This is a genomic window from Paenibacillus litoralis, from assembly GCF_046244365.1.
Lineage (GTDB): Bacteria > Bacillota > Bacilli > Paenibacillales > NBRC-103111 > Paenibacillus_V.
On sequence record NZ_CP176395.1, the window covers coordinates 922,368 to 1,037,710 of the forward strand.

Sequence of the window (115,343 nt, forward strand, 5' to 3'; positions counted from 1 at the left end):
GATCGCTTCTACGATCAAGCGGATCCGTCCGCATGTGCTCGTGAACTGTAACGGCGCTTGGCGGATGGGCGAGCCTGCCTCGGTCAACGCGACTAGCGATTACGGTCTCTGGGAGTCGCAGCCGTCGGCGACCGGCTCTTTCCATAACCATTCGATCCGCGCCCGGCATGCGCGTACGCTTGACGTACCGGTGCAGATCATGACGGTGCGCTTTACCGAAGGCTGGGGGCTCATGTCGTGCAAAACGGCGGAGCAGCTGAAATACGAATTCGCTACGATTATGGCGAACGGCGGCATTATCAACATCGGCGACCAGGTGCTGCCCGACGGCACGCTGCAAGCGGGCGTGTACGATATCATCGGGGAAGCGTTCGCGTTCGTCGAGGAGCGGGAGGCTTACTGCACCCGTGCCGAGAGCGTTAGGGAAGTGGCGCTGATCGCGAACAATACGAATAACTGGTACCATGACAAAGACGATGCGGCAACGTTCGGAGCTGCTAAAATGCTTCTGGAAGGCCATCATCAGTTCGATATTTACTATAACGACCAATTCCCGGATTTGACCGGCTACCGTGTCGTCGTGCTGCCCGAAACGGTCGAGCTGTCCGCAGAATCGGTCGCGCGGCTCGAAACGTTCGTTGCTGACGGCGGACTGCTCTTGGCGACGGGGGCGGCGACGTACAGCAAGGAACGGCAAAATTTGCTGCTGTCCAATCTGCTAGGCGTTCGGTATTTGGAAAGATCTCCTTATGAGTTCGGCTACTTGACTCAGCATGACGAGTTGTGGCAGGGCGTCGCGAGAATTCCTCAGCTAGTCGAAGCGCCGTTCGTCAAAACGGTGCCGACGACAGCCGAGACGCTAAGCGGCATCCAGTGGCCGCTTACGGTGCCGGCGCCGAACCGGGCTTTCCGTCATCCGATTCCGCCGGGCGGCAACGTCAGCGACTTTCCGGGCATCAGCGTGAACAAGTTCGGTCAAGGAACGGCGTTGTATATCGCTGCTCCGGTATTCAGCTCGTATTGGCATTCGAATCATTTCTGGGTGCGGCGAATCGTGAACAATCTGCTGAGCCGCTACTACGACAAGTACGTGGAAGTAGCCGCGCCGACGCATATCGAGACGAACGTTATGCGCAAGGACGGCAAGACTTATCTGCATGTCATCAACTTCCAAAGCATCCATGCCGGCGAGAAAAGCACGGCATACTACAATCCGATCGAAGACATTACGCCGGTGCATAACATTCAGGTCCGCATCCGCGACATAGCGCTTAGCCAGGCTGTCGTGCGGCCCGAGAACGAAGCCCTTGCCGTCGAGCGGTTCGACGACGGAATCGGTTTTACCATTCCGAAGGTACACATTCATACGATCATTGAATTAAGCTAGCTTAGCTGTAAGTGAAACTCTCCTGAACCAAAGCCGACGGCAGCTGCCGCCGGCTTTTTTGCACGGTACGTCCCGTGTGGGGACATCTCACGGATGGAAGTCCCTACCGAACAAGGCTAGCCGTCGCTACTTTTCTTCACCTCATAAATAGCCAAACGAACAGACGAAACCTTTCAAAGGAAAAGGGCACAATAAATAAGATTGCCTATTGACAAGGAAAATAAAAATAATCCATAATATACATATGAACGATTGCTCATATATTAAAACGTACCGAACAATGCGAGAGAACAGCATCGTTGGAGCGACGGTAAAGGGAGGCCCTTCATGATGGGGAATAATGATCACACTCACAACGATAATCGTGGCCGCAATCATAGCAGCGGCGAGAATAACAAGGGCGACAGCCACGGCCATAACCACGGGAGCGCCAAAGGTCATAGCCACGGTAATAGCAAAAGCCATAGCCATGGGAATAGCAAAGGCGATAGCGCCAGCCATAATCATAACCACAGCCATAACCACAGTCATAGTCACGGCCATTCGCACAGCCATCACGGCCACAGCCATGCTCAAGATTTTGTGCGGGACGGCAACAAAAAGGGCTTGATTATCGCCCTTAGCATCACGGCTGTAATCATGGTGCTGGAGTTTGTCGGCGGTCTCTGGACGAATAGTCTTGCCTTGTTGTCCGACAGCGGTCATATGCTGAGCGACGCAAGCTCGCTCCTGCTCAGTCTGCTGGCGATGATAGCGGCTGCCAAAGCCGCTACGCCGCGCAAATCTTACGGCAATCACCGCTTCGAAATATTGGCGGCGTTGTTCAACGCGGTTACGCTGTTTGCGATTGCAGGTTTTATCATTTACGAGGCGGTGCACAGATTCATGGAGCCGCCCGTCGTTTCAAGCGGCTCCATGATGGCGATCGCCGCCGTCGGTTTGCTGGCTAATCTGGCCAGCGCTTGGCAGCTTATGCGCAAGGGAGACGTCGAGCACAACATCAACATGCGCAGCGCGTACCTCCATGTGCTCGGCGACGCGCTCGGTTCGGTCGGAGCGATCGCGGCAGGACTCGTCATGATGCTGACCGGCTGGTATGCGGCGGATCCGATTATCAGCGTGATCGTCGCGCTGCTAATTTTGAAAGGAGCATGGGGCGTGCTTTCCTCGTCTGTGCACGTATTAATGGAAGGAACGCCGGCAAATGTCGACCACGACCAAGTAAAACAATCGCTTATGCAGCTGCCGGGCGTTCGCGACGTGCATGACCTGCATATATGGACGATCACATCCGGCCTGGTCGCCATGACGTGCCACTTGCTGGTCGATGACGAGGCGGACAGTCAGGAAGTGCTGCACCAAGCTTTGCATCTGCTCGAGGACGATTATGGGATCGGACACGCGACCGTGCAGGTGGAAACCTCACGTATCCATCATAGTAAGCTGTGCAGCATTTAACGAAAATAGCCCGGACATCAGCCGTTTGATGTTCCGGGCTATCTTTGTGCGGTAACCGGGATGTCTATGCCATAGGGCAGCTGCAAGATTATAGGATGAGCAAGAGAGTTCCGCTTTTGTGCGAAAGTAACCGAAGGTTAAAGATGTCCGGCAACAGATCCGAGCCGATCTCGAGGATTGGTTAATATGGTTAATTGTGGTATCGTTTGGGTAACCGAATTTAGGGAGGTTATACCGCATGAACGAGGACAAAAATAAAATAGCATCCATTTTATTTGCCATAGGCATTATTGAAATGATTCTAAGCTTCGCTATCGGCATCGTCACAGGGTCGACCGCCAACAAGTTCATACCCGGATTCGCCTTGTTTACGGCTCTCCCGTGGTGGATCGGCGGATTTATTGCCGGCATGCTTTTTATCGGGTTTTCGGAGATCATCAAGCTGCTTCATCAAATCAACAGCAAGCTCGGCGGCAGGGGGATTCCGAGTAGGCTTAGGGCCGCAGGCCGGAAGGAAGCGGGGAGCAGCGGCGCCGCGCATGTTTCCGGAACGGAGCAAATTTTTCGTTTGCTTGTCATCAAATACAAGGAACGAATTTTTCAAGGCTTCCTTACGATCAGCTCGGAGCAAATCTCGATATTCGAGCAAAATGCAAATAGCTTAATGCCTCTTAAAAAGAAATGCATCGATATTCTTAAAGAAGACGTCGATGGGGGAGAATACAACCAAGCCAATAACGGGATTACGATTCGCTTTTTGAATGGCGAACGGGGGATGGAAAGCATCGAAATCACGACCTTTTCCGAAAAGCAGACGGACGACATGATTCGGATCGTTAACGAATTGGCCGCGCAAAGCCGGATGGAAACGTAAAAAACCCGCAGCGGGGAACGCCTCATGTACATAGAAGGAGAGATCGTGAAAATGAACGCCGTTAAGGAATTAGAGAATCTGCTGCAAGCTGTACCGCAAAAAATTCGCGAATTCACTGGCGATGAGCTCGCCCGCCCTATTTCGGAAGGGAAATGGTCGCGTCTTCAGCTCTTGGGACATCTATGCGATTCCGCTATCAACAACCTGTCCCGGTTCATTCAGCTGCAATACCAGCAGGAACCGCTGCTCATCATCCCCTACAAGTGCGTGTTTAAAAAGGCCGTTTTTCAGAACCGAGAAGGTTGGATGAATCTGAGGAACGAGGACACGGAGCGTAGGCAAAACCTACGTGAGTACCGCAGTTACCGGATGAATTCAAGATTCGATGTCGAGTAACCCACTGTTCTGCTTCGTTATCAAAAGGGGGCTTTTTAAACTACCTCTATAACCAGGAAGCTTGGGTGAGCGTTCAATATTATAAGGAAGCGCCGATCGAAGATGTGCTGGAGCTGTGGGTTAGTCTTAACCGGTCGGTCCTGCGTGTAATCGGCAGCTTGCCGGAAACGAGTCTGGCTCGCAGTTGTCAGCTTCCTGACGGAAGTTTGGTAACGCTTGGATGGCTGATCGATGACTATTTGGTGCATATGAAGCACCATTTGCGGCAAATATTTAACGAGTAGCTGAAATTGCTCCAAAAACGCGGGTGTATTCCAAGTTAGGCGGAACGCAGGTACGCTATTTGCAGGCTTTCACTTTACATCGAGTCTTCTGCGGAACGAGCGTTCGCTATTTCGGCGATTTTATGTCAAATACCGTTCAGATTATGCGAATAAGGTTCTCTAGTTCCGCGAGACGTCGATCAACGAGCTGCTATCGGGAAATAAGGTACTGTCGTTCCGCAGCTAAGCGGCTATTTCTGAAAGCCTATCCCCGGGAAATGACGAATGCGTGTAACCGAAAAACCTCCATTCCGCTGCGCTTAGCGAAAGGAGGTTTTTCGTACTTCTGCCGGTGATGGTTTCTCATAGGAACGCGACGTTTCCATTGCCGTTTCGGAAAGCTGAAATCGTTCCGAGCCGCCACTAGAGGCTACGAACGCTACTCCCTCGCCGATGCGGATGCCGATAAAATTTCGTCCGCCGATGAGCTGATATGCTCGAATGCGGCTTGCAGCTCTTGAATGCTAGCGGCATGCTCCTGAAATTTGGCGGTAATTCCTTGGATGGATTTATTCATCTGTTTGATGGCATGCTCAATACGGTCGAGCTCGCCGTCGATCGTAGCGACCGAGTTTTTGCTCTGCTCGGCCATTTTGCGGATTTCGCTGGCGACGACAGCGAAGCCCCGTCCTTGCTCGCCGGCGCGTGCGGCTTCGATCGCTGCGTTCAAGCCGAGGAGATGGGATTGCTCCGAAACGTCTCTCACGATCTGGCTCACCGATCGGATCTTCTCGATTTCCTGCAGCATGTTCATCGAATCGGCAGCCAGCTTGTGGACTTCCGCCGCCATTTCCGAGGATGCGCCGGACAACTGGTCCGTAGTCGCCGTCATTTCCTCGGCGGATGCCGCCAATTGCGTCGAGATGCTGCGCAGCGCATGCACTTTTTCGGTGGTGGTCGAAACGGTCAGAACGCCGACGACGCTGCCGTCCTCCCAAATAGGCGTTGCGGTAGCCACATACGGAAAACCAAACGTTTCCGGCCCTCTTTCCTCCTGAAACGTTTGCTCCTGCAGCAGCGCCTTCTCGGTAATCGAGTTTTTGATGACGGTGATCGGGGCGCCGAGCGGGATTTTAACCTCCAGCCCTTTGATCGGCAAATACCCGACAAACTTCTCCCGGTCCGTAACCGCGATTATCGATTCTTCAGCCAGCGCCTTTTGGAACGTTTCCATTGTATTCAGTATTTGTTGCAGCTTATCCGACACGCTCATCACCCCATCGTAGGTTTGCACATTCGCTGTCCCGGTAACAGGCAGGCCGTATCCCGAAAAAGACATTACTCATTATATCGGTGTAATCCGATCCCATTTGAATATATAAAGATCGTGAAGCAAACGGGACTATTTGGCCGTGAGGTTCACTATTTCGTATGAAGGGGCGTGTTTGGCTCGGATCATGAATGTAGGTTCACTAATTGTGAACCTACATTCACTATTTTGCTCAATCTGCCCCTTTCGGGGCAGATAGTGAAGCAAACGGGTCTATTTGATCGTAAGGTTCACTAATAGTGAAGCTTTCTTCACTATTTCGTATGAAGGGAAGGGGCGGGCTTTGGCTCAAATAATGAGCTTAGGTCCACTAATTGTGAACCTAATTCACTATCCTGTCCAGTACACTCTCTATTTGTGATTGTTCATACGAAGAGGCTGCCCTCCGCCATTTTCATGGCTTCTCTGGCAGCCCCGCTAATATGCTCTACGCAACTCCGTCCGAGACTTTATATGGCCGTGCTGGCAGATCCGGCAAACGCAGTGCAGCGCCTAGGACACATAGCCCTTGCGGCCGGCGCTGAAACCGAAGAACAGCAGCAGCCCGGAGACCGCAACCAGGAGAAGCAGCGGAAACGTCCAGCCTCCGGTCGTATCGTGCAGAAGCCCGAACAGCGTCGGCCCCGCCGCCGCCAGCAAATAGCCTGCGGATTGCGCCATGCCGGACAGAGAGGCAGACTGTTGCGCGTCGCGGGAACGAAGGACGATGAACATCATCGCCAAGCTGAACGACCCGCCTCCGCCGATTCCGAGCAGGGCGAACCAAAGGATGGCGAGCGTCATATTGCCGCTCAACAGGCCGATGACGCCAATGGCGAAGCAGCCTGCGGCGATGGCTACAAGGCCTCTTTGGCTGGAAAGACGGGCGGCAATCAGCGGAACGACGAAGGAGACGCCGAGCAGCACGAACTGCATAAGCGACAGCATCCAGCCCGCGTAATCGGCGCTGAGCCCATGCTCCAGCAAAATCTCCGGAATCCATGCTACGATGACGTAGAACATGAGCGATTGCAAGCCCATGTAGAAGGTAACCTTCCAGGCAAGAGGCGAACGCCATAAGCCTGCGATGCTTTTTCGCGGCTGCGCAGGGCCGTCTTGCTTCCCCTTGAGCCGGAGCAGCGGCAGCCAAACGACGACGGCGATCAAGGAAAGAATCGCCCAGCAGCCAAGCGCTCCGCTCCACCCGAAGGGGAGCTTCCGCGTCAACGGCATGCTGACGCCGGAAGCGATCGCTCCCCACAAATTCATGGATACGGAATACACGCCGGTCATCAAACCGATTTTGTGGGGGAATTCTCTTTTGAGCAGGCTGGGGACAAGCACGTTGCATACCGCAATCGCCAAGCCGAGCAAGGCGGTCCCGGCGAATAAAGAAGCGATGCCGGGAAGCGAACGAAGGACAATACCCGCGGTCAATACGACCATGCCAGCGAACAGGGTGACCTCCGTGCCGAACTTGCCGGCCAGCCTCGGGGCAAATGGAGAAAGAAGCGCAAAAGCGAGCAGCGGCAGCGTCGTTAAAAATCCGGCCATCGTGTGAGAAATGCCGGTAGTACCGCGTATTTCGCCGATAATCGGACCGACCGCCGTAATGGGTGCACGAAGATTGGCCGCTACCAGCATGATGCCGAGGACGAGAAGCCCGATCGATGTGGCGTATGTTGAAGTAACAGTAACGTTCGGTTGTAAACTTGATGCTGTTTTCTGTGTCATCTCAGATGCTCCTCATCATTGTCGTTCGCGACAGCTGTCAGAGACAGGTCGATTATCGCGCGTACGGCCTCCGCCGCATCGTGCGGGCGCTTGGCAGCTATGGCCTCGACGAGCCTGCGGTGCGTTTCCACATGGCAGCGGGCAGGGGAAAGCCGGTCCAAAGCGCTGCCTATCGTGAGGCGCACCGCATTATTTATATGCCCGTACAGGTCGCCGAGAACGGAGTTTTGGGCTGCGTCGACGACCGTTTGATGCAGGCGGAAATCCGCCTGCACGTACGCCTCGAGATCGCCGGCCTCGGTAGCTTCGCCGCAGAGCCGCAAGCATTCCCGCATGGTTTCCAAATGCTCGGGGCTGCGCCGTTCGGCAGCCAGCCGGGCAGCCTCCTGCTCCAGTGCTTGACGAACTTCCAGCGTTTCTTCCATTCTGGAGCGCTGGAGCCGCCTAGCGATGACGGGACCGAGGCTGCTGGACGCGCATACGTATGTGCCGTCGCCCGGACGCGCTGCCAGAAGTCCCGCGTGAATCAAGGCGCGCACTGCTTCGCGCACCGTATTCCGGCTGACCCCGAGCTGCTGCACCAGCTCCGGTTCCGCGGGAATTCGCGTTCCGACGGGCCATTTGCCAGCTTCTATATGAGCTTCCATTTGGGAAGCGACTTGTTCGACGAGCGTTGTGCGCGATGCTTGTTTTAGTTCCATACAATCACAAACCTCCAAACATAGGATGTTTAAAATGTCTGATGTTTACTGTACGCTTATTCGAGTGAAAAGACAAGTTCGAATTGATTTGAAGACGCACCTACGGCTTCCGGTGGATCGCCAGCGCAGCCTCTGCACGGGCATACGAACAGAACCGCGAGTATCTTCCTTGCTCCCGCTCAGCTCCCTAGCTCCGCCAGCTCCCTTGCTCCTAGCTCCCGCCAGCTCTCGCCAGCCCCCGCTCAGCTTCGCCGGATTCTACCGGCTCTCGTCAGCCCCGCCAGCTCCCCATGTCTAACGCACCATAACCTTGAACTTGCGAAAAGCTGACGATTGATTTATAATCAGAACGAAATGACCGAAAGTAGTTTTTTGGTCAATCGGTTTCGGGGATAGCTATTTTGCAGGAGGTGATCTCATTCATGTCGGTAGACCGCAGAAAGCAGATCGTCGATGCGGCGACCAAGTCGTTCGCGCTTTTTGGTTACAAGGCAACCACGATGGAGCAAGTGGCCAAGATCGCGGGAGTCGGCAAAGGTACGATCTATACGTTTTTCGCACAGAAGGAAGAATTGTTCGACGAAATCATGCATAACTTCATACTGGAAATGAAGCAGATCGCGGAGAAGACGATCGATCCGCAGAAGCCGCTGTTCGAAAATTTGCATCCGCTGCTTTACGAGCTGCTGGATTTCCGCAGGAAGCATGAGCTGACGATCCGCCTGTCCCACGAAGTGAAGGAAATGGGGACGCCGAAGGCGCAAGAAGGAATGCGGCAAATTGAGCAGGCGATTCTCGCTTTTGTGCAGAAGAAGGTGCAGGAGGCGCTGGATAAGGGCGAAATCAAGCCGTGCGATCCGGAAATAACGGCATTCGTCTTGCTGAAGCTGTATGTGGCTTTCGTCCACGATTGGGAGAAGTTGAACCCGCCGCTTAGCAATGAGAAGATCGCGGCATTGTTCCAAACGTATATCGTAGAAGGATTGGCTGTGCGCTAGCAGCCGTTTTTCTATTCCTATTATGACCGTATGGTCAAAATGGTCATTTAGTGCAAAACAAAGCCATGCAGCGGCTTGACCGAGTGCCCTTAACAAAATAAGCAACGATCTAAGGATAGGAGAGAGAAGAAAATGAAAAGCTTTAAATATGTGATGGTTGAGCTGCTGGCCGTATTACGAAACTGGAAGGTACTGATTCCGGTCATCGGGGTTATCGTGATCCCGCTATTATATAGCTCGATCTTTCTGTGGGCGTTCTGGGACCCCTACGGTAGGCTAAACACGCTGCCGGTAGCCGTTGTCAACGAAGATAAAGGCGCGGCCTTCGACGGCAAGGACATGAAGCTGGGCGACGATTTTGTCGATAAGCTTAAGGAATCCAAGACGTTCGATTGGAAGTTCGTTTCGAAAGAGGAAGCTTTGCAAGGCTTGAAAGACAATAAGTATTATTTGGCTTTTGAAATACCCGGCAACTTCTCGGCCAAAGCGACGAACGTGCTTGACGAGCATCCGGACGCGGCTATATTTACGTTCTATCCGAACGAGAGCTACAACTTCACCTCTTCGCAAATGGGCCGCTCGGCCGTCGAGAAGATGAAGGGCGAGCTGTCCGGCGAGCTGACGAAGGCTTATACGGAAACGATGTTCGCCAACATCCACAAGCTGACGGACGGCGTTTCCCAGGCGGCTGACGGTGCACAGAAGCTTTCCGACGGCACGAAGAAAGTCGAGGACGGCATTGTTCAGGTCAGCGAAAATATTTCGAAGCTCGTTGAGGGCGCGCTTCCGTTAAAGAACGGCGCATCCGAGCTGCTTGGCGGAGCGGTGCAGCTGGAAAACGGTCTGTCGCAGCTGAAACAGGGCGCAGGCCAGTTGACGTCCGGATTGGGCCAGCTGGACGACGGCCACAAGCAGCTGACCTCGGGCGCCAAGCAGTCCGAAGCGGGAGCAGCCCAGTTAAAGGCAGGTCTCGACGGCGCTGTCGAAGGCGCCGGGAAGGTGAAGGCCGGTACGTCCGGAGTTGCTTCGGGGCTGGAGCAGTATGTCGCGGCGCATCCCGATCTTGCCAATGACCCAGCTTTCATGCAGATTGTAGGTACGGCGAAGGCTACGGCAAGCGGAGCCGATTCGCTGGAAGCCGGCCAGAAGCAGCTCGCGGATGGCGCGGGTAAACTCGCGGCGGGCGGACAGCAGCTTAGCGCTGGGATGGACATGTTCGGGCAGAAACTTGGAGAAGCTAAACAGGGCGGGAAAACCGTCGAAGACGGAGCGGGCTCGCTGATCGAGGGCGGCGTCAAGCTGAAGAACGGTCTCGCCCAGCTGGCGGGAGGCGTCACGCAGCTTTCGGACGGCACGATCAAGCTCGAAGAAGGGGCCAAGACGCTGACCGAAGGGGCGGGCACCGTTGCGAGCGGCAGCTCGGAGCTTTCCGGCAAGCTGAAGGAAGCATCCGATCAAACGTCAAGCATCAAAGACAGCGACGAGACTTACGACAAGGTTTCGCATCCCGTGAAGGTCGAGGAAGAAAAGCTGAATCCCGTTCCGAATTACGGAACCGGCATCGCGCCTTATTTTATTTCGCTCGGCTTGTTTGTCGGGGCGCTGCTCTTGACGATCGTATTTCCGCTTACCGAGCCGGCAGGGACACCGAAGTCAGGGTTTGCGATGTTCCTTGGAAAGCTTGGCTTTATGCTCATAGTCGGAACCATTCAGACGGTTATCGTCGACTTGGTGGCGCTGTACGGCATTGGGCTGGAAGTGAAGAGCGTCCCGCTATTCTTCGCGCTCAGCTTGATTACGAGCTGGTCGTTCATGGCTCTGATCCAACTGCTCGTGACGACGATGGGCAATCCGGGGCGGTTTATCGCCATCATCATTCTGATTATGCAGCTTACGACTTCGGCCGGGACATTTCCGCTCGAGCTGATTCCGACGAGCTTGCAGCATATTAACGGCTGGCTGCCGATGGCCTATTCGGTACCGGGCTTCCGGGCCGTCATATCAAGCGGCGATTTTTCGTACATGTGGGAAAATGCTGCCGTCATAGCAGGCTTCGGCGCTGCCTTCGCTCTGCTGACGATGATCTACTTCATGATCACGTTCAAGAAGCCGAAGGCATCAGGCGATACGGCCGTGAGTGCGGCTTAAATGTTGAAGGAACCGTCCCGGCTGGCGCCGCGGGCGGTTTTTTTGCGGTTAGCGGGAAGTACATCGTGGAAGCTGCTGGTAAACGCACCTTGTCCATATAGGATGGAGAACGCCGTGGCGGCACCGCCTTCACGAATGCCCAGGAGTGTCAATCGCCGGACCGCATCGACGTTTTTTGACCGCATCGATTTTTTTCAAAACCCCGTTTACAATCGGAAACGATAAAGGTAAGATTACTGAAATTGCTCGTTCAGGAGGAGCTTATGCGGATCAAGCGGCTGCATCGTATCCAGCTTTCGTACTTGCCGGTTATGTTCGTGGTCGGCCTTAGTCTGCTCTTCATCGCTTATTTGACGTTAAGCGAGGTAACCAAGCAGTCGGCGTTGAAAGCCAATAACATACTGTCTTATAACATCATTCAGACGATCGACGAATCCTTGAAAAGGATCGATACGGCCATTACCGGACAACTGCTGGAGAATGAAAAGATCAGGCGCTTCTTTCAATCCGAATCTATGCAGGACAGGCAGTTTTGGGACTATCAGACTGCGGCTGTTTTGAACGAAATGATGGCCAAATATCCGTTAATCCGTTCGATTAATTTGTACCGGATCAGCGACAATATGGTTTTGACGCCGACGACGTTTACCCGGTTGGATAACTTCGGAGATAAACAATTTATAGGCAAGCAGCTTTCCGCCCTGCATCCGTTTCGATGGACGGAGCGGCGACCGTACGCCGAGCGGCCGGGCGTGACCGAGTCGAATGTGGTCAGCCTTGTCAAATATGCCAACTTGTCCGAAAGAAGTCTGGTTGTCGTGCATGTTGATACCGAACGGTTGAGCCGTTTGATCCGCGATATGGCGGAATCCGGCTTTCAGTATATCGAGCTTTTGGACACGGAAGGAAAGCGCGTAGCGTCTCGGGATTGGGCGGAGCCTTCGAAGCAAGGTCGGGATGCCCGCGAAAACGGGGAAGAATGGTCGAAGGCCAGCTCGGCCTATACGGGGTGGACGGTTCGCAGCGGCGTCTACCAAGGCAGTATTATACAGTGGATTTCCTCCCTCTTCTATGTATGGATTGCGCTCGGTTTTCTTGTCATTGCAGCAGGCATTGCATGGCTCGTTTACGTGACAAGGCGCAACTATCGGCCGATCCAATCGATATCGCAGCGCATGAACGAATATTTTCGGCAGAAGCAGCAGGAGCTAAAGCTGGAAGATCAAGATGATGAGCTGCAATATATCGAAACGGCGATTGAAGAGCTGTTCGATCAATCCAGCCAGCTTTTGGAGCAGAACAAGGAAAACCTTGCTTACCGCAGACGATATGTGTTTTTGCAATTGCTTGAAGGGGCGGTCGCGGGGCAAACGCAGGAGTGGAAAGAAGAGATCGGACAATTCGGCTATTCGCTAGCCGACTGCGGACTGCTGGTCGCCATGATCGAAATCGACGATTACAGCGAGTTCAACGGGAAGTATAACCATCGCGATCAATATTTGCTGAAGCATGTTTTGAACACCGTCCTTTACGAAATGGCAGAACCGGTCAAGTTGCGTATATGGGCGGAGTGGGTAGACCGTCACCAGCTAGGCCTGTTGTTCATGCTGGATCGGGACGGCGGCTTGGAGCAGGACGTAGTCGAGCTTCTGACCAAAATGACGGGATGGACGGAGCGGCATTTGCCGTATACGGTCACGGTCGGCGTCGGGTCTTGCGAGAGCGATGCCGCCAATATCGCCGAATCGTACGAACAGGCATTGGAGGCGCTTAGCTACAAAACGTCGCTCGGGACGAGCCGGCTGATCCGCTCGGAAGATTTTGCCGCAAAGACGCCGTTCGAGCTTGTCAGGCAAACGCAGCGGGTACGAGCTATTTGCCAATCGTTCCGGACGGGCGACGACGAGTGGGAGCGGTATTGGGAAGACATGTTCGGGGAATTGTGGCAGCAACTGGTGTCCAAGGAAGATTTGATCGGCTTGCTAAATTATTTGGTTTACCAGCTTCATAGAGAAATGGCGGAGCTTCCGGAAGAGTTCCAGGCGATCTGGAACGGAGGAGCGCATGCGGAGTTGAACGGGATAACGAAGCAGCGGGAGACGCTGGAATCGATTCGCGAGGAGTATGCCCGCGTCTTGAGGGAAACGGCTGCGAAAATGCGCGAGCTGAGAGAAAGCAAGCACAATCATCACCTGATCCGCAGCGTCAAGCAATATGTGAACGATCATTACAACAATCCGGATTTGTCGCATGCTCATCTGGAGAGCGAGTTCGGTCTGACCGCCAGTTACTTGAGCCGATTGTTCAAAGAGGAATTCGGGGTTAAGTTCATCGATTACGTGTCGCAGACCCGAATCGAGAAAGCGATCGAGCTGCTGAAGGAATACCCGGACAAGACCGTCCAGGCGATAGCGGAGCAGGTCGGATATATGCATGGAATCACATTCATTCGGGCATTCAAGAAATATACGGGAAGCACGCCGGGCAATTTTCGGAAGGACTTGATTTGATAGAAAATAGAATAACCCCTACATTGTCCGTAATTCCGATTAAAGTCGATCCGGTCAAAAAACGTCGCAGCAGCGGCTTCGATTCCTTTCGAAGCCGTTTTTTAATTTTCGTCGATCCGGTCAAAAACGCTATATATACGGGGGAAAAGGGGCGGTGTTATGGTTAATCGCGGGTGACATGACTGCATTTGAAAGCGAGGGGGGAGCCATTGAATAGATAGAAAAAGGCTTGCTACTTGGGGACAAAGTACTTCAGGTTCGAGGAGGATGGTAAATGCTTTACGTTAAAAGGCATGTACGAAGCGTTATGGCAAAGCTGCTTATCGTTGTTTTGCTGGTTTCGGCTCTATCGCTTGGAGGCTTTCGAGTACCCGGGGTTGCATATGGAGCTGCGCCGCAGATAACGGACATCGAATCTTCCTATGCAAAGAACGGACAAAACGGGAATAACGGGCATAACGGGAATAACGGCAATAACGGCAATAACGGGAATAACGGACACAACGGGAATAACGGACACAACGGCAATAACGGGAATAATGGACACAACGGGAATAACGGACACAACGGACACAACGGACAAAGCCCTACGCCGACCCCTACGCTAACACCAGAACCAACGGTCGAGCCGACGCCGACCCCTACACCGGAGCCTACGGCCAAGCCAACGCCGACGCCGGAGCCGCTGGAGATCATCCGCGGCGGACAGGCCAATGCGGTCATAGTCGTTGACGACACGGTATATGAAAGGACGGAAGTACCGGAGCCAAGCGGCATTCGGGGATGGAAGCAAGAATACGGGACAGGAAGTATTGCCGTAAGCGATACGCGCAGCCACTCCGGCGCCAGAAGCCTTCATATCAAAGCCACTAATAACGCATCATATGGGGTGGTTAGCGATCCCATTGCGATAACCGGAGGAGTAGCCTATACGGCCACTGCAGCCGTATATCGCGAATCAGGCAGAGATCCTCAATTATTTATTCGTTACTATAACGCGAATAAAGTTAGAATCGACCAGCAAGGAGGCGTCAGAACGACCCCGCTTGCGGGATGGGAAACCGTTTCCGTAACAGCAACGGCGCCGCCGACGGCAGCCTACGCATCGGCTATCTTATTTACCAGTCTGGCGCCAGCCGATCTCTACTTTGACGATGTTGCGCTGAAATCGGCCAATAGCGAAAACATGCCGATGGCGAATCCAGGCTTCGAGCCGCTCGTTTCCAGCAGCAGCGCCGCAATCGATACGCTTGTCGAATATGTGCAGAAGTCTACAGGCGTTATCCTGCCCGTCATGCAGGAAGCGGATTATTTGGTCGAAGGTGTCGATCCTGGGACGGTGGTTATCCGCCTCGGTACCGCTGAAAGCGTTTCAGGCGATGATCCGGCGCTGGATGCTCTACTGGAAGGATTGGATCGTGACGGCTTTGTCATTTACCCGCAAGAAGATCGGGTAACCATTGCCGGAGCCGGCATTTGGGGAACCGTCAACGGTGTAACTGACTTTTTGGAGCGTTACGTCGGCGTGCGCTGGCTCATGCCTGGAACTGACGGCGAGGATGTTCCGCAACACATTGACTTAAAGATAGCAAGAGATGTCGTGCGCGAAGAACCGGCTTTCGGTTTTCGGGTTTTCAGTCCTCTGCATGCCAAGCCGGACAACAGCGCGAGCGTGTGGCAGGAGCAATACAGATGGGCGCAGAGAAACAGGCTGCAAGGCTTTTATAATGCCCCGATCAGCTTTCATCACAACATGTATAACTTATTTCCGATATCCAAATACGGGGTGAGCAACCCGGAATTTTATCCGAATGGCAAGCCGCCGGCAGCGAATTCAATAGAAGGCTGGCAACCTTGCTTCTCGAATCCGGCTACGATCGACGCGGCAGTTTCGGAGATTCTTGCCTATTTTCAGGCCAATCCGAATGCGCAGTCGTATTCGCTCGGTACGAACGACGGAAATGGTTTTTGCGAGAGTGACCCGGTTCCCGCATACTTCAACTGGGTCAATCAGGTCGTAGAACGCGTGTTGCAGGTTTACCCGGATAAATGGTTTGGATTTCTGGTTTACCAGGCGATTAACAGACCGCCATCGTTTCCTTTGAACCCGCATGTCATTCCTTTTATTACAAAGGATAGAACGGCTTGGCTTGATCCGGATCAGAAAGCTCGGGATCTGGCGGCTCAAGACAGCTGGCTGCAAGTGACGCAGCAGGTCGCCTACTATGACTATATTTACGGTAGTCCCTATCTTGTGCCGCGCGTATACCCGCATCTAATGGCGGACAATTTCCAGACTGCGCACGAGCGGGGAGTAGAGTCGTTCTACGCCGAATTGTATCCGAATTGGGGCGAAGGAGCAAAAGCCTGGATAGCGGCAAAGCTGCTTTGGAATCCCGACCTGGACGTCGATGTGCTGCTGCAAGAGTGGTATTCGCGGGCTGTAGGCGAATCGTCGGCGCCATACCTGGAGGATTACTATGATTATTGGGAACAGTTCTGGACGGAACGGGCAATTCAGGAACCGTGGTTTTTACCTGGCGCGATTTATCAGAATTTTTACGATCCGGCATATGTAAACGCTGTAACGGCCGCCGATATATCCATTAGCAGAGGGCTGCTGGAACAGGTCGTTGCACATGCGGGAACGGATAAGCAGAAGGCGAGGGCAAATCTGCTTCTCCAAGCATTTGAGTATTATGAAGCGTCTGTACTTAGTTACCCGCAAAGCAGCGAGCCGCCTGCCGATTCAACTGCTGCGATCGCAATGCTGGAACAAGCGATAGACGTATTCGAAGAACGGCTGCAAATGGCCGAGAAGCGGATTCTTTTATTGGAACAATTTAAGAGTGATCCGGTGCTCTTTCAACCATTTGACGCCCGAAAGTTTAATCAGCTTATTTGGTCCGGCTGGAATGTTTCTGAGTTTTGGCAGCTTGTCGAATACATGAAGGATCAGGAGGCGAACGGCGGACCTGTGCGGGATCGCGCAGCCGATCTAGCTGTTACGCATTCTTCCCCGCGTTCGCGAGAGTTTGCGGCGATGCTGCTGCAAGCGGTATCCGAGCCAAACCTGGTGCAAAATCCATCCTTCCAGAATGCAGATGCGGGAGATGCGACAAAAGCGCCGCCGTGGGAGTTATTATCCCGGTCGACTTCAACTCGCGCTGTCAAGCGTGCGGAAGGAACGGGATATACGGATACCGTGAGTATGCTGGTTTACGGGAAAGGCTGGGGCGGTCCAAGCCAGGTCATTTCCGTGGAGCCGGGTTTGACAAGCTTCTCGTTCCGGTACCATATACCTACAGGCAGCAATACGGCGACGAGCATGCAGTGGGGATACGATTTGCTGGACGAACAAGGTAACTGGCTCAATTTCAGTACCGTTCGTTCGCCGGTTACAAGCTTGGCGAACGCGGAAGGCGTATGGCTGGAAGCCAAGCTTACAGGAGAAATTCCGTCAATGGTCAAGGGGATACCGGTGAGCAAGGTGCGCCTCAACTTTCTTATTGAAAGCGGACAGCCGATAGAGGTTTATATCGACGATGTGAAGTTTTTCAATGCGGCGAATGGAAGTTGAATACTAGAATACCTAAGGGGGGCTTTCAATGAAGGCAGTTAAAATGAAATCGGTTTCGGCAATACTGCTAGGCTCGGCACTTGTGATGTCGATGACCGCCTGCGGCGACAGCGGCGATAAAGGCAACGGCGGAGACGACAAAACGAATGGGAAAACGAATACGAGTTCTCCGGCGGCTTCGGCCCAAGCCAACGTATATCCGGAGAATGGATTGCCGAAGGACCAAAAGGTGACGCTGAAGTTCGGCTTCTTCGAAGGCGGGATGGGGCGCGAATATATCGATTACGCCATGGATACGTTCAAGAAGAAATTCCCGAATGTCAGCTTCGAGGTCGTATACTCGCCGAAAATCGGCGATATTATCAACGCCAAAATATCGGCTAATGACAACGGGGATATGTTCGACTTGTTCAACGGAACGATTCCGGGCGGGATCAGTTCGCTAGTCACGTCAGGCAAGCTGGAGCCGCAGGACGATCTGTGGGACCATAAGTTATTTGACAACAGCGGCAAAACGATAAAGGAAATGGCGCTCGCAGGCACTGTCGAGGCTTCTGTCGGCAGGGTATCGGGAAAGTTATACGCACTTCCTGTTTCGGGAAGCGGTTCGGGGCTGTTTTTCAACAAAGGGCTGTTTGAGAAAAACGGCTGGAATCAAAATCCGAAAACGTGGAGCGAGTTCGTCAAACTGCTTGCCGATATTAAGGCGAAAGGCATTATTCCCATTACGTATCCGGGCAAATACCCGAACTATATCGAGCATGCCTTCGGTCCCGTCAAAATGTTCGAGATGGCTGAGATTAAGGGAAATCTGACCGCCTTTATGGACAATTACCGGAATTTCAAGCTTCCGCAGCATCTTGCGCCGGAGAGTGTCGAAGTATGGAAGCGGATCTATGAGCTTGGTCAAAAAGGCTACTTCCCGGAAGGCGTGGCGGCATTGACGCATACGCAATCGCAGATGCAAATGATCCAGGGGCAGGCCGCAATGGTTTCCACCGGCGTTTACGTAGAGAACGAAATGAAATCGGCATTGCCTGCGGATTTCGAATGGGGTTATATGTCCGTACCGATGAGCGAAAAACCGGACAGCACGCGGTGGATTCGTTCAACGGCGTCGAACGGTCATTACATTTGGGCGGGAAAGCCGGATCTGAACAAGAAATGGGCTAAGGAGTTCAACGTATGGATGTGGAATCTCGACGTCCAGGAGGTTATTGCGGAGAAAGGCGGCCAACTTCCCGTGCGCAAAGACTTCTCGGATGATAAGACGCGCTCCGCTAAGCTGCAGAAGGCGCCCAAAGCAATGTTCGAATTCATGAACGCCAACAAAACGAAGATGGAAAGCGCAAACCGCGACCAAACGTTAACCGATCCGAGCTTCTCGCAAGCGACTAAGGTTATTGCGGAAGGCACCGTCGAGATTACGTCCGGCAAGAAGGAGCCTGGTCCTATTCTGGAGGAAGCGGAAAAATTAATGCAAAAGGCGATTGAAGCACAGAAAAAATAACGACTATTCGGGGTCGCAGCCGCGAAAGGCCGGGAAGGAGAACGTTTTCCACTCCCGGCCCTTCCCTGACGGAAGGAGCTGCCTAATTGAATCAACCATCTTATGCAAATGCGCCTGCATCTCCGAGCATGAAGAAAAAGTGGAGGAGCAAAGCAAAGACGCAGCAAATTATTTTCTTATTACTGGCTATCACTCCTCCTTTTGGCGGCTACTTGCTGTTTACGCTATACCCGAACTTGGTATCGGTTTATTACTCGCTGCTTGCCTGGGACGGCATCTCTGCGCCGAAATTCGTCGGTTTGGACAATTATGTAACATTATTTCAGGACAAATACGTATGGCGGGCGTTGTTGCACAATTTGTTCTTTATGGCGGTTGTTCCCGTTAGCGTCATTTTCATATCGCTGCTGCTCGGTTACTTGCTGTCTAACAAAGGATACCGAGGAACGCCGTTTTTTAAAGTGCTTTTCTTCTTTCCCAACGTGCTCTCCACGGTCGTGATCGCCCTGCTTTGGGCTTTCATTTATGACGGCAGCTTCGGCCTGCTGAACGGGCTGTTGAGGCTGCTGGGCGTTCCGATCGGGAATTATTACTGGCTGGGAGAGAGCAAGACGGCGCTGGCGGCGATCGTCCCGCCTTATGTGTGGGGAGGCGTGGGGCTGTATGTCATTATTTTTATGAACGCCATGGCAACGATTCCGAAATCGCTTTACGAATCGGCGATATTGGAAGGCGCCGGCCATATGACTCGGCTGTTTCGAATTACCATTCCGCTCATCATGCCGATTATTCGCGTCAGCGCGCTGTTCCTTATGCTGGGCGCCTTGAAGGGCTTCGAAAAGCAAATGATTTTGACGAACGGGGGTCCTTCGGGGTCGACGGATGTCATCGGCTTGTATATTTTTAATCTTGCCTTTGGGGCGGAATATCACAATTACGGGTATGCTTCGGCGGTCGGGATGTTTCTGTTCGTCATTCTGGTCGTTTCCAAACTATTGATGGACAAATATTTGCCTGACCGATCCGTCGAGTACTAGGGCGTGTCTGAAAGCATAGAACAAAAATTCGGCAAAATCTACTCCCCTCGGAGTATTCAGACACGCCCTAAGGAGTGAACGACAATGAATGAAAAACGTACGGCGGTCGATTTGATATGGTGGATCGTGTTGGTCCTTTGGTCTTTGGCGATTTTATTTCCGCTTGGGTGGATTTTCTATGAATCGTTGAAAACGAACCGGGAGTTTTTTATGGACGTTTGGGCGTTACCCCAATCGCTTGAATGGGCCAATTATAAAACCGCCTGGGTAAAATACGGCATCGGCAACTCGATGCTTAACACGCTTTATTACGTTGGGATATCTCTCGTCATCGGCACGTTCCTAACGACGCTCAATGCTTATGCGCTCACTAGAATGGAGTTTAAGGGCAGGAAGCTGATCTGGGCTTTGATCATGCTTTCCTTGTTTTTGCCCGGGATTAATGCCTTGATTCCCCAGTATGTATTGATGCGCGATTTGCATCTGACGAACAGCTTGACGGGGCTCATTATTCTCGACTGCCTCGGGGAAAATGTCTTTTTTCTTATGCTTCTCGGCGGTTTCATGAGGTCTCTGCCGAAAGAACTCGAGGAGAGCGCGTTCATAGACGGCGCTTCTATTTTTCAAGTATTTGCGCGCATCATGCTGCCGCTCTCGGTTCCGGGCATCGTGACGGTAGCGATTTTCAAATTTCTCGGGCTCTACAATAATTTTCTCGGACCCTTTATTTATTTAAGCGATCAAACGAAATATACGATCGGCGTCAGCATGTATGCGGCGAATCAAATGATGCAGTACACGTCGGACTGGGTCACTATGTTCGCGGGAGTTATGATCGCGATGGTGCCTTCGGTCATTATGTTCGTCTTCTTCCAGCGCTGGATTATGGAAGGCGCTACGCTTGGCGCGGTGAAGGGATAAGGCGGCGGGTGATTTCCCGGTGAGGGCTGCCGTGCTTGCAGGAAGCGCTTTATGCGAATGCAGGACCGGACACATGAGTAGTGATAGAAAATGAGCCGGGAGGAGGAGAACAAGAATGGAGCTGTATACGAAATATTATGATGAAAACCTTGTGCTGAAGCGCGCGGTAGATATCGCATTGCCTAAGCGTCTGAGCAGGCGGACGGCGCTGTTTTATGTTCATGGCGGCGGCTGGTCTGCGGGAGCGAGGGACATTTTCCATGAGCATTTGCAGTATTTCTCGCGAAGAGGTTACGTTTGCGCATCTGCCGGGTACCGGCTCGCACCGTCCGTGCGCTTGGCGGAGCAGATGAAGGATGTCATCGCCGGCTACGATATGTTTATCGCCGATATTCGCGAGAAGGAACTGCCGATCGACCGCGTTATCGTGCTGGGCAGTTCCGCGGGGGCGCATCTGGCTTCCCTGCTTGCGTTAACCGAGCCGCAACAGTGGAAAGGGGAAGCGAAGCTTCGAAATCCGTGGCTGAAGCCGGCCGCTTGCGTGTCCATTAACGGGCCCGGCACGATGGAGCAGTGGGACGACATGAACCCCGATATCCGAAAGAGCATCGAGGAAGTGATCGGCGCGGCATACGGGGAAGAGACGGAGGCGTTCCGCAAAGCATCGCCGATGACGTATGTCGATGAGGATGCGCCGGACTTTCTTTTCCTGATCGTCGGCAAAGAGGAATATTTCCCGCACGCCTATGTCTACGAGATGAGCGGGAAGCTGCAGAAACACGGCAGACATGCAGATGTCGTCCTGTTCCCGGAGGCGGAGCACGGATTCTTTTACGGTGTGGACAGCGAACACCAGCAGGAAGCGCTAAAGGTGCTCGAGCCGTTTCTGGAGCGGTACGGTTGACGGGAACTATATATTCGGCACAACTAACCTAGAAAGGCGAAGTGAGCGGAACATACAGGGCAGGCGAGTTTTGGCTTTGCGTTTCAACCATCCGAAGGCCCGTACAATCAAGGGAACGCAAAACAAGATGTTTGAAGCAGGCCATTTATGTCCTTGTGCAGCGAACATGCCTTCTCATTTTTTTGTGTCGAATTGAGATGCTCCCACTTGAAGGTTGCAAATAAACCGAATTTATGGAGGCTTTACTGGTATGACCAAGGAACGGAATGTCGACATCGCCGTCATCGGCGGAGGAATGGGGGGCTGTGCTGCCGCATTGGCTGCGGCGAGCATGGGGAAAACCGTCGTTCTTACGGAAGAAACGGATTGGATCGGCGGCCAAATGACAAGCCAGGCCGTCCCCCCAGACGAACACGGCTGGATTGAAAAATTCGGCTCCACGCACTGCTATCGAAAATTCCGCAAAGGGGTGCGGGATTATTACCGGAACCATTTTCCTTTGACGGCTGAAGCGCGGTCGTTCGACAACTTCAATCCGGGCAGTGCTTTTGTCAGCCGGATCGCGCATGAACCGCGGACGGCTCTCGCCGTCCTGCAGCAGATGCTGGCGCCCTACATTCATAGCGGCCGCATCGTGCTCATGCTCCGGCATGTGCCTGAGCAGGCGGAAACCGACGGAGACGATATTCGTTCCGTTACGGTTCGCAGTCTGGACTCGAATGAGCGCACGGTCATTGCGGCTTCTTATTTCCTCGATGCTACGGAATGCGGCGATATGCTTCCGCTTGCCGGCGTGGAGTACGTAACCGGCTCGGAGTCCAAAGCGGCGACCGGCGAGGATCACGCGTTGGAAGGCCCGGCTCAGCCGTACGATATGCAGGCGATCACTTATGTATTTGCCGTCGATCATTTGGAGGGTGAAGATCACACGATCGACAAACCGAAAGACTATTCGTTCTGGCGGGACTATAAGCCCGATTTTTGGCCGGATAAGCTGCTTAGTTGGTCGGGGGTTTATCCGTCCACGCTGGAGCATCGGATCTATGACTTTTTTCCAGCGGGCGAAGGGTTCGACCTGTGGAGATACCGGCGTATTATCGATAAAAGCCATTTTCGGCCGGGAACGTTCGCAAGCGATATTACGATCGTCAACTGGCCTCAGAATGATTATTTTATCGGCCCGGTCATTGATGTGGGAGAAGAGGAAAGGACGCGGCATCTCGAGCAGGCCAAGCAGCTCAGTTTGTCTCTCTTATATTGGATGCAGACGGAAGCGCCGCGCCCGGACGGCAAGATTGGCTACCCGGGTTTAAGACTGCGCAGAGATGTGGTAGGTACCGAGGACGGTCTGGCGAAATATCCGTATATTAGGGAGTCTCGGCGGATTTGCGCTGAATTTACCATGCTTGAGCAGCACGTCAGCAAGGCGTGTAACAGCAGCGGTGTGGCGAAGGAGTTTTACGATTCGGTTGGGATCGGTTACTACCCTATCGACTTGCACCCGAGCACAGGCAACAGGCATTATATCGATTTCGCCAGCGTACCGTTTCAGATTCCGCTCGGCAGCTTGCTGCCCGTTCGCGTCAACAACTTACTGCCGGCATGCAAAAACATCGGAACGACGCACATTACGAACGGCTGTTACCGGCTGCACCCTGTGGAATGGGGAATCGGCGAAGCGGCGGGACATTTGGCCGCATTCTGTTTGAGCAGACAGACGACACCCCGTGCTGTTCGGAACGACGAGAGCTTGCTCGCCGAATTCCAGCGCGTTCTTGAGCGGCAAGGAGTAGAGCTGAAGTGGCCGTTTCAAGTATGAAGCTGCCTCGGAGATTCCAATTCGAATGAAACTTCTTAAACGTCCCTTTCCATCTGCATGGTAGCGGAAGCGGTTCATCCCGAACGATACGGCGACGCGGGCGGAAGCGACGGTCATGATGCTCAGGGCATTGGAGATCTTGGAAAGCGAAGACAAGCACAACTAAATCTTCGGCAGACATAATGCGGAAGCATTGCCTTCTACAGGATGTCTGCTTTATTTATCTTATCGGTTGTTCTTGCGCCGCCTTGACCGGTTCATGGATTAGCTTCTCCTCGCTAGCCGGATTTTTCTCAAAAACGGCCAAATGTGCGGAGCGTCTTCGAAACTCCAGCGGCGAAACGCCGACCGTCTCCGTAAAGTTGCGATAGAAGGACGCCAAGCTCTGGAAGCCGCAGGCAAGCGCGATTTCGGTTGCCGGCCGATCGGTTTCGGCAAGCAGTCTCATCGCTTCGTGCAGCCGGTGCTGCAGGATGATCTGCTTAAGTCCCATGCCCAGCGTGTCGCTGAACAGATGCAGCGTCCGGGAGACGCTAAGGGACAAGCATGCGGCAACATCCTTCGCCGTGATCGGCTCGCGGAAATGATCGCGGATAAAGGCGAGCCCGGGCTGCAGATCGCCGTAACGCCGCATCGCGCGGGACCAGTCGCCATGAAGCGCGTTCGGCCCGTAATGCCGGACAAGAACGGTGCACAGCTGCAAGAGTAGACCCTGCAGCATGTAAATATAGGCTTCCTCCTTGTTCCGGTATTCCACCATAAACTGCCGCAGCAGCATGCCGATGTGCCTGGCGGCCGGAAGCTCGGCCGGGATGCGGTTCTGAAAGCGGTCTGATCGGTAGACGAACGGGAGCAGCAGCTCTTGCCGGTCCGGACCTAGCGCAGACGGCTCGAAGCTGAGGAACAAATATCTACTCGGATGCACAGGATCGGACTTCGCGATATGGGGCTCGACCCCGGCATTGACGACGAAGACGTCGCCCTGCTTGACCTCGTACGTTTTTTGGCCGAAATAAAACCGGCCCTTGCCCTCCAGGCATAGGCCTATTTCCAGTTCCTTATGAATGTGCTGCGAAACGGCGTAGGTAGCCGGCGTATGCTCCGCGATATGCATGTCCGATCCTCCCTGATTGGCTGGTTGCGGATTATGCGATTGTCCTTCAGCTTCGGTTTCAAGTAACGAGAGCGGGGAGACGGCTGCAAGAGCCTCCCATTCCTCCGCAGGGCAAGGGAAGCGAGTGGAGCTGCGAAAAGGAAACATTTTCAATAAGGCGGACCGATGATATAATTCATCTCGTTAAACAACGGGAATATACATAATGGAGATGATAAGAATGTCCAAAAAATGGGTTCGAACGCTAGTGCTTGCCGCCTCGATCGGGGTGGCGTCCTCAGCGCTCGCTTTACCGGCGTCCGCCGCGGATTTGAGCATGCAGGTGAACGGCTCGGCGGTTGCGTTCGAATACGGCAAGCCGTATTTGGAGAACGGCAGAAGCTTGTTCCCGCTGCGCGATTTGCTCGTGGCGCTCGGCGTCGAGAATGACGATAAGCACATCGTGTGGGACGGAGACAAGCAATCGGTCACGGTCATCAAGGGCGAAACGCGCATTGAGCTGACGGTCGGGCAAAAAGGGTTTTACCGCAACGGTCAATTGTTCACGGTGCTTGACGTTCCCGCAGCGAATGTCGACGGGCGCGTCTACCTGCCGGCCCGCGCCGTAGCGGAGGCGCTCGGCTACGAGGTCGGCTTCGACATGGAAACCGGCACAGTCACGGCGGCGAAGCCGACGGCCGGAGAGACGGACAAGCCTGCGCCGCAGCCGGTTGTACTAGCGGTCAGCGTGGAAGAGGCGATCGCCTCGCTATACGGCCACAATGTAGAAGCATTATCGGCGGAACAGACCCAAACGGTCAACGGCTTGCTGTCGATGGACAAGGCGGCGCTTGCCGGAAAGCTGGTCGAATTATACGATATGACCTTCGAATATGCCCAAACGAATATGGAAATCGTTAGCTTCGTTAAACAGTTTTGGGCGGCGGGCTTGCAGGCGTTGTCGGATCATTCGATCGCCGAGGCCTCATCCGACAAGGTGGGGTACAAGGTGAACAAGCTGCTTGCCGCGCTTCCCGGAGACGCCAGCTTTTCGGCGCTTGCGGACTTGCTGATCAAGCATCCGAATGCCTCCGTCCGCTATAACATCGCGTTCATCCTGTCCAATTCCAAAGCGGATGCGGCGCTGCGGGCGCTTACCGGCAGCTTTGCGGCGGAGAAGGACGCGAAGGTGCTCGGCAACGCCATGGCCGGAGCCTTCCAGGCTGCGGGGGTCGATCCCGCCAAAATCGCGGTGCTGTTCGAGACGTACGCTTCCTTGGGCGATGAGCAGAAAAATACGTATTCCGGCGCGCTGCTGTCCGTGACGAGTGACGATGCGGATAAGAAAGCTGCATGGCGCAATGTTCTAGGCGCCATAGCAAGCGCAGGATCGGACGCCGAGAAGGCTGACGCCGCCGAACTGATCAAGGCTACAGGCTTGAAGTAGAGCGGTAATCGGCGCCGTCTTAGCGTTGGGGAAAGCGATAAGCGCCGTGAGGATGGCATGCAGCAGTTCTTGCCACAGCCGGAGCCCCCGCCGAACTCCGGTTTCTCAGCGCCCTGGCGCCTGCAATCGCTTCTCCAGCCAACCGATGACGTCCCGCATGACTTCCTCGCGGTTCGTCTCGTTCAGAAGCTCATGCCTGCCGCCGGGATACAATCGGCATTCGATGTGCGTCATGCCGAGCTTCCGGTACGCCGCTGCGAGACTAAGTACGCCTTTGCCGAAGCGCCCGACCGGATCGCGGTCTCCGGAGACGAGCAAGACGGGCAAATCCCGGGGGATCCGCTGCATGTTGCCCGGCCGGTGAATGTCGGCGAGGCCGTGCAGAAAGTCGCGGAAGAAGCTCGACGTGAACACGCCGCCGCAGTACGGATCGGCGATGTAAGCGTCGACCTCGGCTTCGTCCCGGCTGAGCCAGTCAAACTCGGTGCGGGCCGGGCGGAAAGCCCGGTTGAAGCCTCCGAACGACAAGCCGTTCATGAGCTCGCTGCGGTGCCGGTCCCCTTTGCGGGCGGCTTCCCAGCGGGCTATTCGTTTTCCGATGTGCAGATCGGCCCCCCGCTTGCCGTTCGAGCCCGAGAGCACGATTCCGGCGTACGGCCCGGGATGCGTGTACATGACTTTTTGCGTAACGAACGAGCCCATGCTGTGCCCGAACAGAAATACCGGCAGAGCCGGGTGTGCTTCCATAATGATGGCGGTCAGCTGGCTCACGTTGTCGGCCATCCGGTTGAAGCCGTCGCTGCCGAGATAGCCGATGTTCTCGGTCTTTCCGGCCGTTCGGCCATGTCCCCGATGATCGTTGGCATATACGGCAAAGCCTGCGGCTGTAAGCCTTTCCGCGAATCTGGCGTACCGTGCCGCCGTTTCCGCCATGCCGTGGGCGATTTGCACGATTCCTCTAAGAGTCGTATCCGCATCAGGCAGCCAGCGGTACACATGGATATCTACGCCTTCAGGATCGGTATAGGTAAAGGTATAGGCAGAGATTCCCGCGCGTTCCATCGAGACGTCACTCCTTCGGTTCGATTTCGTTCTGCTCCGTATTACTTCGCGGTCCATAGCCGTCATTCCTTTAACGCCATGTACCTCCGGAACTAACCACCCGCATTCCGTAAACGTTCCGAATCCGCCGAAGTACACCTGATATTTTATCGTGCTCTGCCCGGCTGGCTGCAAAAAAACTAGAACGTTAGGCGTTAAACGGGGGGCTGGGAGGTGCATGTTAGGATGTATAGGTATATACGGAGGAGGGCAAAAACCCCCTTTACAAACATTACCTGCGGTGATACGATAAAAACTATATTTCCGGTAGAAATTATCGGAATAAGTCGACCGTATGAACGGAGACGTGCTCCCAGTTGGAGCGCGTCTTTTTTATTGTATCAGAAGTATATCCTCGGATGCGGCTCTCCACCTACGGTAAACGCCAGCGTCAAAAGACGCCGGTATGCGTTTATCCTTGTTTACGCCGGGCGCGGCGAAGGAGTAGGCTCATTCATAAAAGGGAGCGAAAGCCCAGACGGACGAAGCGGGGAGCAAGGACGGGCAGGTCCTCCCGGTTTCCCTATAATAACGGATTATCAAGGCGCTAAAAGACAGGAAAAGTGGATCGCACGCAGATTAGCGGACTGTAAGGGCCTTATCGGCACCGGATTTCCTATCTACGTGCTGAAAGGAGCGGAATAACGCCTTCAAAATCCATTAAGCTCTTTCTACTTGCTCGCCAAGGTATTTTAACGCCTTCCCAATCCATTCATTTATGAATTTCGTTAGAGAGGCTTAATTACTCGCATACGTCTATGTTTTATCCCGTTGGTTTATGTTTTGCGGATGCCGGCGGTTTACTCGATTGGAGGGACAGGGGATGACGGACAAACTGGAATTGCGACTTAACGCGGACGTGCTGGTTATCGGAGGAGGACCGGCCGGCGCATGGTCGGCTTGGAGCGCGGCCTCGCAAGGGGCGAAGGTCGTCCTTGTCGACAAAGGCTATCTCGGTTCAAGCGGGGCGACGGCGCCGGGAGGGACGAACTTGCTTTACTTGCCGCCCGATCCGGTCATGCGCGAGGAAGCGGTGCAGCAGCGGATGAAAGCCGGAGGCTACCTGTCCGAGGAGGCGTGGATTCACCGGGTGCTCGATCAGGTTTATCAAAATCTGGAGCTGGTGGAGAAATGGGGCTACCCGTTCGTCCGAGACGAGCAGGGGACGCCGATGCGGGACCACCTGCAGGGACTGGAGTACATGAGCCTGATGCGGCGCGTCGTGAAGAAAGCCGGCGTGAAGATTCTCGACCAGTCGCCGGCGCTTGAGCTGCTGGCCGACGAGCATGGGGTAGGCGGGGCGAGAGGCATCAACCGGCTGGACGGCCGCTCTTGGGAGGTACGCGCCAACGCCGTCATACTCGCGACGGGCGGCTGCGCGTTTTTGAGCAAGGGGCTCGGCTGCAACGTCCTGACGGGCGACGGGCTGCTGATGGCCTCCGAGCTAGGAGCCGAGCTGTCCGGCATGGAGTTCTCCCGGCAGTTCGCGCCGAGCGCCGCCTTCGGCACCGTGACGAGAGGAAGGCTGCTCGGTTGGGCCACTTACTATGACAAGGACGGGAACGTGCTGGAAACGGCTGCGGCGGGAGGAGCGAATGCGGACGGCTTTCTCGCCCGAATGCTGCTCAAAGGCCCGGTATACGCGATCATGAACAAGGCCGATACGGCAGAAAAGCAAGCGATCCTGAGAGGCTCGCACGCCGTATTTTTCTTGCCGTACGATCGAGCCGGAATCGATCCGTTTACTCAGCCGTTCCCGCTTACGCTGCGCTATGAGGGTACGGTAAGAGGCACCGGCGGCCTTCGCCTGACGGGGGAAGATTGTCGGACGACCGTCGCCGGCTTATACGCGGCTGGCGATGCGGCGACCCGCGAACGGGTGACGGGAGCGCGCACCGGCGGCGGGGCCTTCAACGCCTCGTGGGCCATATGCTCCGGGACGTGGGCGGGCAAGGGGGCTGCTGCTTTCGCGCTGGCGAACGGTAAGGACGCTTCGCAGCGGAATTTGCGCAGCGCAGGACGGTACGGCGTGAGCGGCGGTGCCGATTCGTCCGATACGATCGACACGAAGGCAGTCATCGAGGCGGTCCAGAACGAGGTGCATCCGCTCGAGATCAATTATTTCCGGAGCGAATCGGGACTGACCCAATCGCTGGAAAGGCTCCATCGCCTATGGCCCCAGCTGCGGGGAAGGGCGCCGGAAACGGTGCAGGGCCGCGTCAAAGCGAGAGAAGCTGCCGCAATGACGGCGACCGCGCGCTGGATGTACACGGCGGCGCTTGCCCGCAAAGAGACGAGGGGCATGCATACGCTCGCGGAGTATCCGGGTCAGGATCCGTCTCAGCAGCACAGGCTGCTCGTATCCGGGCTTGAAGACATTAAGGTTCGTCCTGAAACGATCCATGCGAGTGCGGTCAATCAAACTGCGGTTGCAAGGGAGGTGCAGCGGACATGATCGAATTGGTGAGCCAGGACCGCTGCGTGCAGTGCAAGCTATGCGTCAAAGTGTGTCCGACGAACGTGTTCGACGACGGCAAGGACGGCATTCCGGTCATAGCCAGGCAGGACGACTGCCAGACGTGCTTCGTATGCGAAGCGTACTGCCCGGTTGACGCGCTATACGTATCGCCGCAGGCGGACCGTCCGGAGCGAGTGGAGGAGGGCGATCTGATCGAGCGCGATCTGCTTGGCAGCTGGCGGAAGACGATCGGCTGGGGACCGGGCAGAACGAAGCTCGCGGCCGTCGATACGACGGCTTTTATCGACCGGATTCATCCGGTTTTCGGCAAGCGGGGGCAGGGCATTCATACGATCCGATAATTACACGCGATGAGTCCTTCGGTAATCCGAGGGGCTCATTTTCATGGTTTTCGTAAATACGCGGCTTAAATAGAAGCCGTTCTGGTAGCCGCACTGCTGAGCGATCTGCTCTAAGGTGAGCTCCGTTTCGATGAGCAGGCCTCTCGCTTTACGCATACGGAGGCCGGTCAGATAAACGATAGGCGACAAACCCATGGCCGTTTGGAAGCGACGGGAAAATTGGGATTGGCTAATGCAGGCTTGCTCTGCCAGCAGTTGAAGCGAAAGCGGCTCGAAGGCATGCTTTTGCATGTAAACGGCCGCGTTCTTGACGAGAGGGTCGACAAGGGCGGCCATGTCGGCCGCTTCATTCGTCTCGAGTGCGCACAGCATCAGCAAATCGCAAAGCAAATGCTGCTTGTAAGCGAAGCGGTCGTTCGCCGGCGTATCGCCCATCTCCCGGATGCAGGCGAAGGTGGAGGCGAACCGGTTGATCCGGTGCAGCGTTATTTTGCCGTAAGGAATGGAGGGGCCCGGACGGACGGGCTGTTTCTCCGCATCCAGCCAGACGAATTCGATATACAGGAAAGAAAGCGGATGATCCGCATGTCTGACCAGCTTCACTTCAGGCGGACAGAGCACGATTTCGCCATACTTTGCGTAGCCTTCCTCTTCGCCGGTCTTGTAGTGGAACCCTCCTTTATCCGGAGCGAGAATGACCCAGTTCGCATACGTGTCCTCCGGCAGGGCAAAACCCGTCCGTTCGATGTCGCTGTAATACCACTTTAGCAGACTGACCTCGTTAGGCTGCTCCAGCATACTGCTTCCCTCCCGTTTGCTCCTCGCGTTTCCCGTACCGATGAACGTTCCCTTCGTCATGCATCCCATCTTCAGCGCAGCATCCAGCGGCGGAAAGGGCGGTCGCCGCTGATTGGGGGCAAACGTCGGCAAGACCTCTACGCTGCGCCGGCTCCTTCATCGGTGAGCGGAAACTCCCTATGCTTCTCAAGGCTCGCACCCCTCCTGCTCTTACTTCATACGCACAAAAAAAGATATGTTTAATAATAGGTTGCTGCATGTATTTTGTAAATGGCAAGGTTTAATATGAAATCAAGCAACAAGAAAAAAATATATGCATAAGGACGTGGAGCGATGAAAAGACCGAATTTTTTAACGTATGAGCAGCTTGAAAGCTACAAGCAGAATGGCTATCTCGTGCTGCGGCAGGTGTTTACGGAGAAGGAGGCGGCGATCTGGCAAAAAGAGTGCGAGCGGCTTCTCAGCTTGTCCGAGTACCTGGATCCGAACAATATACGCGTCGGTTACCGCAAGCTGCCCGACGGCAATCCCGTCATCGAGAAATTCGACCCGGTTCACGATCTGTCCGCGGTGTTCGCCGGCCTGGTGAAGGATGAACGAATTTTAACGCCGCTGCGCGATATTTATTTGGACGAACCGCTGCTTTTCAAGGATAAGCTCATTTACAAGCTGCCGGGCGTGACGGGCTACAGCATGCATCAGGACGCTTCCTGGTGGCAGGGCTTCCCGATGGAAGGTCTGATCTCCGTTATGGTCGCGATCGACGGCGCAACGGAAGAGAACGGCGGACTAGAGCTGTTTCCGGGCTACCACGACCGTTTCCGCTCGACGCCGGGCGAGCTGAGGAATATGAACAAGGAGGAGATTGGCGAAATTGATCTCTCGACGGGCCAAATCGTGGAGACGCAGCCGGGGGACATCATTATTTTTCACTCGTACGCGCCGCATCAAAGCGGATCGAACATGGCCGACGTCAGCCGGAGGCAGCTGTATTTGACCTATTCGCCTGCGAAGAACGGCGAGCTGTACAAGGCGCATTATCAGCATTTTTACCGGTATGCGACAATAGGCAAAGACGAGAAAAGCTTGAACGGCGTTTATTTCAAGTAACCATGAAAAGCGGGAAAAAGACGGCTTGTGCCGTCTTTTTTAATGATTCAGAAAGTATATCTCGATGATTGTTCATCGTCTCGGCAAACGCACGGCGTCAAAGGACGCCGTTAGGCGTTTATCCTGGTTTGGGGCCGACTGCGAACGCGTATCGCTTCACCTTGTGCGTGGTGATGTGCAGTGCTGCGCTGGTACGGAGTGCCGTCGGTTCAGCGGAATCGTATTTGAGAGAATGAAGAGGGGGCGGCGGCGGAGGTACATGTTGTATAAAATGCAGCATTTCAAGGGGGATGGGGTCGAATTCACTTGAGTCTTGTATAAAATGCAATATTTTGAAGCGAAAACGTCCATTTCCTTGAATTCAAGGTAGAAATACTGCAAAAATACAAGATTTCTTCGAATATCTCTCTATTTCGCAAAAAGTATTGCACTTTATACAACTTGTCGGCTCGCTATCCCGTTTGACCTCCCGACGTCTTCTCTTTTTCTCTCGAGCGCCGCCAGAGCCGATCGTTTTCGGCGCAGGGTCGATGTCGGGCGCGGGTACGGTGCTGATCGACGATGTGACGCTTACGTACGTAGGGCCGAACTGACGCTTGCGGAAACGGCGGTTCTCCCGTTCGATAGAGCCGCACCAGATTCCGCTCCATGCAGCAGAGTAATTGATTATCCGGCGGGTCCTTCGGTAAGCGAAGGGCCCGTTTACGCATTACACGCGAATGGAGGATCGTTTTATGGCCGGAGTTTTGTCACGATATTTTTACGCTTGAATCACAAGGAGTATGCCGGCCGGCCGCGAATGTATTGTTACTATCGCCTGACGGGTTGGCGCGATCGAGAACGGGCATATGGAGGCGTCAAACATGCTGAAGCACAATCTGTTTAAACGATCCATTCAATTTAAAATAACGGTGTGGTTCTTGCTTATCCTCGTTCCGCTGGTCGTCGTCAGCCTGGTCAGCAATTACAGCTCCAGGGCGATCCTCAAGCGGCAGGTTAGCGAGCGATTGGAGGCGTCGATGGATTCGGCCGTCAAATATCTGGAGCTTATCATGCGGAATGTCGAAGAGATGTCCTTCAGCATCAGCGCAGACAAAAAAATCAACGAGGTGCTGGACGGCATGACGTCGGAGCTGTCCAACGCGAGCCTATACGAGCTTCGTATGGTGCAGCAGCAGTTTTCGGCGATCGTCAGCGTAAACCGTACGCTGCTGGACATCGCCATTCTTCAGCGCCATACGGGAACCGCACTGACCTGGGAGAAGGGAATCGTCGACTTTTCCCGCGTGGAGGAGCAGTCATGGTACCGCGAGGCGATCGAGGCGAACGGAGGCATGATCGTCTATGTGCCGGGATCGGAAACGCAAGACGAGGACGTGTATTGGAAGAAGGAACGCCTGTATTTCATCCGTCTGATGAACCCGTACAATCCGCAGCGGCAAGCGAACGATCTTGTTATTCTATCGCTTCACCGAAATACCATACTGGACATTATTATGCCGCTCATCCCTTCTCCGGATGCCGAAATGCTGCTAGCCTACAAAGGGAAAACCGTTTGGACCGAGCTGCCTGATACCCATGGGAGCGTCAAGCCGAGACTGATATCCTCTAAGTCTCAGCTGTCTGCTTCGGACTGGGCGCTGACGATCAGACAGCCGGAGCGCGAAATTTTAGCGCCCAGCAACAAGATTCAATATTACACGTATGCGATTACGTTCGTCAGCGTCCTGCTGGCATTGCTCGTTTCTCTGCTTGTGTACGGAAGCATTGCGAAGCCTCTCTCCAGCTTGGCCAGGCAGATGAAGCAGTTCAGCGCGGGCCATCTAGGGGCCTTCGTCCGCCACAAGCGCCAGGATGAGCTCGGTTACGTGATGAATACGTTTAACGATATGGTCGCTAAGCATAAGAAGCTGATCGAGGAGGATTACGAGAAGGAGCTGCGTTTGGCCAAGTCGGAGTTCCAACTGCTGCAATCCCAGATCAATCCCCATTTTCTGTACAACACGCTGGACTGCATCTATACGGTTTCGGAAGAGCACGGCGTTCAAGAAATCAGCGAGATGACGATGAATTTGGCGATGTTTTTCCGGGTTAGCCTCGGGAAAGGCGGCCGGGAATTGTTTACGGTTGCCGAGACGGTCGAGCATCTCGGATACTATATCCGCGTACAGCAAATCCGGCTGATGGACCGGTTCCGGCTGGAGGTGGACGTAGCCGAGGAGGCGCGGCGGTTTCCTCTTCTTAAGCTGCTGCTGCAGCCGCTCGTCGAGAACGCCATCGTGCACGGTTTGGAGCGGAAGCATGGCGGCGGTATGCTGTCGATTCGAGTCATGCTAAGGGAGGCGATGCTTCATATCGAGATAGCGGATACCGGCGTCGGTATGGAGCGGGGGCGGCTGCTTGAGCTGCGGCAGGCGCTCGATCAGATCCATGCGGAGCGGGTCAAGCTGGCGGTGCGGGAGGAGGGCGTGGCGGAGAAGTTTTTTGCGCTCAAAAATGTGAAGTCCCGGTTATGCCTGTATTACGGCTCCGGCGCTTCGTTTACGATCGACAGCGAAGAAGGCCGCGGAACGAAGGTCATCCTTGCCGTTCCTGTCGGCGAAACCGATCCGCCCGGATAATCCTTTTCATAAGCCGGTGGGGCTTTCGCTGGCACAGGAGAGTCCGGCTGCCTCTCCCTTTTTCGTTTATTACGGCCGGAAGACATTTCATTAGCGCTTCTATATGAGGGGTATCGCAGCAAGGGGGAAAGAAGATGAAGCTGGTTATCGTCGAAGACGAGTTTCGCCTGCGCAGCCGGATTGCGGAAGGCATTCCGTGGGAGGAGCATGGGATCGATCTGGTCGGCGCAGCCGAGAACGGCAAAGAGGGGCTTGCCCTTGTGGAAAAGATCGGGGCGGATATCGTGCTTGCGGACATCCGTATGCCGGTTATGGACGGGCTCGAAATGGCGGGAATTCTTCATGCGCGTTATCCGCATGTGAAGACTGTCATCCTGAGCGGACACGACGAATTCGAATATGCGCGCCAGAGCCTGCAGCTCGGCGTGCTCGATTATTTGTTGAAGCCGGCGAGCAACGAGGCGATAGCGGAAGCGGTGCTCAAAGCGGCCCACAAGCGCAGGCAGGACTTGGAGGACATGTATAATCACGAACAGCTGCAGCACAAATGGAAAGCGCATCTTCCCCATTTGAGGCAAACGTTCTTCACCAATTGGCTTTCGGGCCGTTATGCCGGCTGGGAGGTCGTGAAGCGCGCGGACGAGCTTGCGTTGGAGCTGCCCGACCGGCCTCTGGCCGCCGCCGTTCTCGACATGGATCCGCTGCCCGAGGGCGGAACGCGGTTTCTCTCCGGTGACCGCTCCTTGCTGCTGTTCTCCCTCTTCTCCATTGCAGAGGAGAGGCTGAAGGGCTCGACGTCCTACTTGGTGCAGGACGATGACGGGATGACGGCCGTCGTTTTTTACGGTCTGACCGAGGAGACGAAGCAGGAGTTCTACCAGAGGATCAACAACCTCGTTGTCGATGTGCTTAGCGTCGTAAAGGAATGCCTGAAGGTGACGGCGAGTGCGGGCATCGGGTCCGTAGCGCCTACGCATGCGCTTCTCGCCGAGTCTTATCAGAAGGCGCGCCAGGCGCTGCGGGAACGTATCGTTCATGGCAACGACATCGCGATATCCTTCCGCGAGCAGCCGGATGCCATCGATAAGTGGACGTCCATGACCGAGCTGGAGAAGCCGCTCGAAACGGCGATGGATTTGGGCGACGAGGCGCAGGCGAAGCAGGTTGCCGATTCGATGGTCCGAACGGCCTTCACGGCGGCCAGCATGCACGAAGTTCGCGAATTTCTCATTCATATAAGCGGCATTCTGAGCCGGTTTATTCATGCGCGGCAGTGGCTGCTTACGGATATCGCCAAGGAGGACTATCCGTTTTTCGAAAATTTGGGGCAGCTCGTGACCAAGGAGCAAATCCGGGAATGGGTGGTCCGAATGATCGGACGAATATGCCGGTACGTCAACGACAACCGAAAATCGAGCACCCGGCAAACCGTAGTCGAGATTCTCAAAATCATAGACGAGCGGCTGCAGGAAGAGATCAGCTTGTATAAGATTTCCGAAGACTTGTATTTGAACGCCTCCTATTTAAGCAGGCTATTTAAAGAAGAGATGGATATTTCCTTCAGCGACTACCTGCTTCAGCGCCGTATGGAAAGGGCGAAGCTGCTGCTCGTGCAAGGCTGCAAGGTCTATGAGGCGGCTGAGCAAAGCGGCTTCAAGCAGGTTAATTATTTTTCCAAGACGTTCCAGAAATATTGGGGAGTCAAGCCTGGGGAACTGAATAAATGAACGAGAGAACCGTGCCGCGAGGCGCGGTTTTTTTTGAAAGTGGACAAGGACAGCGGTGTATTACCTCCCACACGCACAAACGTATAGTCATGCACCAAAGGACCGTCCGTGATTTCCGTATGCCTGGCAGTCCCCTTCAAGCCGGCTGGCGTAGGCCTTCAAAGCACAGACCTGCGGAAGTCATGAAACTATCATTCGAGGTCATCGCCGTATAGTAGGAAACGCTTTCTTAAGGGGCTATGATGATAGCAGAAAGCAAGACGACTTCATGTTAGGAGAGTGACGGGATGCAGACACAGCTTGACATAGGCGCTCCCAAACGGACGAAGCGACGATGGGCCAAGCACTGGAGCAGCTATTGGGATTTGTACTTGATGTCGGTGCCGGGGCTGGTTTTTCTGCTCCTATTCAAATACATTCCCATGTACGGCGTGGTCATCGCCTTCAAGGATTACAACATTATACAAGGCGTGATGAAGAGCCCCTGGATCGGTCTCGAGCATTTCCGCACGCTGTTCGCGTTCGACGAGTTCCCCCGAATTATCCAAAATACGCTGATTATCAGCGTGATGAAGCTGTTTATCGGATTTCCGGCGCCGATCGTATTGGCCATATTGATCAATGAGCTGAGACTGGCAGTATTTAAGCGGTCGATTCAAACGATTACGTACATTCCCCACTTCATCTCATGGGTGGTTATCGGCGGTATTTGCGGAGACCTGCTGTCGCCGAGCTCGGGGATCGTCAATACGATCATCCAATGGTTCGGCGGGGAGCCGATTTTCTTCATGGTCGACCTGAAGCTGTTCCGCTGGCTGCTCGTATTCTCCGACATTTGGAAGGAAGCGGGCTGGGGAGCGATCGTGTACTTGGCCGCCATCGTCGGCATTAACGGCGAGCTGTACCAAGCGGCGATCGTGGACGGCGCGAGCCGGTACCGGCAAATATGGCATATCACGCTGCCGGGTCTACGGACGACCATCGTCATTTTGCTGCTGCTGCGCATCGGCCATCTGCTCGACGCCGGGATGGAGCAGGTGCTCATGATGTATAACACGTCCGTTTACGAGGTGGCGGATATCATCGATACCTACGTATACCGCGTCGCGTTCGGCAAGATGGAGTTCGGCATCACCGCCGCTGCAGGGCTGTTCAAGTCGGTGATAGGCTGTATCTTACTCGTCATCGCCAACCGGTTCGCCAGAAGAATGGGAGAAGAGGGGATATACTGATGGTCAAGCAAACCAGCGGCGAGAAGCTGTTTCATACCGCCAATCATGTGTTCATGACGGTGCTTGGCCTGTCGATGCTGTTTCCTTTCGTACACATTCTGGCTAAGTCGCTCAGCGACGACAGCTACGTATTGGCGAAGGAAGTTACGCTGCTGCCGAAGGGCTTTCATCTAGGCTCGTTTGAATATGTGCTGAATAACAAGCAATACTTGCTGTCCTTTGGAAACTCCGTGTTCATCACGGTTGTGGGGACTCTGCTGAGCATGATCATTACGATCATGGCCGCGTATCCGTTGTCGAAGCAGGGGATGCCCGGCAAACGCGTCATTATGCTGCTGTACGTCATCACCATGTTTTTCAGCGGCGGTATCGTGCCTACGTATTTGGTGGTTAGGGAACTCGCCTTGACGAATACGCTGTGGTCGCTCATTTGGCCCACCGTGTTGGTGCCGTTCAACCTCATCCTGCTGCGAAGCTTCTTCTCCTCCATACCCGAGGCGCTTGAGGAATCGGCCAAAATGGACGGAGCCACCCATACGCGAACGCTGATTTCGATATACTTGCCGTTATCGCTGCCTTCCATCGCAACCGTTTCGATGTTCTACGCGGTCATGTACTGGAACAACTTCTTCAATGCGCTCATGTATATCACTGACCGTAAGCTCATTCCGCTTCAGGTGTATTTGATGCAAATTATCCAGGATGAAAGCAACGTCAGCATGAGCGACGTGGAGGCTTTGATGCACAGCGCTCCGGAATCGATCCGGGCCGCGACAATCATTTTGGCAATCGTGCCTATCCTGATCGTTTATCCGTTCGTGCAAAGGTTTTTCGTTCAGGGCGTCATGTTGGGAGCGGTCAAGGGCTGAACGGATCAAGGAGGCTGGACGGCAGGGCGGGAGCTCTGCACCGATTCGTCTGTCGTCGAGTCTCCAAAGAGCAGCGCGGTCAAGGGGATATCCCTCGACATAGAGCAATATAGTATAATCAAATGGGAGGTTACACAATGAAAAAGAAAGCGACTGTTCTCACGGCTGGCACGCTGACGCTGGCGCTGGCGCTAACAGGCTGTTCGACAGGCTCATCCCCAAAAACGGCTGCGACCGGTTCCGAAAAGCCGGCTGCGACAAGCTCGGCCGCACCGGTAAAGAAGGAAATTAAATACATCGCGCCGTATAATCCGGCAACCGATACGTTCAAGGACGGATTGAACATCAACAACAACCCGATCATCAAGTATCATCGCGAGAAATCCGGCATCGACGTTCAGATTGAAGTGCTGCCAAGAGAGAATCCTTCCCAAAAAATATCGCTTATTCTTGCTTCCGGCGACGTGCCGGACTGGATTCCTTTCGGCTCGAAGGAGGATTATTTCAAGCTGGCGAAGCAAGGTGCGTTCCTTCAGCTCGACGAGCTCATCAAAAAAGCGCCGAACTATCAGAAGCTGGTAACGCCGGAGCAGCTCGACGCCGCACGCGTGGACGGCAAGCTGTATGCTTTCGTCTACCCGCAGACGGCAACCGTCGCACGGGGCGTGCTGATCCGCAGCGACCTTCTGCAGGAGCTGAATTTGAAGCAGCCGAATACCCTCGACGAATACGTGCAGGTATTTAAAACGATCAAGGAGAAGAAGGGCATTACGCCGCTTACGGCCGCTTCCTCCGGAGAGGACTTCGATAGTTCGCTTTCCGCCTTCGCAGGGGCATTCGGCGTCGGCACGACCACGGTTGTCAAGAACGGGAAGCTGGAATTCAGTTACGTACAGCCAGAGTACAAGGAATACTTGACATTCCTGAAGATGCTGTTTGACGAAGGGCTTCTCGACAAGGAATTCCCGGTTCTCAAGACGAACAATCTGACGGAAAAAATGATTGCAGGGAAAGCCGCTGCCGCCGTCATCAGCTGGTGGGACGCCAAAACGATTACCGATACGCTCGCTACAAAAATTCCGAATGCGAAGGTCGACTATCAAAATCTGCCGGTCGGTCCTAAGGGACTGTCGGGCATGATTCAGGAAGTGCCGATCGCACGCTATTCCGTTATTCCGAAGGGCGCGAAAAATGCGGAGGCCATGGTAGAATACCTGAACTATATTTCGTCTCCGGATGCGCTTAAGGTGCAGGATTTCGGCTTTGAGGGAACCAATTACAAGATGGAAAACGGAAAACCCGTACAGACTATTGCGCAAAGCAACGAGATCGGCTGGCGCATTATGTATCAGCTGATGGATACGAAGGAGAACTTCAGCAACCGATTGGTCAGCAAAGGATTCACGCCGTACTATAATTCCCTCGTCGACGATAAACAAGTGAAGGAAGAAACCTTCTTCGCGCCGCCGATCGACGGTTACGACAAGAAGCTGTCCGAGTTGAGAACGTTCAAGAACGAGAATGTGGTCAAATTTATCGTGGGCAACCGCGATCTGAAGGAATTCGACAAGTTCGTCGAGGAATTCAACGCGCGCGGCGGCAAAACGGCGATCGACGCGATGAACAACGAGTATTTTACGAAAAAGAAATAAGCTTTGCGGCTGCCAACCCCTCACCTGCTCCGGGTGCGGGGTTTTCGTTTCCATTTCATCGTGCACAAACTTGTCGCGATGCCGCCGGCCGTGATCGAAACGATAGAAAGCAGCAAGGTTTCCGCAGATAAGAGAAGGCCGCCCAGACCGACGACGATTCCGTCAATCATAAAGACGATAATGCCGACATTTACTTTGACGATTTTCTTTAGCAAATGGGCCAGCAAATCGGTGCCTCCCGTACTCGCGCCGTACCTCAGCATGGCTCCGATTCCGCACCCTATCATCCATCCTCCTAGCGCGGAGCTGCTGAACGGCGTCAATTCGACATCGTACAGGAAGTAGTATTGCAGCGGCTCCAGCAGGTCGATCAAATAGGAGGAAAGCAGCAGCCCATGCAGGCTGTTATACAGAGCGTCGCGATCATAAAACCAGCCGAGCGTGAAAATGGGGATGCTGAAAAGCAGCATGAGCAAGCCTATTTTGGCCCCGAATATGTAGTTGGCGATTAGCGAAACGCCGAGGATGCCTCCGTCCAGCACCATGAACGGTACCAGGAAAAAGTTGATTCCGACGGCGATCAGCAGGCTTCCGGCAACGGTTACGGCGAGTCTTTGCAGCGACAGCAATCCGACCAGCTCCCCTAGGAAAGAAAGGCATGTCTCATGTATATGCAGCGCCTTCGCTCAACTTCCTAAAAATGGAACAAAAAAATAACGGTACAAAAAAATACATGGCGATGCGCAAATCGTGCATGTAAAAACAAGCTATCGCCTCGTATGCTTGAAGTAAGCCGAAAGCGGCCGGGCGTGCGAGAAACCTACGCAAGGGGGATGTCTGATCCATGAATCAGCTTCAAAAAGCAGTGCTTTCAACGGACGGTTTGATCAGCTTTTGGGACTTTCACGAGCCGGCAGGGACGGAGCGGGAGGCTTACGGGCCGCATGCTTACCGGCTGCTCGAAATGAACGGGCCGATCCGGCGGGAAGATGACGGGGTATTCGGCTCGCATGCGGCCAGGCTGGAATTCGGACAATGGTTCCGCATTCCACGCGAATCGTGCCCGGCGCTTAATCTTCACGGACCGGGCAGCCAGGTGACGGTAGCGGCATGGCTGAAGTGGGGGGAATCGCACTATAAGGGCTGCGAAGCGGTAGCCGGCATGTGGGACGAATCGCGGCTTAAACGGCAGTACTGCCTGTTCTTGAATCTTCGGATCTGGAACAGCGCCGAGCAGGTATGCGGCCATGTTTCTTCGGTCGGCGGACCGACGCCCGGCTATGAGTACTGCATGGATTCGGCCATCGGCTCGACGCCCGTTACGCGGGACGAATGGCATCTGGCGCTCTTTACGTACGACGGCGCTTATGCCAAAGCCTATCTCGACGGCAGGCTGGACGAGCGCGAGCGGTTTAACCCGTACCGGTACGGGGGCGGGTTGTTCGACGGGGGTGCCGACGGCGCCGATTTTACGGTCGGCGCCGTCGACCGGTCCGGCGAGCCCGGCAATTTCTTTACCGGCTCGCTCGGCGGGCTTGCCGTATTCGACCGCGCGCTGACGGCCGACGAAATCGCCGGTCTCGCCGCTGAGACGCTGCGGTAGCGAACGGGAAAGCGGGACAAAAGGGCTGCTGCGGAGCCCCCTAAAAGGGGCGGTATGCAGCCCTTTTTGACGTGCGGCCGCTAACGGGTAGTCTTTTATTTTTTTGCAGAAGGGAAAAGGAGGGAGAATCACGAACTAATTTAGGATGGAAAAAACCACCGGAGCAGTTCCGGAGCTTGTTCATCCTCATTAAGAAAAAGCAGAGGTGCCGTCATCGTGAGCGAATTCAGCGAAAGCTATCATTTGAAAACCAATCGTCAAGAAGCCGTTATCCATCTTCTGAAAGAATCGGGAAACGAAGGCTACGTATTTGAGGAGAGCAACGGATGGGTTACATTTGTGACTAAAGGGAAAAGATTTAAACCAAGCCCTTCGGTTGTTTTCTATAACCCCGGATTGTTAATTCATTACGTCTATGCTGAGGATCACGGATGGGAACTGAAAATATTCGATAAAGACGAGCTTGTCTTCGACTATAAGTGCGACTGGACGGACGATTTGACTATTGAGAAGCATGTGTATGATATCGACATCATAAAAGATTTGATTCTCGAACAAGGCAACTCGATAGAGAACGTAGAGGATTTATTTGATTGCAAGAGCCGGGGAGGGCTGTTGGATCAAACTTCGCCCGCTTACCTTCTTGCCGGACAAATAGGACTAAGCTATTTTGAATGGATTTCGGTTGATTATCTGGAAGGAAGAGAGCTGGAAGACAATATTGTCGTTGTAGACGCATAATTCCATTCAACCGCAACATGACATGGCAGAGGAGATAGACATAGTGGAAGAAATAGTGATGATTGTCATCCTGATAGGAATAATCATTAGTTTAAGGCAGGCCTACCTGTTTTTCAAAAAAGACATTCCTAGAATGAAATCGGCAAAAATCAATTGTACGGAATGCGGAAGGGACTTCAAGGACATCGAAGTATTAATGACTTGCCCTCACTGCGGCACGAAATACATTCGTCACGTAACCGGGGAAATAAAAAGAAAAGAAAGCTAACGATGCAAGGCCTGATATCAATCATAAAAAGCTGCAGCCCGTTCCCTCAAGGAAGAGCTGCAGCTTTTATTAATATACCCGCAAACCTTCGGCTCCTCCACTAAACGCAAGGAAAAATGCCGGCGGCGTTCATCTACAGCGAATTCCGGTATATCGCGAGCACGTCGTTCCGTTCGAGCTTCTTGAAGTTGCCGAACGGTCCGTACACCATGGCTTTGTCGGTCATCAGCTCCAGTTTGTCGTCGCCGATGCCGTAGTCGGCCAGTCTTGCAGGCGCGCCGATCGACGTCCAGAAGGCCCGCAACGCCCGGATGCCTTCCAGTGCCGTTTCCCGGTCGTCCTTGCCGGCGGGATCGATGCCGAATACGTTGACGGCAAACTGCTTGAAGCGGGCGACGCCTTCGTCCAGAACTCGCTCCATCCAATTCGGGAACAGAATGGCCAGACCGCCGCCATGCGGGATGTCGTATACGGCGCTTACCGCGTGCTCGATGTTATGGGTGGCCCAATCGCCGCGCGCTCCCATGGAAAGCATGCCGTTAAGCGCGATCGTGCCGCTGTACAGAATCGTTTCGCGGTGCTCGTAGCTCTCCGGTTGCTCAAGCAGCGTCGGTGCTGTGGCGATCACGGTGCGCAGCAGCGCTTCGCAAAAGGCGCTTTGCACCGGAGTGTTCGGCGTATGGTGAAAATATTGCTCTAAAATATGCGACATGATGTCGACAGTGCCGTATACGGTTTGATCCTTGGGCACCGAATACGTATGCTCGGGGTCGAGGATGGAGAACTTCGGAAACGCATGCGGGCTGCCCCAGCCGTATTTTTCCTGCGTCTCCCAATTGGTGATGACGGAGCCGGAATTCATTTCCGAGCCGGTCGCGGCAAGCGTCAGCACCGTACCGAAAGGAAGGGCGTCCGTAGCCGCCGCTTTGCGGGTGATGACGTCCCATACGTCTCCCTCGTATTTGGCTCCGACGGCGATCGCTTTGACGCAGTCGATGACGCTTCCTCCGCCGACGGCGAGAATGAAGTCGACGCCTTCTTTCCGGCAAATGTCGACGCCCTTGCGCACCGTAGTCAGACGCGGATTCGGTTCGACACCGCTCAGCTCGTGAACGGTTGCATTCAGCTGCTTAAGGTGACGCATCACGCCGTCGTAAATGCCGTTGCGCTTGATGCTGCCCCCGCCGTAGACGACAAGCACGTTCGTGCCGTATTGCGGAATTTGCGTGAGAAGCTGCTCCAGCGTACCTTTGCCGAAGATTAGCCGGGTTGGGTTGTAAAACGTGAACGTGTTCATCGGTTACCCTCCTAAGGTTTTGTGAAAAAACCGTACGTAAGCATCGGTCTTAGATTCCTGCAAGTAAACCGTTTAACGCTGCTAACGTTCTAAGCGGCGAAATCGCCGCCTTTTCCATTATAACAAACGTGTTTCCCGCGCCCAAAATACAGAGGACTCAGATGAGGTGGAAGAGGCTTTCCCCGCCCGTCAGAAACGGCTTGCAATACGTTTCGCAAATGACGGGCAATCGATCGCGTATGCGCTCCCGCTTGGCGGGATTTTTCATTTGAAACGCGTAATTGCCGAAAATAGCCGAAAGCACGAAGCTTGCCAAATGGTCGAGCGGGCGGTCCGGCAGAGGAAACGTTTGCGCATACGATTCCAGATACGCATCCCGGTTTTCTTTCCCGACGTTCAGCGCGCAGTGGGCGGCATCTAGCATGTAGTAGCCATACCCCGATAGGCAAAAATCGATAAAGCCGAAGCCCCGTTCCGTCACGATCACGTTGCCCATATTCATATCGGCATGAATAAGTCCCCATAGGTCCGGCTGTTTCCCGAGCTGTCCGAGACGCCGGTCGATGAGCGCGAACGATTCCTCGATGATCGCCATATCGGAAGGACGGATAATGCCGGTTTCCGCGCCGTAGCGGATCCGGTCGAGCGATTCCGCGTTTCGTTCCAGGCCGTAAACCGGCCTGACGAGCGGCGAGGGGGGCGAATACGATCGGAAAAAACGGTGCAGCAAGCCAAGCTCACGGCCCAAGCGGCGCACGTTGTCCTCGTCGCTCAAATCCGGTCTCTCCATCGTTTTGCCGTCAATCCAGTTCAAAAGCGTAAAAGGAACGGCTTCGCCGTCCGTTTCCCATAAAGCGACCGTTTGTCCGGACAGTGTACGCACCGGCGTTTGAACAATCAGCTGCGTACGCTCCGCGATGTCCGCCAGCAGCTGCATTTCCGAGCGCAGCCCTTCCGGCGTATGCTGGACGCCCTGTAAATTTTCGGTGACGGGCTTATGGATGCGCAGCAAATATGACTTTCCATCCGCCTGGTCCGTTACTTGGTACGTGATGTTCTCGTTGTGCCGGATGAACGCGACCCGAGGATCGGCGACCGGATAAACGGATAACAACTCGCGAAGTTGATGTGACTCGAGCAAGGAACTCACCCTCCATTCCGTTCGGATACGGCAAAAGACCGAACCGCTCCACCCTGTTCAGGGAGCGATCCGGCCGTTCGCGTACGGCTTAGTTATGTCCACTTGGCCGCCCAAAGCTTCATTTCCTTCAAAATTTGATGCAGATCTTCGCCCTTCGGCGTCAGCGTATACTGCACCGTAACCGGCACCGTCGGGAACGCTTCCCGTTCGAGCACGCCGTACTCCTCCAGATGGCGGAGCGTATCCGTTAGCGCCTTCGGGCTGATGCCGTTGATTTTGCGCTGAAGCTCGCCGAACCTCTTGACGCCGCAAAACAGCTCGCGGAGCACGAGAAACGACCATTTGCCGCCGATGACGCAAAGGGTTTGTTCAATCGAGCATTCGATATCGACGGGGTTTTTGGGTGTGTAGCTGTCTGCCTTCGGCTTCGTTCTGACGCTTCCGTCCGTTTCCTGACGTTCGTAGGGCATCGTAGTAGCCTCCTTTGTTCCGTTGCGATTATCTATTGTTCCAGCTTCATCAGTAACGTGGGCTCCGCGTATTGCTGCAGGCACCATTCGTATTTCTTCTTGACTTGCTCGTGCGCTTCCTCCGCATCCCGCATCAGCCGAAATCCGAACCGCTCATAGAAATGGCGCAAATGCCCGAAGGGGATGCAGTAAACGTGCGCATCGCCGGATTTCCGGGCTTCCTCTGTCAGATGGCGAACGATGGCATGAGCGACCTTTTTGCCGCGGAAGGCGTCCAGCGTATAGATGCCTCCGAGCTCGGCATGGTCGGCGTCGATGCGTACAAGTCTGCCTAAACCCGCTTTTTGGTCCTGCCAACGGGCAATGACGACGGTTTCATTGACAAGTGTGGAGGGGAGGAAATCCGCTCGACCGTATTGATCGTTGATCCAGCATAGGTCGCTTGCTTCTGCTTCCCGGATCGTAATCATGACGTTCATCCTTTCCGTGTCGGCCGGCCGGCGTATTGCGCGAGGCCGGATTTGCCGCGTCTCGCGGCGTTAGAAGCAACTATACATAAGGTAACCAGCTATACGCAATGTGACCATATCAAAAACATTTCACTACTTTTCATTATGTAGCGACAGGACTACAATGGCAATAGAAAAACAAAGGAGTGGATGAATGTGGGGCAAGGACGCGTCGTTGTGACCGGAGGCAGCGGCAAGGCAGGCAAATGGATCGTAAGGGAGCTTCTCGATCACGGCTATGATGTGCTCAATCTCGATAACCGGCTGCCGGACGAGAAGCTGTGCCAGACGCTCATCGTCGACTTGAACGACCTCGGGCAGGTGCATAACGCGCTATCGGCATACGGCACGCGCGATCGGAAGCCGATCGAAGCGGTCATTCACTTCGCGGCCATACCGCAGGCGTTCACACATGCGAACGACGTGACGTTCCGCAACAACGTCATGACCACCTATAACGTGCTGGAGGCGGCCGCCAATCTCGGCATTCGGAAGGCGGTCACGGCATCCAGCGAATCGTCGTACGGCATCGTATATGCTTCGGACTTTTTCTCTCCGCGCTATTTGCCTGTAGATGAGGCGCATCCGCAGCTGCCGGAGGATAGCTACGGCTTGTCCAAGGTCGTCAACGAGCTGACGGGCGAAACGTTCCACCGGAGGACGGGGATGCAGGTCGTGTCGTTCCGGCTCGGCAATATTTTGGAACCGTCCGACTATGCCCGCGTTATCGGGAGCTTCAGCGAACCGGAAGCGCGCAAAATCATTCTGTGGACCTACATTGACGTGCGCGATGTGGCGGCCGCCTGCCGGATGGCGATCGAAAAAGACGGCCTCGGCGCGCAATCGCTCATTCTGGCGGCTGACGATACGTCTTCGAACGTGGCCACGGCCGAACTGATACGGCGGTATTTGCCGGACGTGAAGGAGAACCGGCTGCCGCAAGAGGGACGCCCGGCTTTGCTCAGCAACGAGAGGGCGAAGCAGCTGCTAGGCTGGCGCCAGCAATATTTTCTGCAGGAAAACGCACCTTACTAACCTCACTTATTCGAAGGAAGGATGAAAACCTATGAAATATCGCCGTTTAGGAAGAAGCGGACTCAAGGTAAGCGAAATCAGCTTAGGCAGCTGGCTCACATACGGAGGCTCCGTCGACGGGGACCGCTCGGAGGCTGTCATCGACCGGGCTTATGAGCTCGGCATCAATTTCTTCGATACGGCTAACGTATACTACCGCGGAGCTGCGGAAGAAATCATGGGCAAGGCGCTCCGCAAATACAAGCGCGATTCTTATGTGCTCGCGACGAAATGCTTTTTTCCGATGGGCGACGGGCCGAACGACCGCGGGTTATCGCGCAAGCACATTATGGAGCAGTGCGAAGCGAGCCTGAAGCGCATGAATATGGACTATTTCGATCTCTATCAGTGCCACCGCTTCGATCCGGACGTGCCGATGGACGAAACGCTGCGCGCGTTGGATGACCTGGTCAGACAGGGGAAAGTGCTTTACGTCGGCGTCAGCGAGTGGAGTGCGGTGCAGATCAGCGAGGCCGTACATACCGCGAATGCGCGCAATTTCGACCAAATCGTCTCCAATCAGCCGCAATACAACATGCTGCAGCGCAAAATCGAAGCGGACGTCGTTCCGACCTCCGAACGGCTCGGCGTCGGGCAAATCGTTTTCTCGCCGCTCGCGCAAGGCGTACTGACGGGCAAATACAAACCGGGCGCGCCGCTGCCGGCAGGCTCCCGGGCGACCGATGACAAGTCGAACATGTTCATGCAAAGCGTGCTGCAGGATGAGGTTCTCCGCAAAGTGGAGCGGCTGCAGGAAATCGCCCTGCGCAAGGAGATCGGCGTTACCCAGCTGGCGCTTGCCTGGATTTTGCGGCTGCCGAATATCTCGAGCTGCATCGTCGGCGCTTCCAGTCCGCAGCAAATCGAAGATAACGCGAAAGCTTCAGGCGTAACGTTTACAGCGGAAGAACTGCAGGAAATCGAAACGATTTTGGCTTAAGCGCTGATGGAGCGAGGAGTCCCGACAGGGGCTCCTTTTCGTATGCAACAGTCGAATCCGCACAAGCACCGATTGACTTGTACGCACTCTGCTTTCCCTCCCTGCGTAACATATAGGACAACTTACAAGAGGAGGGATTAAACCGAATATGATGGCGAAAATTTCTTACGGAAGCGCTCCGAACGAAACCCGCTGCGAGCGGTTCTGCCGTAATGTTTGCAGCCGCTTTCCATGGGGACAGGGATTATGCCGGAAAGACTGTTTAAAATGCACCGGAGAGCGGAAGAAAAATAGGCGTCAAAAACCGTGCGGGTGTCGCAAACCGAAGCGGCGTTAAGCGCGAAAATAATATGGATGGAACGAGGAGTCCCGATAGGGGCTCCTTTTTTGCCGGTCGAGGCTGCGCGGACGCTGGAAGCGGCAAGTTTAGAACCGCCTATTTCCTCATTTGACATGGGGTTGTTGTACACTGGAAGGAGAGCTTATCCATAAACGCGAGTCCGCACCCATTTTGGGTGCTTTGCCGCAGAAACGATAAATTCGGCAGCCGGATACGATTATTGCAGTTCTGTTTTGGAGTTCGGAACGTAATGTGCAGCCCGCTTTTTGACGAAAATGGCATCGATGTACGTATATTTTGAGTTTCGCCGCAGGTTGAACCGCGTTACATTGTGGAGGAAGTGAAATTGACTCAGGGGGTTTATCGATGAAACGTAAAAAAAGGCTTTCGAAAGTGTCGGCGGGTCTCGCGGCCGTGCTTGCGCTTGGTACGATTGTAAGCGCATGCGGCAAATCCGATCCGGAGCCGTCCGTATCTCCGTCCGCAACCGGCGGCAATAACGCGCAAACGGCATCCCAGCCGCCGGCCAAAGCTAAAATCAAGCTGGTTTGGGCGCTGCCTCAATTGAATACGACAGCGAGCCTCCCGCCTGCCGATCAGGATTTCGTCAAGAAGGCGATCGACGAGAAGTTCAATGTCGACTTCACGCTCCTTCTGCTCAGCGGCGGCGAGAAAGAGGCGGAAAACCTCATTAATGTGAAGCTGGCATCCGGGGAACAGCTGGATTTGTTTCAATACCCCGGCGTGAACTCCAACAAGCTGATCAAAGACGGAGCCGTCAAAGACTTGGCGAATTTGCTGACGCCGCAGAAGGTTCCTAACTATTTCAAATGGGTGACGGAGAAGGAGCTCAAGGGCTATCAGGTGCAGAATGTGTTCAAACGCGCGCCGTTCCCGTTCCCGCAGGATGTCAACGGCAGCTACTATATCCGCAAGGACTGGCTGGATAAGCTGAAACTCAAAATGCCGACGAACTACGATGAAATGATCGAAGCGATGAAAGCGTTCACGACCAAAGACCCGGACGGCAACGGAAAAAACGACACGTACGGATTCACGACGGCCGGCAACGGGACGCAGGTCAGCTATGAATTCCCGGTATTTTTGAAAAACGGCATGCAAAACACGTTCTGGATCGATAACGACGTTCTCCGCGTTGCCAAATATGATGCAAATCTCGGAAAAGTCATCGACGAGCTGGTCTCCTTCATCGATTCGAAGGTGGTCGATCCCGACTGGTTCCTGAACAAATGGTCTCAAACGATCGAGAAAGCGACCCAAGGCAAGGTCGGGATCATTCAGGCATGGGGCAACGACATTGCTTATGACAACAATCCGAACGGCCTGCAGCGGAGAACGCGCGAAATCACCGGCGTCCAGACGGCCGATTGGGAGCCGTTCAACCCGTTCCCGGATAAAGAGTTCGGCGTCGGTAACAATCCCGGCAACTACAACCCGTTCCTGATCAACGGCAAATCGTCCGACGACGCGGCGGCCCGCTCTATGGAAATCCTCAACTGGCTGACCAGCGAGGAAGGCTTCCTGCTCACCCACTACGGGAAAGAAGGCGTCCACTACAAGAAGAACGGCAAGCGGATCGAAATCAATCCGGAAGCGTTCAACATCGATATCGTGAAAAAGGGCAACTTCCTGGCGCTCTACTCGCAATTTACGCCGAACGAGCCGAATGTACTCGGACTCGAGCTGATCGATCCGAATGAAACCGACCGCGACCGCGCGATTCTCAAGCAGCTGCGCTCCTACAAGAAGAGCTCGTCGATCGGAACGTCGCTTAGCGTAGGCGAAGGCATGGATCTTCCGGCGTTGTCGAAGAAAGGTACCGAGTATATCAACAAAATGATATTTGAAGAGAAAAGCGGCGCGAACTGGGCGAAATACCGCCAGGATATGATCGACAAATTCGGACTGCTCACCATCATGAATTTCTACGCCGAACAAGTCGCTGCCGCGCAGGGCAAAAAAATTACGTACAAATAACGGCATCGCCGGCAAGAGGAAGGGAGCCGGGCCCCGGAACGGGTCAGGCCCTCCCTGCTTGTCGGGCCTGAGGATGGGAGGGCGCAGATGAACAATCAATCGCTCGCAGCGGAACAGTCCGCGCTAACAGCCGCAGCGCCGCAAAGGCCGCGAAGCAAGGGGAGCTTGATCCGTAACCGATGGCTGTATATCATGCTGATTCCGGGCGTGCTGTACTACATCGTATTTCATTACGTGCCGATGTTCGGCGTGCTGCTTGCCTTCAAAGACTACAGCTTGACCAAGGGCGTGCTGGCCAGTCCATGGGTCGGGTTTAAGCATTTCCATACGATTTTCACATCGTATGATTTTTTCACGGTTTTGAAAAACACGATTATTCTCAGCTTTTACCGCATCGTTTTCAATATGATCCCGGACGTGCTGTTTGCCGTTCTGCTGAACGAGGTTCGCGTCCGCTGGTTCAAGAGAATCGTGCAGACCGTCACATACGGTCCCTACTTTCTTTCGTGGGTCATTGTGTACGGCCTTGTGTTTTCGTTCTTTGCTCCGGGCTCCGGCCTTGTGACCAATTGGGTTCGCGATATGAACTGGGGCGAGCTGAACGTGCTCACGAACCCGGATATGTTCCGCCCGATGCTGATCCTCAGCGAGATATGGAAAAGCACCGGCTTCGGCGCGATCTTCTATCTGGCCGCAATCGCAGGAATCAACCCCGAAACTTACGAAGCGGCGGTCGTAGACGGGGCGGGGCGCTGGCGGCAAATGTGGCATGTGACGCTGCCGGGCATCCGCAACGTGTTTATGCTGCTGCTCATTCTCAATATGGGTTCGATTCTGGACGCGGGCTTCGATCAAGTCTACGTATTCTTGAACTCGCTGGTCTACAATGTGGGCGATATTCTCGATACGAATATTTTCCGGCGCGGCATCGAGCAGTTCGAATTCGGCGAGCCGGTCGCCATGGGCGTGTTCAAGTCGATCGTCGGCTTGATCATGATTACGGCCGCCAACAATATATCCCGGAAACTGACGGATTCCGGCGTCTGGTAGGAGGAAAATAACATGTCAATTATCCTGCAGCGGACGAAATCCGACCGGGTTGTGGATGCCGTTATTTATGCGGGGATGGCGGTCTTCGCGCTGCTGACGCTGTTCCCGCTCTATTATGTGTTCGTGGTGTCGATTACGCCGTTCTCGGAGGTGCTTCGCCATGGCGGCTTTCTCGTCGTTCCGCGAACGTTCAGCTGGGATGCGTATCAAACGATTTTCGGCAGTCCGGTTGTCCCTAGGGCGATTCGGGTTACCGTGATCATTACAGTGCTGGGGACGGCGGCTAACTTGGCCATCACCCTGCTCACGGCCTATCCGCTGTCGAAGAAGAGCTTGCGGGGGCGCAATGCGGTGCTGCTGGGGATCGTATTCACGATCCTATTCTCGGGCGGCCTGATTCCGACGTACTTGACGGTTCGCTCGCTGGGGCTGCTCAATTCGTTGTGGGCGCTCATTTTGCCGGGGCTTATCTCGACCTTCAACATGCTGATCGTCAAGACCTATTTCGAGAATTTGCCGGCGGAAGTCGAGGAAGCCGCCAAAGTGGACGGCTGCAGCGATTGGCAAACGCTGATCCGGGTCGTCCTGCCGCTGTCCAAGCCGGTTATCGCGACGGTCGGTTTGTTCTACGCCATCCAGCACTGGAACAGCTACTATGGCGCTTTACTCTACATTACGGACAAGAAGCTGTACCCGATCCAGGTCGTGCTCCGCAACATGATCCGCACCGACAGCGTCAGCAACGAGTTGTCCACGCAGTTCGCGCAAATCCAGACGCTGCCGCCGGAAACGGTCAAAATGGCCACCGTATGCGTAGCCGTCCTCCCGCTGCTGCTGGTATACCCGTTCCTGCAGAGGTTCTTCATACAGGGCGTCACGCTTGGAGCGGTCAAGGGGTAATGGAACGGACAAACAGCCTGTTTTCCTGATAGTTAGTGAACTTAAGCTCAGTAATAGTGAACATTGCTTCACAATACTATCCTTTTCACCCTCTGGTTGTGAGAGTTCGTAAACAAGAAGCTGTCCCTGCGCTATTTTCATAGCTTATGGGACAGCTTCTTCTTCTTCTTCTTCTTCTTCTTATTGCGGTTTCGATAGGTTTGCAGATTTTACAATGCCGCATTTGCTCCGATGGCCGATAAGACAGTAGATGGCCGTTGCAGGGCGTGATGTCTTTCGGACGAATCGGATTCAATCGATTTACGGCCATCCGCTTAAAAGTAACGCCTCGATATTCCGCTATTTCTTTAAAGCCGCACATGTCCCAAGAAATTACGCCGCCGCAGTCTGTTATGCTCCCAAAAAGCTCCCGCCCCGGTCCCGCATATCTCGAACGGCCTGCCCGAGAGGGAGACTATCCCCCAACCATACTTTGCCGGTATTCGTTCGGCGTAACGCCGTTCGTTTTTTTGAACACCTTGAAGAAGTAAGTGCTGTTCGTAAACCCGACACGTTCCGCGATGTCGTTGATGGGGGCGTCTGTACGCGCCAGCATTTCTTTTGCCTGCTGGTTGCGGACCTCCATAATGTAATCGGGAATCGACTTGCCGGTCAGCTTCTTAAACAACCTGCCCAAGTAGGCCGGCGACATGCCGACTGCATCTGCGACACTGTCGAGAGACAGGCCAGGCTCCATGTACTGGGACCGGATCAAGGCGGTTACCTGTACTGTCAGCTCGTCATACCGCGATTTTTTCTTCTCCTCCGGCTTGGAGGCGATTCGGTCGAACAAGGTATGGAAATGCCCGTTGATCTGCTCCAGCGTCTCCAACTGATTGAAAGCTTGGACGAAGGAAGCGGAGCTTGCATCCGGCAGCTGGGAACCGTTCTTTTTCATCAAGTCGAGACAGCGTCCGCCGGCAAAAGCCAAATGGGTCAGCGTCAGCTGAACGGTCGTATGATCGTTCGTCACTACGGCATCGTTAACCATATCCCCGTATTTTTGCTTCGCGTCGTCGATTCTCCCGGATAACAGCGCCTCGGAGAATGCTTGCTCTTTATGGAACGGGTACAAGTAGCGGTCCGAAGCATCCTCGCCCATGGATTCCACGTCGATGATGCACCCGTGGCCGCGGATCAACCGGTGCATGGAGGCTTGCTCGGCTTCTCCGTATACATCGCCGATGCCGTCGTCCCAGCGGAATCTGGCCGAAATAACGGCGGATATGGAAAGCTTGAGATAGGCTTGCGCAGCCTCTTGAATGCGCAGGATCAGCCCATGAAGGGCATGGTCGACGTCCTTCCGGTCGCCTTCCTCGACATTGAGCAGCAAGGCGATCTGATCGTTCTCCATATCCACGGCATCGCGCAGGAAATGTCCGTCGAGCAGCTCGGCGGCTATGTTTTTGACCGAAAACCTCAGCAGGCTGCGGTCTACGGCGTTATATGCGCTGCAAAACTCGGAATACCGATCGATTCGCAGAAGGAGCAGCACGAACGCTTTGTCCTTCTGCAGCTCCATCCGATATTTGGCGAACAGCAGGCTTGGATCGCCCGTCTTCACGAGCCTGCCGCGAAGTAAATCCCGCAGTGCTTCTTGCTTTTCGTGATAGAAGCGGTCTCTCTTCTCGGCTTCGAGCGTCTTTAGGCTGGCAAGCGCCTTGTCAATCGGCTTGAATAGCCGGCGCGAAAGCACGTAGGAAGCCAAGAGGCCGACAATCAGAATCGCGAGGCCGAGCAGCAGCGTGATTTGTCTCATGTGATCGATCTTGGCGATGATTCGTGCGTACGGAATCGTACGGATAAATGTCCAGTCGAGCGGTTTGTACGAAGCGTAAATAATGAGCGATTTCACGCCGTTCACCTGATCGACGAAATAACCGGAGGGCACCGCGGAACGGCGTATTTGCTGAACGTAGGAACGCTCGGATACGTCGGTTAGCATCGGCTCCTTCAGGTTGCTGCTGATGAGCCGGCCGTCCGAATCGACGATGGACGTGTCGCTTGGAGCTCCCGCCTCGAGCGATTGGATCGTATCGCGGATGAACGCCTCCGAAATGTTGAGCATGACGATTCGGCCCAGCTTGCTGCTGCCGCTCGGGATATCGTGGAACATATAGGTGTATACGCTCGCGGACTTCGTGCCGTCTCCCCCGGCGGTATCCGGAATGAGGCGCGGAATGGGACTGAAGGTTTTGTAGCTGCGATAGCTCTCGATGAGCGAGAGCGCTTCTCTGTCCTCGAACGAGGATTTGCCCTGCACCACGTCATGGATGGCCGGGGAGCTGATATAGAAGGCCTCCGTAGTGTCGCTGTACACATAGATGGAGTGCATGAACGGCGAAATGTAGCGGTACATGTTCAATTTGGCGGCTGCCTCGCTGAGCTGAGGCGGGTTGCGCAACGGATTGTCCAGCGTAGCGGTCAGATCGCCGTCCGTATAAATTTGCAGCGCAAGCGTATGCGCCGAGTCGTTCATGAATTTGACACCGGAGCTCGTTTGGGAAAGGCTGTTTTTCTCCGAATCGTAAATATTGGACAAGGCGACTTTGACAAAGTTGAAGTAGAGGATGATGGATACGGTAAAAAGCGTGACGACGATCGAGACGACAAGCGACAGCAGAAACTTGGCGTATGTGCGATTGGCGTTTGAGCGATTCGTCTTCATGTCTGCATCCTCCTACCGTTCGGAACGCAAGGAACGCCCCGGGTGGAATCATTATAAGCGGCGGATGAAGAGGCGCTCAATACTTTTCTGTCCAAAGTACGGAAGTTGGAGTGAAGTGCGTAAATGACAGCCGGGGAAACGGCAAAAGCCCGAATCGGCATCCGGTACGGAAGCCGATTCGGGGCCGCGGGAGGAAACGCGGGGAACTAAATAGCGGCGTCCCTCAGCCAGCGGTCCAGGAACGCGTAGGCCATCTGACGGACGAGCGGCGGGAAGTCATGCGGCCCCGAGCCGAGCATCGAGACGAACCGGTCTCCGGCATCGTGCCACTCATAGAGAGAGGCGATCTCGACCATGGCGTCGCCGACGGATTGCCAGTGGGGGAAAATGGCGTCGCCTTGGGCCGAATAATTGAAATAAGGCGTCGGGCAGCAGAGCGCGATGATTTCGTGGAACTCGAACGGCACCCGGTCTTGCTCCAGGCCCGGCGTTATTTTAGGAATATGCGTGTACCAGTCGGCTCGGACGCCCCAATGGCCCGGATTCGGATCCCGGGTGAACGGACTGACGCCGCAGCTTGCCGCGACCGCCTTTACGCGCTTATCGAAGCCGGCGAGGAAGTAGGCGTTATAAGAGCCGAACGAATGACCGATGGCGCCGATCGCCTCGGCGTTTACATAATCAAGGCCGGCGAGCACGTCGACGCCCTGCATGTGATCGGTGATGTTTTTGGCAATGGTCGTCCACTCCGGGTGTTGCTCGTAGAACGGCCCGCTTTGGAACGGCTCCAAGCCGGGATAAATGCGTTCGCCGGCCGTTAACGCATCCGGAGCCAGCACGACATACCCGCGTTCCGCAAGCTCGATCGCATAGGTGCGGTCTTTTTTGCCGGGATAGGTGGAAATGTCTTCTTTGCCTGTGCGGTTGGTCGGATGTAACGCGAGAACGGCCGGATAGCGGGTCGTGCCGTTCAGCATTTCGCCGTTAGCCGACGGGATGAGCAAAAAGGCGGTGACCCGATCGCCATAGACGGTGTCGTATTCGATATGTTGACGGATGTGGCCGTCCTGCTTCGTCGCGGACAGCACGCGGACATTCGGCGGAACCCTCGGCGGAATCTCCCCGATGTAGGCCAGCCATGTTTGGCGGATGCCCGCCAGCTTGCGTTCCCAGTCCTCTCTCGATGAAATGCCGTCCAACAACGGCGGCATCCCCGTCTGGTTCAATTCGGACAAAGTGTACATAGGCGTTCTCCCCTCGTCAAGCAAGCTTGTTTTCCCCATTATAAACCTAAGCGCCCGGTCAAACTCCACTGTTTTTTGCCGCATGTACCGAAGTTGGAGCCGTGTACGTAGAAGACAACCGATTTTGGTTTAAATATTAGCAGCATGATAACCGCTTGAATAATCTCATTACTAGAACGATTTATTCGAAATTACATATTTTATATGTAACCACTTTGGTCGTACTATAAGAGCAAGAGACGCAAAATAGGCGTATCATCGACTTTGTTCTCGACCGAGTTTTTGAACCTGGATCAGAAGTGATATTCCCAACTGCCACGAGTCTGGAGGGGATTCAATGGACGTAGCCACAGTAGTAAGTCTTATAGAATCGAATTACATGCTTAACAAAGTGCGAATCGTTGAGTCTCCACAAGGGGCCAGCAATATTACCCGCTATGTTCGGGCGGAGAACCAACAATATGTGTTACGTATCTACAGTCAGAAGCAAATAGAGAAGGTTATCGGGGAGCACGCTGTTATTTCTAAGCTTAGAGAACGGAAGTTCGTGTATGAGACCCCCGATTTTTTGACTACAAAAACGGGAAAAACCTACGTGCAAAGTAACGGGCTTCTTCTAGCCTTGTATCCCTATATTCCCGGGGAGCCTTTTAAACGAGAGCAAATTCATGAGTTTGGAAAAGCACTCGGTTACAGCCTCTCGTTTTTTAAATCCATTCCTCCAGAAGAACTGACTCAATCGAACGACAACCTTTATAAAGCCTTTCTTCAATCAAAAATAGTTGATCAAAATACTTTGTACAATCGACTTATCCAAACACCTTTTCATTTTTCAAAAGAGGATGCCAAAGTTTTGACGGATGAAATGGAACGGCAATCCGGCTTGGTTGTACGCTACTCCCAACTACCCCATCAACTCATTCATGGCGACCTTATCAGACTGAATGTATTGTTTCATCCCACAAAACAAGATGTGACCGGCATTCTCGATTTTGAACTTGCCGCAGTATCGATTAAAGCATTGGAAATAGCCACCAGTCTTACATCTTTGCTGCGAATGAATGACTTGGATGATGAAGATATGTTCTCCAGAGTGGATGAGTTTATCTCCGGGTTTAAACAATACGAAATTATTAACCCCACAGAGATCGAATTGCTCCCTCAATTAATTATGCTAAGACTTGCTTCCGTATCTTTGTTTCATATTAACAGATTTGCAGCCGACCAGAAGAGCGATTTCATTGTACGTTACTATTCGTTTTACTTGGCATGGCAAAAGTGGCTTACCGTAAACGGCGATCGACTTCAGCATATCTGTAAAAAATAGTTTGGGGAAGTTGATTATAGGAGGTGAATCGTTTTGAGTAGCTACCACAATAAAGCTGCATCGTTGAAATATCCATTTGATTGCTTAACGGATCTGGTATTTGTCCCGGATGAAGAAATCATTCCGTCAGATATTATCCTTGTCCCTGGCGGGAGTCATACAATGCCCATGAAGATTGCATCGGAATTATATATAAAGGGTATAGCGCCATACCTATTGCCTTCCGGCGGGTATAATTCAAAAATCGAAAAAACGGAGTGGGCATTTTTAAAAGACATTGCTATTTCCTTAGGGGTCCCAGAAGATAGAATCCTTAAAGAAGACCAGGCGAAAAACACATTTGATAATGCAAGGAACTCATGGAATGTTATCAATGAACGGCAAATTGAAGTAAACCGTGCCATTATTGTGTGTAAATCTTATTTTTCACGGAGAGCACTGATGACTTATCAAACGGTTTTCCCGCCGAGTGTAACTTTTCAGGTTAAGCAAGATGAATCTCGTATAAGCAGAAAGAACTGGTACTCTGATGAAACTAGTATTAAAACCGTTCTAACTGAAGCTGAAAAAATCACGAAATATTTTGGCCAGCATATCCCAAACTGGGTTAATCAGAAAGAACACATGGTTTGAACTAACGAAAACAAGTGCATCATGACAACAGGATGTCGGCAATCAACGCAGCGGCAGCCAAGGACTTATATGCGTCCCGAGCTGCCGCTGTGTCTACAGCCTGTCTTCGGTAAGTCCGCCGAATCGTAAAAAATCCGCTTGACCCTGACATTGGTGTCACGGTTTATAATAAAGCTACATCCACCTGCAGGGGAGTAATGGCATTGAAAATCGGCGAATTGTCCAAGGCGACGGGCGTCAGCGTCCGCTCGCTGCGATATTACGAGAAGCAAGGGCTTTTGACGGCTTGGCGGACGGCGAACGGGTACCGGGAGTATTCTCCTTTTGCCGCCGAGCAGGTGCAGTCGATCAGGCTGTACCTCAGCCTCGGCTTGACGACGGAGCAAATCGCCGGGTTTCTGCACTGCGTCATGAAAAATAAAGAGGCGTTCTGCCAGGAAATACTGCCGGTCTACACGCAAAAGCTGACCGAAATCGAGAACCAGATTCAGCTGCTCTCGTCGATCAAATCCAATCTGGAAGAGCGGATTGAGGCGATTAAAGCCGAAAATCCGGATATAACGGAGGGAAACGAAAATGGCTGTAATTGATGTAACGGATAACGATTTTACTGCGAGCATTCAATCCAGCGGGGTGACGGTCGTCGACTTCGGAGCGCCGTGGTGCCCGCCGTGCAAGGTGCTGCTCCCGATCCTCGAAGAGCTGTCCGGCGAGCTGGGCGGCAGCGTACCGATCCTGAAGGTGAACGTCGACGAATCGCCGGTTTCGGCCGGCCGGTTCGGGGTGATGGCGATGCCTACCGTCATCGTCTTCAAGGACGGGGAGCCTGTCGAGAAGCTGGTCGGCCTACGGACGAAGTCCGCATACGCCGCCGTGGTCGCCAAGCTGGCGAGCCCGCTGCCCCAATCGCCGGCTGCGGCGCAATAAAACAATCGGGAACTCCGCCGGCGCTTGGTGCCGGCGGGGTTCTTTTTGTATCGGCATCCCGTTGCAGTCAGCACATGGGGACGGGTTATCTGTTCGTTTTCTTTACATCGTTCCGCAGGGAAGTGCTCTATACATGTCGAATAATAAGAGATATGAAAAGGACCGTGAGCAGCTTTACTTGTCTATTTGCCTTCAAATCAAATAAGAATCCCCCGATAACTTGCGCTGTTTACGTAAAGTCCGGATGCGGACCGTGGATTCGGTACGCGCTGCTGCTCATTGTCTGTTGGCTCGTTACGGGATGCGGAGGACCGATAGCCTCCGCGTCGGCACAGCAGGCCCATAAGGCGGAACAGGGCGTGCTTGACTTATCGGAATGGGTATTTACCGAAGACGGGAATGTCAAGCTGGCGGGAGACTGGGAGTTTTATTGGGAAAGGCTGCTGGAGCCGGCGGATTTCACCGGGGGCCGCAAGCCCGAGATGACCGGCTATATCTCCATTCCCCATTCCTGGAACGGCTATCCGGTAAAGGGCGAGCCGCTGCCGGGCTTAGGGTTTGCGACGTTCCGGCTGACGGTCTCCATTGACGGAAATGCCGTCAACTCGGAGCTTGCCTTGAAGTTGCCGACGATTTTTCATGCGTATAAGCTGTGGGTCGGCGATGAGCTTATCGCATCGGTCGGGCAGGTCGGCAGCAGCCGGGAGAAGACCGTTCCCAGCCTCGCGACCCGGGTTGTTACGTTCAAGCCGGAGAAAGCAAGCGTTCAGCTTGTTCTGCAAGTGGCCAACTTCCATCATCTGCGCGGTGGCGTAACCAAATACATGGCTTTGGACACGGCCGACCGGACGATTCATCAGGCGAGCTTGAAGATAGCGCTGGACATGTTCGTGACCGGCAGCCTGATCATGATCGGCGTATACCACTTATTTTTGTTTGCGCGCCGTTCCAAGGACCGGGCGCCGTTCTATTTCGGCTTGTTTTGCTTGATATGGGGGGTGCGTTCGCTGCTGGTCGGAGAAGTGATGCTGACCAAGCTGTTTCCGGCATTTCCGTGGGAAGCGGAACTGAAGCTGGAATATTTGGCGCAATTCGCGGGAACATACATTTTCACCATGTATATCCGCAGCATGTACCCGAAGGAAACGCCCTCGTTCGTCTACCGCATTTCAGGCCTCACGACGGGGGCTTTCAGCCTGTTGACTATGGCGACGCCAGCACGCGTGTATACCCAAGCGCTTGTCGGGTTTCAGTGGATTGCATTCGTTCACTTAGCCGTATTGTTGGCGATCATCGCAACGTCCGTCGCGCGGAGAAGAGAGGGCTCCGTTCTGCTCCTTGTTGCATCGGTTGTCGCTTTTCTGACAGCGCTTAACGACTATCTCTTCTATGGGGAAAAGTTGCTTATCGGCAATCTGTCTCCGCTCGGCCTGCTGCTGTTTACGTTTGCCCAAGCGTACTTGCTGTCCGCACGGTTCTCGGCGGCTTTCAGCGAAGTGGAGCAGCTTTCCCGCGAATTGCAGACGACCAACGAGCAATTGGCTCATTTGAACAAAAATCTCGAAGGCGTTGTCGCAAAGCGCACGCAGCAGATTTCCGAAGCGCACGACCACTTAAGCCGGTCGTTCGAAGAGCAGCGCCGAGCGGAAGAGGCCCGCCGCAGGCTGCTGGCGTATGTGACTCACGACCTGCGCACCCCGGTCGGGATCGTCATCGGCTACGCGGAGGCCATACAGGACGGGGTATACCCGGAAAGGAACGACAGCTACCTGAAGCTGATTCATAACAAAGCCGTCCGGATCAACCGGATGCTGGAAGATTTATACGACCTGTCGCAGCTGGAGTCTCGCCTGCTGACGCTGGACCTGCATACGGTGCAGGCGTCTTCTTATATGCAGGACATTCGCGAGCGCTACGAGTGGGAGGTAAGCCGTTCCGGCCTGCTGCTGCTGCTGGAGCAGCCGGCTGCAGCTCGGCATGAGGCCGTAAGGATGGATCCGGACCGGATCGAGCGGGTGTTCGCGAATTTAATCGGCAATGCGCAAAAGTTTACGCCCTCCGGCGGCAGCATAACGCTCTCCTGGAGGGAGGACGATCGCGGCGGTTTCTTATTCCAGGTGAAGGATACCGGGTTCGGGATCGGCGAGGAGGAGCTGCCGCATTTGTTCGAACGGAACGGCCATAAGAGACGGGTTCCGGCCCGCGAGCAAGAAGGCAGCGGACTGGGACTGGCCATCTGCAAAGAAATCGTCGAGATGCACGGCGGCGCCATCTGGGCGGAAAGCGCCGAAGGGGAAGGCAGCACGTTCCGCTTTACGCTCCCCGCAACCGGCGCTATGCGCGGCCGAGGCGAATCGACGCGGTCATAGCGTCTGCCGGCGCCGCTCGGGCCGGCTCTTACGCTACGGCGCGTTTAAGGCTGCGCCCATAATCTTCGTACGTCGCATGTACCGCCGCCGAACGTAAGGCGGTACACATCGGGATTGCTGAGCCGCTTCCACTCTTCAAAACCGAAACCGGGGTTAAAGCGGTTAATCATTAACGACAGTAAGGCTCCATGCGTGACCAGCACGATATCGCCCTCTTCCCGCGCCAAAGCGTCCTTAATGGCTCCCGCACCCCGTTCTGCGGCATCCCGCGAAGACTCTCCGCCCTCGAAGGCCAAATCGGGATCCAAGTACGTTTGCTTGAGCTTCTCCATCCAGTCCGGGTAATCGGCGGTGCTCAGCACTCTTTCCTGCAGCCTGTCATCCCGCTCGCAAACGAGCTCGCGCTGCAGGCACAGCGGTTCAGCCGTTTGAACGGCTCTCGTAAAAGGGCTGGCGATAACGGCGCCGACCCGGATTTCCGCGAAAAAGGCGGCAAGCTCCTGCGCCTGCCGCAATCCTTCGGCCGTCAGCTTGGCCCCCGGCTCCTGGCCCTCCGCTTTGCAATGCCTGACAAGATAAAGTTGTTTGGAGGTCACGCTTCTTCTCTCCTTTTCCTAGTTACTCATGATCATCATACTACATGTTGCGGCGTACTTTGGCTGGAGAAAAAAATGTTGCCTGCACGATTCCGTATACGCCGGGACGCTGGAGGGGAGGGCAGCCGGGACGCTCAGCTCCGCTCCGAAAGGCGAAAAAAGGGAATTTGTCTGGCAGCACCGAATACAAATAGAGAAGAAAGGCAGGTGTCTGCATGGCATTATGGGCGATCTGGCTAATTATTGCGGGTGTTCTATTGGTAGTGGAAATGATGACGCTGACGTTCTATCTGCTCTGGCTGGGCATAGGCGCCGTAATCGCGGCAGTCGTGGCTCTGGCGGCGCCCGACTCCTTCGTGCTTCAAGTACTGGCCGGTTGTGCCGCCGCATTAGTGCTGACGGTATTCACGAAGCCGCTTACCCGGCGGTTCCGCGCGTCGAGAGGCTACAAGGACGCAGTGGACGACCTGATCGGCAAGCAGGGCATCGTGATCGAAGACATCGGGCACGGGAAGCAGGGCATCGTGAAGGTCGGGGGCGACATGTGGAGCGCCGTTTCGAACGAAACGCTGAACAAAGGCGACACCGTTATTATCGTCAGCCGGGGAAGCGCGGTACTGGAAGTACATAAATGGGGAGGGATTTCGTAATGGGTATCGCGGTTACGATTGTCATTCTGGTCATTGTCGTCGTTATTGTCGCGCTAACGGTTAAAATCGTGCCGCAGCAGCGCGTAGGAGTGGTGGAACGGCTGGGCCGCTTTAACCGGCTGCTGACGCCGGGCATCAATATTCTCATTCCGATTATCGATCAGGTCCGCACGTACCACGATCTGCGCATCCAGCAGGCGAACGTGCCGCCGCAAACGGTTATCACGAAGGACAACGTGCAGGTGCAGATCGACACGATCATTTTTTATCAGGTTACCGGGCCCGAGCAAGCGACGTACGGCATTACCGATTACGTGTACGGGGTTCGCAACATCAGCACGGCGACGATGCGGCAAATTATCGGGAAGATGGAGCTTGACGAAACGCTTTCCGGCCGGGAAAAAATATCGACGGACATCCGTATAGCGCTGGACGAGGCGACGGAAAAATGGGGCGTGCGCATCGAACGCGTCGAGGTCATCGACATCAAGCCGCCGCTCGACATTCAGGAAGCGATGGATAAGCAGATGAAAGCCGAGCGCAGCAAACGCGCGATTGTGCTTGAGGCGGAAGCGGCCAAGCAGGATATGATCTTGCGCGCGGAGGGCGACAAGCAAAGCAAGATTTTGAAGGCGGAGGGTGACAAGGAAGCGAGAATTCGCGAAGCCGAAGGTCTTCGTCAAGCGCAGGAGCTCGAGGCATTGGGGCAGGCGAAGGCGATCCAAGCGGTTGCCGAAGCCGAGAAAACGCGTATCGAGCTGATTCGCAGCGCCGGACTGGACGACAAGGTGCTGACGTACCGCTCGCTGGAGGCGCTGACCGATATTTCGAACGGGCCCGCGAACAAGGTGTTCCTGCCGACCAAAGCGCTGGAGACGCTCGGCAGCATCGGCGCGATCGGGGAAATGCTCAAGACGGACAAAAAGGAATAATAGCAAACGGCGGACCGCTGACGGTTCGCCGTTTTTTGGCATGCAAGGAAGGTTCTCTTTCTCATGACGGAGCAGAACCGGTGTCCTCAAGCATGCTGCAGATCATACAACATTTAGACGTTAGAGGGGGGCTGAACAAATGCAATGTTGTAATTTTTGCAGCAATTTTGGCGGAAAAGGGATCGTTACGAGAAACGTTTAATCTTCGTCCGGCTCCGTTATGTACGTGCATGCGAAGCGTTCTACGCCGGGATACTTTTCGCCGAGGCTCTCGATCATAAATCCGATGCTGCGGTAGAAATCGACAGCTTCCTCGTCGGTTTCCGCTATGATCTTGGCCGGATTGTGCTGAAACAGAAGCTCGAGCACGATTCCTCTGCCGTAGCCTTTTCCGCGTTCCTCCGGAACGACCGCGATATGCTTGATTTCCATGACACCGGCTTCATCCAAACGGAATCCGGCCAGGCCGACGAGCGCGCCCTCGTTTTCGTAGCCTGTGAGGTGAGCGCGATCCTCATGCTTGTAGGTATCCACGGCTTTTTGCACCTTCTCGGGATCCGGGAATATGGCAAGACCCAGCAGCTCCTGCACCGCGGGTTCTTCCAGCCTTGCTTTTAAATCGATCAACATAGGTAACTCTCCGTTTCCGTTATGGTCAAATCGGTACATGCTTTCCGCTTAGTATACATGCTTTTCGGGGCGGACGAAACCTCTGCTGCCGTTCGATGAAAGCCGCAGCAAGCGAGCGGATCGAAATCTTTGGGCAGGATGGATTCAACTTAGCGGGCTCCGAGCGTGCTATTGCGTTTTTGCGGAGTATGCCACAAAATACAACTAACATAACAAAAAGCAGCCGATTCAAGCCGGCCGCTTTTGAACAATGGAGGCATTTCCATGAGTCAACGCTATCGAATTACAAGAGCGCTTCAGGAAAATGAAAATTCGGCGCAAATCATATCTTTGGAAGAATGCAAACGGTATTTTGCGACCAAGCCCGATTTTGCCTATACATCGGTGTTTACGGTGACAGGCGCTACCAGCATGTCCATTGAGGGAGATTTTTTCATGTGGAGCTGCGGCGATGCGAAGATTCCATTCCGGCATTATCAGGGAGATATATACGTATCCGGCGCCAATGAAGCGGTGATCCCCAAGATGATCGAGGTTGCGGGCGAATTGGGTGCGGATGTGCTGGAAGGATAGCTAGCGGCACACGATTGAGGGGGAGCTTGCCCGGCGGCAGCCCCTCTTTTTTTAGGTCCTGCAACCAAGCTCTTCCATAATTCGTTATAGTATTGGAAACCAAAATTTGTACCGTATGCTCGTAGGAGAGGCTGGCTAGGGCTAATGAACAGACTATTCGAAATACGGAAAGCAATCGACGGACTCTCCTCGCGGGAAGCGAAGCAGCTCCTCATGCTGATCATGCTGCAAATGGACTTGGACGAACCGAATGACGAGGCGAAAGCCGGTCTATATGAAAAGGTGAAGGAGCTTTACAACGAGCTTCTCGGCCTCAAAAATCGAATGGAGGACGGGGAGCCGAACGCTGCCGCCTCTACGGTGCATATCGTGTTCGGAGATTCCATTGCCGGAAGCTTGAAATTAGCCATAAAGCAGCAGGGATGTGCGGATACGAACAAAGTGATTTGCTTCCGCGATCTATTTTCAATCGGTCCGCTGTGGCGGCTTCATGAGGAAGCCGGGCGTTTAGAAAGAAGCCGGTGGTTCAGAGACAATATTAACGATGGCTGCGAGGATGGTGATCGTGATCGTGATGATGAAGCCTATTATCATAAAATATCAGAGCAATTTGCGAAAATTCCCGCTGAAGCGTCCGTCGTGATATGGAGCGGTCATAACGCCCACGAACAAGTCGGGTTGCGGTATGCCGTTTATTTGCTAAGGAACCGTCGGAATGACATCGTTGTTTTTGATGCGGCGGAGGCTTGTCAAAGAAGGTTCAACACGGTCGAACGTTCAATCGACTATTTACATGCCGGAGAAATCCACCCAGAAAAGCTGCAGGCTGTTTTTGGGGAAATCCAAGAAGGCGGACCTCTCGCACACGAAACAAGACAGCTGCTCGAGCAGGAATGGCTATCCCTTGCCGAACACCATGAGGTGCTCCGTATATGGACGGGAGAACGGATACGGAACGTCGATGAACATTATTTCGATTCCTATCTGCTGGAAACGGTAGAGAAGCTGCATAACGACGATTTTATTAAGGCGGCCAGGGTAATTGGCGAAGCGCTCGGATATTGCGAGCAATATATCGGCGATAGCTATTTGGAATATCGGCTGAGACACCTCATCTATAGTGGCCGCTTGGAAATCAAGGGAGTACCGCGAGCGATGAGATATTATAGCGTACGGCGCAAATTTTATTGGAAGCAGGCGAGAACGATGAACTATGTGGCATTGGGCGATTCGATTACCGCTTTTCGCCCGGGCGTCAAGACGTACTTTGAACGGCTGCAGGAGAACGGAGCGGAGCTCGGCTTCGCGGAGATGACCAACAGCGGCGTGCCCGGCTGGAACACGGCGAATGTGCTGGCCGATCTGGACAGCAAATGTCTCCGGCTGAACCCTTCGGTCGTCACGATCATGCTCGGTACGAACGATCATGCGATTTACAAAGGAACGGACGCTCCGGCGGTATCGGAGGAAAGCTACGAGAGGAACCTGCGTCAAATAATCGACCGGATTCTATCGGTAGAAGGAGAAGACGGCGTCCGTCCTGCAAACCGAGCCGTCATTTTGATGACGCCTCCATTTGCGTCAACGCATGTCAACGTAGCGGGAACGGACGTCAGCCAGAGCCGGTTGCTCGCGTACTGCGAGATCGTCAAAAGGCTAAGCCGTGAGAAAAGCACGGGCTTGGTCGACGTGAACACGATTACCGGCGAAGCGGCCGGGTGGGATGACGACCGTTATTTTCAGACGTTTACGGATAAGAACGACGGCGTTCACTTAAACAGCGAAGGCCAACAAATCCTTGCACCGCATGTCAGAGAGGCCATTATCCAAGCCTTGGAGGCTATCCGCAAATAGGCAAAAGCCGGTCGTCCCTAGCGGACGGCCGTTTTTTTTGCGTAAACCCGTCGCAATCAGCCCGGCCAAATCTCGAGCTTCGGCCACAGCGTCCGCCAGTTTTTGCCGGCTGCTCTAGCTTCGTAGTAGGCGGGGTCTTTGAACAAGGGGCTTTTCCTGACCCGCAGCTCGAAAATGTCTTCAAGTCCATACGGGCTAAGGAAGGAAATCCGGTCGTCCTCTTCGAGGCGGACGGCGATGGCCGTAACCGTTTCCGGCCAATGGCTGATGGCGTCTTCCACCGAGCGGTAAGGGGCGTCGCCGTTGCGGATATGCATTCTCGCCTGATTTTTGACGGACCAGACAGCGGTGCCCGTCTGCCGCGCCAGCCGTTCCTCGTATTGCTTCTCCAGCCGTTCGTCAGTCTCGTCCGCGTCGTAATAGATGATGTCGATATCGTTGAGCGGCGTACGGTGCTCGTAACCATGTAGACGATCCCACAGGTAGTTTCGCACGTAGCCTGCGGCTGCGTACCAGTCCGGCAGATTCAGCTGCCGCAGCATGCGAAGCTCGTTCATCATCTCGGCATTGCTTCGTATAAGCTCCAGAAAGGTATCGGTGTAACGGGTCACTCGGCATTCCTCCTTGTCGGATCGTTCGTTTCATTGTCGGCATATAGCGCCAGCAGCGTCAGATAGGGGTCGCCGGTCAGCCCCAACGCCCGGGCGAAGGCGGGCTCGGTTTTGACGCCTCCCGTCTTCAGTACGCGAACGGCGCTTTTGAGCGCCTCCCCGTGCTCCTGCAGCAGGCGGTGTTCGACGACCATGTGCCGAAAACCGTTCTGCCCGGTTACCGGAACCGGCTGCCCGAACAGCTCGATGGGCCATTCGCCGGCGGTAAAGTTGATTTTCACGCGCGGGATCCCGTCTACGGTGCGCCGCACGCAGGCGAAGCCGTCCAGATGGCCGTACAGGCTGCGGACAAGGCGCTCGAAAGCGTCGAAGTCGCGCACCTCGCAGACGATATCGAGATCGCTTCCGGGCACGTCGATATCGAGCGGCACCGTACCGGCGAGAAGCGGGGTGAACGCGCTCAACTGACGCAATAGAGCTAGGCTTTCCAGCACGTCGTAGGCATTCTTCTGCCGCTCGTTTCCTGCAAGCAGATAGGTAATGTCCGACCAATCCGGCTCCATAGGGCTTCCTCCGTTCGTGTTCTCTTTTCTGCCGAAACGCTTGCGCTTATAATGGTAACAAGTAAGGGGGAGCGGCTGGGTTGGCTCAAAAAAGACAGATGTTCAAAGGGATGCTCGGCGTCCTATTCGCCGCGGTAATCGCTATTTTCGTACACGAAGCGCACTCGATTTATTTGGAAATCGGGCCGCGGCAAAATCTTTACAACAAAGCCGCCGACACGGCGCTAACCGGCGAGCGGATCGGCGGGCTTGTCCTGCTCCAGAGCGTAAGGACGATTACCCCTGCGCTTCTCCTGCAGCAAGGTCATGACGACTACGACTATTACAACGGCGCTAACGGCCTTACGATTGCCACCGGACGGGGAAGCGAGGGCATAGTCCGCATCGCCGCCGCGCGCGAGAACCGAACGGCCAAAGGCATCGGGATCGGCAGCAAGCGGGAGGACGTCATAGCCGCTTATGGGAAAGGGTATTACAAACGCAGCGAGCAGGGCGCTTCCGTCATCGGTTACGTCGATAAAACGGCGGGACAAACGCTGGAGTTTTGGCTTTTGGAGGGCAAAGTAGCGATGATTCGGCTCGATTCCGCCGATATGGAATGAGCGGATCTCATCGCAGGCTCTATTTCAGCAGCTTACGGAGGAAGACGTTCCCCTCCCACTGCGGACCGTAAGTATCCGGCAGCGTTGCGACGGGAACAAACCCGTTTTTGCCGTAAAAGGCTATTACGTCGTAGTCCTCCGCGTAGGCCATCATGAACATGCAGTATACGCCTTTGTCTCTAAGATAGTTTTCCGCGTACTGCAGCAGCACCGATCCGTAGCCTTGCCTCCGGTATTCCGGATAAACGCCGATATCGAGCACCTCGGCTCTCATGCCCAGCGCGGGAATTCCTTCCGGCGCCTCTTCGTGCAGCACGGCGACTAAGCCGGCCGGCCGTTCGCCATCGATATAGTAAGCAAAAAATTTCACGCCCCGCAAGTAGTGCAGCCTTATTTTGCGCTGCAGCCATTCGGCATGATTCGGGTTGGCGATATTCAGCTTCGTATGCTCGATTTCGGCCATTAAACCGAAAAAGGGGGCAAACGCCGACTCGGAAATCTCTTTAAACAAGGTCATTCTCCTTCGAACGATTAGTAAGGCGGACGGAATGCTTGCCGCCAACGGACCGCTCATTCCAGTTTACGCCGCCAACCGTCCCTCCCTGAAACGAAACTTCGCCTATAATCGTTTTTTCTTGTCAAGTAGAGGGTGTCCGTAACCTACAGCGCCCCTTTTACAGAGCAGCCTTAGTCCTAGTCCCCCATGTAGCGCCGCTTGCGGTATTCCGAGGGAGACAGCCCGTACTGCGCCGAGAACTGTCTGGAAAAATAATGGATCGACGGATAGTCCAGCTGCTCGGCGATCGAGGTGACGGAGCGGTTGCTTTCCAGCAGCATCACCTTTGCCTTCTCCAGCTTCAGCTTCACGATGTACTGCTGGGGAGACATGCCCGTCGTCTGTTTGAAAAGCGTGTGGAACTGCGATTTTTGCAAGCCGCTCTCCCGCAGCCACGCGTCGTAATCGGGCAGCTGCCCGGGGCTTTCCGCCGCATGCTCGACGATACGCCGAATCCGGTAATCGGCGTTTCCCTTGGGTGCCGCCGCGATCCGGTGAAGCTGCAGCAGCCAGCCGTACAGCAAGGCGTTCGCCGTTTGCTGCCGGTAAGGCATCGGCTCCTGCTCGAACAGCCTGGACAAGTGAAGCAGGTCGTCCGAGAGTCTCGGGAACGGCTGCAGACTCATATGCTCCGGGAGGGCCTCCAGCTCCGCGCACGGCTCGATACCGCTCATCGCCTGAGACTCGAAGGTCTCGTAAGCATAAGCGAAATGCCTGTCCTCCGCGGCCCTCGGCTCCCACAGATCGAAGTAAACGTTATAAGAGAGCATCGGAGCGGCTTCGTCGTTGATGAAGGTATGAGGTACGCCGGGCGGAATCAGGAGCAGATCGTTCTTCTCCGCCGGATAACGCTTGTTCCGGATCGTGACGGCGCCTTTGCCCTCAATGAACAAATGGAGCGCATAACGGTAGCCGTAGCGGTACGTTTCGTGAAATGTACCGTGGAAACGGTACGGGTGGGCGTTGCGGATTGCCGGTTTGATCTCGCTAAGCAGCATCGCCTTGCATTCTCCTTTGTACCGGGTTCTGTTGCTTCTGATTTTACTAAAATTATGCCGCACGGCATAGCGCGAACATGAAGAGGGCATATAACGAAAAAAGGACCCCGAAGGGTCCTTTGCTGCAGCAATGGCAGGGCATCGCAAGATGACTTGGGCGCCTTGTCGTCGCCTCGCGATGGAACGGCTAATCGACGGTCAGCACGACCTTCCCGCGCACGTGTCCGGTAGCGACCTCGCGGTGAGCGTTGGCGGCCTGTTCGAGCGGGAACGACTTCCAGATGTGGACGCGGAGCTTCCCTTGCCCGTACAGTTCGGCAAGCTCGGCTAGCCGAGCGGCCGACCGCTGGCTGCGAATGCCGCGAATGCCCATCTGCTCCGCTAGTTCGAAGGCGGCGATCGTGCCGATACGGTTCCGGTCGCTCACCAGTTCGACCGAAGCATGCACGGCTTCGCCGCCGACGGCGTCGAATGCGGCGCTCACGCCGTCAGGCGCGAGGGCGCGCACTCTGTCGACAAGGCCTTCTCCGTAGGCAACGGGGATAGCCCCGAGCGAACGGAGGTATTCATGGTTCCGTTCGCTGGCCGTTCCGATCACCGTAGCTCCCCAAGCTAGAGCCAACTGGACGGCGAAGGTGCCGACTCCGCCGGCGGCGGCGTGAATCAGAACGGTATCGCCATGGCCAATGCCCAGCGTGCGCAATGCGGTATGGGCCGTTTGTCCGGAAGCCGACATTACGCCTGCGGCCTCCCAAGGCATGCCGGCCGGCTTGGACACGATCTGCTCGGCGTCGGCCACGACATATTCGGCATAGCATTCGAGCATCCTGAAGCCGATGACCTTGCTGCCGATCGAGAAGCCGGTTACCCCCTCTCCGATCTGATCCACTATTCCTGCGAATTCATTGCCAACGATTTGCGGAAACTGCACGGTTGCGCCGGGAGGCGTCCAACCGGTGCGAACAGCCAAGTCGGCCGGCTGGACGCCGGCGGCTTTGACGCGGACGCGAACTTGACCGGGCCCTGCCTGAGGGTCCTCGAACGTCATGACTTGCAGAACGTCAGGCGAACCGAAAGAGTGAAACCCTATTGCTTTCATCGATAATCCCACCTTGTTTGGGAGTGATTTGTTCGTTTGCATGCTTCATTCTATAATGGATGTGTCATAAATAAAAATATATCTTAATAGATCGTATATATGCCTTTCAGTATATGAATGAACGGGGAGGGCGCATGGAACTGCTGCAGCTGCACTATTTTCGTACGGTCGCCAGACTGGAACATATGACCAAAGCGGCGGAGGAGCTCCGCATTGCGCAGCCGGCCCTCAGCAAGACGATCGCCCGTCTGGAGGAAGATTTGGGCGTTTCGCTGTTCGACCGGCAGGGACGGCAAATCCGCCTTAACGCAATCGGCAAAGCGTTTTTGGAGAAGACGGAAGTCGCTCTGACGGCGCTTGAGGAGGGGCGTAGGGAAGCGGCCGATCTCGCAGGCTTGGAGAAAGGACGCGTTTCCTTGGCGACCTCTACCTTGAACCGGTTATCCGAGCCGTTGAGCGCTTTTCGCGTTTTGCATCCGGAGGTCAATTTTCGCATTACGCAGGCTTCCATGGAAGGGCTCGCGCAGCTGGCAGGCAGCGGCGAGATCGACTTCTGCTTTACCGCAATGCCCATCGAACGGCCCGGAATCCGGGAGATGCCCGTGCTCCAAGAAGAGATTTATTTGGCCGTGCCGCCCGGCCACCGGTTTGCGGAACGCCGCAGCATCAGCCTTCGCGAAGTCGCCGAGGAGCCGTTCGTCGGCTACAAGGCGGGATGCTTTTTTCAGAGTCTGAACGATGCGATTTGCCGGGAGGCGGGAATCTCCCCTACTATCGTGTGCGAAGTCGACGAGCCTGCCGCGGTAGGCAGCCTCGTTCGCGCCGGTCTTGGCGTCGCTATTGTGGGAGCCTGCAAGAAGGACGACCGCGCGTATCTCCCCATGCTGCATATCGAAAACCCCGTATGCCGGCGCACCTTCCGGCTGGCCTGGCACGAAAACCATTATTTATCGAAGGCGGCCCGCGCGTTCCGCGATTTTGTCGCAGCGTATTACGCGGACCCCATCTCTTCTGAAGTCTCCGGAATAAAAGACAAATAAACGGAATGACCTCTCAATACAGGATGACGGCGGCTTGATACAATCGGAGCATGAAGTCAACGTATCCGATCGATCGAGGAGGAGAAGCCGGAATGGCAAACCAGGCAGACAGTCCGAAGGAAGCGGTTGTGGAGGGGCAAGCGAGGGGCAGACGGGGGAAAGCGAGCCTTAACCCGAGGCAGGAGCCGGACTATCGGATAAATACAGGGAGTTTATCGAGCGAACAGCTGGCGCATTACGACCGAGAAGGGTATTTGGTGCTTGCGGATTTGCTGACGGAAGCAGACATGGCTGCCGTGAAGCAGGCGATGACGGACAAAGTGTCGATGATTGCGGATGAGCTGTTTGCAGACGGGCTGATTGCGGATAAGCTGGAGCATCGCCCGTTTCCGAACCGGCTTGCCGAGCTGTTCGAGGGGCTGACCGACCGGCACTTTCTGAAATACGGCCGCAGCTGGCGCGACCGGCTTCCCGGCTATTACGATCTTCAGGCCAATTCGAAAATTTTGGATGCGGTGGAATCGCTGATCGGTCCCGAAATATTCGTAAACCCGGTTTACAATGTACGGCCTAAAGTACCGCGCGTAGCAGCGGGAGCGGTGCCCTGGCATCAGGACAAGTCGTATTGGCCGGACGCGAATGCCAACCCGGTCATCACCGTCTGGATTCCGCTCGTCGATGCGACGCTGGAAAACGGCTGCCTCCATATCAAGCCGCGGACGCATAAGAAGAAGCTGCTTGACTGGCATCATGAAACGGAGACCGGCACCGGCTATACCGCCTTGCACGAGGAGCAGCTCGGCAAACGGAAGACGGTCGTGCTGCCGGTCAGCGCCGGGTCGGCTATTTTGTTCAACGACAGAGTGCTCCATATGTCGACCCCGAACTTGTCGAACTCGGTGCGCTGGAGCGTCGATCTGCGCTACCAGCCGACGGATCAGGACCCGATGCCGCAGCACGGCGCAGGCTTCCTTGGCCGCAGCCGCAAGCACCCGGAGCGGGTCGCGACGCTGGAAGACTGGCTAAACAACCGGCCGGAGCATCCGGCGGAATAATAAGCAGGAAGCACGGATTGGCTTATCCGGTGAAGGGATGTACAGCGCTTTTTAGATGCTGGTGGTTGTACCGGAATAGCGGATTTCTGAGGCGTTATCATGCCCTATTCGACTGTAGAAGAAATCGTGCCCCTAAGGGAAGGCAGTCCTAGACTTCATAAATCTAGGGTTGTCTTTTTTGCTTTCAAGAAAGGAGAACGCCAAATTGAAAAAAAAGGCCGTTATATTAGTTGCAAATGCAACTGATCACTCCTATACTGTAAATAGTAGCAAGTGCAACTAATTACATGAATGATGCACAGAAAAGGTAGAACGTATGCCTTTGCGCGATCTTTCGGCACGAAGCCGAGCATTCGAAAGACGCCAAAGCCGTGTCGTGGTTCGCCCGCAGTTATGCGGCGCAGCCGCACACTGGGGGCTGTGCGCGTCTACGAAAAATCAGCGGAAGGGTGGCTTTTCGAACATGCCCGAACACAAATATACGATTCCTAGATGGATTTCGCTGCTGTACCGGACCGGCCAGACCTATATCGGCAACCGGCTGAAGCACCATGAGGTCGGCAAGGGACAGTTCATGTTTCTGAACGCGTTATACCGGGAAGACGGCTTAAGCCAGGATGAAATCGCCGACTATTTACGAATCGATAAAGGAACGACGGCCAAAGCGCTCAAGAAGCTGGAAGAGCAGGGCTACGTCACCCGGCAGGCGCGGGAGGACGACAAGCGGTTTAACCGGGTCTTCCTGACAGCCGCAGCGCTCGAGATCAAGGACGAGGTGCGGGGCGTTCTGACCGATTGGCGCAGCTTGCTGACGGAAGGTTTTACGGAAACCGAGAAGGAGCAGGCGCTGACGCTGCTCGAGAGAATGGGCGACAACGCCGCGCGGTACATGAAGGAGGCGCCTTCCCAGCGGGAAGAGGAAGACGTTGCGGGCAGGGAGGGGAAGCGGCCATGAACCTCAAGCTCGCCGGACAGCGGCTGATCGACAACAACTTTCACGCGCTGACGCACCGGAATTACCGATACTTCTGGCTCGGGCAATGCGTATCACTAATCGGCACCTGGATGCAAAATATCGGGCAGGCCTGGCTCGTTCTCACTTTAACGGGTTCGCCGTTCCTGCTCGGCCTGATCGGAGCCGTTCAATTTATTCCGGTTACCTGCCTGTCCTTGTTCGCCGGCGTCGTCATCGATAAATTTCCCAAAAAACATATTTTGATCGTCACGCAGTCCGTTTCCATGTGTCTGGCGCTAACGATGGCTTTATTGGTGTTCACCGATACGATCCGGTACGGCCATGTCGTGGCGCTCGCCCTGCTGCTCGGCTTGACCAACACGTTCGATATGCCTACGCGGCAGTCGTTCAATATCGAAATCGTCGGCAAGGACGACTTGATGAACGCGATTGCGCTCAATTCCACGACCTTTAACCTGGCGCGCATTCTCGGTCCGTCGATCGGTGCGGCAATGATGGCGCTGCTCGGCACGGGCTGGTGCTTCCTGCTGAACGGGCTGAGCTTTATCGCCGTCATCTATGGGCTTACGCGGATCAAGACCGTTCCTTATGTGCGCGAAGCCAAGAAGGGCGCGGGCGTCTTCAAGGAAATCAAAGACGGCATATCCTATATCGCCGGCGACAAGCTGCTCTCCCAAACGCTGCTGCTGGTGGCCGTCGTAGGGACGCTCGCTTACAATTTCAGCGTGCTGATTCCCGTCTTTACGAAGGAAGTGCTTCAGATGAAGGAGCAGACGTACGGCGTGCTGATGTCCTGCCTCGGTGTCGGCTCGTTCGCCGGAGCGCTGACGATGTCCTTTCTGAGCAAAAAGGGTCCGCGGCGCAAGCTGATCCTATTCAGCTCACTTGCCTTGTCCGTCTTCTTGATCGTGATCGGACTTACGCGGCTGCCGTGGTTAACCGGACTGTTTCTGGCTTTGACCGGCGTCTCGACGATTCTGTTCGCGACGAACAGCAATTCGACGCTTCAGATGCATGCGAAGGACGAATACCGCGCCAGGGTCATGAGCATTTACTCGCTCGTGTTCGCGGGCTCTACGCCGGTAGGAAGCCTGCTGGCCGGCTACGCGGCGGATCATTTCGGCGCGAACGGCGGCTTCATGATGTGCGGGGCGTTATGTCTGATTTTATGTTTGACCGTCATTTGGCTGTTCCGCAAACGCCCGGAGACCGTGAAGAGCGGCGAGCCGGCCGACGCACAGCAAACGAAAACCGCCTGAGCGAAGGCGGTTTTCGCGTATTTGCAACATCCGTTGCCCCGGCTTCGTTATATATCCAAGAGCCAGGCACATTCTTTTCCTCCCCCGTTTTATGGTAAAATGGGAGTGATTTTGCGGAAAGGACTTGCTGCGGACTATGAATAAGCATATTTTGATTGTCGACGACGACAAGTCGATCGCCAATCTGGTCGAAATTTATTTGCATAACGAAGGCTATGAAGTGACGAAAGCGCATGACGGGCACGAAGCGCTGCGACTGCTGGCCGATAAATCGTTTCATCTCGTCATTCTTGACATCATGATGCCTGGCATGGACGGGCTTGAGGTGTGCCGGGAGCTGCGCCGCGAGCAGGCGATCCCGATTCTGATGCTGAGCGCGAAGGCGGAAGACGGAGATAAAATTCTCGGACTCGTGACCGGGGCGGACGATTATTTGGTCAAGCCGTTCAATCCTCTCGAGCTGCTGGCGAGGGTCAAATCGCTGCTGCGGAGGACGTACGGGCTGAATGCGCAGCTGACGCAGCCGGGCGGAAGTGATACGATCGATATTCATACCGTGCAGATCAACAAGGCAACGCATACCGTCACGGTAGAGGGAAGGCCGGTAAACCTGACTTCGCTCGAATTCGGCATTCTTCACCTGCTGGCCAGTAACCCGAACCGGGTATTCAGCGCGGAGGAGCTCTACGAGCGCATCTGGAAAGAGAAGTATTACCAATCCAATAACACGGTCATGGTCCACATCAGCAACCTCCGCGACAAGCTGGAGAAGGAGACGGGCGGCGTCAAGCTGATCCATACCGTATGGGGAGTCGGATATAAGCTTGTTCCGTAAACTGTTCTACAGCATCCGCTGGAAAATACTATCGATCGTGCTGATGAGCGCCGTTCTGGCGATCGGCACAACGCTTCTGCTCATTCCGGCCCTGCAGATCGCTTCGCGAATCGGGCTGTTCCCTTTTACCGATATCGTACGGACGCTGACACAGACATACGATTTTTCGGTATTTCTGCTGCTGGCGCTGACGGCGTTCTTCTTCTTTATCGTCTATATGCTGATTCTCACCCAGCGGATGATCCGGTATCTGGTCAAAATTACCGAAGCGGTGCAGCAAATCGCGGACGGCCGCTTCGACAGGCGCGTGCCGGTCAACTCGAAGGACGAGCTCGGGGAGCTCGCCGAAAATATTAACCGGATGACGATGCAGCTCAAGACCTCGCTCGAAGAGGAGCGGCGCGCGGAGCGGACCAAGGCCGAGCTGATCACGAACGTATCGCATGATCTGCGGACGCCGCTGACTTCGCTGACCGGCTATTTGGGCTTGATCGAGCAGGACCGCTACCGCGATGAAGTAGAGCTCCGGCACTATGTGCAAATCGCTTATGAGAAATCCCAGAGGCTGACGGTGCTCGTCAACGACCTGTTCGAGTATACGCGCGCCAGCGGCGGCGGCATCAAGCTGAACCGCTCGGCGATCAACCTCGCCGAAATGCTTGGCCAGTTGACGGTTCAATACCGTCATCCCCTGCAGGAAGCGGGGCTGGAGGCGCTGCTGCACGTTCCGGAGACGAAGGTGATCGTTCCCGCAGACGGCGACAAGCTGGTGCGCGTATTCGAAAATCTGCTCGTCAATGCGATTCATTACGGGAATCAGGGCAAGACCGTCGACGTTCACGTGCGAACGGAGGCTTCGGCGGCCATCGTCGAGGTTGTCAACTACGGCGAGCCGATACCGGAAAGCGATATTCCTCATTTGTTCGACCGGTTTTACCGGGTGGAGAAATCGCGGGCCGAGCATACGGGCGGTTCGGGACTCGGCCTTGCCATCGCCAAAACGATCGTCGAGCTGCATGGCGGCGTCATTACGGTGCAAAGCGACCGATGCCGGACCAGCTTCGAGGTGCGGCTGCCGCTAGGCCTGCGCAGATAGCCGCATGGCCGCACGATGTTTGCCGAATGGTAGCGGCAGGTTTACAAGAAAAGAGACCGAGAGGAGAACGGATGACAATGGGCAAAATCGGGCTTTGGGAGAACGCCGAGCCCGGCGTGAGGCGCTGCATTTTGGACGCGGGCAAAGGGATCATGATGATGGAGGTTCATTTCGAGGAGGGCGCGCAAGGATATGTGCACAGTCATCCGCATGAGCAGATGACGTACTGCTTGAAGGGCAGCTTCGAATTCACGATCGACGGCGTCGTCCATTCGCTGAAGGCTGGAGGAACGATTTATATTCCAAGCGACGCCAAGCATGGCTGCAAGGCGCTCGAGCCGGGCGCGCTGCTGGATGCCTTTACGCCGCTGCGGGAAGATTTGCTGGGACAACGCTAAGGAATCGGAAAAAGCCGGGTGAACGAATATTCACGCCGGCTTTTTTGCGGTATGGAAGCGAGTTTTACGAACCCTTACTAACTGCGCTGAACTGCCGAAATAACGACTCCCCAATCCGCTAACTCTGATGTTTCGGTAAACCGGTGATCCTTAACGCCTTCCCGATCCGTTATTATCGATCGAACTCAGGCACGCAATTGCGGTCCCCTGCTTTCGGCGTTTACCGGCCTGCTGCCGGCCAGTTTTTTATTCGCCTTCACGATTAAATAGGGTAGAATCCCAACGGCTATGATACCGAATAAAAAGCCGAAGGCGATGGATTTCGCCATTTTAACAAATTCCATAACTCCCATCTCCATTTGCGAACAAATCAACGGATTACCCACGCTTTTTGTCGCCGCTTCACATATTCTGTGGTGTGAATGATTTTTTTTCGGACCTTCTTTTTGAAGGTCTCTTTTTTATGATTAGGTTCATGTCGCAGCCTCCGGTGCTAGTAGGAATTCCTTGCATTAAAACAACCAAGTGACCCAGTAGGAAAGAATGACCAGCGTAAAGATGGCGGAAACCGGAATGACGACGGAGGTGACCTTCAAATATTGCCCCCATGTGATTTTCACGCCGCCTTTCTTGATAATGTGCATCCACATCAAGGTAGCCAGCGTACCGATAGGCAAGAGGAGCGAGCCGACGTCGCTGCCGATGACGCTTGCCAGATAAGAGATTTTCAGCGTTAAGGGATCGAGTCCCATATTCATCAAAGTCAGCGTACCGACCATCAAGGCCGGGTGATTGTTGAACAAGTTGGACAAGACGCTCAGCAGCACGCCCATCATCACGCTTGCGTTCAGCAAGCTGCCCGACATGACCGGCTGGAGGAGATGAATGAGCCATTCCGTCAACCCGATGTTGTTCAAACCGTAAATGATCACGTACATACTGAAGGCGAAGATGAGAATATACCAAGGCGTTTTTTTGATCATGTCGGTGGGAGGAACCTTCAAATAGATCCAGCGCCAACCCAGCAATAAAGCGGAGCCGATAACGGCCATGAGCGAGACGGGGAAATGGATGTAGGAAGCGACGAACAGGCTGACGCGCACGCAGAAGACGAAGATCAAAATATTCCGCATAAACTTGTTGCGATTTTCCGCTTGATAAGCATCTTTCAGCGGATGGCTCCCCGGCATCAAATTCCATTGCGAGACGGGCGGCAGTTTCTTGGGAAGAACTTTGTAGAAAGTGGCGAACAGGAGACCCGCAAGCAGCACGAGGCCGAGCGATGCGGGAACGAACATCATGGCGGAGTGCATGTAGAGGTCCATATGAACGATCTTGAGCGCAATCAGATTGACGATGTTGCTAACGCCGATCGGCGCGCTGGAGGCCGTTGCGATCAAGGCTCCGGAGAGCAGATACGGTATTTTTTGATGGTTTTTAAGCCCCATGTTCTGCAGTAAAAGCAGCAGGATCGGCGTGGTGATCAGAATGCTGCCGTCATTGTTGACGAACAGCGTCATAAGAAAGCAGAACAGATTCGTCAGCCAGAACAGGCGAATGCCGGATCCCTTCGCTTTTTTCGTCAAGATTTCGGCGGCCCAGTAAAAGAACCCGAAGCTCTCGAGCACGATCGCCATGACGATCGTTGCCATAATCGTGATGGCGGCTCCGCTTATGGTTTCGGTTATTTGTCCCAAATCGGACATCGTAACGCTGCCGCTGAGAAGAACCAAAAGAGCGCCTGCGGTTGCCGGTATTGCCTCATTCACGTTCGGACGCCAGAAAATGAACCCGATCGTCAGGAAGAAGGTGCATACCGTAATGATGACCGTTAAATCATGCATGTGTTAACCTCTTTTCCAAGATCGATTTGTGTGCCTCTCTAGTAATCGATTCTACTTGCAAGAGCTTTGATCGATGTTCCCTACTTCTTTTTCATAGATGGCCCCCCTCGTGACCGTAATCGTTTTTATGTACTGTATTTATACGTACATGGCTTATAACTCGTACTGGTCGATATCCCTAACTCTATGAAAAACCATCTCCTATCATCTATTGATATTTATCAGGTAGTGACGCTTGACGGTTATTGATAGATGACCATTCCCTTTTTTTTTCGGTAGAATTCCGTGGAAGGAAGAGCGGGGTAGAGCCGAAAGGAAGGGGTCGACTGATATGGTTTTTCGTTGACAATGTATCTGCGGCATCTTGTCCTGACGAACGGCGCCTACGGGCAAAGGCTTGCGCAGATGGGGAAAGTCCTGAAGATCGAAACCGTCGTGCTCGATAGCGGCGAGGTGGCTCCTCCGGATCTTTCCCAGCTTTGAGGAGACGCTCGAACAGGATCGGGCGATCACTCACGTAGCCGTCGTCCACTGCGAAACGACTACGGGCATGCTCAATCCGATCGAACAAGTCAGCGAAATCGTCAAACGGCATCATAAGGTTTTCATCGTCGACGCAATGAGCAGCTTCGGCGGAATCCCGATCGATGTGGCGGAGCTCGGCATCGATTTTCTGATCAGCAGCGCGAATAAGTGCATTCAGGGCGTGCCCGGCTTCGGCTTCGTCATTGCGAGCATCGAGCGGCTGCAGGCCTGCCAAGGCCAGGCGCGTTCGCTTTCGCTCGATTTGTACGATCAGTGGAATCAAATGGAGAAAAATGAAGGGAAATGGCGGTTTACATCCCCGACGCATGTCGTGCGGGCGTTCTACGAGGCTTTGCGGGAGTTGGAGGACGAAGGCGGAATTAGGCGGCGTTACGAGCGGTACAAGGAAAACCAGCGGACGCTCGTACAGGGGATGGAGGAGTTGGGCATTCAGGCGCTGCTTCCGGCTGCCTGCCAGTCGCCGATCATTACGTCTTTCCTTTATCCGGAGAGCGGTTTTCATTTTCCTACCTTTTATGCCAAGCTGAAAGCGAGGGGCTTCGTCATTTATCCCGGCAAAATTTCGCAAGCCGATACGTTCCGGGTAGGCAATATCGGAGAAGTGACGGCTGCCGATATGGAACGGCTCTTGGAGGCGATCCGGCAAGAACGGTTCTGGTAAACAGGCGGCATGGAATAAGAGGGGCGGCGGCTATTCCCGGTTAGGAGGCCGTCGTTTTTTGTTTTCCAGGAAATGCCGCGAGGTTATTCCTGCGGATGCAGGCGCCCGCCCGTTTCGAGGGGATACCGCTATTGTCCGGGCTCCGGGTTTCGCGGCCTGTCCTTGCGGCTCCCCCGCAAGGCCCCGGCTAAGAGAAGCAGGACCGGCAGAAACAAACCGTACGAAATCGTATAGGGCACCCATGACTTTACATCCCAGGTTTGGGCGTACACAATGCTCGGATAGATGAAATGAGACAAGGTGATGAGCGCGAGTCCGAGCGGCATGACAATCGTCCGGTAATCGTTCAGCTTGAATGCCTGGGCAATCCCGTAAACGGCCGAATAATAATAGATGCACGTTTTATAGAACATGCCGGTAAACCAAATTCCCGCAACGACGGCCTCGAACCGCTGGAGGAAATCGAATACTCGGATTTTCCCGGCCAGCATAAACGATACGTAGGTCGTTTGCGCCGTTATATCGGCCCGCAGGACCAAAATATCGAGCATCACGATCAAGATCATGACCGTCCCTCCCGTAAGCGTTGCTGTCCAAAAGGATGTTTTCGCTTTAACCGGATTCGCCAGCTGGCTCGGAAAGATCATCAAAAGCACGATAAGCGGCAAGTAAGAGAAGCTGGTATAGGAGAGAGACGCTTTCAGGTGCGGTTTGATTCCCGTTTCCAGCACAGGACGCATGTTGTCGAAATCGATTTGCGGGAGTGTAAAGATGACCAGGATGAAAAATAGAACGACGACGATTGGAAACGCAAGCTCGGCGGAACGCCCGAGCGATTCGATGCCAAGTCGGGTTCCGATGACGACGATGGCGCCGAACAAAATATTGACGGCTTTGATCGGCGTCTCCGGCATGAGCTCCGTTGTCACGAAATTACCGACCCCCCAAATAACGGTGGCGGCGGCGATAATGCCGAAGCTGGCAAAAGAGAGCGAGACGATCGTGCCGAGCCACTTGCCCAACACTTCCAGGCTGATTTCGACAAGCGTCAGCCGGGGATACCGCATAGCAAGGGCTATATAGAGCAGCAGCAGGAGCGCGCCTTCCGCCATTCCGACGATCACGGTTATCCAGGCGTCCTGTTTGGCTTCAGCTGCCAAACCTGAAGGCGTGATCAGGATCGAGGTTCCGACCGTGAACAGGATGACCAGTATCATAAACTGCCTCGCGCTTATTTTCTCATTGCGATTCATTGCATCCCGCCTGCCTTATGATTGTCCGGATTTTTTGCGCAGCATAGCCACGAACAGGAAGAGTACAGGGAAAAAGAGGCCGTACGTTAGCGTATAAGGCGTCCAGAACAGGGAGACGAACGTATCGAAGTAAGGCTTATTCGGCACGAATATAATGGCAAGGTTGTACATGACGATAGCAAGCGGCAGCGTCAAGAATCGGTAGTTGGCCAGTCGGAACAAATGGGCGACACCTAACGATGCGGCATAGAAGCATACTGTAATTTTCGTGTAAATCGTCATGAACCAGAGGAAGGCGACGATGACCTCGATCCGTTCGAAAAAGTTGCCCACGCTTATTTTTTGAGCCAGCGCATAGCTCGGATACCCGTACATCGCGGTTAAGTCGTGGCCAAGCACAAGGATGCATACAGCCGTGAGCACGGTCAATAGGAATAGACCGGTCAAGATGCCGAACGTAAACGCTTTTGCCGCTTTGCGGGGCTGGTTGACATAAGGAAAAAGCATCAGAAGAATGACGGCTTCCTCTAGTACGCCTAAGATTCTCAAGTTGCCGCTCATGATCGGCTTCACGCCTTCTTCGAAGACGGGCCGAATATGCCTGATCTCGATCTGGGGCCAAATAAAGAGGATCAGGATGCAAAAGAGCAAAATCACCAATGGAAACAACAGCTCGGACGACCGGCTGATCGTTTCCGCTCCAAGCCTTGTCCCGATGACGATGCTTACCGTAAAAAGGATCAGAATCGATTCGATCGGCGTTTCCGGCATGATTTGCGTCGTCATAAAGTCCCCGAGCTCTCTCAGGATAATGGAGGCGTCGAAGAGAAAGAAGATGACGTAGAGGAGGGCTATCGGCCAGCCAAGCACTCTGCCGAGAATCACTCCGCCGTATTGGGTAATCGCTTGCCGGGGAAATCGTCCGGCAAGCGCCATGAACAGCAGGGCTGCAAGCAGCCCTTCTCCCAAGCAAAACGCCGCGCCGATCCATGCATCCTGCTTGGCCTCCGCAGCCAGCCAGTTGGGAACGTACAGGATCCAGTCCCCGACGGTAAAGAGAGTCACGATAATCATGTATTGGCGCGGGCTGATTTTCCCGTTATCAAGCATCTTGCTCACCTACTTTATCCTTATGGAGCATGGATTCCCCCGACATTACTTTAGCGGCTTGTAAATCAGGTCGCTTAGCGGTTTGTATACGATCGAAATCCAATCCAGCGGATTCGGGATCTTAACCTGAAGCGCATCCGCGACGGTCAGTCCCGCACCGAATACGAGCAATGCCCAGAAGATCCACAGTTCCTTTTTACGCTTCTGTTTCCGCAGCGAAGGAACCTCGACCGCGACGATCCCGACGCAGATCACGATAATCGATATGATCGGCCACATGTCGATCCGCTCCTCAGTCGTTTTTCATTTCCTGGATGAACGATTTCCCGATCTTGCCCGTACGGCGAAGCTTCACATCGATCTTCGGATTGATTTTCACCTTCGTGAATTCCTGATCCCAATCCTTCTTGACCGTTTTCCAGCGTTTGGGCTGATCGCGGTGCATCGCTTCCCCGAAACCGAAGATGTCCGACTTGTATTGGCTTTGAACCTTGTGTACGACCGATTCCACATATTTCTGTATCCGCTGCTCCGTTCTTTTCTCCAATTCATAGAGGGCCTTCGTTTGGGATAAGTCGATTTTGCACTCGACCTCGCTTACGTTTCCTTCGAGATGGATGACGATGTCGATCTCCGGGGTATCGCCGACATATTTCCCCTTCAATTTCGTTTTGGCGCGCAGCAGCTCGATGACAAGCTTTCCACCATCCGGACAAGTGACGTCTCCGACGGATTGGCTCACATTATCGATAACGAAGCTATAGCCTCTGCTTTCGCCCTCGTTCAACCAGCCGACCAGCCGATCTTCTTTAAAGACGCCGATGGAAGTATATTTGAGCAAGGCTTCGGGACGGATCACTTTGATATTTTCGTCTTTACCCGCTTTTTGCTTGTCTCCGTTAATCTCAAGGCCCGATAAGGCAGGCTGTTTGCCGTCGCTTATCAAAGCCGAGATAAGAGCATCCAAATGGACGCCGACCGAGGGAGACCAATATTTTTGCGACACTTCCAGCCCTCTGTACAATTTCTCCGCCGGCACTTTTTCAAGCGTGGTAAAAGTGCTCAGTATATTGACGGCTTTCGTTCCTTTCGCCACCGCGACGTAGAAATCCGGACGAAGCTCATGATCTCGGAGCAGCAGGTCCAGAACGTTGCGAATGCCTTCTTTGGCGAGCTCCTCCCCGATCACGAATATCCGGATATGGGCAAAATACAGCTTTCGCGGGGAGACGGTCGTCAATTTGCGAATGCCTTCATGGATCGTATCCGTTTCCGTGGCGAAGGTCGTAACCGGCGTACCGCCGCCGCCTTGTCCCTCCTGGTTCGCCATTTGGCCGGGATTCAATATTTGGGCGGAAAGCAGGTAGCGGTCTCCCGCCTTGTCGACGGCAAGCCCCGTAACGATCGCGATATCGTTCATTTCCTTTCGGCTCCAGCAGCCCGCTGAAAGCGCACAGATGATAACCAGAACGCACAAAGCCGTCGTTTTACGCATCATGACACACCACCAGACCGGTAAAATTACTTGGATTCCCCGTCCGGTTCGGGTGGACGCGTTTGCTGCCGGACGACATTGTTTTGACTGATTAATCGGGGGCGCGTACGCATCGCCCATAACGGCAGCCGGAATATCGTATCCTTCTGGTCGGCGGCGATCATGGGAGCGAGCGGGGCCATATAAGGAATCCCGAAGGAACGCAGGCTGCACAAATGCAGGTTGAGCACGATCAGGCCGACAAAAATGCCGAATAATCCGAAGCTTGCGGCGAATCCCATGAGCAGGAAGCGAAGGATGCGAACCGGAATCGATATGGCGAACGAAGGCAGAATAAAACTGGCAATCGCCGTAATGGATACGACGATGACCATCGCCGAAGAAACGAAACCGGCCCGAACGGCCGCTTCGCCAAGCACGAGTGCGCCGACGATCGAAATGGCGGGTCCTACCGCCCGCGGCATCCGGATTCCCGCTTCTCGCAGCAGCTCGAACGTAAATTCCATCAGGAACGCTTCCACCGCGGCGGGAAACGGAACCCTCTCCCTTTGTGCGGCGATGCTCGTCATCAGCGTTGTCGGCAGCATCTCCTGATGAAACGTCGTGACCGAAATGTATATGGATGGGGCAAGAAGCGTAATGAAAAAGGCAATGATGCGCAAAAAGCGGAGAAGTCCGAAATCGGATCTCTGGTAATAGTCTTCGGGCGATTGCAAAAATTGCGTAAATACGACCGGTACCAAAAGGACGACAGGGGTTCCGTCGACGAGTATGGCGATGCGGCCTTCGAGCAGATTGGCGGCGACCGCGTCGGGCCGTTCCGTGTTGTAGATCGTGGGAAAAGGAGTGATCGTCTCGTCCTGGATCAGTTCCTCGATGTTGCCGCTCTCGAAGATGCCGTCGATATCGATCCGCTTCAGTCTGGCGCGAACCTCTTCGACGATTTTGTCGCTGGCGATGCCTTTCACATACATGACCGCCACTTTGGTCTGCGTCACCCGGCCGATCGTTATCGTTTCCAGCCATAGCTTGGGGTTGTTGATTTTCCGCCGGATCAGCGAGGTGTTCGTGCGCAAGTTCTCCGAGAACGCTTCGCGGGGCCCGCGAACGACCGTCTGCACGGACGCTTCTTGGACTCCGCGGTCTTCAAAGCCTTTCGTTCCGGCAATGAAACCGTACTCGAAGCCGTCGACCAGGATGACGGTGTCCCCTGACAGGACAGCGGCGAATAAGGACTTATAATCTTGAACCTCCTTAAGATCGCCTAGCGTTAGGATAAATTCCTTCAGCAATGTCATCGTATTCCCCGAGGGAACGGCGTTACGGGAAAGATCGGCTTCCCTCGACTGAAGCATGACCGAATCCATGAACCGGTTGATGATCTCTTTATCCGCCATTCCTTCCGTGTAAACAATACCGGCCTTGATGCTTCCGGAAATGCCGATGCGAATTTCCCTGACGACCAGATCCGAGCTAAAGCCGAGCGTTTCTTTTATGGTTTGCAAGTTTGGCTGCAGGTCTGGAAGCAGCGGTGTTTCCGTCCCTGCGGCATGCTCCTCCGGCTTGCCGGTCTTCGTGCCGGTTGATGGACGTAGAAATTTTTTTTGCAGCAGACGCGTAAGCTTGCCCATCGTTCTGTCTCCTTACATCCCGGATTTCCATTGTTAGCGTTTGTTCGGAGGTGGAATTTTATACCGGGGCTGGATATTCCTTTAGATTTCTATAGATTAACTTAAGGAATTCTTTACGTTTACTTTTCGAATGCTTAAACGTTGTCCGGTATAGTGGTTCAAGCGGAAGGAAGTTCCGCAAGCCCATTAGCGAAGAGGTCGTTCAAGATGAAAAAATGGATCGTTGCGGCCGGGTGTCTGCTTCTCCTGTTTGCGGCAAGCGGACAATCCGTAAGAAATAGCGTCGTACACGCTTTTCAGCGGGTTGCCGGATCGGCAAACGGCGGCGGATCCTTGGACGCGCAGGATATAACCGGAGAAAGCGCCGTATTGATGGACGGGAAAACCGGGGAATTGTTATTCGCCAAAAAGGAAAGTCAGCGCATGTATCCCGCCAGCACGACGAAAATCGTTACTGCCCTGATCGCGCTGGAAAAAGGCAAGCCCGACGAGGAAGTAACCGTCGGCGCCGAGGTGCATCTGAAGGAAGCCGGCGAAAGCAAGGCGGGACTCAAGCAGGGTCAAACGGCGGCGCTGATCGATCTCGTCTACGCGATGATGCTGCCGTCCGGCAACGACGCGGCAAGAGCGGTCGCCGTACACTTGTCGCGGAGGTTGAGCGGCAACGGCAAAATGAGCGAGGACGAGTGCATCCGCTATTTCGCCAAGCTGATGAATGACCGGGCGAAGAAGGCAGGGGCGAAGGATACGAATTTCGTGAATCCGCACGGTCTGCACGACGACCGCCATGTGACGACAGCGCGCGATTTGGCGCTGATCGCCAAAGAGGCGATGAACAACGAGCGGTTCCGAACGGTCGTGCAATCGGCCGCCTATCCGGCCACGGTTTCCACCCGGGGCCAAGGAACCGTCAAGCTGGCGCTTGCCAATACGAATAAGCTGCTGCAGAAGGAGACGCCGTATTTTTATGCCGCTGCGAGCGGAATCAAAACGGGCTTTACGGATCAGGCCGGCTACTGCCTCGTCTCTTCTGCGGTCAAGGGAAATACCGAAGTGATCGCGGTCGTGCTGCACTCGACGGCGGAGGACGTTTGGCGCGATTCCAGACTGCTGCTGGAGAACGGAGGAAGGAAATGAAACGTTGGGAGAAAGCTGCAGATCGTAACGACCGCAAGCGGGAGCATACCGATCGGATTTCGGATTCGTCCGCGAGGGTGAGCGTGCTTAAGGACTACGAATGCTTTTGCTACAGAGTCGCGTTTTATTTGCTGATGGAAGAAGCGGAGGCGATCGTGGCGTCGCGCAAGGCGCTTGCGGAGCTGCTGCGCGACGACACTTTCTTTGAAGAGACGGAAGCGGTGCGGCGCCATAAAGTGAAACGGGCCGCAACGATACATGCGCTGAGCGTCAAGCGCGGGGTACTGCAGCAGCGGGCGGGATTTGCCGGATAACGGAACGCCGAACCGTCAATTGCGACTATATAGAAGTAGAGAGTGGAGGAAGCAAAATGATCGAAGTGAACGCAATCAGCCATCAATTTGCAATCGGCAAGAAAGGGAAGGAACGCGTCATTCCCGTTCTTCATCATATCGACATGCGCGTGGAGCAGGGCGAGGTCGTGGCGATCGTCGGACGAAGCGGCTCCGGGAAGTCGACGCTGCTCAATCTGGTTTCCGGATATATTCGGCCGACTTCGGGAGAAATCCGGGTCATGGGCAGGAACGTAACGAAGCTGAGCGAAGGAGAATGGGCGGACTTCCGGCTTGCCCACTTCGGGTTCATGTTTCAAAGCTTTCAGCTCATCCCGAGCATGACGGCCTTCGAGAATGTCGAGCTGCCGCTCGTACTGAAGGGGATTGGCCTCGAGCAGCGTAAAAAGAAGGTAAACGAGCTGCTGGACCGGGTCGGGCTGTCGGAGTGCGCCGGCCATTACCCGGGCGAGCTGTCCGGCGGTCAGCAGCAGCGGGTTTCGGTCGCCAGGGCGCTTGTTCTGAATCCGCCGATCGTGCTCGCGGACGAGCCGACAGGCAGTTTGGACAGCGAGAACGAGCGGCAATTGCTCGCCTTGATCGGTGAGCTGAACAGGGAGCAGGGGACGACCTTTCTTATTATTACCCATGACGATCAGGTCGCTGCCGTCGCGCATCGTACGGTGAAGCTTCAGGACGGGCGGCTTGTCCGCAGGCTGGATGGAAACGGTCACGTAGAAGCTCTGCCGGACGATCTCGGCAGCGTAATTCCGCTTGTAAGGTCATAAGCTAGGCAGGAAAAGGAGAAAAAACGATGAAATTTTCGGATCAGGTCCGGTTCGTCCGGCAAAATATGAAAAAGAACAAATCGCGTCTGTTCATGACCGTTCTCGCAACCGCAATGGGGTGCGCGTTTCTGATCGTGCTGGCTTCCGTCGGCTTCGGACTGCAGAAGAGCATCGTCGATAAAATGGTCGGCGACCGGCTTGTAACGGCTATAGAAGTTTGGGGCAAAGAAACCGGCGGTAAAATGGAGAACGCCATAAACGGCGACGATCTTCAATATTTACGCTCGGTGGAGCATGTCAAAGCGGTAACGTACCGCAATTTCCTGAAGCAAGGATTGAATAAAACGGTTGACGGTACTGCAGTCGCTGGAGGAGGCACGGTCGCCGTCGACTTTGAGGCCGAGGGGAAGGCCGGCTTCGGACTGAGCGAGGGCAGGCTGCCGCAAGGGGAGGATGAAGTCGTGATCGGCTACAACATCCGGGAGAAGGAACCGGAGCCTTCCGCTGCCGGCCAAGTCAGTGCGGAGTCCGCGCCAAGCAAGCCTGCAGCCGTTCCGGCGAAGGAATGGATCGGCAAGAAGATGCAGTTGGAGGTCCGGCAGTTCGTGAACGGCGCAGAACAGAAAACGCCGATGACCGTTACGATCGTCGGCGTAACGGGGGAACCGACGCGCGAATGGAAAAAGGATAATAATGTGTATATCGGGGAGCAGCTGCTTCAGAAGATCGAAGCGATAACCGGGACTCAGCTCGGGGAGATGCGCCAGCCGAACGCGCCTAAGGACATGCCGGCGGAGGATCAGCCGAAAGCGGTGAACGAGCCTCGTCAATATAGCCAGGTGCAGATCATTGCCGACAATGCCCAGAATGTAAAAGGCATCGGCGAGCAGATCCGGGAGAAGGGGTACTTAAATCATTCGATCGCGAGCGAGTTGAAGCAGGTCAATATGGTCTTCCTGATTATGAAGATCGGCCTCGTCTTTGTCGGCACGATCGCCGTTCTGATCGCATCGATCGGTATTTTCAATACGATGACGATGGCGGTGACCGAGCGTGCTCAAGATATCGGCATCATGAAGGCGATCGGCGCGCATCCGTCGGCGATCCGCCGCATTTTTCTCTTGGAGAGCGGCTTGATCGGCGTCTTCGGAGCCATCATCGGGATCGTCGTCTCGTACGTGCTGTCGGTCGCGGTGAACGCCGCGCTGCCGGTTTTGATCCAATCGTTCCTGGACGAGAAGGTACCGAGCGATTTCCGCTTCTCGCTTATTCCGCCGTTACTCGCAGTGCTGGCCGCCGTCATTTCGCTGGGCGTCGCCATTTTGTCCGGCTCCCGTCCGGCGAAGCGGGCGACCAAGGTCGACGTGCTGCGTGCGCTGCGGCGGGACGTATAGAACGTGCTCGATAAACAAGCATTTCCGGCGGAAGCTGCCGGAGATGCTTTTTTTTGGGGCATCGGAATAAGCAGCCGGCAATATTGGCAACGGAGGGAGTGTTGTAGATTCGGTAATGGGATGGATGATTCGCCAAGTCTCAATCGTTTGGACGATTTAATAAAGGAAATGGATTTAATGGTAAAGAAGACTCGAGCGGATTGAAATACAATATTCTCATAACAGGGACCAAATGCGATTGTGCCAGGCGGCAATCCGGTATTTGACGACAGTGGGGCGATCATCGCATTACGCACGACACATGTGGAATGAAGGATAACTTGATCCGATCCGGGAGGGATAGTCATGTCAAAGCTGAGATTTATCGTCGCAGGTACGGGCTGGGTGGCGGGGGAGTATTTAAAAGCGATTCATGCCCGCGAGGATGCGGAAGTATACGGAATCGTGAGCCAAAATACGGAGCATGCGAAGAAGAGGCTGGCCGAATTGTCCATCGATGCACGCATCTTCAGCCGTTTCGAGGATGCGGTGCAGGACGCGAATGCCGATGCCGTCGTGTTGTGCTCTACGCCGGACATCCGGGCCGAGCAGACGGTGCTGGCTGCGCGTCACGGCAAGCATATCGTGCTTGAGAAGCCGATGGCTTTGGACCGGAAATCGCTATGGACGATGGCCGATGCGATCGAGGCCAGCCAAGTGCAAACCGTCGTAGGCTTCGTCCTGCGCTGGAATCCGTCGTTCAAGAATACGAAAGCGCTTATCGAAGACGATGCGATCGGCCGCGTGTTCATGGCACAGATCGATTATTGGCACCATGTCGGTCCGCAGTATCCGCAGTACCGTTGGAGCAAGACCAAAGCGCTGGGCGGCAGCAGCATGCTGTCCGCAGGCTGCCATGCGGTCGACGCCGTCCGGTATTTCGCCGGCGATATCGAAGAAGTGACCGCGTACGGCTGCCGTACGTGGGCCGATTCCGACTACGAGTTCGATCCGAACGCCATCGCCATATTCAAGCTCGCAAACGGCGGTATCGGCAAGGTTTCCTCCTCCCTGGAGTGTAAAACGACATACAAGTTCAACGTACATCTGCTCGGCGAAAAAGGCGCGATACTAAACAACCAGTTGTACAGCCACAAGCTGCCGGGACAGACGGACTATGCGACGATTCCGACCATTTTGCCGGACAGCGGGGACGTTTCTCATCATCCTTTTGTCGAGGAAATCGATGATTTCGTGCAGGCGGTCCGTCATAAGACGAAGACGCGCTGCGATTTCTTCGATGCTCTGCAATCCATGGAAACGAGTTATGCCATTGACGAGTCGATTGCAAGCGGCAAAAGCGTCAAGGTTCCGCGTACAAAATAATAGAAACAAGGCCGAAAGGACTGGCGATAGAACATGAGTATCAAAATCGGATTTATCGGAGTCGGCGGAATCGCGCTGGCTCATATCAAAGGATTGCAGCAGATTGACGGCGCCGAGATCGTGTGCGTTTACGACGTGAACCGGGAGCAGGCAGCCAAAGTGGCCGAAAGCACGGGAGCTGCGGTAATGGACAGCGCGGATCAAGTGCTGGACCCGGCCCGGATCGATGCCGTATACCTTTGTACGCCGCAATTTGCCAGAGGAGACCTCGATGAAACCGCTGCGCGCCGGGGCATTCATCTGTTTGTGGAGAAGCCGCTGGGGCTCGATGCGGAGGAAGTTAAGCGGAAGGCGATCGCGATAGGCGATTCCGGCGTGATCCACTCCGTCGGCTATTGTCTGCGCTACCTCGATACGGTTCAGGAAGCGAAAGCGTACTTGGCGGACCGGCAGGCGCATCTGATTCAAGCCTTTCGTTTTGGCGGCTCCCATCCTGCCAAATGGTGGCATCGGTTGGATATGTCGGGCGGGCATCTGGTCGATGCCGTCACACATCAGGTGGACATGATCCGGTTTATGGCCGGGGAATTCCGCGAGGTTCATGCCAACTTCGGACGCCTTTCCTTTGACCGGGTAAATCCCGAAGGAACGATTTACGATGCAGGCGCCATTTCGTTCACGATGGAGCAGGGAACGATCGGCAGCATAACCGAATCGTGCCTGTCCGCTTATCATTCCGCTTCGGATATTAAATTTTTCGGGCAAGATTTTTTTGTCCATCTAAGCGGCAACGGGGCAACGCTCACGATCGTCGACGACAAGCAAAATGTGACGAAGGTATCGAAGATGGACGCTTATTACGAGCAGAGCAAAGCCTTTATCGAAGCGGTGAAAACGGGCTCCCGTACGCCGATACTGAGCAATTATCAAGACGGGCTGAAGACCCTGGCTTTTACGCTCGCAGCCAATCGCTCGTCCGAAGAGAGCAAGCCCGTCTTCGTGTAGCGCGCTCAGCTTTCGATCCCGTCCTCCATGGCGGCAAGGAAATCGTGAGGCAATCGCGAATAAGTAGAACGTCCGATCATTCCGGGCGTTACGTTAAACGCAATCTCGCGCGGTTCGCCGAAGGAGGAGTACAAAGCCATGTCGTTCGAAGAGGTGAAACGGATCGCAGCGTCGAGCCGGAACATCGTCTTTTTTGGAGGAGCGGGGACGTCCACGGAAAGCGGCATCCCTGATTTTAGATCGGAGGCCGGTCTTTACCGGACGCGGACGAAGCAGGCTTATCCGCCTGAAGTGATGCTGAGCCGCAGTTTTTTTACCGCGCATACGGAAGACTTTTACGATTTTTACCGCACGAAAATGATCTATCCGGACGCGAAGCCGAATGCGGCTCATCTCGCGCTGGCGGATATGGAACGGGCAGGCAGGCTGCGCGCGGTCATTACGCAAAATATCGACGGCCTGCATCAGCAGGCAGGCAGCCGAAGCGTGCTCGAGCTGCATGGCTCGGTGCACCGGAACCATTGCATGATATGCGCCAAGTTTTTCGGACTTGGGCATATTCTCGAGAGTGTTGACGCGGTCCCGCTTTGCGACGAATGCGGCGGAGTCGTCAAACCCGATGTCGTGCTCTACGAAGAAATGCTCGACGTGGACGTGCTTCAGAAAGCGGTCGCTGCCATCGCGGAAGCGGACGTGCTTATCGTCGGAGGGACGTCGCTCACAGTCAACCCTGCCGCAGGGCTGGTTAGGCAATACCGGGGAGATAAGCTGATCCTGATCAACAAAGCATCCACGCCGTACGATAGAAGCGCGCGTTTCCTCATTAACGATAGTATAGGAAAAGTAATGATGGCGCTTACCCAATAAGTTTGGAAGGTAACTATACGTAACTATACCGCCGCATAAAAAAGCATTTCCGATATTGAATCGGAAGTGCTTTTTTTGGCTAGTTTACGATAGACGAAAAGGGAGCGGCTCAGACCGACGGTTCGCACCGCTTTCTGCGATATTCGCCCGGTGGGTACCCCGTAAACTTTTTGAAGTTGCGGATGAAGGAGTTAACGCTGTGGTAGCCTACGCGCTGCGCAATCTCGTGCACCTTCAAATCCGTCGTCTCCAGCAGTTCGGCCGCTTTTTTCATCCGATAGCTCTGCACATAGTCGCTGAAGTTGATTCCCATTTTGTCTTTGAAGTAAGTGGAGAGGTAAGACGGCGATATTTTGAGCTGATCGGAGATGATGTCGAGCGAAATATCGTCTCCGTAACGATTGCCGATAAAGGTCAGCACATAGTCGCATATAGGGTCCGTTTGCTCCTTTTTGCCGCAATTTGCGGCGCAGGCCGCCGTCACGACATGCTCCACATACCGGTTGAACGATTCGCTCGTGAAACAGTCTTCAGGCTTCTCCGCCGTTGCCGTCTCAAGAATGCGTTCCCGTTCGGCCGGGCTGAACGGTTTAAGCAGATGCTGGACGTAGCTTTTGACTGCTTGAACGGCATGCTGGAGCGGAACCCCTGCTTTGTCGAGCGCGGCAAGCATCCGTCTGCCTATTCTTAATAATTCATCTTTGTTTCCAGCCTCCAAATGAGTTTGCAGCGTTTGCAGCTCGCCCCTTTCCCATTCATCGGTCGCCTCTCCCGAAATAGACGTCGTATAAGGTATGAGCTGAACCTCCTCCCCCAATTTCCTTAGTTTCAAAAGCTTTACTAAACACTCATAGGTTTCGTTGAAAGCAGCCGGATCCGTTTGGCGCGGGCTGGCCGCAATCGTAACCAGACAGTAGCGCTGGTCCATATCGATTATTTTTTTCAGCTGATGCAATTGTACTTCGATCACCGCCGAATCGTTTTCTCCCGGAAAAAGGAGTGTAAGAATCAAATTCGGCTCGACTTGAAACGTCAAGGAGTCGTCGAACGATTGGGAAATATGCGTATGAATAAGCTCCCTTATTAAATATGAAGCTTTCTGTGCGTCAATGTCGATTTGCTTCAGATTGCCGACTCGTACGATTAAATGAAAGCCGATCAGAACAAACGGCTTCTCGACATCCATCCGCATGCCTATATCGCGCGTATGGGTGTGAATTTTTTTTAAGTGATTGATATACGCGTAATGTTTGAGCAGCGAGTTTTTCTCGCTCAAGTCCTGCCGGATGTCCCGGTTCGCTTCCGCGATATCTTTCAGCTTTCCGCTTATGAAATCGAATTCCTTGATGCGGCTGTCGGTCGGCATGGAAGCGTGATGCTGCTGGATGGATGCCAATATTTTACGAATCGGGTTGTTCAGACGGGACGTGAAAAAGAACGACGCCGCCAGGCTAAGCGCGACGGACAACAGCAGGAAAGCGGCCAATATCCAGTTTAGCCTCGCAATTTTCGATTCGATATGCGCTGCTGGAATGATGCTGACATACGTAAAGCCGGTGTCTTCGCCTTTCTGAACGTAGTAGTAGTCGTTGCCTTGCTTCTTATAGCTTGTCTTCTGGCCCGATGACAGCAAGGATGGCGGGAGGGAGACGGATGCCGGATCGGAAGCGAAAATGGTTTGTCCGTTAGCATCGAAAATAAACAGGCGTCCTTCTCGCGCCGGCTGATAGAAGGATGCGAACATGTTCGCGCTGTCCAGCAGCACGATCAACGAAAATTGCGGGTTGAACTGGTTTTTGACCAAGACGGGAATGAAGCGGCCTCTGCTGACTTGTTCGCCGAAGGAGCGCATGTAAAACTCGGCTTCCGGCAGCGGCTTAAAGCTGTAGGGCCGGGTGAATTCGCGAAGCCAATAATCATTCGTGTAGACGGCGTTTCCATAATAATTGACGAACATTTCATCGAACGAACGCGTTCCTTCTTTTTCAACGACGAGCGAGTTGCCGGACAGCAAATAAAAAATATTATGGATCATTAAATATGATTCGGCCAATGTCACCTGAAGCTCGTTGCGCAGTTGGTAGAGCAGGCCGTAGTTGACCGGGCCGTCGGCCGAGCTGTTCAGCAGCTTCGCGCTTTCGTTCACGAATAAGCTCATCCCGAATTTTCGTACGGATTTCAGATGGTTCTCGTAATCGTTCACGGTCGTGTTCAAATTGGCCTGGCTCGTATTTACGATTTCACTCTGAACGTTATTGAGAAAAAAGGCGTTGGATAGAAAGTTGAATGAGACCAGCATGAGCACGATAACCATGAAGCTTGTCATCAATTTAATAAACAAGGTGCCGTTCGTATGTCTTCTCCACGTTCGCCGAAGCTGCACGGTGCTCATCCCCTTTTGTCTATTCTGGTGGCAATGGCGAGTATACACATTAAAATAGCATATTTCGGGCGGTTTGCGCGCTAGCCGTTTTTGCGATAGTTATCCGATCTTTAGCTGTTTCGGTTTTCGGATAGCTTTATGGAATGCTGAGTATTGTGATGAGCGCTAAGGCGAGTAACATATGGACTACAAGACAAAGGATCGCAGCCCGATTCGAAGAGGAGACAGGGAAATCGTATGCAGGAGAACGTTGCGCAGCAAGCGGCAAGAGCGCCGCTCATGACGGAAACCCGAAGGACGTTATGGAAAGAAATAGCCAAACATAAATATTTGATCGCGATGTTTATGCCGTGTTTGTTGTATTATATCTTGTTCAAGTACGTGCCGATGTTCGGGATCGTCGTATCCTTCAAAAACTATAATCCGTTCATAGGCGTAATGGGGAGCGAGTGGGTCGGTTTTAAATATTACGAGATGTTTTTCAACAACCCCGACTTCATTACCTTGTTAAGAAACACGTTTTTGTTAGGACTGTATAAGCTCGTTTTTGGCTTTCCGGCGCCGATCATTCTTGCACTGCTGCTGAACGAGCTGAAAAACATGGCGTTCAAACGTTTTGTGCAAACGGTTAGCTATTTGCCGCATTTTATTTCGAATGTGGTCATCTCCAGTATGATCGTGATGTTTCTGTCTCCATCCGGAGGCGTCGTGAACAACGTCATCGAGTCGCTAGGATTTGCCAAAATCAACTTTTTACTTATGCCTGACATGTTTCGGTCCGTGTACGTACTTTCGGAAATATGGCAGCATATCGGTTGGGAAACGATTCTTTATTTGGCGGCTCTGACTTCGATCGATCCGATGCTGTACGAAGCTTCCGAAATTGACGGCGCCTCGCGGCTGCGAAAGCTGTGGCATATTACACTGCCGGGAATCGCTCCGGCGATCGTCATCCTGCTTATTCTGAACGTCGGCAAAGTGATCGAGATCGGCTTCGAAAAAGTATTTCTTCTATACAATCCCGCTACCTACGAGACGGCGGACATTTTAAGCACCTATGTCTACAGGGTCGGACTCATGCAAGGGAATTTCAGCTATGCTTCGGCGATCGATGTGTTCACCGGTCTAGTCAGCCTCGTGTTCATCGTTTCAACGAACTACGTGAGCCGGAAACTTTCGGAAACGAGCTTATGGTAAAGGGGGCAGGTCTATATGAAACGTCATTTACAATCCCGGCAAACTTGTGACTCGCCGACAGATCGGTCTCATAGCGGACCCCGACGCCGATTTCTTCGAAAACGGTCAGGTTGGCGGAGCCGGTTATCCTTATTTACATGCGTTAATATTGCCGTTTTGCTTGGTGTGGTCTTGGCGACCCTTTATCCCTTCGTCTATATGGCGGCGGTTTCGTTGAGTAAAGATATTTATGTAATGAAAGGCGAGATCACGTTTTTTCCGAAAGGCTTAAATCTGGATATGTACAAGTTCGTTTTGCGCGACCCCCGTATGCTGACGGGTTACGGCAATACGCTGCTGTATGCGGTTGTCGGGACGGCCATATCGCTGCTTATCACTTCGCTCGGCGCCTATGCGCTGTCCAAGAAAGAGATGCCGTTCTTTAAAAGCTTCACGTTAATGATCGTCTTCACGATGTTTTTTAATGGGGGCATGATCCCGACGTTCCTGGTCGTCAAATCATACGGATTGATCGATTCGCTATGGGGGATGGTGCTGCCGGCGGCGGTAAGCACCTGGAACCTGCTGGTCATGAGAACTTTCTATACCGGAGTGCCTATCGAGCTGGAGGAATCCGGGAAGCTGGACGGCCTAAACGAACTAGGCATCTTTTTCCGAATCGTAATGCCGCTCTCCAAAGCGATTTTCGCGACGATTGGACTTTTCTATGCGGTGGCCATGTGGAACAATTTCACGCTTCCACTCTTATATTTGCGCGATCCCGATTTGTTTCCATTACAGGTCGTGTTGCGCAACATCGTTCTTGCAGGCCAATTAAATTCCGCAGATGCGACGAGTATAGGAGGCGATTCGGTCATCGTGGAAGAATCTTTGAAGTATGCCACGATCATGGTTGCGACACTGCCGATTCTTACCGTGTACCCGTTCCTGCAAAAATATTTCGTAAAGGGGGTCATGGTCGGGGCGATTAAAGGATAAAAGTTGGCAAAAGATACGATAAGAGGAGAGATAGCGATGAAAAAGAAAAAGGGGTTATACGCGATCGCGGCGGCTGCGCTGCTTATGGGGCTGATCGCCGGATGCGGCGGCGGCAAACAGAATGAAGGCGAGCAAGCTTCGCCGAATCCGGATAAAGGCGGGACGGTAACGAAGAAAACGTTCACGATGTTAACCGACTCTCACCCAAGCTATCCGTACAGCAAGGATTGGCCGGTCTGGAAGCTGCTTGAGGACAAAACGGGCGCCACCTTCAATGTCCAGACGCCTTCAGGCAAGCTGGAGGATACGATTAATTTGACGATCGCCTCGGGGGAAATGCCCGATCTGATGTTCATGTACGGCAAAACGCAGGCCAATAAATTCGGCCAGCAAGGCGCGCTCGTCAACATTTTGGACTATAAGGAAGACATGCCGAATTTTAAAAAATGGATGGAGAAATATCCCGATATCACGAAAGCGCAAATCGCGGCCGACGGCAAAATGTACATGTTCCCGAATGAAGGGTTCGGCGAAGCGAACCGGATGATTTGGATGTACCGCGAGGATGTCTTCAAGAAGCATGATCTGAAAGCGCCTACTACCTTCGATGAGCTTTACACGGTGCTCAAAAAGCTGAAGGAGCTGTATCCGAAGAGCTATCCGTTCAGCTTCCGGATCGGTAACAACCTGCTGCTGCTAAAAGCTTTATCTGCACAATTTCAAACGAATGAAGGCTTCTACCAGGTAGGCGGGGACGTCAAATACGGGCCGACCGAGCCGAATTATAAGACGATGCTCGAGTATTTGAATAAATTTTACAAGGAAGGCCTCATTCCGCCGGACTGGCTGACGGTCGACGCGAAAAAATGGCAGGATATGATGTCCGCCGAGCAATCGTTCGTCACCATCGACTATATCGGCCGTATCGACTTTTTCAACAACGCGCTGAGAAAAGACCGTCCCGACTTCAACCTGGCCTTTATGGTTCCGCCGGTCGGCAAGCAGGGAGGAAAGCCGCAGAACGCCTATATGCATGTTGTCGATTCAGGGCTTACCGTATCGAGCAAATCGAAGAAAATCAAGGATATTATGCGAACGGTCGACTTCATGTACAGCGAAGAGGGAAGAACGATTTCCAGCTGGGGGAAAGAAGGGGATACCTACATCGTCGAGAACGGCAGCAAAAAAATAAAGCCGGATTTCAAGGATGCGACCGACTTTCGCAAGCAAACCGGTCTGGCTACCAATGGCACGTACACATGGATCGATTATGACGCTTATTTATCGATGGCATCCAAAGAGCTTCAAAATGCTTATGTGGAAGCCCGTAAATTCGACGCGCCTTACCGCTCTTTGCCGGACTTCAATCAGAAGGATCTGGAAACCGTCTCGACGACGGGCGCGGCAGTCGATAAATACCGCGACGAGAATGTGATCAAATTCATTATCGGCGAGCAGAGCCTGGACAACTGGAGTAATTACGTGAGCGGACTGAGCAACCTTGGCCTTCCGAAACTGTCGGAGCTGTATAAGGCCGCGTACGACCGTACGGCGAAAACGAGCCTGAAGTAGTCGGCGGCTGCAGGATAAGCGGCGCTAACGAGTGAAGGGCGGTTGCTGGACGAAAGGCGCTAAAGGTTGGTGTAAAGGAGAATCCAACATGATTTACACGATTTATGTGAATAAGAGAGCATTCCGCACGATCCGGGAAGCGGCGGATGCGGAACGGGAAGTGGATTGGTGGGACGAACGGGACGAGCGGGCTGCCGCTTGTACCGAATGCTTCGCCGCCGTGGAGCTGCAGCGGCATCTACATATTGCGCTGGGTGAAGGCGCGCGCGTGATTTTTGAGACGACGGATCGCAGACCGGAATCCGGAAACGATAGTGCAGATGCGAATGCCGGAGTCAGCGCGACCGCACAAAGTTTTTATATCGGAACGGTGCAGTCCAATCCTTATATCAAAGACTTCGTAGAGAACGGCTGCTTCAGTTTGGAACAGACGAACGACGAAGCTGGCGATTCCTTCTTGATCGAGACGCTGCAATCGGCGGAGGAGAGGGCTTGGGTATTGTGCGGGGCGGGAAGGACCGGCGCTTTGTATGCCGTTTACGCGTTTTTGGAGCGAATCGGCTTCAGGTGGTACGCCCCCGGAGAAGCGGGAGCCGTATATCCCGAACGGATAGCCTCTCTGCCCGAGATTCGATGTCTGGAAACGCCGGACTTTCGAACAAGAGGCTGCTATTCGGAGTTCATCGACGACCGGAGTATAGATTTTATCAACTGGATGGCCCGTAATCGGATGAACTATGCGCATCTGTTTACGGTAACCAATCCCCATGCGCTGAAGAAACGGGGCATCCGCATTGCGGGAGGGGGACACGATATGCTGTATAAATATTTGGATCCGGGCAGTCCATATCCTTATGCGCATCCTTTGTTTGCCTCCTGCAAAGAAGACATGCCGCCGGATCCTTATCCGATCAGTCCGGAATACAAAGGAGACGCGGACGGCGACGGAACTCTTTCCTATGCGGAGGCCCATCCGGAATGGTTTGCGCTAGTGGATGGGGAAAGAAGCCATACCCGCAGCCCGGAGGCGCTGGCGGAGCAGTATTTTGCCGGGGACAATCATTGCCTGACCCATCCCGGCGCAGCCGACGAGCTTTCCCGCAACGTCATTCGCGCGCTTGCCGGCGGCGATTTGCGGCATGTGGACGACCTGAACTTCTGGCTGCTGGACAACGGGAATTGGTGTTCCTGCGAGACATGCGTCAGCAGCGGCAACTACACAAACCGTTTGATTGCAACCGTTCATCATTTGAGACAAAAGATCTGCAAGGCGATGGAAGAGGGAGTGTTGAAGAGAAACGTCCGTATTTTATTTCCTGCTTATCACGAGACACTCGCCCCTCCCGACAAGCCGCTGCCCGAAGCGTTCGATTACCGCAATTGCTTCGCGATCTTCTTCCCGATCGAAAGATGCTACGTCCATACGTTCGCCGACGAGGGCTGTACAGAGACGAACCGGCACTTGCATCATAACTACCGGAGCTGGGCGCTGGACGCGGAACGCAGTTATCAGGGGGAAATGTTCATCGGCGAATACTACGGTGTGAGAACGTTCGCGGCGCTGCCGGTTCTCCTGAGCAGAATGATTGCGACTGATATTCCTTACTACCATGAGACGGGAACCCGGCATTTTTATTATATGCATATGACTAGTGGAAGGTGGGGGATGCTTGCCCTCAATAATTACTTGTACGCAGCGCTTTTATGGAATGTGAAAGCGGATGGACGCGCAATCATGGATGCGTATTTGGCAAACTGCTATAAAGAAACGGCATGCGAAATGAAGTCGTTTTACGAGCAATTGGAAGAAGCATTTAGCAATGTAAAGTATGTAAAGCATTACCAGGTGAAGGACGGGGAGCGGTATTCTCTTTGGCAGAAGCTCAGAAATCGGGAGGAGTCGCTGTTTCCCTTGGAGCACATGAAATACGATTCCGCCGGTGAAACCTCCGATTCGGGTATTTCCTTGGTCGATTCCATCAATAAGCTGGCCGATTGCAGAGCGATTCTGGATGCGGCGCTGCTAAAGGCGGGAACGCCGGCCGTTATTCAAAGGCTGCTCGAGGACGAGATGAGATTCGATTACGGACAGACGATGATGCTGTTCTATTACCGGATGGTCCGTACGATGATGCTGCTGCATGAGAATAAGCCGGCTTTGGCCAAGTCGGAGTTCGCTTCCTGCATAACGCATGCGGCGAAGCTGAGTGAGACCAAGTTTCCGCTAAGCAATTATGATTACAGCAAATATTACGATAACGGGCTGAACGCCTCCTGGATAAAGGAGCTTTACGAAAAGCTTCTGACCGAGCTGCAGGAGTAGGAGCGAACCTACACCGTTCTTGAAAGGCGGCAAAGCTTCAATCTCCTTGCGATTGCGGATGCTTCAGGCAAGTTTTTTGATACGGAGCCGAATCGCAAAAACAACTTCATCTCCTCTATGGTTTCCAACGCAGATTAGTAGCGGACAGTTGGAGACTTCCAATTAAAAGAGCTGTCTCGCAATCATATTTGATGATTGCGAGGCAGCTCCTTTATGTTTCTTCTGCCTTACGAAGCACATTTTCAACCTTCAGCAAATGCTTGAGCATCCGCTCGCCGGCAAGCGAGCCGTCCCGCGCGGATATGGCTTGGAATACGCTGCGATGTTCGTCCAGCAGCCGTTCGGCAGAAGCGCGTTCAGCGTAAAACCAGAGCCGCCGCAAATCTTTCATTGACGCATGCATGCGCTGGGAGAGCGACTCCATCATTTGTACGAGCAGCGAATTGCCGGTCGCTTTGGCGATCTGCAAATGAAAGCGGACGTCGGCTTGCTCGCTTGCGGCTTCGTCGTCTAGAAGAGTGGACATTTCCTTTAAAATAGAGCCTAGCTGCTGCAAATCGTCCTCGGTGCGGTTGACCGCCGCCAGAGAGGCGCAGCCGGATTCGAGCAGCTTCCGGACTTCAAGCACTTCCTGAAGCGAATCCGTTTGCTGAAACAGCGTTCCGAACGGCTTCTCTTCCGCAGCTTCCCCGGGCAGCTCCTTCTTAACGAATGTCCCTCCGCCTTGACGGATATCCAGCCAGCCGAGCGCTTTCAGGGCGCTTAACGCTTCGCGGATCGTAGAGCGGCCTACGCCGTAGCTGACGGCCAGATCGACGACGGAAGAAAGCTTCGTTCCGGGCGGCAGCGAGCCGCTCACGATTTGATTTTTGATATGTTCCATGACAAGCTCATAGCCCTTAGGCGGTTTTAATGGATTTACGTTCATCGTCTTCCTCCAAAGTCGGTTTAGAGGATGGCTCTATCAAGTCCTCTTAGGATGCGGTTGTATGAAAACACGAGTAATGGGGGAAATCGAACCTTTTTTCGTCCAATCTCTATACACTCATTTAAGCATACGATATAATAGAACAAAAGTCATCAGATGACCTGATTTATTTTACGAAACAAATCGAGCGCCCGGGCAACGTTTTCGGAGAAAGATCCGCTTTGAATGGATAAGCGAGGGATTCGCAGCGGACTCGGAATGGCTTCGGAGAATCGGTCACTTTGCAGGGATAACGAAGGGGAGGCTGTTTATATGTTGGAGGAATCCGTGCGTCGCGAATTGCGCGCCATTGTCGGAGACAACTACTATAAAGACGATACGGAGACGCTGGTAACCCACTCTTACGATGGAACGCCGATGCTGCAAACGCTGCCGGACGGCGTCATCTATCCGAGCAGCACGCAGGAAGTATCGGAAATCGTGAAGGTGCTTGCGAAGCACCGCATTCCGATCGTAAGCCGCGGTTCGGGCACGAATTTGTGCGGCGGGACGGTACCGGTAAACGGCGGCGTCGTCATGGTGATGCACCGGATGAACCGCATTTTGGAGGTCGACCTTGAAAACTTGACGGCTGTCGTGCAGCCTGGACTGAATACGAAGGAATTCATCACGCATGTCGAGGAGCTGGGCCTGTTCTATCCGCCGGATCCTAGCAGCATGGCGATTTCGACGATCGGCGGCAACATTGCGGAATGCTCCGGAGGGCTGCGCGGTCTGAAATACGGGACGACCAAGGACTATGTCATCGGCCTGGAGGCGGTTCTTGCGAGCGGCGAAATTATTCGCACAGGCGGCAAGCTGATGAAGGACGTTGCCGGCTACGACTTGACGAAGCTTCTGGTAGGCTCCGAAGGGACGCTGGCGATCGTAACCGAAGCGACGCTGAAGCTTGTTCCGCCTCCGAAGTACAAGAAGACGATGCTTGCGATGTATAACGACATTTACGGGGCTGCCCGCACGGTATCCAAAATTATCGAGAACCGGATCATTCCGGCTACGCTCGAATTTTTGGACAATCCGACGATCCGCGTCGTCGACGATTTCGCCAAGCTGGGGCTTCCGCTCGATATGGCCGCGATCTTGCTGATCGAACAGGATGGCGCCGACGAAGCGGCGGTCGAACGCGATATCGCGCTCATTACGCAGATTTGCGAAGACGAGAAAGCCGCTCAAGTAAGCGTCGCACAAAATCAAGACGAGGCGCTTAAGCTGCTTACGGCCCGCCGGAGCGCGTTTACGGCGCTTGCCCGTTTGCGCCCGACGACGATTCTTGAGGATGCCACGGTGCCTCGCTCCAAGATCGCCGATATGGTGCTCGAAATCAACAGAATCGCACAAAAATATAATGTTCAAATCTGTACGTTCGGTCACGCCGGCGACGGCAATCTGCACCCGACGGCAACGACGGATGCACGCGACCAGGAGGAAATCCACCGCGTCGAGGAAGCGTTCGCCGAAATTTTCGAAGCGGCGATCGAGCTGGGCGGTACGATAACCGGGGAGCATGGAGTCGGTCTGGTCAAAGCGCCGTTCCTCGAGTGGAAGGTAGGCAAGGCGGGCATCGATGTCATGCGGGGCATCAAGCAGGCGTTCGATCCTGACAATCTGCTCAATCCGGGCAAAATGTTCGCGCGCGAAACGCGCCGCAGGGTGGTGATTCAACGTGGCTGAGCAAGCTTTGAAACAGCATGACGCACATGGCGGCCACGGGGGAGCGCCGACTCCGACGCTCGACCCGTTCGCCAATAATCCGCTTGCGCAGAAGCTGAAGCTGTCGCTCGATTACGAGCAATTGACGAACTGCATGCGCTGCGGCTTCTGTTTGCCGGCATGCCCGACCTTCAAGGAAACGGGCTTCGAGCCCGAATCGCCGCGCGGCCGTATCGCCCTCATGAAGGCGGTCGCCGACGGCATCATGGCGCCGGATAAAGCGTTCGAAGATCAAATGAACCATTGTCTCGGCTGCCGCGCATGCGAGCCGGCTTGTCCGGCTGGCGTTCAATACGGCCAGCTGATCGAACAGGCCCGCGACGCGATCGAGGATCATACCGAATCGCACCGCTGGTGGGTCAAGATCGCCCGGAACGTCGCCTTCAAACGCGTATTCCCGCATCAAAACCGGATGCAATGGGTGGGCGCGAGCCTGCGCTTCTATCAGAAGAGCGGCGTGAAGCGGCTTGTGCACGGAGCAGGCATCATGAAGCTGTTCCCGGCTCATATGCGCGAGATGGAAGCGATCCTGCCGGAAGCCTCGAGCAAGGGCGTGATCGAGAAGCTGGGTACCTTCGTTCCCGCGAAGGGGACGCCGATCGCCCGCGTAGGCATGTTCCGCGGTTGCATCATGGACGTTCTCTTTACGCAAACGAACGTAAATACCGTCAAGCTTCTGTCCGAAGCGGGCTTCGAGGTCGTCATCCCCGAAGCGCAAAACTGCTGCGGCGCGCTTCACGCCCACAGCGGCGAAATGGATTTGGCCCGCGAGCTTGCCCGCTCGAACGTCCGCGCCTTCAAAGAGGCGGGCGTCGATTACATCGCCTCGAATGCCGGCGGCTGCGGCGCATTGCTCGTGGAATACGATCACCTGCTGCATAACGATCCGGAATGGGCGGAGGGCGGCGAATGGTTCGCCAAGCGCGTGAAGGACGTCAGCCAGCTGATCGTCGAGAAGGGTCGCATTCCGCAGTTTGCGGAGGCTGCGGCTGCAGCTAACGCGCTGCAATCGGGCACCAAAGCTCCTTCCTGCGGCAAGGACGGCTCGTCCTGCGGAACGACGCGCATCACGTACCAGGATTCGTGCCACCTGCGCAACGTTATGAAGTCGAGCACGGCGCCTCGCCAGCTGATGAAGAGCGTAACCGACGTCGAGTTCGTCGAGCTGAAAGAATCCGACCGCTGCTGCGGCTCGGCGGGTATTTACAACCTGACGCAGCCGGAGATGGCGAATCAGATTCTCGACCACAAGATGGAGCACGTCAAGAAGACGGATGCGCATTACCTGCTCACCAGCAATCCGGGCTGCCTGCTTCAAATGAAGCTGGGCGTCGAGCGGCACGGCCAATCGGGCAAAATGGAGGCCGTCCACATCGTAGACTTCCTGTACGAGAGGATCTCGGGAGAAGGCAAGGACGGCAGCGTCAACAAACAATAAAACGTTAAGGGATCGTCCGGCTTTGCCGGTGGTCCCTTTCGTTTAACTTAATAAAGAAGAAGGAAATTCCACTATTTTTCCGTTGTAAGCGTTTGCGGTTGTTGTTAGTGAACTTGGGTTCAGTAATAGTGAAGCAAACTTCACTATTTGGGCGTATGAGCAGCCTGTATCTGCGGATAGTGAACCAGATGTCGCTATTTTGCCGTTACGTTCACTAATAGTGAAGCTAGATTCACTATCGGCCTGCAGCGAGCGTCTGCGGAGACGATTAGTGAACTTGGGTTCAGTAATAGTGAAGCAAAGTTCACTATCTGGGCGTATGAACAGCCTGTATCTGCGGATAGTGAACCAGACGTCGCTATTTTGCCGTTAAGTTCACTAATAGAGGTTGTTTAAAAAGCCCCCTTTTGATAACGAAGGAGAACTGTGGGTTATTCGACATCGAATCTTGCATTCATCCGGTAACTGCGGTACTCACGTAGGTTTTGCCTACGCTCCGTGTCCTCGTTCCTCGGATTCATCCAACCTTCTCGGTTCTAAAAAGTGGCCTTTTTAAACACGCACTAATAGTGAAGCTAGATTCACTATCGGTCTGCAGCGAGCGTCTGCGGAGACGATTAGTGAACTTGGGTTCAGTAATAGTGAAGCAAAGTTCACTATTTGGGCGTGCGAGCAGCCTTTATCTGCGCATAGTGAACCAGACGTCGCTATTTTGCCCGTTTCGTTCGCTAATAGTAAAGCTAGATTCACTATCGGTCTGCAGCGAGCGTCTGCGGAGACGATTAGTGAACTTGGGTTCAGTAATAGTGAAGTAAACTTCACTATCTGGGCGTGCGAGCAGCCTTTATCTGCGGATAGTGAACCAGACGTCGCTATTTTGCCGTTTCGTTGCACTAATAGTGAAGCTAGATTCACTATCGGCCTGCAGCGAGCGTCTGCGGAGATGTTTAGTGAACTTGGGTTCAGTAATAGTGAAGCAAAGTTCACTATTTGGGCGTATGAGCAGCCTTTATCTGAGCATAGTGAACCAGACGTCGCTATTTTGCCGTTAAGTTCACTAATAGTGAAGCTAGATTCACTATCGGTCTGCAGCGAGCGTCTGCGGAGACTGTTAGTGAACTTGGGTTCAGTAATAGTGAAGCAAAGTTCACTGTTTCGTTCGTGGATAAACAAAACTTGTATCGTACTTGTATTTAATTTGAGCGGTGTTGTATACTTGAGGGTAGTCTGGAAAATAATTTTGACTCTTCCACCCATTCTAATAAATAAGGAGCCACGTCATGAGTAAAAGTCATCAACAAGTTCATGTATCCCCAGCACTTTTGTTCCCCTTGGATGGCGACATGCTGAACGAGTACGACGGCGTTTGGAGGGATGAGCGGTTACATATCCGGGTCCGTTTAGCGGGACCCGCTGGGAGCAGGTTTACGGTAAACGGAATTTCGGCAAAACGGGCTGACGGGGAATATACCGCCGAAATCAAGCTGGACGGGTACCGGAACACGATTGCGGTCGCGGAAGAAGAAACAGGCTATAACGAGACGGTCACCGTTTATTGGCTGAAAAACGCTACGATGAAATATCGGGTATCGGTTGACGATAATATTTGGTTTTTACGAGATATTGCGGCGAATAGCGAAACGTATCGATCGATCTTTGATAATCCGTATTTGAGCGTTTATAAAGAGCTTTACGATACGTATGGGACGAAGGTTCACCTAAATCTCTTTTACCGGACGGACGGCTTTGACCTCTCTCAAATGCCGGACAAGTACAAGGAAGAGTGGCAGGCTAACGCTCACTGGCTGCGGCTGACGTTCCATGCCGATCAGGAGTTTCCCGACAAGCCGTATAAGGCGACGGCACCCGAGGTGATTTTGGCGGATTGCGAGCAAGTTACGCGCGAGATCATTCGTTTTGCAGGGGAGGAGTCGCTTAGCCATGTAACGACCGTTCACTGGGGAGAGGCGACGCGGGAAGGCTCCCGTGCTTTGCGGAAGTTCGGGTTCCGCACGTTGGCAGGCTATTTCAGGCTCATCGACGGGGAGCCTATCGTTTCGTATTATTTGGATAAAGACCGCGTCGAGCATTTGAACAAGCGGGATTTCTGGAAGGATCACAGCGAGGATCTTGTTTTTGCCAAGATCGATATGGTGCTGGACAAGACGGAGAAGGAAGACATCGTACCGATGCTGGAGCAAATACGGCAAAACCCGCATGAAGCGGGATTCATCGAGCTGATGATCCACGAGCAATATTTTTATTCGGACTACGCGGCTCATCAGCCTGACTTTAAAGAGAAGCTTATGACGGCCGCCAAGTGGGCAACGGAGAACGGCTATAAACCGGCTTTCCTGAGCGAGTGCGTGGAGGAATAGGAAGAAGGGGGGCAGGCGATAGAAGCCCCTTGCGTCACCTAATCTTGCCTCGAACGGCCGATTGCTGGCGATTTTCGTGCGAATAGGAGCCTTTGGCGTCGTCTAATCCGGGCTTTTTCGAGAAATCGGCAAATTAGAAGCCTCGAGCGTCGCCTAATTACCTCGAACGGCCTGTTGCTGGCGATTTTCGTGCGAATAGGAGCCTTTGGCGTCGTCTAATCCGGGCCTTTTTCGAGAAATCGGCAAATTAGAAGCCTCGAGCGTCGCCTAATTGCCTCGAACGGCCGGTTGCTGGCGATTTTCGTGCGAATAGGAGCCTTTGGCGTCGTCTAATCCAGGCTCTTTTCGAGAAATCGGCAAATTAGAAGCCTCTAGCGTCGCCTAACCGGCCGGACGATGTCCTTGCCAATAAAAGCTTAACGGCGTTTAATCTTTCCTCCGACTCCACGGCGCTTCTTCCGCCAATACCAAAAAAATAAAACGCCCCGGACCTCCCATAAGGAGAATCCGGGGCGTTTTGGCGTGCCTCCCGGCACCGATGGCTTAGCGGGAGTCGAACGCGTTCCGCAAGCCGTCTCCGACGAAGTTGAAGCTTAGGATCGTCAGGAAGATCATGCAGCCGGGAACGATGGCCACCCACGGCGCTTTCAGCATGACAGTCATGTTGTAGGCACCCTGCAGCATGTTCCCCCAGCTTGCCGTCGGCGGCTGAATGCCGAGACCGAGGAAGCTGAGCGAGGACTCCGCCAAGATCATGCCGCCCATTTGAAGGGTGGCGGAAACGATGACGGGCGCGATCGCATTAGGAAGCACGTGCTTAAAGATGATCCGGAAGTCGGACATCCCGATCGTACGAGCCGCATCAACGAACTCGCGGTTTTTCATCGAAAGGATTTGGCCGCGCAGCAAGCGGGCTTTGGTCATCCATCCGAATACGATGAGTACGATGATGATATTGGTCAAGCTCGGCTTCAGCAGCGTGACGACGGTAATCAGAACGAACAACTGCGGGAACGTAAGCATGATGTCGACGATGCGCATCAGTACGCTGTCCACTTTGCCGCCGTAGTAACCGGCCAGCGAGCCGACCACGATGCCGATAATCAAGTTGAACACGACGGCAAATATACCGACCGCCAGCGAAACCCGCGCACCGTACAAGGTGCGGCTGAATAAGTCGCGACCGAGGTCGTCCGTCCCAAGCCAGTGATCCGCGCTCGGCGGCTTCAGCTTTTGCAGCAGATCCTGCTCGGCAGGATCGTGCGGGGCGATGACCGGCGCCAGCAAGGCAAGCAGAATGAAGACGATCAGGATGCACAGACCGACGACCGCCAGCTTGTTCCTTTTGAAACGTTCCCATGCGCGGTTCTTGGGAGCCTTCACTACCGGACTCGTATTGGAAAGAGCTACGTTCATCGTTCTCACACCTTCACTTCTTTGTTGCCGAGGCTGACGCGCGGATCAAGAGCCGCAATAAGCACGTCGGCTATAATGTTGCCGAACACGGTTAAGAAAGCGACGATCGTGTTGATGGCAAAAATGATCGGATAATCCCGCTGGAACGCCGCCTCGGTAAAGAGCCGCCCCATGCCGGGAATCGAGAAAACCGTTTCGGTAAAGAGCGCGCCGCCGAAGAACGACGGTATCGCTAGCCCGAACAGGGTGGCGAGCGGAATGAGCGCGTTGCGGAAGCCGTGCAGCACGAGAATACGGCTGCTTTTGAGCCCCTTCGCTCTTGCCGTCCGCATGTAATCTTGGTTGACGATCTCCATCATGCTGGACCGGATATAACGGGTCCATACCGCAAGCTCGCCCACGGCCATCGTGATCATCGGCAAAATCAGATGCTTGATGCGGTCGGCAAGACTGAAGTCCCCATTGAGCGATTTGAGACCGCCGGAAGGCAGCCAGCCGAGTTTAACGGCGAAAAACATGATCAGAAGAATAGCCAGCCAGAAGGTAGGCAAAGATATGCCTGCAAACGTAATGCCGGAAACGATCTGATCAAACCGCGAATTCGGTTTAAGCGCGCATATGATTCCTATCGGTATGCCGATCAGCATAGCAATGATAAAGCTTGTAACCGTTAGCAGCAGCGTGTTAGGCAGGCGGTCCAGAATGACTTTGGAGACCGGTTCGTTCTTGAAGAAAGAAGTGCCGAAGTCCCCCTGCACCATGCCGCTGATCATATCCCAGTACTGCGTCGTAAGCGGTTTGTCCAAGCCGTAGGCTTTGATCAGGTTCTCCTTGTCCACGGCCTTGATCGTCGGATCCTCCGCGATTTGTGAAAGCGGTCCGCCGGGAGCCATATGGACAAAGATGAACGAAATGATCGTGATGCCGATCAATATCGGAATGGCGTTCAACAGACGCCGAAATGCGTAGAGGACCAACGGATTTCACTTCTTTCCTTAAAAATAACACCTCGCGGGTGCTTGAGATTCCCTGCCGGGCAGGACGGGGTTAACGCCCTGCTCCAGCGGGAGATCATTGGATTACTTCGTAAAGTACCATTTCTCTACTTCTTTCAGGCTGTCGCGCTGAGGGTTGAAGCCTGCGAGTTTAGCCGGGTAAGCCATCGTTACCGTAGGCGAGTAGAGGAACGTGTACGGTTGGTCTTCCGCGATCAGAGCGTCGACTTTGCCAAGCAGCTCTTTACGTTTGTTTTTGTCGAATTGCATCAAGTCTTCGTCGATCAGCTTGTCCACTTCCGCGTTTTTGTAAGACACGGTGTTCAGGCCGGTTGCGATTTCTGCGGAGTGCCAAATGCCTTTCGGATTCGGGTCGCCGGAAATGCTCCAAGCGTAGTAGATCGATTCGAAGTTTTTGCCTTGGAAGTTTTTCGAGAAGGCGGATGCTTCGAACAGACGAGTGTTGACGACTACGCCGACTTTTTTCAGCTGCTGCTGAATAACGGTCATCGCTTTTTCACGAACCTTGTTGCCTTGAATGTTTTGCATTTCGAATTCGAACTTTTTGCCGTCTTTGTCGAGGATGCCGTCGCCGTCCGTGTCTTTCCAGCCGGCTTCCGCAAACAGTTTTTTCGCTTTTTCTATGTCATAGTTGAACTTAGGCACGCTGTCGGTGTAGTTCCAGTATGTCGGAGGCGTTTGGCTGTTCACGATAACGCCTTGACCTTCGGCAACGCCGTCGATGATGCCTTGGCGGTCGATGGCCGTGGAGAGCGCTTGGCGAACTTTTTTGTCTTGGAACAGCGGGTTGTTCAGGTTCCACGCTACGAACGAGTAAGTGGAAGCTTTGATGCCTTTTTGCAGCTGGATTTTGTCCGGAGACGTCTTCGTGAATTGCTCGATCGCCGCCAGTTGGTCCGCAGGTACGGAAACGACGTTGATTTCGCCGGTTTGCAGCTGAGCCATCATAGCGTTGGCGTCGGCTACGATTTTGGCGTTCACTTTCTCGATCGCCGGTTTGCCGCCGAAGTAGGAATCTACACGGCTGAATTTCAAGTATTGTCCTTGCTTCCACTCATCCAGCTTGTAAGGACCGGAACCGATCGGCTTTTTGAAAAATTCCGATTTGTCCATGTCTTTCACCGCTACGTCTTTCAGCAAGTGCTGCGGCAGGATGTTGTAGATCATCATATCGATATAGCCGGCATGCGGTTCTTTGAACGAGAACTTGACTGTGGAATCGTCCACTTTCTCGACTTTCGTCACTTTCTCGAATGTGCCTTTGCGCGGCCCTTTGTAGTCAGGGTTCAGCGGGATGTTGTAAGTAAATACGACGTCGTCAGCCGTTACCGGCTTGCCGTCGGAGAACTTGGCGTCCGTGCGGATTTTAACGGTCATGGAGAGCTTGTCTTCCGAGAATGTCGGTTGGCCGACAGCCAGGTCAGGAACGATATCTTGCTTTTCGTTGAAATCGTATAAGCTGCTGAATACAAGATCGATCACTTCGGTCGAAGTTACCGTCGTAGCCCAGAAGCGAATAAAGCCTTGAGGATCGCCTAGGTAAGCGGTGGTGATTTCTCCGCCGTCTACTTTTTCCCCTTTAGGTGCGGTCGAAGCGCTTGGCGAAGCGGATGCATCGGTTTTGTTGTCCGAGCTGCTCGATCCGCAAGCGGACAAGAACAAGCTGGTGGACATAACGGCGGCAAGCGCTACGGTTGTAACTTTGCCAAAAGAAGTTCTGGACATTGTGTTTCCCCTCTCTTGAAGCTTTTTATATGAAATGGCACGAGGCAAAATGCCCCGGCTCCACTTCGCGAAATGCAGGCTGCTCGATTTTGCAGCGTTCGGTCGCATGCGGGCAGCGCGGATGGAAAGCGCAGCCGGAAGGCGGATTGGCCGCGTTCGGGACTTCGCCGCTTAGCACGATGCGCTCCCGTTTTTGATCTACATCGGGTTCAGGCACGGAAGACAGAAGCGCCTGCGTATACGGATGCTTCGGGCTGTCGAACAACTGGTCGCGGGTCGCCGTTTCGACGACGCGGCCCAAATACATGACCGCGACACGGTCCGAAATGTGCCGGACGATGCTAAGGTTATGAGAAATGAACAAGTAGGAGACCTTCGTTTGGGCTTGCAGGTCGCCGAGCAGATTGACGATTTGAGCTTGAATCGATACGTCGAGGGCCGAAACGGCCTCATCGGCTACGATCAGCTTCGGCTTGACCGAAACCGCCCTGGCGATAGCGATACGCTGGCGCTGACCGCCGGAAAATTCATGGGGATACAGAGCGGCAGCTTGGCGGCTCAGCCCGACGGTTTCGAGCAGATCCTCCGCACGCTTGTAAGCTTCGGCCCGGCTTAGGCCGGCTTGCAGGTACATCGGCTCGGCTATCGCGCTTCCGACGGACATCCGCGGATTCAGCGAAGCGAACGGATCTTGGAACACGCATTGCAGATCTTTGCGAAGCGGACGTAGCTGGCGTTGATTCATGCTGCCGAGATCGACGCCGTTAAAGCGGATTTCACCACTGGTCAAATCAAGCAAACGCAAAATAAGCCTTCCGACCGTCGACTTTCCGCAGCCGGATTCCCCGACGATACCAAGCGTTTCTCCCTCGTGTACTATCAAATTGACGCCGTCGACGGCTTTGACGACGCCATTCTTGCTGTTGCCTCCGATCGGAAAATGCTTCCGGAGGTCTTTTACTTCAAGAAGCGGAGCTTTCACGTTCCCTGTCCCCCTTTGTTGAACGATTCAGAAGGGTGATGTGGGCTGCCGTTCATCCGTCAGGCATACGCTCCCGTCTTCTACGGAATCCTATGCTTTACGGACGAGCAGCCCCTCACCCATGATTAGACCAAGATGCAGCGGACTTGGTGCCCGTTACCGATCGTGCGCAGCTCCGGCGTTTGCTCGCGGCATTCCGGCTTCGCCATCGGACAACGTGCGGCAAACCGGCACCCTGACGGGAACGAACCGGCCGGAGGCACGGAGCCCGGAATCGGGGAGAGCTTGCCGATGCTGCCGTGCATACGGGGCGTGGAGTTCAACAGTCCCTTCGTATACGGATGCGTCGGCTGGGTGAACAGCGTGCGCACATCTGCCGTTTCGACGATTTGCCCGGCGTACATGACGATGACCCGGGAGGCCATTTCGGCTACGACGCCAAGATCATGCGTAATGAATAACACGGACATTTTCGTTTCCTTCACCAGATCGCGCATCAAATCCAGCACTTGCGCCTGGATGGTCACGTCTAAAGCGGTCGTCGGCTCGTCGGCGATCAGCAGCTCGGGCTTTAGCGTCATAGCCATTGCCAGCATGACCCGTTGCCGCATGCCGCCGGACAGACGGTGCGGGTATTCCTTGCGAATCCGTGCAGGATCAGGGAACCCGACGCGGCGCAGCCACTCGTCCGCAATTGAAACCGCTTCCAGTTTTTGAGCTTTCGTATGTCGAATGATGGCCTCTGTCATCTGGGTACCAATGGTTAATACTGGATTGAGCGAGGTCATCGGCTCCTGAAAAATCATGGAAATGTTTTGCCCGCGAATTTGAGACATTTCCCGTTTATTAAGCTCGAGCAGGTTGCGACCGCGGAACCGCACTTCGCCTCCGGCTATTTCACCCGAACGGGGCAACAGCTGCATGATGGATAAAGAGGTCATACTTTTGCCGCAGCCGGATTCTCCGACTAGGGCGACGACTTCATTCGGCTTGATTTCAAAGTCGATTCCGTCTACAATCGTTTTTTCGCTCTTCTTGTCTTTAAAGACTGTCCGCAGCGATCTTACTTCCAATAGGGCTTCATTCAAGCGGCTCACCTTCATTTCGGTAAAGTACGCAAAGTCAACAGACTTCATAATACATACAAATTACCAGAATGTAAACCCGATTTTTCCTTGCTTTAGCCAATCAACGTTTTAAACCTTTGGTAGATAAAAACGTTAAAGAGTCAGTGTTTTCAAGTGTTAACACGAAGAAACAGTGAATTCAAATAACATTTAATTACAATAATTGTTTCGGAAATGGTAAATGAAACGGTTTTCATGATGGCAAAAATGTAAAATATAAACATTTAATGTTGAAACTTAGGAATAGTATTTTACTCGATTTGTTGAAGTTTTCGCAATCAAAGAGTATTGGAATTCCGAGCATAAATTGGCAGCGATTTTCATGCAAACATCACAAAAAATCCCGGACAGATCTGCCCGGGATTTTGCGGCGCTTCAAGCACACAGAGGTTTGCGATGCGCAGCCACTTGCTTGTGCGGTTTATTGCTTTGCTTATGCTTCGTAATCCAGTACGACCATTTGATGGCATTCCAGCTTCGGCACGGAGTAGCGGACGGCTCCGTCCGTTTGCTCGAACGGAATCGGAGTCATTTGCGGCGCCAAATAGACATGACGGACGGGATGCAGCAGACGCAGCTCCACGCTCACGTCGTAGATCGGCAGGATGTCTTCGATTACTTCGATATTCGTGCCGCGTCTAACGGGTGTAGCGTACAAAAGGTGGTTCACATAGCGCTGCTCTTGAGGCTGCTCCTGCAGGGTAACGATGCCTTGAGCCGGCAAGGAGGAGCTAAGCGTTGCCTCAGGCAGCAATCGGCGCAGCGCGTAAAGCGCGATTTCCTTTAACGCAAGACTACCCTT

The 115,343-nt window shown here is 54.1% G+C and carries 97 protein-coding genes and 1 pseudogene (2 of these 98 cut by a window edge); 63 read left to right on the forward strand and 35 right to left on the reverse strand.

What is annotated here, in order from left to right; genetic code table 11:
* From ACKGJP_RS03900 to ACKGJP_RS03920, 5 genes are all read left to right on the forward strand, one after another.
* Positions 1–1,387, forward strand: partial view of a family 10 glycosylhydrolase gene (locus tag ACKGJP_RS03900; RefSeq protein ID WP_409344380.1) — the 3' portion only. The gene continues 635 nt to the left of window position 1, outside the view; the window shows 1,387 of its 2,022 coding nt (coding positions 636–2,022); the start codon falls outside the window, past its left edge; its stop codon occupies positions 1,385–1,387.
* A 327-nt stretch (positions 1,388–1,714) separates the two neighbouring features.
* On the forward strand, positions 1,715–2,845 hold the full coding sequence (locus ACKGJP_RS03905; RefSeq protein WP_409344381.1) for a cation diffusion facilitator family transporter: 1,131 nt from the start codon (positions 1,715–1,717) through the stop codon (positions 2,843–2,845).
* Between the two features lie 238 nt (positions 2,846–3,083).
* Entirely contained in the window at positions 3,084–3,719 is a 636-nt protein-coding gene (locus tag ACKGJP_RS03910) for a hypothetical protein (protein WP_409344382.1), read from the forward strand.
* Between the two features lie 24 nt (positions 3,720–3,743).
* Positions 3,744–4,115 (forward strand): hypothetical protein, encoded by a 372-nt coding sequence (locus ACKGJP_RS03915; RefSeq protein ID WP_409344383.1) that lies wholly within the window; start codon positions 3,744–3,746, stop codon positions 4,113–4,115.
* Entirely contained in the window at positions 4,100–4,399 is a 300-nt protein-coding gene (locus tag ACKGJP_RS03920) for a DinB family protein (RefSeq protein ID WP_409347065.1), read from the forward strand. The genes ACKGJP_RS03915 and ACKGJP_RS03920 overlap by 16 nt, the downstream gene beginning before the upstream one ends.
* Before the next feature lie 418 nt (positions 4,400–4,817).
* On the opposite strand, the gene ACKGJP_RS03925 is transcribed toward ACKGJP_RS03920, so the two are convergent.
* The 3 genes from ACKGJP_RS03925 to ACKGJP_RS03935 form a co-directional block, all read right to left on the reverse strand.
* The gene (locus ACKGJP_RS03925; protein ID WP_409344384.1) at positions 4,818–5,645 is read right to left on the reverse strand and encodes a methyl-accepting chemotaxis protein; all 828 of its coding nucleotides are present in this window, start codon (positions 5,643–5,645) and stop codon (positions 4,818–4,820) included.
* A gap of 555 nt (positions 5,646–6,200) precedes the next feature.
* A complete protein-coding gene (locus ACKGJP_RS03930) occupies positions 6,201–7,421 on the reverse strand; it encodes a CynX/NimT family MFS transporter (RefSeq protein ID WP_409344385.1) in 1,221 nt (406 codons plus the stop codon).
* Positions 7,418–8,122, reverse strand: a complete 705-nt coding sequence (locus ACKGJP_RS03935) for a FadR/GntR family transcriptional regulator (RefSeq protein WP_409344386.1) — start codon at positions 8,120–8,122, stop codon at positions 7,418–7,420. Before ACKGJP_RS03935 ends, ACKGJP_RS03930 begins: the two co-directional genes overlap by 4 nt.
* A 422-nt stretch (positions 8,123–8,544) precedes the next feature.
* Between ACKGJP_RS03935 and ACKGJP_RS03940 the strand changes: the two genes are divergently transcribed.
* From ACKGJP_RS03940 to ACKGJP_RS03980, 9 genes are all read left to right on the forward strand, one after another.
* Complete coding sequence (locus tag ACKGJP_RS03940) at positions 8,545–9,120, forward strand: TetR/AcrR family transcriptional regulator (RefSeq protein ID WP_409344387.1); 576 nt, start codon at positions 8,545–8,547, stop codon at positions 9,118–9,120.
* Between the two features lie 132 nt (positions 9,121–9,252).
* Positions 9,253–11,268, forward strand: a complete 2,016-nt coding sequence (locus ACKGJP_RS03945; RefSeq protein ID WP_409344388.1) for a YhgE/Pip family protein — start codon at positions 9,253–9,255, stop codon at positions 11,266–11,268.
* Positions 11,269–11,531: 263 nt separating this feature from the next.
* Positions 11,532–13,778, forward strand: a complete 2,247-nt coding sequence (locus tag ACKGJP_RS03950) for a helix-turn-helix domain-containing protein (protein ID WP_409344389.1) — start codon at positions 11,532–11,534, stop codon at positions 13,776–13,778.
* Positions 13,779–14,052: 274 nt separating this feature from the next.
* Entirely contained in the window at positions 14,053–17,358 is a 3,306-nt protein-coding gene (locus ACKGJP_RS03955; protein WP_409344390.1) for a DUF4838 domain-containing protein, read from the forward strand.
* Between the two features lie 28 nt (positions 17,359–17,386).
* A complete protein-coding gene (locus tag ACKGJP_RS03960; protein ID WP_409344391.1) occupies positions 17,387–18,868 on the forward strand; it encodes an extracellular solute-binding protein in 1,482 nt (493 codons plus the stop codon).
* Between the two features lie 86 nt (positions 18,869–18,954).
* A complete protein-coding gene (locus ACKGJP_RS03965) occupies positions 18,955–19,905 on the forward strand; it encodes a carbohydrate ABC transporter permease (protein ID WP_409344392.1) in 951 nt (316 codons plus the stop codon).
* A gap of 84 nt (positions 19,906–19,989) precedes the next feature.
* Complete coding sequence (locus tag ACKGJP_RS03970) at positions 19,990–20,826, forward strand: carbohydrate ABC transporter permease (RefSeq protein ID WP_409344393.1); 837 nt, start codon at positions 19,990–19,992, stop codon at positions 20,824–20,826.
* Between the two features lie 115 nt (positions 20,827–20,941).
* Positions 20,942–21,730 (forward strand): alpha/beta hydrolase, encoded by a 789-nt coding sequence (locus tag ACKGJP_RS03975; RefSeq protein ID WP_409344394.1) that lies wholly within the window; start codon positions 20,942–20,944, stop codon positions 21,728–21,730.
* A gap of 250 nt (positions 21,731–21,980) precedes the next feature.
* Complete coding sequence (locus ACKGJP_RS03980; RefSeq protein WP_409344395.1) at positions 21,981–23,549, forward strand: FAD-dependent oxidoreductase; 1,569 nt, start codon at positions 21,981–21,983, stop codon at positions 23,547–23,549.
* Between the two features lie 220 nt (positions 23,550–23,769).
* On the opposite strand, the gene ACKGJP_RS03985 is transcribed toward ACKGJP_RS03980, so the two are convergent.
* On the reverse strand, positions 23,770–24,663 hold the full coding sequence (locus ACKGJP_RS03985; RefSeq protein WP_409344396.1) for an AraC family transcriptional regulator: 894 nt from the start codon (positions 24,661–24,663) through the stop codon (positions 23,770–23,772).
* 220 nt (positions 24,664–24,883) lie between these two features.
* Between ACKGJP_RS03985 and ACKGJP_RS03990 the strand changes: the two genes are divergently transcribed.
* Positions 24,884–26,089 (forward strand): copper amine oxidase N-terminal domain-containing protein, encoded by a 1,206-nt coding sequence (locus ACKGJP_RS03990; protein WP_409344397.1) that lies wholly within the window; start codon positions 24,884–24,886, stop codon positions 26,087–26,089.
* 105 nt (positions 26,090–26,194) lie between these two features.
* Here the strand turns inward: ACKGJP_RS03990 and ACKGJP_RS03995 are convergent, their stop codons facing one another.
* Positions 26,195–27,151 carry a lysophospholipase gene (locus tag ACKGJP_RS03995; protein WP_409344398.1) on the reverse strand — a complete coding sequence of 319 codons (957 nt, stop codon included), beginning with the start codon at positions 27,149–27,151 and terminating at the stop codon, positions 26,195–26,197.
* Positions 27,152–28,013: 862 nt separating this feature from the next.
* Here ACKGJP_RS03995 and ACKGJP_RS04000 point away from each other — a divergent pair.
* Both ACKGJP_RS04000 and ACKGJP_RS04005 read left to right on the forward strand, forming a co-directional pair.
* Complete coding sequence (locus ACKGJP_RS04000; protein WP_409344399.1) at positions 28,014–29,645, forward strand: FAD-dependent oxidoreductase; 1,632 nt, start codon at positions 28,014–28,016, stop codon at positions 29,643–29,645.
* Positions 29,642–30,010, forward strand: coding sequence for a 4Fe-4S binding protein (locus ACKGJP_RS04005; RefSeq protein ID WP_409344400.1), 369 nt, complete (start codon positions 29,642–29,644; stop codon positions 30,008–30,010). The genes ACKGJP_RS04000 and ACKGJP_RS04005 overlap by 4 nt, the downstream gene beginning before the upstream one ends.
* On the opposite strand, the gene ACKGJP_RS04010 is transcribed toward ACKGJP_RS04005, so the two are convergent.
* A complete protein-coding gene (locus tag ACKGJP_RS04010; protein WP_409344401.1) occupies positions 30,011–30,868 on the reverse strand; it encodes a helix-turn-helix domain-containing protein in 858 nt (285 codons plus the stop codon).
* A 273-nt stretch (positions 30,869–31,141) separates the two neighbouring features.
* On the opposite strand from ACKGJP_RS04010, the gene ACKGJP_RS04015 reads away from it, so the two are divergent.
* The 6 genes from ACKGJP_RS04015 (at position 31,142) to ACKGJP_RS04040 (ending at position 40,019) form a co-directional block, all read left to right on the forward strand.
* A complete protein-coding gene (locus tag ACKGJP_RS04015; RefSeq protein WP_409344402.1) occupies positions 31,142–31,918 on the forward strand; it encodes a phytanoyl-CoA dioxygenase family protein in 777 nt (258 codons plus the stop codon).
* An 863-nt stretch (positions 31,919–32,781) separates the two neighbouring features.
* Positions 32,782–34,539, forward strand: a complete 1,758-nt coding sequence (locus ACKGJP_RS04020) for a sensor histidine kinase (RefSeq protein WP_409344403.1) — start codon at positions 32,782–32,784, stop codon at positions 34,537–34,539.
* A gap of 134 nt (positions 34,540–34,673) precedes the next feature.
* Positions 34,674–36,266, forward strand: coding sequence for a response regulator (locus ACKGJP_RS04025; protein WP_409344404.1), 1,593 nt, complete (start codon positions 34,674–34,676; stop codon positions 36,264–36,266).
* 287 nt (positions 36,267–36,553) lie between these two features.
* Complete coding sequence (locus ACKGJP_RS04030; RefSeq protein WP_409344405.1) at positions 36,554–37,498, forward strand: ABC transporter permease; 945 nt, start codon at positions 36,554–36,556, stop codon at positions 37,496–37,498.
* Positions 37,498–38,367 (forward strand): carbohydrate ABC transporter permease, encoded by an 870-nt coding sequence (locus ACKGJP_RS04035; protein WP_409344406.1) that lies wholly within the window; start codon positions 37,498–37,500, stop codon positions 38,365–38,367. The genes ACKGJP_RS04030 and ACKGJP_RS04035 overlap by 1 nt, the downstream gene beginning before the upstream one ends.
* Before the next feature lie 137 nt (positions 38,368–38,504).
* On the forward strand, positions 38,505–40,019 hold the full coding sequence (locus ACKGJP_RS04040) for an extracellular solute-binding protein (protein WP_409344407.1): 1,515 nt from the start codon (positions 38,505–38,507) through the stop codon (positions 40,017–40,019).
* A gap of 20 nt (positions 40,020–40,039) precedes the next feature.
* On the opposite strand, the gene ACKGJP_RS04045 is transcribed toward ACKGJP_RS04040, so the two are convergent.
* Positions 40,040–40,648: a YitT family protein gene (locus ACKGJP_RS04045; protein WP_409344408.1), complete on the reverse strand. Its 609-nt coding sequence runs from the start codon at positions 40,646–40,648 to the stop codon at positions 40,040–40,042.
* Positions 40,649–40,863: 215 nt separating this feature from the next.
* On the opposite strand from ACKGJP_RS04045, the gene ACKGJP_RS04050 reads away from it, so the two are divergent.
* From ACKGJP_RS04050 to ACKGJP_RS04060, 3 genes are all read left to right on the forward strand, one after another.
* Positions 40,864–41,622 (forward strand): LamG domain-containing protein, encoded by a 759-nt coding sequence (locus tag ACKGJP_RS04050; RefSeq protein WP_409344409.1) that lies wholly within the window; start codon positions 40,864–40,866, stop codon positions 41,620–41,622.
* 216 nt (positions 41,623–41,838) lie between these two features.
* Entirely contained in the window at positions 41,839–42,363 is a 525-nt protein-coding gene (locus ACKGJP_RS04055) for a hypothetical protein (RefSeq protein WP_409344410.1), read from the forward strand.
* Between the two features lie 43 nt (positions 42,364–42,406).
* Positions 42,407–42,631: a hypothetical protein gene (locus tag ACKGJP_RS04060; protein WP_409344411.1), complete on the forward strand. Its 225-nt coding sequence runs from the start codon at positions 42,407–42,409 to the stop codon at positions 42,629–42,631.
* A gap of 133 nt (positions 42,632–42,764) precedes the next feature.
* On the opposite strand, the gene ACKGJP_RS04065 is transcribed toward ACKGJP_RS04060, so the two are convergent.
* The 4 genes from ACKGJP_RS04065 to ACKGJP_RS04080 all read right to left on the reverse strand — a co-directional run bounded on the left by ACKGJP_RS04065 (position 42,765) and on the right by ACKGJP_RS04080 (position 46,009).
* Positions 42,765–43,928, reverse strand: a complete 1,164-nt coding sequence (locus ACKGJP_RS04065; protein ID WP_409344412.1) for an iron-containing alcohol dehydrogenase — start codon at positions 43,926–43,928, stop codon at positions 42,765–42,767.
* A gap of 157 nt (positions 43,929–44,085) precedes the next feature.
* The gene (locus ACKGJP_RS04070; RefSeq protein ID WP_409344413.1) at positions 44,086–45,069 is read right to left on the reverse strand and encodes a phosphotransferase enzyme family protein; all 984 of its coding nucleotides are present in this window, start codon (positions 45,067–45,069) and stop codon (positions 44,086–44,088) included.
* Between the two features lie 92 nt (positions 45,070–45,161).
* Entirely contained in the window at positions 45,162–45,539 is a 378-nt protein-coding gene (locus ACKGJP_RS04075) for a winged helix-turn-helix transcriptional regulator (RefSeq protein WP_409344414.1), read from the reverse strand.
* A 32-nt stretch (positions 45,540–45,571) separates the two neighbouring features.
* Positions 45,572–46,009, reverse strand: coding sequence for a GNAT family N-acetyltransferase (locus ACKGJP_RS04080; protein WP_409344415.1), 438 nt, complete (start codon positions 46,007–46,009; stop codon positions 45,572–45,574).
* 195 nt (positions 46,010–46,204) lie between these two features.
* Here ACKGJP_RS04080 and ACKGJP_RS04085 point away from each other — a divergent pair, with 195 nt between their 5' ends.
* From ACKGJP_RS04085 to ACKGJP_RS04105, 5 genes are all read left to right on the forward strand, one after another.
* Positions 46,205–47,083 carry an NAD-dependent epimerase/dehydratase family protein gene (locus tag ACKGJP_RS04085; protein ID WP_409344416.1) on the forward strand — a complete coding sequence of 293 codons (879 nt, stop codon included), beginning with the start codon at positions 46,205–46,207 and terminating at the stop codon, positions 47,081–47,083.
* A 31-nt stretch (positions 47,084–47,114) separates the two neighbouring features.
* Entirely contained in the window at positions 47,115–48,062 is a 948-nt protein-coding gene (locus tag ACKGJP_RS04090; protein WP_409344417.1) for an aldo/keto reductase family protein, read from the forward strand.
* 706 nt (positions 48,063–48,768) lie between these two features.
* The gene (locus ACKGJP_RS04095; RefSeq protein ID WP_409344418.1) at positions 48,769–50,400 is read left to right on the forward strand and encodes a hypothetical protein; all 1,632 of its coding nucleotides are present in this window, start codon (positions 48,769–48,771) and stop codon (positions 50,398–50,400) included.
* A gap of 87 nt (positions 50,401–50,487) precedes the next feature.
* Positions 50,488–51,450 (forward strand): ABC transporter permease, encoded by a 963-nt coding sequence (locus ACKGJP_RS04100; protein ID WP_409344419.1) that lies wholly within the window; start codon positions 50,488–50,490, stop codon positions 51,448–51,450.
* A 12-nt stretch (positions 51,451–51,462) separates the two neighbouring features.
* Positions 51,463–52,350, forward strand: coding sequence for a carbohydrate ABC transporter permease (locus tag ACKGJP_RS04105; protein WP_409344420.1), 888 nt, complete (start codon positions 51,463–51,465; stop codon positions 52,348–52,350).
* A 454-nt stretch (positions 52,351–52,804) separates the two neighbouring features.
* On the opposite strand, the gene ACKGJP_RS04110 is transcribed toward ACKGJP_RS04105, so the two are convergent.
* A complete protein-coding gene (locus tag ACKGJP_RS04110) occupies positions 52,805–55,057 on the reverse strand; it encodes an AraC family transcriptional regulator (RefSeq protein WP_409344421.1) in 2,253 nt (750 codons plus the stop codon).
* Positions 55,058–55,263: 206 nt separating this feature from the next.
* Positions 55,264–56,301 carry an alpha/beta hydrolase gene (locus ACKGJP_RS04115; protein ID WP_409344422.1) on the reverse strand — a complete coding sequence of 346 codons (1,038 nt, stop codon included), beginning with the start codon at positions 56,299–56,301 and terminating at the stop codon, positions 55,264–55,266.
* 337 nt (positions 56,302–56,638) lie between these two features.
* On the opposite strand from ACKGJP_RS04115, the gene ACKGJP_RS04120 reads away from it, so the two are divergent.
* The 5 genes from ACKGJP_RS04120 to ACKGJP_RS04140 all read left to right on the forward strand — a co-directional run bounded on the left by ACKGJP_RS04120 (position 56,639) and on the right by ACKGJP_RS04140 (position 61,557).
* Positions 56,639–57,628, forward strand: coding sequence for a phosphotransferase (locus tag ACKGJP_RS04120; RefSeq protein ID WP_409344423.1), 990 nt, complete (start codon positions 56,639–56,641; stop codon positions 57,626–57,628).
* A gap of 33 nt (positions 57,629–57,661) precedes the next feature.
* The gene (locus tag ACKGJP_RS04125) at positions 57,662–58,261 is read left to right on the forward strand and encodes a YdcF family protein (protein ID WP_409344424.1); all 600 of its coding nucleotides are present in this window, start codon (positions 57,662–57,664) and stop codon (positions 58,259–58,261) included.
* Positions 58,262–58,464: 203 nt separating this feature from the next.
* On the forward strand, positions 58,465–58,851 hold the full coding sequence (locus ACKGJP_RS04130; protein WP_409344425.1) for a MerR family transcriptional regulator: 387 nt from the start codon (positions 58,465–58,467) through the stop codon (positions 58,849–58,851).
* Positions 58,838–59,188, forward strand: a complete 351-nt coding sequence (locus ACKGJP_RS04135) for a thioredoxin family protein (RefSeq protein WP_409344426.1) — start codon at positions 58,838–58,840, stop codon at positions 59,186–59,188. The genes ACKGJP_RS04130 and ACKGJP_RS04135 overlap by 14 nt, the downstream gene beginning before the upstream one ends.
* A 359-nt stretch (positions 59,189–59,547) precedes the next feature.
* Positions 59,548–61,557: an ATP-binding protein gene (locus ACKGJP_RS04140; RefSeq protein WP_409344427.1), complete on the forward strand. Its 2,010-nt coding sequence runs from the start codon at positions 59,548–59,550 to the stop codon at positions 61,555–61,557.
* 44 nt (positions 61,558–61,601) lie between these two features.
* On the opposite strand, the gene ACKGJP_RS04145 is transcribed toward ACKGJP_RS04140, so the two are convergent.
* Positions 61,602–62,153, reverse strand: coding sequence for a histidine phosphatase family protein (locus ACKGJP_RS04145; protein WP_409344428.1), 552 nt, complete (start codon positions 62,151–62,153; stop codon positions 61,602–61,604).
* Positions 62,154–62,368: 215 nt separating this feature from the next.
* On the opposite strand from ACKGJP_RS04145, the gene ACKGJP_RS04150 reads away from it, so the two are divergent.
* A complete protein-coding gene (locus tag ACKGJP_RS04150) occupies positions 62,369–62,803 on the forward strand; it encodes an NfeD family protein (RefSeq protein ID WP_409344429.1) in 435 nt (144 codons plus the stop codon).
* Positions 62,803–63,735: an SPFH domain-containing protein gene (locus tag ACKGJP_RS04155; RefSeq protein ID WP_409344430.1), complete on the forward strand. Its 933-nt coding sequence runs from the start codon at positions 62,803–62,805 to the stop codon at positions 63,733–63,735. Before ACKGJP_RS04150 ends, ACKGJP_RS04155 begins: the two co-directional genes overlap by 1 nt.
* A gap of 198 nt (positions 63,736–63,933) precedes the next feature.
* Here the strand turns inward: ACKGJP_RS04155 and ACKGJP_RS04160 are convergent, their stop codons facing one another.
* Positions 63,934–64,365, reverse strand: a complete 432-nt coding sequence (locus tag ACKGJP_RS04160; protein WP_409344431.1) for a GNAT family N-acetyltransferase — start codon at positions 64,363–64,365, stop codon at positions 63,934–63,936.
* Positions 64,366–64,629: 264 nt separating this feature from the next.
* Between ACKGJP_RS04160 and ACKGJP_RS04165 the strand changes: the two genes are divergently transcribed.
* A complete protein-coding gene (locus ACKGJP_RS04165) occupies positions 64,630–64,938 on the forward strand; it encodes a hypothetical protein (RefSeq protein ID WP_409344432.1) in 309 nt (102 codons plus the stop codon).
* Positions 64,939–65,082: 144 nt separating this feature from the next.
* Positions 65,083–66,792: a DUF1835 domain-containing protein gene (locus tag ACKGJP_RS04170; protein WP_409344433.1), complete on the forward strand. Its 1,710-nt coding sequence runs from the start codon at positions 65,083–65,085 to the stop codon at positions 66,790–66,792.
* Between the two features lie 56 nt (positions 66,793–66,848).
* Here ACKGJP_RS04170 and ACKGJP_RS04175 read toward each other — a convergent pair whose 3' ends face one another.
* Positions 66,849–67,403: a nucleotidyltransferase family protein gene (locus tag ACKGJP_RS04175; protein WP_409344434.1), complete on the reverse strand. Its 555-nt coding sequence runs from the start codon at positions 67,401–67,403 to the stop codon at positions 66,849–66,851.
* Positions 67,400–67,966, reverse strand: coding sequence for a DUF4269 domain-containing protein (locus ACKGJP_RS04180; RefSeq protein WP_409344435.1), 567 nt, complete (start codon positions 67,964–67,966; stop codon positions 67,400–67,402). Before ACKGJP_RS04180 ends, ACKGJP_RS04175 begins: the two co-directional genes overlap by 4 nt.
* Before the next feature lie 80 nt (positions 67,967–68,046).
* On the opposite strand from ACKGJP_RS04180, the gene ACKGJP_RS04185 reads away from it, so the two are divergent.
* Entirely contained in the window at positions 68,047–68,568 is a 522-nt protein-coding gene (locus tag ACKGJP_RS04185) for a hypothetical protein (protein WP_409344436.1), read from the forward strand.
* A gap of 19 nt (positions 68,569–68,587) precedes the next feature.
* Here the strand turns inward: ACKGJP_RS04185 and ACKGJP_RS04190 are convergent, their stop codons facing one another.
* The 3 genes from ACKGJP_RS04190 to ACKGJP_RS04200 all read right to left on the reverse strand — a co-directional run bounded on the left by ACKGJP_RS04190 (position 68,588) and on the right by ACKGJP_RS04200 (position 71,221).
* Positions 68,588–69,142, reverse strand: coding sequence for a GNAT family N-acetyltransferase (locus ACKGJP_RS04190; RefSeq protein WP_409344437.1), 555 nt, complete (start codon positions 69,140–69,142; stop codon positions 68,588–68,590).
* Between the two features lie 119 nt (positions 69,143–69,261).
* Entirely contained in the window at positions 69,262–70,122 is an 861-nt protein-coding gene (locus tag ACKGJP_RS04195; protein ID WP_409344438.1) for an AraC family transcriptional regulator, read from the reverse strand.
* Between the two features lie 187 nt (positions 70,123–70,309).
* Positions 70,310–71,221, reverse strand: a complete 912-nt coding sequence (locus ACKGJP_RS04200) for an NADP-dependent oxidoreductase (protein ID WP_409344439.1) — start codon at positions 71,219–71,221, stop codon at positions 70,310–70,312.
* Positions 71,222–71,355: 134 nt separating this feature from the next.
* On the opposite strand from ACKGJP_RS04200, the gene ACKGJP_RS04205 reads away from it, so the two are divergent.
* The 7 genes from ACKGJP_RS04205 (at position 71,356) to ACKGJP_RS04235 (ending at position 77,880) form a co-directional block, all read left to right on the forward strand.
* A complete protein-coding gene (locus ACKGJP_RS04205; RefSeq protein ID WP_409344440.1) occupies positions 71,356–72,261 on the forward strand; it encodes a LysR family transcriptional regulator in 906 nt (301 codons plus the stop codon).
* Positions 72,262–72,353: 92 nt separating this feature from the next.
* The gene (locus tag ACKGJP_RS04210; RefSeq protein ID WP_409344441.1) at positions 72,354–73,316 is read left to right on the forward strand and encodes a phytanoyl-CoA dioxygenase family protein; all 963 of its coding nucleotides are present in this window, start codon (positions 72,354–72,356) and stop codon (positions 73,314–73,316) included.
* 463 nt (positions 73,317–73,779) lie between these two features.
* Positions 73,780–74,271, forward strand: a complete 492-nt coding sequence (locus tag ACKGJP_RS04215; RefSeq protein ID WP_409344442.1) for a MarR family winged helix-turn-helix transcriptional regulator — start codon at positions 73,780–73,782, stop codon at positions 74,269–74,271.
* Positions 74,268–75,551 (forward strand): MFS transporter, encoded by a 1,284-nt coding sequence (locus ACKGJP_RS04220; RefSeq protein ID WP_409344443.1) that lies wholly within the window; start codon positions 74,268–74,270, stop codon positions 75,549–75,551. Before ACKGJP_RS04215 ends, ACKGJP_RS04220 begins: the two co-directional genes overlap by 4 nt.
* 136 nt (positions 75,552–75,687) lie before the next feature.
* Positions 75,688–76,386: a response regulator transcription factor gene (locus ACKGJP_RS04225; RefSeq protein WP_409344444.1), complete on the forward strand. Its 699-nt coding sequence runs from the start codon at positions 75,688–75,690 to the stop codon at positions 76,384–76,386.
* A complete protein-coding gene (locus ACKGJP_RS04230; protein ID WP_409344445.1) occupies positions 76,376–77,482 on the forward strand; it encodes a sensor histidine kinase in 1,107 nt (368 codons plus the stop codon). Before ACKGJP_RS04225 ends, ACKGJP_RS04230 begins: the two co-directional genes overlap by 11 nt.
* 77 nt (positions 77,483–77,559) lie before the next feature.
* The gene (locus tag ACKGJP_RS04235; RefSeq protein WP_409347066.1) at positions 77,560–77,880 is read left to right on the forward strand and encodes a cupin domain-containing protein; all 321 of its coding nucleotides are present in this window, start codon (positions 77,560–77,562) and stop codon (positions 77,878–77,880) included.
* A 185-nt stretch (positions 77,881–78,065) separates the two neighbouring features.
* Here ACKGJP_RS04235 and ACKGJP_RS04240 read toward each other — a convergent pair whose 3' ends face one another.
* Entirely contained in the window at positions 78,066–78,224 is a 159-nt protein-coding gene (locus ACKGJP_RS04240; RefSeq protein WP_409344446.1) for a hypothetical protein, read from the reverse strand.
* A 168-nt stretch (positions 78,225–78,392) separates the two neighbouring features.
* Positions 78,393–79,724 (reverse strand): ArsB/NhaD family transporter, encoded by a 1,332-nt coding sequence (locus tag ACKGJP_RS04245; protein WP_409344447.1) that lies wholly within the window; start codon positions 79,722–79,724, stop codon positions 78,393–78,395.
* A gap of 363 nt (positions 79,725–80,087) precedes the next feature.
* Here ACKGJP_RS04245 and phnW point away from each other — a divergent pair.
* Positions 80,088–80,931, forward strand: a pseudogene (gene phnW, locus ACKGJP_RS04250) (2-aminoethylphosphonate--pyruvate transaminase); the annotation flags it as partial.
* Between the two features lie 128 nt (positions 80,932–81,059).
* On the opposite strand, the gene ACKGJP_RS04255 reads toward phnW, so the two are convergent.
* Genes ACKGJP_RS04255 through ACKGJP_RS04275 form a run of 5 tightly spaced genes read right to left on the reverse strand, consistent with a single transcriptional unit; the run spans position 81,060 to position 86,420 of the window.
* Positions 81,060–82,184, reverse strand: coding sequence for an endospore germination permease (locus tag ACKGJP_RS04255; protein WP_409344448.1), 1,125 nt, complete (start codon positions 82,182–82,184; stop codon positions 81,060–81,062).
* A 15-nt stretch (positions 82,185–82,199) separates the two neighbouring features.
* On the reverse strand, positions 82,200–83,294 hold the full coding sequence (locus ACKGJP_RS04260; RefSeq protein ID WP_409347067.1) for an endospore germination permease: 1,095 nt from the start codon (positions 83,292–83,294) through the stop codon (positions 82,200–82,202).
* Between the two features lie 45 nt (positions 83,295–83,339).
* Complete coding sequence (locus ACKGJP_RS04265; RefSeq protein WP_409344449.1) at positions 83,340–83,573, reverse strand: hypothetical protein; 234 nt, start codon at positions 83,571–83,573, stop codon at positions 83,340–83,342.
* A 13-nt stretch (positions 83,574–83,586) separates the two neighbouring features.
* Complete coding sequence (locus tag ACKGJP_RS04270; RefSeq protein WP_409344450.1) at positions 83,587–84,792, reverse strand: Ger(x)C family spore germination protein; 1,206 nt, start codon at positions 84,790–84,792, stop codon at positions 83,587–83,589.
* 23 nt (positions 84,793–84,815) lie between these two features.
* Positions 84,816–86,420, reverse strand: a complete 1,605-nt coding sequence (locus tag ACKGJP_RS04275; RefSeq protein ID WP_409344451.1) for a spore germination protein — start codon at positions 86,418–86,420, stop codon at positions 84,816–84,818.
* Positions 86,421–86,627: 207 nt separating this feature from the next.
* Here ACKGJP_RS04275 and ACKGJP_RS04280 point away from each other — a divergent pair, with 207 nt between their 5' ends.
* The 7 genes from ACKGJP_RS04280 (at position 86,628) to ACKGJP_RS04310 (ending at position 93,308) form a co-directional block, all read left to right on the forward strand.
* Positions 86,628–87,557, forward strand: a complete 930-nt coding sequence (locus ACKGJP_RS04280; protein ID WP_409344452.1) for a D-alanyl-D-alanine carboxypeptidase family protein — start codon at positions 86,628–86,630, stop codon at positions 87,555–87,557.
* Positions 87,554–87,871: a hypothetical protein gene (locus ACKGJP_RS04285; protein ID WP_409344453.1), complete on the forward strand. Its 318-nt coding sequence runs from the start codon at positions 87,554–87,556 to the stop codon at positions 87,869–87,871. The genes ACKGJP_RS04280 and ACKGJP_RS04285 overlap by 4 nt, the downstream gene beginning before the upstream one ends.
* Positions 87,872–87,927: 56 nt before the next feature.
* On the forward strand, positions 87,928–88,677 hold the full coding sequence (locus tag ACKGJP_RS04290; protein ID WP_409344454.1) for an ABC transporter ATP-binding protein: 750 nt from the start codon (positions 87,928–87,930) through the stop codon (positions 88,675–88,677).
* 26 nt (positions 88,678–88,703) lie between these two features.
* The gene (locus tag ACKGJP_RS04295) at positions 88,704–90,071 is read left to right on the forward strand and encodes an ABC transporter permease (RefSeq protein WP_409344455.1); all 1,368 of its coding nucleotides are present in this window, start codon (positions 88,704–88,706) and stop codon (positions 90,069–90,071) included.
* 345 nt (positions 90,072–90,416) lie between these two features.
* Positions 90,417–91,436, forward strand: a complete 1,020-nt coding sequence (locus tag ACKGJP_RS04300) for a Gfo/Idh/MocA family protein (RefSeq protein ID WP_409344456.1) — start codon at positions 90,417–90,419, stop codon at positions 91,434–91,436.
* A gap of 33 nt (positions 91,437–91,469) precedes the next feature.
* A complete protein-coding gene (locus ACKGJP_RS04305) occupies positions 91,470–92,441 on the forward strand; it encodes a Gfo/Idh/MocA family protein (RefSeq protein WP_409344457.1) in 972 nt (323 codons plus the stop codon).
* A 138-nt stretch (positions 92,442–92,579) separates the two neighbouring features.
* Entirely contained in the window at positions 92,580–93,308 is a 729-nt protein-coding gene (locus ACKGJP_RS04310) for an NAD-dependent protein deacylase (RefSeq protein WP_409344458.1), read from the forward strand.
* Between the two features lie 109 nt (positions 93,309–93,417).
* Here the strand turns inward: ACKGJP_RS04310 and ACKGJP_RS04315 are convergent, their stop codons facing one another.
* On the reverse strand, positions 93,418–95,691 hold the full coding sequence (locus ACKGJP_RS04315; RefSeq protein WP_409344459.1) for a helix-turn-helix transcriptional regulator: 2,274 nt from the start codon (positions 95,689–95,691) through the stop codon (positions 93,418–93,420).
* 279 nt (positions 95,692–95,970) lie between these two features.
* On the opposite strand from ACKGJP_RS04315, the gene ACKGJP_RS04320 reads away from it, so the two are divergent.
* From ACKGJP_RS04320 to ACKGJP_RS04335, 4 genes are all read left to right on the forward strand, one after another.
* Complete coding sequence (locus ACKGJP_RS04320) at positions 95,971–96,888, forward strand: ABC transporter permease (protein ID WP_409347068.1); 918 nt, start codon at positions 95,971–95,973, stop codon at positions 96,886–96,888.
* A 213-nt stretch (positions 96,889–97,101) separates the two neighbouring features.
* Complete coding sequence (locus ACKGJP_RS04325; protein ID WP_409344460.1) at positions 97,102–97,866, forward strand: carbohydrate ABC transporter permease; 765 nt, start codon at positions 97,102–97,104, stop codon at positions 97,864–97,866.
* A gap of 36 nt (positions 97,867–97,902) precedes the next feature.
* Complete coding sequence (locus ACKGJP_RS04330; protein ID WP_409344461.1) at positions 97,903–99,438, forward strand: extracellular solute-binding protein; 1,536 nt, start codon at positions 97,903–97,905, stop codon at positions 99,436–99,438.
* Between the two features lie 88 nt (positions 99,439–99,526).
* Positions 99,527–101,761, forward strand: coding sequence for a DUF4838 domain-containing protein (locus tag ACKGJP_RS04335; protein WP_409344462.1), 2,235 nt, complete (start codon positions 99,527–99,529; stop codon positions 101,759–101,761).
* A gap of 211 nt (positions 101,762–101,972) precedes the next feature.
* On the opposite strand, the gene ACKGJP_RS04340 is transcribed toward ACKGJP_RS04335, so the two are convergent.
* On the reverse strand, positions 101,973–102,689 hold the full coding sequence (locus tag ACKGJP_RS04340) for a FadR/GntR family transcriptional regulator (RefSeq protein WP_409344463.1): 717 nt from the start codon (positions 102,687–102,689) through the stop codon (positions 101,973–101,975).
* Between the two features lie 312 nt (positions 102,690–103,001).
* On the opposite strand from ACKGJP_RS04340, the gene glcD reads away from it, so the two are divergent.
* The 3 genes from glcD to ACKGJP_RS04355 all read left to right on the forward strand — a co-directional run bounded on the left by glcD (position 103,002) and on the right by ACKGJP_RS04355 (position 108,275).
* A complete protein-coding gene (glcD, locus tag ACKGJP_RS04345) occupies positions 103,002–104,420 on the forward strand; it encodes a glycolate oxidase subunit GlcD (protein ID WP_409344464.1) in 1,419 nt (472 codons plus the stop codon).
* A gap of 133 nt (positions 104,421–104,553) precedes the next feature.
* Positions 104,554–105,897, forward strand: a complete 1,344-nt coding sequence (locus tag ACKGJP_RS04350) for a (Fe-S)-binding protein (protein WP_409347069.1) — start codon at positions 104,554–104,556, stop codon at positions 105,895–105,897.
* Between the two features lie 1,280 nt (positions 105,898–107,177).
* A complete protein-coding gene (locus ACKGJP_RS04355) occupies positions 107,178–108,275 on the forward strand; it encodes a hypothetical protein (RefSeq protein WP_409344465.1) in 1,098 nt (365 codons plus the stop codon).
* A 543-nt stretch (positions 108,276–108,818) separates the two neighbouring features.
* Here the strand turns inward: ACKGJP_RS04355 and opp4C are convergent.
* The 6 genes from opp4C to ACKGJP_RS04385 all read right to left on the reverse strand — a co-directional run.
* On the reverse strand, positions 108,819–109,691 hold the full coding sequence (gene opp4C / locus ACKGJP_RS04360) for an oligopeptide ABC transporter permease (RefSeq protein WP_409344466.1): 873 nt from the start codon (positions 109,689–109,691) through the stop codon (positions 108,819–108,821).
* A 5-nt stretch (positions 109,692–109,696) separates the two neighbouring features.
* The gene (locus ACKGJP_RS04365) at positions 109,697–110,668 is read right to left on the reverse strand and encodes an ABC transporter permease (protein ID WP_409344467.1); all 972 of its coding nucleotides are present in this window, start codon (positions 110,666–110,668) and stop codon (positions 109,697–109,699) included.
* A 102-nt stretch (positions 110,669–110,770) separates the two neighbouring features.
* Positions 110,771–112,432: a peptide-binding protein gene (locus tag ACKGJP_RS04370; RefSeq protein ID WP_409344468.1), complete on the reverse strand. Its 1,662-nt coding sequence runs from the start codon at positions 112,430–112,432 to the stop codon at positions 110,771–110,773.
* 25 nt (positions 112,433–112,457) lie between these two features.
* Positions 112,458–113,414 (reverse strand): ABC transporter ATP-binding protein, encoded by a 957-nt coding sequence (locus ACKGJP_RS04375; RefSeq protein ID WP_409344469.1) that lies wholly within the window; start codon positions 113,412–113,414, stop codon positions 112,458–112,460.
* Between the two features lie 125 nt (positions 113,415–113,539).
* Positions 113,540–114,517: an ABC transporter ATP-binding protein gene (locus ACKGJP_RS04380; RefSeq protein ID WP_409347070.1), complete on the reverse strand. Its 978-nt coding sequence runs from the start codon at positions 114,515–114,517 to the stop codon at positions 113,540–113,542.
* A 457-nt stretch (positions 114,518–114,974) separates the two neighbouring features.
* A protein-coding gene (locus ACKGJP_RS04385) for a beta-galactosidase trimerization domain-containing protein (RefSeq protein ID WP_409344470.1) crosses the window boundary here: on the reverse strand, positions 114,975–115,343 show its 3' portion. It continues 1,605 nt past the right edge of the window; the window shows 369 of its 1,974 coding nt (coding positions 1,606–1,974); its start codon lies beyond the right edge, outside the window; the stop codon is at positions 114,975–114,977.

Excerpts from the sequence above, each read along its gene's own strand:
- ACKGJP_RS03935 (WP_409344386.1), bottom strand. The coding sequence starts at position 8,122 with ATGGAACTAAAACAAGCATCGCGCACAACGCTCGTCGAACAAGTCGCT.
- glcD (WP_409344464.1), top strand. The coding sequence starts at position 103,002 with ATGTTGGAGGAATCCGTGCGTCGCGAATTGCGCGCCATTGTCGGAGAC.
- ACKGJP_RS04220 (WP_409344443.1), top strand. The coding sequence starts at position 74,268 with ATGAACCTCAAGCTCGCCGGACAGCGGCTGATCGACAACAACTTTCAC.
- ACKGJP_RS04200 (WP_409344439.1), bottom strand. The coding sequence starts at position 71,221 with ATGAAAGCAATAGGGTTTCACTCTTTCGGTTCGCCTGACGTTCTGCAA.
- ACKGJP_RS03995 (WP_409344398.1), bottom strand. The coding sequence starts at position 27,151 with ATGGAACGCGCGGGAATCTCTGCCTATACCTTTACCTATACCGATCCT.
- ACKGJP_RS04295 (WP_409344455.1), top strand. The coding sequence starts at position 88,704 with ATGAAATTTTCGGATCAGGTCCGGTTCGTCCGGCAAAATATGAAAAAG.
- ACKGJP_RS03960 (WP_409344391.1), top strand. The coding sequence starts at position 17,387 with ATGAAGGCAGTTAAAATGAAATCGGTTTCGGCAATACTGCTAGGCTCG.
- ACKGJP_RS03945 (WP_409344388.1), top strand. The coding sequence starts at position 9,253 with ATGAAAAGCTTTAAATATGTGATGGTTGAGCTGCTGGCCGTATTACGA.
- opp4C (WP_409344466.1), bottom strand. The coding sequence starts at position 109,691 with ATGAACGTAGCTCTTTCCAATACGAGTCCGGTAGTGAAGGCTCCCAAG.
- ACKGJP_RS03940 (WP_409344387.1), top strand. The coding sequence starts at position 8,545 with ATGTCGGTAGACCGCAGAAAGCAGATCGTCGATGCGGCGACCAAGTCG.
- ACKGJP_RS04355 (WP_409344465.1), top strand. The coding sequence starts at position 107,178 with ATGAGTAAAAGTCATCAACAAGTTCATGTATCCCCAGCACTTTTGTTC.
- ACKGJP_RS04100 (WP_409344419.1), top strand. The coding sequence starts at position 50,488 with ATGAACAATCAATCGCTCGCAGCGGAACAGTCCGCGCTAACAGCCGCA.
- ACKGJP_RS04035 (WP_409344406.1), top strand. The coding sequence starts at position 37,498 with ATGGTCAAGCAAACCAGCGGCGAGAAGCTGTTTCATACCGCCAATCAT.
- ACKGJP_RS04270 (WP_409344450.1), bottom strand. The coding sequence starts at position 84,792 with ATGATGCGTAAAACGACGGCTTTGTGCGTTCTGGTTATCATCTGTGCG.
- ACKGJP_RS04330 (WP_409344461.1), top strand. The coding sequence starts at position 97,903 with ATGAAAAAGAAAAAGGGGTTATACGCGATCGCGGCGGCTGCGCTGCTT.
- ACKGJP_RS04090 (WP_409344417.1), top strand. The coding sequence starts at position 47,115 with ATGAAATATCGCCGTTTAGGAAGAAGCGGACTCAAGGTAAGCGAAATC.
- ACKGJP_RS04030 (WP_409344405.1), top strand. The coding sequence starts at position 36,554 with ATGCAGACACAGCTTGACATAGGCGCTCCCAAACGGACGAAGCGACGA.
- ACKGJP_RS04180 (WP_409344435.1), bottom strand. The coding sequence starts at position 67,966 with ATGGAGCCGGATTGGTCGGACATTACCTATCTGCTTGCAGGAAACGAG.
- ACKGJP_RS04120 (WP_409344423.1), top strand. The coding sequence starts at position 56,639 with ATGGACGTAGCCACAGTAGTAAGTCTTATAGAATCGAATTACATGCTT.
- ACKGJP_RS04285 (WP_409344453.1), top strand. The coding sequence starts at position 87,554 with ATGAAACGTTGGGAGAAAGCTGCAGATCGTAACGACCGCAAGCGGGAG.
- ACKGJP_RS04210 (WP_409344441.1), top strand. The coding sequence starts at position 72,354 with ATGGCAAACCAGGCAGACAGTCCGAAGGAAGCGGTTGTGGAGGGGCAA.
- ACKGJP_RS04240 (WP_409344446.1), bottom strand. The coding sequence starts at position 78,224 with ATGGAATTTGTTAAAATGGCGAAATCCATCGCCTTCGGCTTTTTATTC.
- ACKGJP_RS04165 (WP_409344432.1), top strand. The coding sequence starts at position 64,630 with ATGAGTCAACGCTATCGAATTACAAGAGCGCTTCAGGAAAATGAAAAT.
- ACKGJP_RS04095 (WP_409344418.1), top strand. The coding sequence starts at position 48,769 with ATGAAACGTAAAAAAAGGCTTTCGAAAGTGTCGGCGGGTCTCGCGGCC.
- ACKGJP_RS04195 (WP_409344438.1), bottom strand. The coding sequence starts at position 70,122 with ATGCTGCTTAGCGAGATCAAACCGGCAATCCGCAACGCCCACCCGTAC.
- ACKGJP_RS04170 (WP_409344433.1), top strand. The coding sequence starts at position 65,083 with ATGAACAGACTATTCGAAATACGGAAAGCAATCGACGGACTCTCCTCG.
- ACKGJP_RS04205 (WP_409344440.1), top strand. The coding sequence starts at position 71,356 with ATGGAACTGCTGCAGCTGCACTATTTTCGTACGGTCGCCAGACTGGAA.
- ACKGJP_RS04190 (WP_409344437.1), bottom strand. The coding sequence starts at position 69,142 with ATGAGCGGTCCGTTGGCGGCAAGCATTCCGTCCGCCTTACTAATCGTT.
- ACKGJP_RS03955 (WP_409344390.1), top strand. The coding sequence starts at position 14,053 with ATGCTTTACGTTAAAAGGCATGTACGAAGCGTTATGGCAAAGCTGCTT.
- ACKGJP_RS04380 (WP_409347070.1), bottom strand. The coding sequence starts at position 114,517 with ATGAAGGTGAGCCGCTTGAATGAAGCCCTATTGGAAGTAAGATCGCTG.
- ACKGJP_RS04075 (WP_409344414.1), bottom strand. The coding sequence starts at position 45,539 with ATGCCCTACGAACGTCAGGAAACGGACGGAAGCGTCAGAACGAAGCCG.
- ACKGJP_RS04005 (WP_409344400.1), top strand. The coding sequence starts at position 29,642 with ATGATCGAATTGGTGAGCCAGGACCGCTGCGTGCAGTGCAAGCTATGC.
- ACKGJP_RS04370 (WP_409344468.1), bottom strand. The coding sequence starts at position 112,432 with ATGTCCAGAACTTCTTTTGGCAAAGTTACAACCGTAGCGCTTGCCGCC.
- ACKGJP_RS03975 (WP_409344394.1), top strand. The coding sequence starts at position 20,942 with ATGGAGCTGTATACGAAATATTATGATGAAAACCTTGTGCTGAAGCGC.
- ACKGJP_RS04160 (WP_409344431.1), bottom strand. The coding sequence starts at position 64,365 with ATGTTGATCGATTTAAAAGCAAGGCTGGAAGAACCCGCGGTGCAGGAG.
- ACKGJP_RS04310 (WP_409344458.1), top strand. The coding sequence starts at position 92,580 with ATGTCGTTCGAAGAGGTGAAACGGATCGCAGCGTCGAGCCGGAACATC.
- ACKGJP_RS04015 (WP_409344402.1), top strand. The coding sequence starts at position 31,142 with ATGAAAAGACCGAATTTTTTAACGTATGAGCAGCTTGAAAGCTACAAG.
- ACKGJP_RS03950 (WP_409344389.1), top strand. The coding sequence starts at position 11,532 with ATGCGGATCAAGCGGCTGCATCGTATCCAGCTTTCGTACTTGCCGGTT.
- ACKGJP_RS04305 (WP_409344457.1), top strand. The coding sequence starts at position 91,470 with ATGAGTATCAAAATCGGATTTATCGGAGTCGGCGGAATCGCGCTGGCT.
- ACKGJP_RS04340 (WP_409344463.1), bottom strand. The coding sequence starts at position 102,689 with ATGAACGTAAATCCATTAAAACCGCCTAAGGGCTATGAGCTTGTCATG.
- ACKGJP_RS04025 (WP_409344404.1), top strand. The coding sequence starts at position 34,674 with ATGAAGCTGGTTATCGTCGAAGACGAGTTTCGCCTGCGCAGCCGGATT.
- ACKGJP_RS04155 (WP_409344430.1), top strand. The coding sequence starts at position 62,803 with ATGGGTATCGCGGTTACGATTGTCATTCTGGTCATTGTCGTCGTTATT.
- ACKGJP_RS03985 (WP_409344396.1), bottom strand. The coding sequence starts at position 24,663 with ATGCATATCGCGGAGCATACGCCGGCTACCTACGCCGTTTCGCAGCAC.
- ACKGJP_RS04245 (WP_409344447.1), bottom strand. The coding sequence starts at position 79,724 with ATGCATGATTTAACGGTCATCATTACGGTATGCACCTTCTTCCTGACG.
- ACKGJP_RS03910 (WP_409344382.1), top strand. The coding sequence starts at position 3,084 with ATGAACGAGGACAAAAATAAAATAGCATCCATTTTATTTGCCATAGGC.
- ACKGJP_RS03970 (WP_409344393.1), top strand. The coding sequence starts at position 19,990 with ATGAATGAAAAACGTACGGCGGTCGATTTGATATGGTGGATCGTGTTG.
- ACKGJP_RS03915 (WP_409344383.1), top strand. The coding sequence starts at position 3,744 with ATGTACATAGAAGGAGAGATCGTGAAAATGAACGCCGTTAAGGAATTA.
- ACKGJP_RS04300 (WP_409344456.1), top strand. The coding sequence starts at position 90,417 with ATGTCAAAGCTGAGATTTATCGTCGCAGGTACGGGCTGGGTGGCGGGG.
- ACKGJP_RS04290 (WP_409344454.1), top strand. The coding sequence starts at position 87,928 with ATGATCGAAGTGAACGCAATCAGCCATCAATTTGCAATCGGCAAGAAA.
- ACKGJP_RS04225 (WP_409344444.1), top strand. The coding sequence starts at position 75,688 with ATGAATAAGCATATTTTGATTGTCGACGACGACAAGTCGATCGCCAAT.
- ACKGJP_RS04320 (WP_409347068.1), top strand. The coding sequence starts at position 95,971 with ATGACGGAAACCCGAAGGACGTTATGGAAAGAAATAGCCAAACATAAA.
- ACKGJP_RS03990 (WP_409344397.1), top strand. The coding sequence starts at position 24,884 with ATGTCCAAAAAATGGGTTCGAACGCTAGTGCTTGCCGCCTCGATCGGG.
- ACKGJP_RS04105 (WP_409344420.1), top strand. The coding sequence starts at position 51,463 with ATGTCAATTATCCTGCAGCGGACGAAATCCGACCGGGTTGTGGATGCC.
- ACKGJP_RS04065 (WP_409344412.1), bottom strand. The coding sequence starts at position 43,928 with ATGAACACGTTCACGTTTTACAACCCAACCCGGCTAATCTTCGGCAAA.
- ACKGJP_RS04215 (WP_409344442.1), top strand. The coding sequence starts at position 73,780 with ATGCCCGAACACAAATATACGATTCCTAGATGGATTTCGCTGCTGTAC.
- ACKGJP_RS04080 (WP_409344415.1), bottom strand. The coding sequence starts at position 46,009 with ATGATTACGATCCGGGAAGCAGAAGCAAGCGACCTATGCTGGATCAAC.
- ACKGJP_RS04040 (WP_409344407.1), top strand. The coding sequence starts at position 38,505 with ATGAAAAAGAAAGCGACTGTTCTCACGGCTGGCACGCTGACGCTGGCG.
- ACKGJP_RS04335 (WP_409344462.1), top strand. The coding sequence starts at position 99,527 with ATGATTTACACGATTTATGTGAATAAGAGAGCATTCCGCACGATCCGG.
- ACKGJP_RS04255 (WP_409344448.1), bottom strand. The coding sequence starts at position 82,184 with ATGAATCGCAATGAGAAAATAAGCGCGAGGCAGTTTATGATACTGGTC.
- ACKGJP_RS03905 (WP_409344381.1), top strand. The coding sequence starts at position 1,715 with ATGATGGGGAATAATGATCACACTCACAACGATAATCGTGGCCGCAAT.
- ACKGJP_RS04020 (WP_409344403.1), top strand. The coding sequence starts at position 32,782 with ATGCTGAAGCACAATCTGTTTAAACGATCCATTCAATTTAAAATAACG.
- ACKGJP_RS04110 (WP_409344421.1), bottom strand. The coding sequence starts at position 55,057 with ATGAAGACGAATCGCTCAAACGCCAATCGCACATACGCCAAGTTTCTG.
- ACKGJP_RS04115 (WP_409344422.1), bottom strand. The coding sequence starts at position 56,301 with ATGTACACTTTGTCCGAATTGAACCAGACGGGGATGCCGCCGTTGTTG.
- ACKGJP_RS04235 (WP_409347066.1), top strand. The coding sequence starts at position 77,560 with ATGGGCAAAATCGGGCTTTGGGAGAACGCCGAGCCCGGCGTGAGGCGC.
- ACKGJP_RS04010 (WP_409344401.1), bottom strand. The coding sequence starts at position 30,868 with ATGACGAAGGGAACGTTCATCGGTACGGGAAACGCGAGGAGCAAACGG.
- ACKGJP_RS04350 (WP_409347069.1), top strand. The coding sequence starts at position 104,554 with ATGCGCTGCGGCTTCTGTTTGCCGGCATGCCCGACCTTCAAGGAAACG.
- ACKGJP_RS03980 (WP_409344395.1), top strand. The coding sequence starts at position 21,981 with ATGACCAAGGAACGGAATGTCGACATCGCCGTCATCGGCGGAGGAATG.
- ACKGJP_RS04000 (WP_409344399.1), top strand. The coding sequence starts at position 28,014 with ATGACGGACAAACTGGAATTGCGACTTAACGCGGACGTGCTGGTTATC.
- ACKGJP_RS04275 (WP_409344451.1), bottom strand. The coding sequence starts at position 86,420 with ATGGGCAAGCTTACGCGTCTGCTGCAAAAAAAATTTCTACGTCCATCA.
- ACKGJP_RS04280 (WP_409344452.1), top strand. The coding sequence starts at position 86,628 with ATGAAAAAATGGATCGTTGCGGCCGGGTGTCTGCTTCTCCTGTTTGCG.
- ACKGJP_RS04150 (WP_409344429.1), top strand. The coding sequence starts at position 62,369 with ATGGCATTATGGGCGATCTGGCTAATTATTGCGGGTGTTCTATTGGTA.
- ACKGJP_RS04265 (WP_409344449.1), bottom strand. The coding sequence starts at position 83,573 with ATGTGGCCGATCATATCGATTATCGTGATCTGCGTCGGGATCGTCGCG.
- ACKGJP_RS03930 (WP_409344385.1), bottom strand. The coding sequence starts at position 7,421 with ATGACACAGAAAACAGCATCAAGTTTACAACCGAACGTTACTGTTACT.
- ACKGJP_RS04135 (WP_409344426.1), top strand. The coding sequence starts at position 58,838 with ATGGCTGTAATTGATGTAACGGATAACGATTTTACTGCGAGCATTCAA.
- ACKGJP_RS04050 (WP_409344409.1), top strand. The coding sequence starts at position 40,864 with ATGAATCAGCTTCAAAAAGCAGTGCTTTCAACGGACGGTTTGATCAGC.
- ACKGJP_RS04260 (WP_409347067.1), bottom strand. The coding sequence starts at position 83,294 with ATGCTTGATAACGGGAAAATCAGCCCGCGCCAATACATGATTATCGTG.